The sequence below is a fragment of the Pseudomonas sp. B14(2022) genome, assembly GCF_012030485.1.
In the GTDB taxonomy this organism is placed as follows: Bacteria; Pseudomonadota; Gammaproteobacteria; order Pseudomonadales; family Pseudomonadaceae; genus Aquipseudomonas.
The window spans coordinates 1-113916 of record NZ_JAAUVM010000001.1 but is presented as its reverse complement, the minus strand read 5'-3'; the positions used below and the strand labels follow the sequence as shown (position 1 = coordinate 113916).

The 113916-nt window shown below is 58.5% G+C and carries 113 protein-coding genes, 2 tRNA genes and 2 pseudogenes (1 of these 117 only partly in view); 64 read left to right on the top strand and 53 right to left on the bottom strand.

The window, feature by feature from the left end:
• The 3 genes from clpB to rluD all read right to left on the bottom strand — a co-directional run.
• On the bottom strand, window positions 1–1032 hold the 5' portion of the coding sequence (gene clpB, locus HCF10_RS00585) for an ATP-dependent chaperone ClpB (protein WP_131698487.1). It extends 1533 nt beyond the left edge of the window; the window shows 1032 of its 2565 coding nt (coding positions 1–1032); it begins with the start codon at window positions 1030–1032; its stop codon lies beyond the left edge, outside the window.
• A 146-nt stretch (window positions 1033–1178) separates the two neighbouring features.
• Complete coding sequence (gene pgeF / locus HCF10_RS00580; protein ID WP_131698488.1) at window positions 1179–1904, bottom strand: peptidoglycan editing factor PgeF; 726 nt, start codon at window positions 1902–1904, stop codon at window positions 1179–1181.
• Window positions 1901–2863, bottom strand: a complete 963-nt coding sequence (gene rluD / locus HCF10_RS00575; RefSeq protein ID WP_090409564.1) for a 23S rRNA pseudouridine(1911/1915/1917) synthase RluD — start codon at window positions 2861–2863, stop codon at window positions 1901–1903. Before rluD ends, pgeF (HCF10_RS00580) begins: the two co-directional genes overlap by 4 nt.
• 149 nt (window positions 2864–3012) lie before the next feature.
• Here rluD and HCF10_RS00570 point away from each other — a divergent pair, with 149 nt between their 5' ends.
• Both HCF10_RS00570 and HCF10_RS00565 read left to right on the top strand, forming a co-directional pair.
• Window positions 3013–4038 (top strand): outer membrane protein assembly factor BamD, encoded by a 1026-nt coding sequence (locus HCF10_RS00570; RefSeq protein WP_131698489.1) that lies wholly within the window; start codon window positions 3013–3015, stop codon window positions 4036–4038.
• Window positions 4039–4164: 126 nt separating this feature from the next.
• Window positions 4165–4398, top strand: coding sequence for a PP0621 family protein (locus HCF10_RS00565; protein WP_131698490.1), 234 nt, complete (start codon window positions 4165–4167; stop codon window positions 4396–4398).
• Here the strand turns inward: HCF10_RS00565 and thiO are convergent.
• The 5 genes from thiO to pilV form a co-directional block, all read right to left on the bottom strand.
• Window positions 4385–5494, bottom strand: coding sequence for a glycine oxidase ThiO (thiO, locus tag HCF10_RS00560; protein ID WP_131698491.1), 1110 nt, complete (start codon window positions 5492–5494; stop codon window positions 4385–4387). The two genes, HCF10_RS00565 and thiO, sit on opposite strands and share 14 nt — an antisense overlap.
• 62 nt (window positions 5495–5556) lie before the next feature.
• Complete coding sequence (locus HCF10_RS00555; RefSeq protein ID WP_145335403.1) at window positions 5557–5958, bottom strand: type IV pilin protein; 402 nt, start codon at window positions 5956–5958, stop codon at window positions 5557–5559.
• Between the two features lie 11 nt (window positions 5959–5969).
• Window positions 5970–6497, bottom strand: coding sequence for a pilus assembly PilX family protein (locus HCF10_RS00550; RefSeq protein ID WP_409438488.1), 528 nt, complete (start codon window positions 6495–6497; stop codon window positions 5970–5972).
• A gap of 10 nt (window positions 6498–6507) precedes the next feature.
• Entirely contained in the window at window positions 6508–7209 is a 702-nt protein-coding gene (locus tag HCF10_RS00545) for a prepilin-type N-terminal cleavage/methylation domain-containing protein (protein ID WP_145335407.1), read from the bottom strand.
• The gene (gene pilV, locus HCF10_RS00540; protein ID WP_145335409.1) at window positions 7206–7691 is read right to left on the bottom strand and encodes a type IV pilus modification protein PilV; all 486 of its coding nucleotides are present in this window, start codon (window positions 7689–7691) and stop codon (window positions 7206–7208) included. Before pilV ends, HCF10_RS00545 begins: the two co-directional genes overlap by 4 nt.
• Window positions 7692–7895: 204 nt before the next feature.
• Between pilV and HCF10_RS00535 the strand changes: the two genes are divergently transcribed.
• A complete protein-coding gene (locus HCF10_RS00535; RefSeq protein ID WP_145335411.1) occupies window positions 7896–8477 on the top strand; it encodes a GspH/FimT family pseudopilin in 582 nt (193 codons plus the stop codon).
• Here the strand turns inward: HCF10_RS00535 and ispH are convergent.
• The 6 genes from ispH to murJ form a co-directional block, all read right to left on the bottom strand.
• A complete protein-coding gene (gene ispH, locus HCF10_RS00530) occupies window positions 8431–9378 on the bottom strand; it encodes a 4-hydroxy-3-methylbut-2-enyl diphosphate reductase (protein ID WP_027606852.1) in 948 nt (315 codons plus the stop codon). The two genes, HCF10_RS00535 and ispH, sit on opposite strands and share 47 nt — an antisense overlap.
• Window positions 9379–9504: 126 nt before the next feature.
• Complete coding sequence (gene fkpB / locus HCF10_RS00525; RefSeq protein WP_174244855.1) at window positions 9505–9942, bottom strand: FKBP-type peptidyl-prolyl cis-trans isomerase; 438 nt, start codon at window positions 9940–9942, stop codon at window positions 9505–9507.
• Window positions 9943–9949: 7 nt separating this feature from the next.
• Window positions 9950–10462: a signal peptidase II gene (gene lspA / locus HCF10_RS00520; RefSeq protein WP_131698498.1), complete on the bottom strand. Its 513-nt coding sequence runs from the start codon at window positions 10460–10462 to the stop codon at window positions 9950–9952.
• Window positions 10455–13286 carry an isoleucine--tRNA ligase gene (gene ileS / locus HCF10_RS00515; protein WP_131698499.1) on the bottom strand — a complete coding sequence of 944 codons (2832 nt, stop codon included), beginning with the start codon at window positions 13284–13286 and terminating at the stop codon, window positions 10455–10457. The genes lspA and ileS overlap by 8 nt, the downstream gene beginning before the upstream one ends.
• Window positions 13287–13300: 14 nt before the next feature.
• Window positions 13301–14239 (bottom strand): bifunctional riboflavin kinase/FAD synthetase, encoded by a 939-nt coding sequence (gene ribF / locus HCF10_RS00510; RefSeq protein ID WP_167654708.1) that lies wholly within the window; start codon window positions 14237–14239, stop codon window positions 13301–13303.
• A 119-nt stretch (window positions 14240–14358) separates the two neighbouring features.
• Entirely contained in the window at window positions 14359–15897 is a 1539-nt protein-coding gene (gene murJ, locus HCF10_RS00505) for a murein biosynthesis integral membrane protein MurJ (protein WP_131698501.1), read from the bottom strand.
• Window positions 15898–16150: 253 nt separating this feature from the next.
• On the opposite strand from murJ, the gene rpsT reads away from it, so the two are divergent.
• Window positions 16151–16429: a 30S ribosomal protein S20 gene (gene rpsT / locus HCF10_RS00500; protein ID WP_003188401.1), complete on the top strand. Its 279-nt coding sequence runs from the start codon at window positions 16151–16153 to the stop codon at window positions 16427–16429.
• A 202-nt stretch (window positions 16430–16631) separates the two neighbouring features.
• Here rpsT and HCF10_RS00495 read toward each other — a convergent pair whose 3' ends face one another.
• A complete protein-coding gene (locus HCF10_RS00495; RefSeq protein WP_027606858.1) occupies window positions 16632–17117 on the bottom strand; it encodes an FKBP-type peptidyl-prolyl cis-trans isomerase in 486 nt (161 codons plus the stop codon).
• Here HCF10_RS00495 and HCF10_RS00490 point away from each other — a divergent pair.
• The 3 genes from HCF10_RS00490 (at window position 17116) to HCF10_RS00480 (ending at window position 20482) form a co-directional block, all read left to right on the top strand.
• Complete coding sequence (locus tag HCF10_RS00490; protein WP_311771975.1) at window positions 17116–17406, top strand: DUF3565 domain-containing protein; 291 nt, start codon at window positions 17116–17118, stop codon at window positions 17404–17406. The genes HCF10_RS00495 and HCF10_RS00490 overlap by 2 nt on opposite strands.
• A gap of 79 nt (window positions 17407–17485) precedes the next feature.
• Complete coding sequence (pta, locus tag HCF10_RS00485) at window positions 17486–19585, top strand: phosphate acetyltransferase (RefSeq protein WP_053131777.1); 2100 nt, start codon at window positions 17486–17488, stop codon at window positions 19583–19585.
• Complete coding sequence (locus HCF10_RS00480) at window positions 19586–20482, top strand: acyltransferase (RefSeq protein WP_167654707.1); 897 nt, start codon at window positions 19586–19588, stop codon at window positions 20480–20482.
• A 115-nt stretch (window positions 20483–20597) separates the two neighbouring features.
• Here HCF10_RS00480 and cysN read toward each other — a convergent pair whose 3' ends face one another.
• The 3 genes from cysN to HCF10_RS00465 all read right to left on the bottom strand — a co-directional run bounded on the left by cysN (window position 20598) and on the right by HCF10_RS00465 (window position 24318).
• Window positions 20598–22496 carry a sulfate adenylyltransferase subunit CysN gene (cysN, locus tag HCF10_RS00475; protein WP_131698504.1) on the bottom strand — a complete coding sequence of 633 codons (1899 nt, stop codon included), beginning with the start codon at window positions 22494–22496 and terminating at the stop codon, window positions 20598–20600.
• A 9-nt stretch (window positions 22497–22505) separates the two neighbouring features.
• Window positions 22506–23423 carry a sulfate adenylyltransferase subunit CysD gene (cysD, locus tag HCF10_RS00470; protein WP_017137614.1) on the bottom strand — a complete coding sequence of 306 codons (918 nt, stop codon included), beginning with the start codon at window positions 23421–23423 and terminating at the stop codon, window positions 22506–22508.
• A 136-nt stretch (window positions 23424–23559) separates the two neighbouring features.
• Window positions 23560–24318 carry a Nif3-like dinuclear metal center hexameric protein gene (locus HCF10_RS00465; protein ID WP_167654706.1) on the bottom strand — a complete coding sequence of 253 codons (759 nt, stop codon included), beginning with the start codon at window positions 24316–24318 and terminating at the stop codon, window positions 23560–23562.
• Window positions 24319–24420: 102 nt separating this feature from the next.
• Between HCF10_RS00465 and algW the strand changes: the two genes are divergently transcribed.
• Complete coding sequence (gene algW / locus HCF10_RS00460; protein ID WP_145335419.1) at window positions 24421–25575, top strand: Do family serine endopeptidase AlgW; 1155 nt, start codon at window positions 24421–24423, stop codon at window positions 25573–25575.
• A gap of 112 nt (window positions 25576–25687) precedes the next feature.
• Complete coding sequence (locus HCF10_RS00455) at window positions 25688–27784, top strand: TonB-dependent siderophore receptor (RefSeq protein ID WP_167654705.1); 2097 nt, start codon at window positions 25688–25690, stop codon at window positions 27782–27784.
• Window positions 27785–27873: 89 nt separating this feature from the next.
• Here the strand turns inward: HCF10_RS00455 and hemH are convergent, their stop codons facing one another.
• Both hemH and HCF10_RS00445 read right to left on the bottom strand, forming a co-directional pair.
• Entirely contained in the window at window positions 27874–28899 is a 1026-nt protein-coding gene (hemH, locus tag HCF10_RS00450) for a ferrochelatase (RefSeq protein WP_131698509.1), read from the bottom strand.
• Between the two features lie 15 nt (window positions 28900–28914).
• A complete protein-coding gene (locus HCF10_RS00445) occupies window positions 28915–29814 on the bottom strand; it encodes a TIGR01777 family oxidoreductase (protein WP_167654704.1) in 900 nt (299 codons plus the stop codon).
• Between the two features lie 212 nt (window positions 29815–30026).
• Here HCF10_RS00445 and HCF10_RS00440 point away from each other — a divergent pair, with 212 nt between their 5' ends.
• From HCF10_RS00440 to HCF10_RS00385, 12 genes are all read left to right on the top strand, one after another.
• Window positions 30027–31013, top strand: coding sequence for an NAD(P)/FAD-dependent oxidoreductase (locus HCF10_RS00440; RefSeq protein WP_131698511.1), 987 nt, complete (start codon window positions 30027–30029; stop codon window positions 31011–31013).
• Window positions 31010–31225, top strand: a complete 216-nt coding sequence (locus HCF10_RS00435; protein WP_131698512.1) for a TIGR02450 family Trp-rich protein — start codon at window positions 31010–31012, stop codon at window positions 31223–31225. Before HCF10_RS00440 ends, HCF10_RS00435 begins: the two co-directional genes overlap by 4 nt.
• 112 nt (window positions 31226–31337) lie before the next feature.
• Window positions 31338–32303 (top strand): YbgA family protein, encoded by a 966-nt coding sequence (locus HCF10_RS00430; protein ID WP_131698513.1) that lies wholly within the window; start codon window positions 31338–31340, stop codon window positions 32301–32303.
• Between the two features lie 15 nt (window positions 32304–32318).
• Window positions 32319–33248: a MerR family transcriptional regulator gene (locus HCF10_RS00425; protein ID WP_131698514.1), complete on the top strand. Its 930-nt coding sequence runs from the start codon at window positions 32319–32321 to the stop codon at window positions 33246–33248.
• Complete coding sequence (gene phrB / locus HCF10_RS00420) at window positions 33249–34691, top strand: deoxyribodipyrimidine photo-lyase (protein ID WP_167654703.1); 1443 nt, start codon at window positions 33249–33251, stop codon at window positions 34689–34691. It begins immediately after the preceding gene.
• On the top strand, window positions 34684–35106 hold the full coding sequence (locus tag HCF10_RS00415) for a nuclear transport factor 2 family protein (RefSeq protein ID WP_167654702.1): 423 nt from the start codon (window positions 34684–34686) through the stop codon (window positions 35104–35106). Before phrB ends, HCF10_RS00415 begins: the two co-directional genes overlap by 8 nt.
• The gene (locus HCF10_RS00410; protein ID WP_167654701.1) at window positions 35103–35885 is read left to right on the top strand and encodes an SDR family NAD(P)-dependent oxidoreductase; all 783 of its coding nucleotides are present in this window, start codon (window positions 35103–35105) and stop codon (window positions 35883–35885) included. Before HCF10_RS00415 ends, HCF10_RS00410 begins: the two co-directional genes overlap by 4 nt.
• Window positions 35882–37129, top strand: coding sequence for an NAD(P)/FAD-dependent oxidoreductase (locus tag HCF10_RS00405; protein WP_131698518.1), 1248 nt, complete (start codon window positions 35882–35884; stop codon window positions 37127–37129). Before HCF10_RS00410 ends, HCF10_RS00405 begins: the two co-directional genes overlap by 4 nt.
• Window positions 37126–37935: a DUF1365 domain-containing protein gene (locus tag HCF10_RS00400; RefSeq protein ID WP_131698519.1), complete on the top strand. Its 810-nt coding sequence runs from the start codon at window positions 37126–37128 to the stop codon at window positions 37933–37935. Before HCF10_RS00405 ends, HCF10_RS00400 begins: the two co-directional genes overlap by 4 nt.
• Window positions 37922–39193 (top strand): SAM-dependent methyltransferase, encoded by a 1272-nt coding sequence (locus HCF10_RS00395; RefSeq protein ID WP_131698520.1) that lies wholly within the window; start codon window positions 37922–37924, stop codon window positions 39191–39193. Before HCF10_RS00400 ends, HCF10_RS00395 begins: the two co-directional genes overlap by 14 nt.
• On the top strand, window positions 39186–39665 hold the full coding sequence (locus HCF10_RS00390; RefSeq protein ID WP_131698521.1) for a DUF2878 domain-containing protein: 480 nt from the start codon (window positions 39186–39188) through the stop codon (window positions 39663–39665). The genes HCF10_RS00395 and HCF10_RS00390 overlap by 8 nt, the downstream gene beginning before the upstream one ends.
• Window positions 39666–39719: 54 nt before the next feature.
• Window positions 39720–40025 (top strand): YkgJ family cysteine cluster protein, encoded by a 306-nt coding sequence (locus tag HCF10_RS00385; RefSeq protein ID WP_016977069.1) that lies wholly within the window; start codon window positions 39720–39722, stop codon window positions 40023–40025.
• Between the two features lie 136 nt (window positions 40026–40161).
• Here the strand turns inward: HCF10_RS00385 and HCF10_RS00380 are convergent, their stop codons facing one another.
• The 6 genes from HCF10_RS00380 to hemA all read right to left on the bottom strand — a co-directional run bounded on the left by HCF10_RS00380 (window position 40162) and on the right by hemA (window position 45515).
• Window positions 40162–40680, bottom strand: a complete 519-nt coding sequence (locus HCF10_RS00380; RefSeq protein ID WP_131698522.1) for an acyloxyacyl hydrolase — start codon at window positions 40678–40680, stop codon at window positions 40162–40164.
• Window positions 40681–40782: 102 nt separating this feature from the next.
• Window positions 40783–41577: a glutamate racemase gene (gene murI, locus HCF10_RS00375; RefSeq protein ID WP_167654700.1), complete on the bottom strand. Its 795-nt coding sequence runs from the start codon at window positions 41575–41577 to the stop codon at window positions 40783–40785.
• On the bottom strand, window positions 41570–42325 hold the full coding sequence (locus tag HCF10_RS00370; protein ID WP_131698524.1) for a molybdopterin-synthase adenylyltransferase MoeB: 756 nt from the start codon (window positions 42323–42325) through the stop codon (window positions 41570–41572). Before HCF10_RS00370 ends, murI begins: the two co-directional genes overlap by 8 nt.
• Complete coding sequence (gene prmC / locus HCF10_RS00365) at window positions 42319–43149, bottom strand: peptide chain release factor N(5)-glutamine methyltransferase (RefSeq protein ID WP_131698525.1); 831 nt, start codon at window positions 43147–43149, stop codon at window positions 42319–42321. The genes HCF10_RS00370 and prmC overlap by 7 nt, the downstream gene beginning before the upstream one ends.
• On the bottom strand, window positions 43150–44232 hold the full coding sequence (gene prfA, locus HCF10_RS00360; RefSeq protein WP_027606884.1) for a peptide chain release factor 1: 1083 nt from the start codon (window positions 44230–44232) through the stop codon (window positions 43150–43152). It lies immediately after the preceding gene.
• Window positions 44229–45515: a glutamyl-tRNA reductase gene (hemA, locus tag HCF10_RS00355; protein ID WP_131698526.1), complete on the bottom strand. Its 1287-nt coding sequence runs from the start codon at window positions 45513–45515 to the stop codon at window positions 44229–44231. Before hemA ends, prfA begins: the two co-directional genes overlap by 4 nt.
• Before the next feature lie 274 nt (window positions 45516–45789).
• Here hemA and HCF10_RS00350 point away from each other — a divergent pair, with 274 nt between their 5' ends.
• From HCF10_RS00350 to HCF10_RS00275, 16 genes are all read left to right on the top strand, one after another.
• The gene (locus HCF10_RS00350; protein WP_167654699.1) at window positions 45790–47514 is read left to right on the top strand and encodes a tetratricopeptide repeat protein; all 1725 of its coding nucleotides are present in this window, start codon (window positions 45790–45792) and stop codon (window positions 47512–47514) included.
• Window positions 47515–47518: 4 nt separating this feature from the next.
• A complete protein-coding gene (gene lolB, locus HCF10_RS00345) occupies window positions 47519–48136 on the top strand; it encodes a lipoprotein insertase outer membrane protein LolB (protein ID WP_131698528.1) in 618 nt (205 codons plus the stop codon).
• 49 nt (window positions 48137–48185) lie between these two features.
• The gene (ispE, locus tag HCF10_RS00340) at window positions 48186–48989 is read left to right on the top strand and encodes a 4-(cytidine 5'-diphospho)-2-C-methyl-D-erythritol kinase (RefSeq protein WP_205885421.1); all 804 of its coding nucleotides are present in this window, start codon (window positions 48186–48188) and stop codon (window positions 48987–48989) included.
• A 37-nt stretch (window positions 48990–49026) separates the two neighbouring features.
• A tRNA-Gln gene (locus HCF10_RS00335) sits at window positions 49027–49101 on the top strand.
• 46 nt (window positions 49102–49147) lie between these two features.
• A complete protein-coding gene (locus HCF10_RS00330) occupies window positions 49148–50089 on the top strand; it encodes a ribose-phosphate pyrophosphokinase (protein ID WP_003171603.1) in 942 nt (313 codons plus the stop codon).
• Between the two features lie 138 nt (window positions 50090–50227).
• The gene (locus HCF10_RS00325) at window positions 50228–50827 is read left to right on the top strand and encodes a 50S ribosomal protein L25/general stress protein Ctc (protein ID WP_131698529.1); all 600 of its coding nucleotides are present in this window, start codon (window positions 50228–50230) and stop codon (window positions 50825–50827) included.
• A gap of 167 nt (window positions 50828–50994) precedes the next feature.
• Entirely contained in the window at window positions 50995–51579 is a 585-nt protein-coding gene (gene pth / locus HCF10_RS00320; RefSeq protein ID WP_131698530.1) for an aminoacyl-tRNA hydrolase, read from the top strand.
• Between the two features lie 22 nt (window positions 51580–51601).
• Complete coding sequence (ychF, locus tag HCF10_RS00315) at window positions 51602–52702, top strand: redox-regulated ATPase YchF (protein ID WP_065924046.1); 1101 nt, start codon at window positions 51602–51604, stop codon at window positions 52700–52702.
• 314 nt (window positions 52703–53016) lie between these two features.
• Window positions 53017–53940: a sigma 54-interacting transcriptional regulator gene (locus tag HCF10_RS00310; protein WP_131700406.1), complete on the top strand. Its 924-nt coding sequence runs from the start codon at window positions 53017–53019 to the stop codon at window positions 53938–53940.
• 966 nt (window positions 53941–54906) lie between these two features.
• On the top strand, window positions 54907–55707 hold the full coding sequence (gene sctJ / locus HCF10_RS00305; RefSeq protein WP_122309105.1) for a type III secretion system inner membrane ring lipoprotein SctJ: 801 nt from the start codon (window positions 54907–54909) through the stop codon (window positions 55705–55707).
• Between the two features lie 573 nt (window positions 55708–56280).
• On the top strand, window positions 56281–56853 hold the full coding sequence (gene sctL / locus HCF10_RS00300) for a type III secretion system stator protein SctL (protein ID WP_145335450.1): 573 nt from the start codon (window positions 56281–56283) through the stop codon (window positions 56851–56853).
• 108 nt (window positions 56854–56961) lie between these two features.
• Complete coding sequence (locus HCF10_RS00295) at window positions 56962–57168, top strand: hypothetical protein (protein WP_145335452.1); 207 nt, start codon at window positions 56962–56964, stop codon at window positions 57166–57168.
• A gap of 1 nt (window position 57169) precedes the next feature.
• Window positions 57170–57562, top strand: coding sequence for a type III secretion protein (locus HCF10_RS00290; protein ID WP_122309099.1), 393 nt, complete (start codon window positions 57170–57172; stop codon window positions 57560–57562).
• A gap of 14 nt (window positions 57563–57576) precedes the next feature.
• Window positions 57577–59712 carry a type III secretion system outer membrane ring subunit SctC gene (gene sctC, locus HCF10_RS00285; RefSeq protein ID WP_131700411.1) on the top strand — a complete coding sequence of 712 codons (2136 nt, stop codon included), beginning with the start codon at window positions 57577–57579 and terminating at the stop codon, window positions 59710–59712.
• The gene (gene hrpT / locus HCF10_RS31140) at window positions 59709–59912 is read left to right on the top strand and encodes an HrpT family type III secretion system protein (RefSeq protein ID WP_131700412.1); all 204 of its coding nucleotides are present in this window, start codon (window positions 59709–59711) and stop codon (window positions 59910–59912) included. Before sctC ends, hrpT begins: the two co-directional genes overlap by 4 nt.
• Window positions 59913–59923: 11 nt before the next feature.
• Complete coding sequence (locus HCF10_RS00275; RefSeq protein WP_167654698.1) at window positions 59924–60274, top strand: transcriptional regulator; 351 nt, start codon at window positions 59924–59926, stop codon at window positions 60272–60274.
• Here the strand turns inward: HCF10_RS00275 and sctU are convergent, their stop codons facing one another.
• Genes sctU through sctW form a run of 11 tightly spaced genes read right to left on the bottom strand, consistent with a single transcriptional unit; the run spans window position 60275 to window position 70412 of the window.
• Window positions 60275–61372 carry a type III secretion system export apparatus subunit SctU gene (gene sctU / locus HCF10_RS00270; RefSeq protein ID WP_131700414.1) on the bottom strand — a complete coding sequence of 366 codons (1098 nt, stop codon included), beginning with the start codon at window positions 61370–61372 and terminating at the stop codon, window positions 60275–60277. It abuts the gene before it with no gap.
• Complete coding sequence (gene sctT, locus HCF10_RS00265; RefSeq protein ID WP_131700415.1) at window positions 61369–62157, bottom strand: type III secretion system export apparatus subunit SctT; 789 nt, start codon at window positions 62155–62157, stop codon at window positions 61369–61371. The genes sctU and sctT overlap by 4 nt, the downstream gene beginning before the upstream one ends.
• 10 nt (window positions 62158–62167) lie before the next feature.
• Window positions 62168–62431, bottom strand: coding sequence for a type III secretion system export apparatus subunit SctS (gene sctS / locus HCF10_RS00260; protein WP_065938437.1), 264 nt, complete (start codon window positions 62429–62431; stop codon window positions 62168–62170).
• Between the two features lie 7 nt (window positions 62432–62438).
• Window positions 62439–63092 carry a type III secretion system export apparatus subunit SctR gene (sctR, locus tag HCF10_RS00255; protein WP_115486563.1) on the bottom strand — a complete coding sequence of 218 codons (654 nt, stop codon included), beginning with the start codon at window positions 63090–63092 and terminating at the stop codon, window positions 62439–62441.
• Window positions 63089–64102: a FliM/FliN family flagellar motor switch protein gene (locus HCF10_RS00250; protein ID WP_167654697.1), complete on the bottom strand. Its 1014-nt coding sequence runs from the start codon at window positions 64100–64102 to the stop codon at window positions 63089–63091. Before HCF10_RS00250 ends, sctR begins: the two co-directional genes overlap by 4 nt.
• Window positions 64099–64557: a type III secretion system HrpP C-terminal domain-containing protein gene (locus HCF10_RS00245; protein ID WP_167654696.1), complete on the bottom strand. Its 459-nt coding sequence runs from the start codon at window positions 64555–64557 to the stop codon at window positions 64099–64101. The genes HCF10_RS00250 and HCF10_RS00245 overlap by 4 nt, the downstream gene beginning before the upstream one ends.
• Entirely contained in the window at window positions 64554–64982 is a 429-nt protein-coding gene (sctO, locus tag HCF10_RS00240) for a type III secretion system stalk subunit SctO (protein WP_131700418.1), read from the bottom strand. The genes HCF10_RS00245 and sctO overlap by 4 nt, the downstream gene beginning before the upstream one ends.
• Window positions 64969–66327 carry a FliI/YscN family ATPase gene (locus HCF10_RS00235; protein WP_131700419.1) on the bottom strand — a complete coding sequence of 453 codons (1359 nt, stop codon included), beginning with the start codon at window positions 66325–66327 and terminating at the stop codon, window positions 64969–64971. The genes sctO and HCF10_RS00235 overlap by 14 nt, the downstream gene beginning before the upstream one ends.
• Window positions 66324–67223, bottom strand: a complete 900-nt coding sequence (locus tag HCF10_RS00230; protein ID WP_131700461.1) for an FHA domain-containing protein — start codon at window positions 67221–67223, stop codon at window positions 66324–66326. The genes HCF10_RS00235 and HCF10_RS00230 overlap by 4 nt, the downstream gene beginning before the upstream one ends.
• 34 nt (window positions 67224–67257) lie before the next feature.
• Window positions 67258–69351: a type III secretion system export apparatus subunit SctV gene (gene sctV, locus HCF10_RS00225; protein ID WP_131700420.1), complete on the bottom strand. Its 2094-nt coding sequence runs from the start codon at window positions 69349–69351 to the stop codon at window positions 67258–67260.
• Window positions 69348–70412: a type III secretion system gatekeeper subunit SctW gene (sctW, locus tag HCF10_RS00220; RefSeq protein ID WP_167654695.1), complete on the bottom strand. Its 1065-nt coding sequence runs from the start codon at window positions 70410–70412 to the stop codon at window positions 69348–69350. Before sctW ends, sctV begins: the two co-directional genes overlap by 4 nt.
• Window positions 70413–70674: 262 nt before the next feature.
• On the opposite strand from sctW, the gene HCF10_RS00215 reads away from it, so the two are divergent.
• The gene (locus HCF10_RS00215; protein ID WP_131700422.1) at window positions 70675–71226 is read left to right on the top strand and encodes an RNA polymerase sigma factor; all 552 of its coding nucleotides are present in this window, start codon (window positions 70675–70677) and stop codon (window positions 71224–71226) included.
• A 51-nt stretch (window positions 71227–71277) separates the two neighbouring features.
• Here the strand turns inward: HCF10_RS00215 and HCF10_RS00210 are convergent, their stop codons facing one another.
• On the bottom strand, window positions 71278–71421 hold the full coding sequence (locus HCF10_RS00210; RefSeq protein ID WP_167654694.1) for a hypothetical protein: 144 nt from the start codon (window positions 71419–71421) through the stop codon (window positions 71278–71280).
• Between the two features lie 143 nt (window positions 71422–71564).
• On the opposite strand from HCF10_RS00210, the gene HCF10_RS00205 reads away from it, so the two are divergent.
• Window positions 71565–71641: transfer RNA gene (locus HCF10_RS00205), tRNA-Met, on the top strand.
• Between the two features lie 165 nt (window positions 71642–71806).
• Window positions 71807–73030, top strand: coding sequence for a tyrosine-type recombinase/integrase (locus tag HCF10_RS00200; protein WP_104911601.1), 1224 nt, complete (start codon window positions 71807–71809; stop codon window positions 73028–73030).
• Window positions 73031–73168: 138 nt separating this feature from the next.
• On the opposite strand, the pseudogene HCF10_RS31135 reads toward HCF10_RS00200, so the two are convergent.
• From HCF10_RS31135 to HCF10_RS00185, 4 genes and pseudogenes are all read right to left on the bottom strand, one after another.
• Window positions 73169–73417, bottom strand: a pseudogene (locus HCF10_RS31135) (hypothetical protein); the annotation flags it as partial.
• Window positions 73414–74394 carry an integrase domain-containing protein gene (locus tag HCF10_RS00195; RefSeq protein WP_104911600.1) on the bottom strand — a complete coding sequence of 327 codons (981 nt, stop codon included), beginning with the start codon at window positions 74392–74394 and terminating at the stop codon, window positions 73414–73416. The pseudogene HCF10_RS31135 and the gene HCF10_RS00195, both read right to left, overlap by 4 nt.
• The gene (locus tag HCF10_RS00190; protein WP_092488537.1) at window positions 74378–74731 is read right to left on the bottom strand and encodes a hypothetical protein; all 354 of its coding nucleotides are present in this window, start codon (window positions 74729–74731) and stop codon (window positions 74378–74380) included. Before HCF10_RS00190 ends, HCF10_RS00195 begins: the two co-directional genes overlap by 17 nt.
• Window positions 74724–76115 (bottom strand): YfjI family protein, encoded by a 1392-nt coding sequence (locus HCF10_RS00185; protein ID WP_167654693.1) that lies wholly within the window; start codon window positions 76113–76115, stop codon window positions 74724–74726. The genes HCF10_RS00190 and HCF10_RS00185 overlap by 8 nt, the downstream gene beginning before the upstream one ends.
• 1313 nt (window positions 76116–77428) lie before the next feature.
• Here HCF10_RS00185 and HCF10_RS00180 point away from each other — a divergent pair.
• The 7 genes from HCF10_RS00180 to HCF10_RS00150 all read left to right on the top strand — a co-directional run bounded on the left by HCF10_RS00180 (window position 77429) and on the right by HCF10_RS00150 (window position 84130).
• On the top strand, window positions 77429–77929 hold the full coding sequence (locus tag HCF10_RS00180; RefSeq protein WP_158682864.1) for a nuclear transport factor 2 family protein: 501 nt from the start codon (window positions 77429–77431) through the stop codon (window positions 77927–77929).
• A 117-nt stretch (window positions 77930–78046) separates the two neighbouring features.
• Window positions 78047–79315, top strand: a complete 1269-nt coding sequence (locus tag HCF10_RS00175; protein WP_104911598.1) for an NAD(P)/FAD-dependent oxidoreductase — start codon at window positions 78047–78049, stop codon at window positions 79313–79315.
• Window positions 79316–79452: 137 nt separating this feature from the next.
• The gene (locus HCF10_RS00170) at window positions 79453–80676 is read left to right on the top strand and encodes an aromatic ring-hydroxylating oxygenase subunit alpha (protein WP_104911597.1); all 1224 of its coding nucleotides are present in this window, start codon (window positions 79453–79455) and stop codon (window positions 80674–80676) included.
• 80 nt (window positions 80677–80756) lie between these two features.
• Window positions 80757–80999 (top strand): hypothetical protein, encoded by a 243-nt coding sequence (locus tag HCF10_RS00165; RefSeq protein ID WP_158682863.1) that lies wholly within the window; start codon window positions 80757–80759, stop codon window positions 80997–80999.
• A gap of 48 nt (window positions 81000–81047) precedes the next feature.
• Entirely contained in the window at window positions 81048–81392 is a 345-nt protein-coding gene (locus HCF10_RS00160) for a non-heme iron oxygenase ferredoxin subunit (protein WP_198426414.1), read from the top strand.
• A gap of 142 nt (window positions 81393–81534) precedes the next feature.
• Window positions 81535–82953 carry a carbohydrate porin gene (locus tag HCF10_RS00155; protein ID WP_104911595.1) on the top strand — a complete coding sequence of 473 codons (1419 nt, stop codon included), beginning with the start codon at window positions 81535–81537 and terminating at the stop codon, window positions 82951–82953.
• Between the two features lie 109 nt (window positions 82954–83062).
• The gene (locus HCF10_RS00150) at window positions 83063–84130 is read left to right on the top strand and encodes an AraC family transcriptional regulator (RefSeq protein ID WP_104911594.1); all 1068 of its coding nucleotides are present in this window, start codon (window positions 83063–83065) and stop codon (window positions 84128–84130) included.
• Window positions 84131–84670: 540 nt separating this feature from the next.
• Here HCF10_RS00150 and HCF10_RS00145 read toward each other — a convergent pair.
• The 6 genes from HCF10_RS00145 to HCF10_RS00120 form a co-directional block, all read right to left on the bottom strand.
• Window positions 84671–85048: a nuclear transport factor 2 family protein gene (locus HCF10_RS00145; RefSeq protein WP_205885382.1), complete on the bottom strand. Its 378-nt coding sequence runs from the start codon at window positions 85046–85048 to the stop codon at window positions 84671–84673.
• Complete coding sequence (locus HCF10_RS00140) at window positions 85045–85284, bottom strand: DUF2164 domain-containing protein (RefSeq protein ID WP_104911593.1); 240 nt, start codon at window positions 85282–85284, stop codon at window positions 85045–85047. Before HCF10_RS00140 ends, HCF10_RS00145 begins: the two co-directional genes overlap by 4 nt.
• On the bottom strand, window positions 85271–86188 hold the full coding sequence (locus tag HCF10_RS00135; RefSeq protein WP_104911592.1) for a JmjC domain-containing protein: 918 nt from the start codon (window positions 86186–86188) through the stop codon (window positions 85271–85273). Before HCF10_RS00135 ends, HCF10_RS00140 begins: the two co-directional genes overlap by 14 nt.
• Entirely contained in the window at window positions 86185–87852 is a 1668-nt protein-coding gene (locus tag HCF10_RS00130) for an ATP-binding cassette domain-containing protein (protein WP_104911591.1), read from the bottom strand. The genes HCF10_RS00135 and HCF10_RS00130 overlap by 4 nt, the downstream gene beginning before the upstream one ends.
• 72 nt (window positions 87853–87924) lie before the next feature.
• A complete protein-coding gene (locus HCF10_RS00125) occupies window positions 87925–88635 on the bottom strand; it encodes a glycine-rich domain-containing protein (RefSeq protein ID WP_104911590.1) in 711 nt (236 codons plus the stop codon).
• Between the two features lie 1457 nt (window positions 88636–90092).
• A complete protein-coding gene (locus tag HCF10_RS00120; protein WP_167654692.1) occupies window positions 90093–91259 on the bottom strand; it encodes an MFS transporter in 1167 nt (388 codons plus the stop codon).
• A 94-nt stretch (window positions 91260–91353) separates the two neighbouring features.
• On the opposite strand from HCF10_RS00120, the gene HCF10_RS00115 reads away from it, so the two are divergent.
• The 6 genes from HCF10_RS00115 (at window position 91354) to HCF10_RS00090 (ending at window position 96702) form a co-directional block, all read left to right on the top strand.
• A complete protein-coding gene (locus tag HCF10_RS00115; RefSeq protein ID WP_131700424.1) occupies window positions 91354–92247 on the top strand; it encodes a LysR family transcriptional regulator in 894 nt (297 codons plus the stop codon).
• Window positions 92248–93015: 768 nt separating this feature from the next.
• The gene (locus HCF10_RS00110) at window positions 93016–93504 is read left to right on the top strand and encodes a group I truncated hemoglobin (protein ID WP_131700425.1); all 489 of its coding nucleotides are present in this window, start codon (window positions 93016–93018) and stop codon (window positions 93502–93504) included.
• Between the two features lie 708 nt (window positions 93505–94212).
• Window positions 94213–94845 (top strand): nitrile hydratase subunit alpha, encoded by a 633-nt coding sequence (gene nthA / locus HCF10_RS00105; protein ID WP_131700426.1) that lies wholly within the window; start codon window positions 94213–94215, stop codon window positions 94843–94845.
• 20 nt (window positions 94846–94865) lie between these two features.
• Window positions 94866–95519, top strand: coding sequence for a nitrile hydratase subunit beta (gene nthB / locus HCF10_RS00100; RefSeq protein WP_065924014.1), 654 nt, complete (start codon window positions 94866–94868; stop codon window positions 95517–95519).
• A complete protein-coding gene (locus tag HCF10_RS00095; RefSeq protein ID WP_145335592.1) occupies window positions 95516–95956 on the top strand; it encodes a nitrile hydratase accessory protein in 441 nt (146 codons plus the stop codon). The genes nthB and HCF10_RS00095 overlap by 4 nt, the downstream gene beginning before the upstream one ends.
• A gap of 68 nt (window positions 95957–96024) precedes the next feature.
• Window positions 96025–96702: an energy-coupling factor ABC transporter permease gene (locus tag HCF10_RS00090; RefSeq protein WP_131700428.1), complete on the top strand. Its 678-nt coding sequence runs from the start codon at window positions 96025–96027 to the stop codon at window positions 96700–96702.
• A gap of 64 nt (window positions 96703–96766) precedes the next feature.
• Here the strand turns inward: HCF10_RS00090 and HCF10_RS00085 are convergent, their stop codons facing one another.
• Complete coding sequence (locus HCF10_RS00085; RefSeq protein WP_167654691.1) at window positions 96767–97768, bottom strand: helix-turn-helix domain-containing protein; 1002 nt, start codon at window positions 97766–97768, stop codon at window positions 96767–96769.
• Between the two features lie 507 nt (window positions 97769–98275).
• On the opposite strand from HCF10_RS00085, the gene HCF10_RS00080 reads away from it, so the two are divergent.
• The 10 genes from HCF10_RS00080 (at window position 98276) to HCF10_RS00030 (ending at window position 110331) form a co-directional block, all read left to right on the top strand.
• On the top strand, window positions 98276–99523 hold the full coding sequence (locus HCF10_RS00080) for an acyl-CoA dehydrogenase family protein (protein WP_167654690.1): 1248 nt from the start codon (window positions 98276–98278) through the stop codon (window positions 99521–99523).
• 190 nt (window positions 99524–99713) lie between these two features.
• Window positions 99714–100664: a transporter gene (locus tag HCF10_RS00075; protein ID WP_131700431.1), complete on the top strand. Its 951-nt coding sequence runs from the start codon at window positions 99714–99716 to the stop codon at window positions 100662–100664.
• 397 nt (window positions 100665–101061) lie between these two features.
• Entirely contained in the window at window positions 101062–101895 is an 834-nt protein-coding gene (locus tag HCF10_RS00070) for an EamA family transporter (protein ID WP_131700432.1), read from the top strand.
• A 132-nt stretch (window positions 101896–102027) separates the two neighbouring features.
• Window positions 102028–102555: an RNA polymerase sigma factor gene (locus HCF10_RS00065; RefSeq protein WP_065948510.1), complete on the top strand. Its 528-nt coding sequence runs from the start codon at window positions 102028–102030 to the stop codon at window positions 102553–102555.
• Entirely contained in the window at window positions 102548–103504 is a 957-nt protein-coding gene (locus tag HCF10_RS00060; RefSeq protein WP_167654689.1) for a FecR family protein, read from the top strand. Before HCF10_RS00065 ends, HCF10_RS00060 begins: the two co-directional genes overlap by 8 nt.
• Window positions 103505–103608: 104 nt before the next feature.
• Window positions 103609–106050, top strand: coding sequence for a TonB-dependent siderophore receptor (locus HCF10_RS00055; protein WP_167654688.1), 2442 nt, complete (start codon window positions 103609–103611; stop codon window positions 106048–106050).
• Window positions 106051–106149: 99 nt separating this feature from the next.
• On the top strand, window positions 106150–106929 hold the full coding sequence (locus HCF10_RS00050; protein WP_167654687.1) for a PhzF family phenazine biosynthesis isomerase: 780 nt from the start codon (window positions 106150–106152) through the stop codon (window positions 106927–106929).
• 36 nt (window positions 106930–106965) lie between these two features.
• Entirely contained in the window at window positions 106966–108795 is a 1830-nt protein-coding gene (gene ggt / locus HCF10_RS00045) for a gamma-glutamyltransferase (protein ID WP_167654686.1), read from the top strand.
• A 23-nt stretch (window positions 108796–108818) separates the two neighbouring features.
• Window positions 108819–109541 carry a peptidoglycan editing factor PgeF gene (gene pgeF / locus HCF10_RS00040; RefSeq protein ID WP_167654685.1) on the top strand — a complete coding sequence of 241 codons (723 nt, stop codon included), beginning with the start codon at window positions 108819–108821 and terminating at the stop codon, window positions 109539–109541.
• A gap of 475 nt (window positions 109542–110016) precedes the next feature.
• Window positions 110017–110331, top strand: a complete 315-nt coding sequence (locus tag HCF10_RS00030; protein ID WP_090409699.1) for a helix-turn-helix domain-containing protein — start codon at window positions 110017–110019, stop codon at window positions 110329–110331.
• 26 nt (window positions 110332–110357) lie between these two features.
• Here the strand turns inward: HCF10_RS00030 and ddlA are convergent, their stop codons facing one another.
• Both ddlA and HCF10_RS00020 read right to left on the bottom strand, forming a co-directional pair.
• Window positions 110358–111452, bottom strand: coding sequence for a D-alanine--D-alanine ligase (gene ddlA / locus HCF10_RS00025; RefSeq protein WP_167654684.1), 1095 nt, complete (start codon window positions 111450–111452; stop codon window positions 110358–110360).
• Window positions 111453–111496: 44 nt separating this feature from the next.
• Window positions 111497–112135 (bottom strand): LysE family transporter, encoded by a 639-nt coding sequence (locus HCF10_RS00020; RefSeq protein WP_167654683.1) that lies wholly within the window; start codon window positions 112133–112135, stop codon window positions 111497–111499.
• A 137-nt stretch (window positions 112136–112272) separates the two neighbouring features.
• Here HCF10_RS00020 and HCF10_RS00015 point away from each other — a divergent pair, with 137 nt between their 5' ends.
• On the top strand, window positions 112273–113082 hold the full coding sequence (locus tag HCF10_RS00015; RefSeq protein ID WP_131700442.1) for an AraC family transcriptional regulator: 810 nt from the start codon (window positions 112273–112275) through the stop codon (window positions 113080–113082).
• A gap of 6 nt (window positions 113083–113088) precedes the next feature.
• Here the strand turns inward: HCF10_RS00015 and HCF10_RS00010 are convergent.
• Both HCF10_RS00010 and HCF10_RS00005 read right to left on the bottom strand, forming a co-directional pair.
• Window positions 113089–113289: pseudogene (locus tag HCF10_RS00010) on the bottom strand (flavin reductase); the annotation flags it as partial.
• Between the two features lie 72 nt (window positions 113290–113361).
• Window positions 113362–113694 (bottom strand): DUF2790 domain-containing protein, encoded by a 333-nt coding sequence (locus HCF10_RS00005; RefSeq protein ID WP_167654682.1) that lies wholly within the window; start codon window positions 113692–113694, stop codon window positions 113362–113364.
• Window positions 113695–113916: the final 222 nt, after the last annotated feature.

The window sequence follows — 113916 nt, the reverse complement described above, 5'->3', positions numbered from 1 at the left end:
CTCTTCGCTCGGCTCTTCCACCAGGACTTTCTGGAAACGACGCTCAAGGGCCGCGTCCTTTTCAATGTACTGGCGATACTCGTTGAGCGTAGTAGCACCGACACAATGCAACTCGCCTCGCGCCAAGGCGGGCTTGAGCATGTTGCCAGCATCCATGGAACCCTCGCCTTTACCGGCGCCGACCATGGTGTGCAGTTCGTCGATAAACAGAATGATCTGCCCTTCCTGCTTCGACAGTTCATTAAGCAGGGATTTCAGGCGCTCTTCGAACTCACCGCGAAACTTTGCACCGGCGATCAACGACCCCATATCCAGGGACAGCAGGCGCTTGCCTTTAAGACCGTCCGGGACTTCACCATTGATGATGCGCTGGGCCAACCCTTCGGCAATAGCGGTTTTACCCACGCCAGGTTCACCGATCAGCACCGGGTTGTTCTTGGTGCGACGCTGCAGAACCTGGATGGTGCGACGAATTTCATCGTCACGGCCGATCACTGGGTCAAGCTTGCCCTCTTCGGCACGCTTGGTCAGGTCCACGGTGTACTTGTCCAGGGCCTGGCGCGATTCCTCGTGGTTAGGGTCGTTAACCGCATCACCGCCACGCAGGTTGTTGATGGCGTTTTCCAGGGCTTTCTTGCTTACACCCTGGCCGAGTAGCAACTTGCCAAGCTTGCTGTTCTCGTCCATGGCGGCGAGCAGCACCAGTTCGCTGGAGATGAACTGGTCACCCTTCTGCTGGGCCAGGCGATCGGCCTGGTTGAGCAGGCGCGCCAAATCCTGGGACATATTCACGTCCCCGGTCGGATTTTGGATTTTCGGCAGTTGGTCGAGCTCTTTGCTCAATTCCTTGCGCAGGCTGCTGACATCAAAGCCCACCTGCATCAACAAGGGCTTGATAGAACCACCTTGCTGTTCCAGGAGCGCCTGCATCAAGTGCGCAGGCTCGATGGCCGGGTGGTCGAGACCCACCGCCAAGGATTGGGAGTCCGATAAGGCCAACTGCAATTTGCTGGTTAAACGATCAATACGCATTAGTCACCTTCCTTTTGAGCAGGCCGGAGCTATAAAACATCCTGAATGAAGAAACCTGCCAGATACCCTTATAGATGGGGTGGATTCTGGAAGATTCAAGCAAGCGGCGGTTGATATGGATCAGCATTGACCCAGATCAGCAGAGTCTAGCGCTCAAGCCAGATAAGGGAGGCAAAACGTCCGGTGCGGGGGCTGCGCCGGTACGAAAAGAAGCGTGGATCGGTCACGGTGCAGAAGCCACCACCATAAACAGCAGTGACGCCACGCGCAGCAAGGCGCAGGCGGGCCAACTGATAGATATCGGCCATGAATTTGCCGGGATTGCGGCTTGGTACAAAGGCTTCGACCGTTGTCGGCAGTTGCTGAATGAAGGCTTCACGCACTTCGGGGCCGACTTCAAAGGCTTGCGGGCCAATCGCCGGGCCCAGCCAGACCAGTACGTCGGCAGGCTCGGCATCCAGGCGTTCAAAAGCGGCTTCCAACACACCAGCCGCCAGCCCACGCCAACCGGCATGGGCTGCCGCGACACGGGTGCCGGCACGATTGCAGAACAACGCAGGCAGGCAATCGGCGGTCATCGCGGTGCAGGCTATGCCAGGGGTGCTGCTCCAGCTGCCGTCGGCTTTGGCGGTGCGGCCAGGGTCGGCCTCAACCACATCCACGCCATGAACTTGGCGCAGCCAGGCCGGCTGAATATCGAAGGCTTCGGTAAGGCGACGACGATTCTCAAGGACGGCCTCAAGGCTGTCCTCAACGTGATCGCCCAGGTTAAGGCTGTCGAACGGCGCCAGGCTGACGCCGCCCGTACGAGTAGTCACACAGGCTTTCACCCCGACAGGCGCGGGCCAGTCAGGAATCAGCCAGTTGTTCACCCGACAAACGCCTCGCGATCCTGCTTGAGCAGCGACAGCAGCCAGACAAAATCGTCTGGAAGTGGCGATTCCCAGCTCATGCGCTTACCGCTCGTCGGATGGTCCAGCTCCAGGAAACGTGCATGCAAGGCCTGGCGCGGGAACGTCTTGAGCGATTCGACCATGGTCTGGCTCGCCGCAGGCGGAATGCGGAAGCGGCCACCGTAGGCAGGATCGCCTACCAACGGGAAGTTGATATGGGCCATATGCACGCGAATCTGGTGGGTACGACCGGTTTCCAGCTTGACCCGCACATGGGTGTGGGACCGAAAACGCTCCAGCACGCGGTAGTGGCTCACCGCCTGCTTGCCGCCTTCCATCACCGCCATACGCTGGCGCTGCTGGCCGTGGCGACCGATCGGGGCGTTGATCTTGCCACCCGCCACGACCACGCCGATCACGATGCACTCGTAGATACGGCTGACGCTGCGGCTCTGCAATTGCGTCACCAGTTGCGTTTGCGCCTGAATGGTCTTGGCCACCACCATCAAGCCGGTGGTGTCTTTGTCCAGACGGTGCACGATGCCGCAACGCGGCACGTTGATAATGTCCGGGATGTGGTGCAGGAGGGCATTGAGCAAAGTGCCATCAGCGTGCCCGGCCGCCGGGTGAACCACCAGGCCTGCGGGTTTGTTGATGACCAGGATGTCGTCGTCTTCATAGACGATATCCAGCTCGATGTCCTGGGCGACCCATTCTCCCTGGGCTTCCTGCTCGGCAGTCAGCTCAAGAATCGCACCACCATGGACTGTGTCTCGCGGGCGGATAACCGCTCCATCCACAGTCAGGCGGCCGTCTTTGATCCAGGCGGAAAGGCGCGAGCGCGAGTGCTCAGCGAATAATTGTGCGGCGACTTGATCGAGGCGTTGGCCGCCCAATTCGGACGGCACCTCTGCGCGAAGTTCAATTTTATCGGACATGCTCAGACTAGGCGTGGCACAGCCTTTGGTTTCGGCTGCGCGCTTGTGGTTAAATACGGCGTCTTTTGCCCCGAGGCTTTCAACGGGGCGCTCATCATAACAGGACGGCCCCGCCCAAGACAGCGGCCGTCATAGGGACGCAAGCCGCCATGCAAGTGAAACACCTGCTGCTGATCGCCATCCTCGCCATGACTGCTGCTTGCTCGTCAACAAAGGAAGTCGTCGACGAAAACCTGAGCGAAGTCGAGCTGTACCAACTGGCACAGAAAGACTTGGACAATAATAGCTACACCAGCGCCACAGCGAAGCTGAAGGCACTGGAGTCGCGTTATCCGTTCGGGCGCTACGCCGACCAGGCCCAGCTTGAGCTGATCTACGCCAACTACAAGAACGCCGAGCCGGAAGCGGCCAAGTCCGCCGCCGAGCGTTTCATCCGCCTGCACCCGCAGCACCCGAACGTGGACTACGCCTACTATTTGAAGGGCCTGACCTCGTTCGACCAGGATGTTGGCCTGCTGGCGCGCTTCCTGCCGCTGGACATGACCAAGCGTGACCCGGGCGCCGCCCGCGACTCCTACAACGAGTTCGCCCAGCTGACCAGCCGCTATCCAAACAGCCGCTACGCACCGGATGCCAAGCAGCGCATGATCTACCTGCGCAACCTGCTGGCGTCCTATGAAATCCACGTGGCCCACTACTACCTGACCCGTCAGGCTTATGTAGCCGCCGCCAACCGTGGTCGTTATGTCGTAGAAAACTTCCAGGAAACGCCGTCCGTGGGTGACGGCCTGGCGGTGATGACCGAGGCTTACCAGCGTCTGCACCTGGACGAGCTGGCCAACACCAGCCTGGAAACCCTGAAGCTCAACTACCCTGATCACCCGAGCCTGAAAGACGGCCAGTTCGTGCCTCAGGTTGCCGAAGCGGACAACCGTTCGTGGCTGAGCAAGTACACCCTGGGCCTGATCGAATCGCGTCCACCGTTGCCGCCGGGTGAAACCCGCGCCAACCAGGACGTGATCAAGCAGTTCCAGGATGCCAAGGAAGCCATTCCTTCGGACCTCAAGCCGCATGACGAGAACGGCGACGTGATCGAGGAAGAAGAGCCGCAGGCCCTGGGCAACAACCAGGACCGCTCGTGGTTCAGCTACATGACCTTCGGTGTGTTCGACTGAGTCTGTCGACGCAACGCAAAAAAGGAGCCCCGAGGGGCTCCTTTTTTATGGGTTAGCATTATTGCGCTGTGCGCCTGCCACGTCCTTGGCTAAACTGGCGCATTACTTATCGAGAATCCGCCCATCATGCTTCGTCTTCTGTTCTGGATTGCCGTTATTGCTGCCGCGGTATGGTTCTGGCGCAAATTCAAAAGCCCGAGCGCCAGGCAGCAACGCACCAGCGAGCCCGGTGCAGCATTGATGGTGCGTTGTGCACACTGCGGCGTGCACTTGCCACAGGATCGCGCCCTGAGTTCGCGCCAGGAGTGGTATTGCACCCAGGCGCATCTGGAGCAAGGACCGAAATCTATCCAGCGTTGATCCGACCTTCAGGGGCATAGGGTGCCGGGTCGATAATCGGAGCACGTTCCAGTAGCAAATCGACAAATAACTGGCACGATGCCGGCGCCAGGACCAACCCGTTGCGGTAATGACCGCAGTTGAGCCACAGCCCTTTAAAACCGGGGACCCGGCCGATATAGGGGATGCCTTCCGGCGAGCCGGGCCGCAAGCCGGCCCAATGCCCCACCACTTCGGCGTCGGCCAGGGCTGGAATCAGTTCCACAGCCGAGGCCTTGAGGCTTTCCAGTGCGGTGTCGGTAGGCGTCTTGTCGAACCCCTCATGTTCCAGCGTGCTGCCGATGAGAATGTGTCCGTCACGCCGAGGGATCGCATAACGCCCTTTGGCCAGGACCATGCTCGACAGGAAGTCCGAGGCGCACTTGTACAAAATCATCTGCCCCTTGACCGGCTCCACCGGCAGCGCCAGTCCCAACGTGGCGAGCAACTCACCGCTCCACGCCCCCGCTGCAAGCACCACTTGATCCCCCAGAATCGGCCCCTCTGCCGTATCCACGCCAACGACATTGCCGCCGTCCAGAATAAAACCGGTCACTTCACACTGTTCGTGAACGGTCACGGCAGGCAGCGCCAATAGCGCGGCCTTCAGGGATTTGACCAGGCGCGGATTGCGCACGTTGGCCACGTTGGCCATGTAGATTGCCTGGGAATACCCACCGCCCAGAACAGGGACAGCATCATGGGCGGCAGATACATTCACTTTGCTCAGGGGCCGGCCTTCACGGGCCGCCCAGTCCAGTGCCTCGGTTTCGTCGTCCAGGTCCAGCCAGTACAAGCCCGTGGTATGAACCTCCGGGTCGACACCGGTAGCGGCAAACAGCCGATCAGCCAGTTGCGGATAAAAGTCCTGGGACCAATGGGCCAACGCTGTGACCGCCGGGCTGTAGCGCCACGGATAGAGTGGCGACACAATGCCCCCGCCCGCCCATGACGACTCCTGCCCGACACCGGCGCGCTCCAGCAGGGTTACAGCCTGCCCCTGGGTCGCCAGATTAAACGCCGTCAACAAGCCGATGACTCCGCCACCGACAATCACCACTTGCTGTTGCTTAGCCATCATTTGATCCAGCCGATAAATAGGAAAACGCGCACCCGGCGCCCAATCATCCAGCACCCTCATCATTGCCCCCAGCATATCTGGCGCGACATTTCAGGTGCAGCACCCGGATTGCCACGCGCACCAGTGCTGCCCAAGCTGAAGTCACCGCAAGGGTCGCCAGCCATCACCGAGTCAGCACCCGGCGTAGCGACCAGGTAGAAATCCTGAGGGTTCAACGATGCGGTGATTCTATAGCGATGATTGCCCGTACTGACGCCGCTTGCGTCAATAAAAGTGCCGTTCCTCACATAAAAGCGCTCCAGATGCTGAGCTTGCTCAGTCAGCAGCGCGACAATTTCCGCGCGATAGACCTTTTTCACATGGCCGGTGTACCCGGGATAAGCGATTCCGGCCAGAAATGCGATGATCGCCACGGCGATCAATAACTCGATCAGGGTAAAGCCCTGGCTGTCCTTGCCCATTCCAATGCTCCTTATTGAAGTTGCCGCCACGAAACCCGCCGAAACCGCGAGCCACTTTCCTCCTCCACCCGCGCATACACGCTCTCCAATACCGTGCGCGATTGGCCACTGAGCCCGACCGCTGTTATCCGGTACAACGTCGCCAGGGTTTGCGGCGGCACATGCGGCAGCCCTACAGCCGGCCCCAGGGACTGAATACCGTAGAGCCCACCCTTGATGGCAACCCAGTTGACCGATGACACAGGATGGGGCCCGGCACCCACCACCGAAAACGCTTCATCCGGTGGCCCGCAGGCAGCGATCGACGGGCACTGCGGCAAAGCCGCCCCCTTTCGCCTCACACCTTGCTCTCCAAGCCTCAAACCACTTTCTGCAGTTTGCAGCGACTGGTTGCGGTGCCACAGGCTGCCTGCGATCTTTTGCTGGGTTATCGCCCCCTCTATGGAAGACAGGCCGATCACCGACAACAGCAGCAAAAACACCAGGCTTATCAGCAGGACCATTCCCCGCTGCCGCAACAAAACACCTTCCGCCTGCATCATGGCCTCCCTACCCCACACGGTTTCGCAGTGCCGCCACGACGCTGTAGGTTTGATCTTTTACCCGCCCCGTCGGGTCTTGCAGCGTCATGCGGATGCGTACGCTGCGGATCAAGGATTCATCGGTTGGGATAGCGTCATAACGCACAACCCGAACGGATGCCGGGCTGGCAGCCACGCCGAAACTGACATCGAAAGCCCGTACGTTATCCACCAACACAGCCTTGGCCGGCGCGGCAGGCGTGCTGACCTTCAACTGGCCCGCCTCGAAGGTGTAGGTCAGTTGCCGAATCGCAAAACGAATCTGCCCGGGAGCAGGCGCAGGTGAGCTGCCTGAATAGGCTTGAGCGGTAGCAGTGCAGTCGGAGAGCACCGTCCAGTCAGGCCTGCCATCGCCGACATCGGCGGTGACCAGCGTGAGCGACTTTGAACTGTCCCCGGCACTCCAGCTGACAGGCCTTTCAAAGGCTGGCGGGGCGTTCTCGATAAAGACCGGGGCCAAACAGCCAAACATTCCCGCCTGACGAATGTCCTGGATCATCTTGCCCAGTACAAACCGCGCATCATCCTGCAGCAACATGGCCGCCTGATGGCTGGCGTAGGTCACTCGGGAACTGATCAGCACTTGGCTCCCCCCCAGCACCAGCACTAAACCGACGACCAGGGCCAGCAACAATTCCACCAGGCTGAAACCTCTAACTCCATGTCTCATCGCATAACACCAGGCTCATTGTCGATGCGACTGGTCAGGGTGAAGGTTTCCCGCGCGCCAGGCCTATTTGCACCCCGGCTGTCATCCCAACTGATACTGACAGTCACTTCGTCTGCACTGACCGCCACGGAGCCTTTGGCACTTTCCCCGGCAAAACCGCGGATATTGGCCTGGAAATCATGTAGGTCCACATCACGCACGCTGGTGGTCGCAGTACTCGTCGGCGCCCGTTCGTCCCGGCGCAATGAATAGTCGGCGCCGGAATTGGCACGGATTCGGTCGAGCATATCGTAAGCGATGAAACTGGCCTGGCTGGTCATCCTCGAATTGTCGGTGTACTTGAGGGCATTGAGCTGGAGCACCACCGCACCTAGCAGGCCGACGGCGAGAATCAGCACCGCCACCAGCACTTCGATCAACGTCGTGCCGATTTCATAACGAGGAAAAGCCAGGGGCGAACAGGTTTTCAGGCAAGTAAGCATTACCGTCGTCATCCATGTCGAGGGCCGAAGAAAAACAGGAAAACCCTGCCGTGCGACACCAGACTAGCGTCGGTTTTTGACCAGCGCTGCCCACGGAACAAAGGGAAATACTTTGGACACAAAGGCCACCATTCGGTAACCCGAACTGGACGCTATACCTAGATTTCAACCCGCTATGCACACACGTCCACGGAGGGACGGCGTATGGAACAACGAGGTTTCACCCTGATCGAACTGCTGCTCGGACTGCTCGTGAGCGGCATCCTGGCGCATCTGGCTACCCCCAATTTCATGGGCCTGCTGGCATCACAGCAGCGACAAAGCGCCGCGCAATCACTGACGAACGGACTTCGCTTCGCGCGCACTGAAGCCATCGCGCGCAATCGGGCAGTGGTCATCCATGCACTGGACGATGACTGGAGCCAGGGTTGGCGGGTCATTTTGGATGTAAGTGGGCGTGGTCATCTGGACGACGACAACCCGGTGCTACTGGAACGCCAGGGCAGCGGTCGGGTGCCGATAGTCGGGAATGGACCGGTTAAAAGCCAAGTACGCTTCAGCGGGCTGGGCGAACCGGTATTTGCTGGGGGAGGTTTTCGTGCTGGCACTGTACACATCTGCGCCACGGACTCGCTGCAGAGCCTGCACCAGGTGGTGCTGGCGCCCAGTGGGCGCATCAGCCTGCGCAGCGATAGAGCCGAACAGGCGTTGTGCCGAAGTTACTTCGGCACCCTGGCATTCAGAGCAGCGAGCGAACCCGCAGCTCCTTGGGCATGGAGAAAGTGATGTTCTCTTCACGACCGGCCAACTCATCGGCGCCCGTAGCCCCCCAGGCATGCAACTGCTGGATGACACCGCGCACCAGGACTTCCGGGGCCGAAGCGCCCGCCGTGATACCAATACGCTCGACACCATCGAACCAACTGCGCTGCATATCTTCAGCACCGTCGATCAGGTATGCCGGTGTCGCCATGCGTTCGGCCAATTCGCGCAGACGGTTGGAGTTGGAGCTGTTAGGGCTGCCGACCACCAGCACTACATCGCATTCATCGGCCAACTGCTTGACTGCATCCTGGCGGTTTTGGGTGGCATAGCAGATGTCGTCCTTGCGTGGCCCACCAATGGCCGGGAAGCGGCTGCGCAGCGCGTCGATCACGCGGCTGGTGTCATCCATGGACAAAGTGGTCTGGGTCACGAATGCCAAACGCTCAGGGTTGTGAACCTGCAAGCTGGCGACGTCTTTTTCGTCTTCCACAAGGTAGATGGCGCCACCATTGCTGCCGTCGTATTGGCCCATAGTGCCTTCGACCTCCGGGTGGCCGGCATGGCCGATCAGGATGCATTCGCGACCATCACGGCTGTAGCGCGCGACCTCGATATGTACCTTGGTGACCAGCGGACAGGTGGCGTCGAATACTTTCAGGCCACGGCCAGCCGCTTCGGTACGTACGGCCTGGGAAACACCGTGGGCGCTGAAGATAACGATAACGTCGTCCGGCACCTGCTCCAGTTCTTCGACAAAGATGGCGCCACGTGCACGCAGGTCTTCGACCACGAACTTGTTATGGACGACCTCATGGCGCACATAAATCGGCGGCCCGAAGACTTCCAGGGCGCGGTTGACGATTTCGATCGCCCGGTCCACGCCGGCGCAGAAGCCACGGGGGTTGGCGAGTTTGATTTGCATGCTGTGCCTCGTGTCTGGCGCTTGGTCAGAGTTGATGCTAGTGAACTGACAATGGAGATCAAAGGAGGGAGGGGGCTTGCCCCCTCCCTCCCCGGCCCGATCCCACATTTTAGATCGGGGCGTTGATCAAAGTGCTTTAACGTCGAAGATTTCAACGTCGAACGTCAAGGTTTTACCGGCCAACGGGTGGTTGAAGTCGATGGTTACTTGCGCGTCATCGAAGGTTTTGACCACACCAGGCAGCTCGGTATTCGCCGCATCGTTGAAAATCACCAGCAGGCCTTCCGATAGGTCCATGTCCTGGAACTGCGAACGCGGGATGATCTGCACGTTTTGCGGGTTGGGCTGGCCAAAGGCGTTTTCCGGCAGAATCTGCAGGGTGCGCTTGTCGCCGGCCTTGAAACCGAACAGTGCCGCTTCAAAACCCGGCAACAGGTTGCCGTCGCCGACCTTGAAAGTCGCCGGGGCTTTGTCGAACGTGCTGTCGACCGTGTCGCCATTCTCCAGGCGCAGTGCGAAATGCAAGGTGACTTCCGTGTTCTGGCCGATGCGTTGCTCAGCCAATACCTGATCAGTCATTGACGGTCTCTCCGGTTTTCTTACTTTTGAACATGTCCAGCGCCAGCATGATTGCGCCGACGGTGATGGCGCTGTCGGCAAAATTGAACGCCGGGAAGTAATGGCGGTTCTGCCAATGCACCAGGATGAAGTCGATCACATGGCCCAAGGCAATACGGTCGTACAGGTTGCCCAGGGCGCCGCCCAACACCAGGGCCAAGGCGATGGCCAGCCAGGTTTCATCGCGGCCCAGGCGTTTGAGCCAGACCACGAGCACCGCGCTGACCACCACGGCGATCAGCGCGAACAGCCAGCGCTGCCAGCCGCCACCGTCAGCCAGGAAGCTGAAAGCGGCGCCGGTGTTGTAGGCCAGGGTCCAGCTGAAGTAATCCGGGATCACCACGATTTGCTGGAACATTTCCAGGGAGCCCTCGAAGTGAGCCTTGCTGACCTGGTCAATGACCAGGACCAGCACGCTCAGTACGAGCCAGCCCAGACGTCCGAAACGACTGGCTGCATTAGGCATAGTGGCGAACCTCGCCTTCACCGGAGATGTTGTCGACGCAACGACCGCAGATTTCCGGATGCTCAGGGTTCACCCCGACATCTTCCCGGCAGTGCCAGCAACGGGCGCACTTAGGGAAGGCCGACTTGACCACTTTGAGCTTGAGGCCCGGTACTTCAGTGGCCACGGCGTCCGCCGGTGCCTGGGCAAACGGTGCCAGGCTCGCAGTGGAAGTGATCAACACGAAGCGCAGCTCGTTGCTCAACTTGGTCAGGTCGGCAGTCAGGCCTTCCTCGGCAAAGAGGGTGACTTCGGCCTGGAGGTTGCCACCGACGGCCTTGGCCGCACGCTGAACCTCCAGCTCCTTGTTCACCGCAACCTTGACGGCCATTACGCCTTCCCAGTACTCGCGGCCCAGTTCGAAGTCGGCCGGCAGTTCGGTCAAGCCTTGGTACCAGGTGTTGAGCATGACGGACTCGTTACGCTCGCCCGGCAGGTATTCCCACAGTTCGTCGGCGGTGAAGGCCAGGATCGGTGCGATCCAGCGCACCAGCGCTTCGGAGATGTGGTACAGCGCGGTCTGCGCCGAACGGCGGGCCTTGCTGTTGGCACCAGTGGTGTACTGGCGATCCTTGATGATGTCGAGGTAGAAACCACCCAGCTCCTGCACGCAGAAGTTGTGGATCTTCGAGTACACGTTCCAGAAGCGGTATTCGCCGTAGTGCTCTTGCAACTCGCGTTGCAGCAACAGGGTACGGTCCACAGCCCAACGGTCCAGGGCAAGCATGTCCTCGGCCGGCAGGATGTCGGTGGCCGGATTGAAACCGGTCAGGTTCGACAGCAGGAAGCGTGCGGTATTACGGATACGGCGGTAGGCGTCGGCGCTACGAGCCAGGATCTGGTCCGATACGGCGATCTCGCCCGAATAATCGGTCGACGCCACCCACAGGCGCATGATGTCGGCACCCAGCGTGTCATTGATCTTTTTCGGTTCGATCACGTTCTTCAGCGACTTGGACATCTTGCGGCCCGTCTCGTCGACGGTGAAGCCGTGGGTCAGCAGCTCGCGGTACGGCGCGTGGTTGTCGATAGCGCAACCGGTCAGCAACGAGGAATGGAACCAGCCACGGTGTTGGTCGGAGCCTTCCAGGTACAGGTCGGCACGCGGGCCGGTCTCGTGGCCCATCGGGTGCGAGCCGCGCAGCACGTGCCAGTGGGTGGTGCCCGAGTCGAACCATACGTCCAGGGTGTCGCTGATCTTGTCGTACAGCGGTGCCTCGTCGCCCAGCAGCTCGGTAGCATCCAGCTTGAACCAGGCTTCGATGCCTTCCTGTTCGACACGCTGGGCCACCACTTCCATCAGTTCGACGGTACGTGGGTGCAGCTCACCGCTTTCCTTGTTAAGGAAGAACGGGATCGGCACACCCCAGTTGCGTTGACGGGAGATGCACCAGTCCGGACGGTTGGCGATCATCGAATGCAGGCGCGCCTGACCCCAGGCCGGTACGAACTTGGTGTCTTCGATGGCCTTGAGCGAGCGCACACGCAGGGTGTCGCCGCTGGTCGGCTCTTTGTCCATGCCGATAAACCATTGCGCGGTGGCGCGGTAGATCAGCGGGGTCTTGTGACGCCAGCAGTGCATGTAGCTGTGCTTGATGGTGTCGGTTTGCATCAGCGCACCGACTTCACGCAGCTTGTCGATGATCGGCTGGTCGGCCTTGAAGATGAACTGGCCGCCGAAGAATTCCAGCGACGGCACGTAAACACCGTTGCTTTGCACCGGGTTGATGATCTCATCGTTGACCATGCCGTACTTTTTGCAGATCACGAAGTCGTCCACGCCATAGGCGGGCGAGCAGTGAACCACACCGGTACCCGAACCTAACTCGACGTAGTCAGCCAGGTACACCGGCGACAGACGGTCATAGAACGGGTGACGGAAGTTGATCAGTTCCAGCGCGGAACCGGTGGTGGTGGCAATCACCGAACCTTGCAGCTCGTAGCGAGCCAGGCACGCTTCGACCATTTCCTCGGCCAACACCAGCAGGCGATCACCGACGTCCACCAAGGCGTAGGTGAATTCCGGGTGCACGTTCAGCGCCTGGTTGGCGGGAATGGTCCACGGGGTAGTGGTCCAGATCACGATGGCAGCCGGTTTGCTCAGGCTTGCCAGGCCAAACGCCTGGGCCAGCTTGGCGTCGTCGGCAATCGGGAAGGCTACGTCGATGGTCGAGGACTTCTTGTCTTCGTACTCGACTTCCGCTTCAGCCAGGGCCGAACCGCAATCGAAGCACCAGTTCACAGGCTTGAGGCCCTTGAACACGAAACCGCCCTTGACGATTTCGGCCAAGGCACGGATTTCACCGGCCTCGTTCTTGAAGCTCATGGTTTTGTACGGGTTGTCCCACTCGCCCAGCACACCCAGGCGGATGAATTCGGACTTCTGCCCTTCGATCTGCTCGGCAGCGTAGGCACGGCACAGCTCGCGGGTTTTATCGGCACCCAGGTTCTTGCCGTGGGTCACTTCGACCTTGTGTTCGATCGGCAGGCCGTGGCAGTCCCAACCCGGGACATAAGGCGCGTCGAAGCCCGAAAGGGTTTTCGAGCGCAGGATCATGTCCTTGAGAATTTTGTTCAGCGCATGACCGATGTGAATCGTGCCGTTGGCATAAGGAGGGCCGTCGTGCAGAACGAATTTCGGACGATCCTTGCCAATTTCGCGCAACTTTCCGTACAGGCCAATACTGTCCCAGCGCTGCAGGATCTGCGGTTCGCGCTGTGGCAGGCCGGCCTTCATTGGGAAGGCGGTGTCCGGAAGGTTTAGCGTGGCTTTATAGTCGGTCATTTAAGGCTCTTCGGTTAGCGATGGGCGCTAGGTGCGGCTAGTGCACGGGCGGCGGCGACATCCGCATTGATCGCCGTTTTCAACGCCTCAAGGGAGGCGAAACGCTGCTCTTCACGCAGCTTCTGGTGGAAAACCACCGTCAAACGCCGGTCATACAGATCACCGGCAAAATCCAAAAGGTGAACTTCCAGGTGGGCCTTGCCATCACCTGCAACCGTGGGCCTGACGCCTATGTTGGCGACTCCCGGCCACGACTGGCCGTCGATGTCGACGCTGACCAGGTAAACCCCGGTCAGCGGCACACGGCGGCGCTTGAGTTGCACGTTGGCGGTTGGCGTGCCCAGTTGGCGCGCCAGCTTCTGGCCGTGCAGTACCCGCCCGGCAATGCGGAACGGGCGACCGAGCAAACGCTCGGCCAAGGCGAAGTCGGCAGCGGCCAGGGCGTTACGCACTTGGGTGCTGCTCACGCGCAGGCCATCCAGTTCGACGGTTTGCGCGGCTTCGACGGTAAAACCCTGGGTGATACCGGCGTGTTGCAGGAATTCGAAATCCCCGACCCGGTCGCAACCAAAACGGAAGTCGTCGCCGACCTCCAAATGCTGTACGCCCAGGCCATCTACCAGTATGCGGTCGACGAACTCGGCAGCGCTGAGACTTTGCAAACGCTGGTTGAAAGCCAGGCAGAGGACGCGGTCCACGCCTTCTTCGGCCAGCAGTTGCAGCTTGTCCCGCAGGCGGGCCAGACGGGCCGGTGCCGTTTCCGGGGTGAAATATTCCCGCGGCTGTGGCTCGAAAATCACCACGCAGCTGGGTACGTCCAACTCGACCGCACGCTCGCGCAGCCGGGCCAGGATAGCCTGGTGACCACGGTGAACACCGTCAAAGTTGCCAATAGTGGCGACGCAGCCCCGATGCTCAGGGCGCAGGTTGTGGAGACCTCGAACCAGCTGCATAACGCGCTTCTTGCTCATAAAGTGGTCGATTATAACCACACCCGGCCCCGGACGACAGGCAACAGCGCAGGGCAAATGGATCGAATCGATAAAACAACCGTTTTATCGCGACAAACTCTCTAACTCAACGACTTGCGATTGAAATCCCGCAGGCGGAAGCCCTGCAGCAGCAACATCCCGAAGTACACCACCACACCGGCCACCACCAGCATGCCCAGGCGCATGAAGCGCTCCAGCATATGGCCTTCATCCCAGGCCGGCATGAAGTGCATCAGGCCGAGCAATACCGCCGACATCATCGCAACAGCCACCAGTAACTTGAGGGCGAACATGCCCCAGCCAGGCTGAGGCTGGAACATCTGTTGTTTGCGCAGTTGATAAAACAGCAGGCCGGCATTGATGCAGGCTCCAGCACTGATGGCCAGGGCCAGGCCGGCATGGGCCAGCGGGCCGATAAACACCAGGTTGAGCAGTTGCGTGACGATCAGGGTGAAGATCGCGATCTTTACCGGGGTGCGGATGTTTTGCTGGGCATAGAAACCAGGCGCCAACACCTTGATCACGATGATGCCGAGCAGGCCGACGGAATAAGCCACCAGCGCATGCTGAGTCATCAATGCATCATGGGCATCGAATTGCCCGTATTGGAACAGCGACACTGTCAGCGGCTCGGCCAGGATCCCCAAGGCCAGTGCGCACGGCAACACCAGGACGAAGCACAGGCGCAGCCCCCAGTCGAGGATGCGCGAGTATTCCTGGCGATCCTTGCTGGCGTAGGTGCGCGCCAGCGTCGGCAGCAAAATGGTGCCCAGGGCCACGCCCAGCACGCCGGACGGTAACTCCATGAGGCGGTCGGCGTAATACATCCACGACACCGAGCCGGATACCAGCAACGAGGCGAACGCGGTGTTGATGATCAGGGAAATCTGGCTCACCGACACGCCAAGGATCGCCGGCAACATATTGCGCATCACACGCCAGACGCCGGTGTCCTTGAGGTTCAGGCGCGGCAACACGAGCATGCCGATCTTTTTCAGGTGCGGCAGTTGGTAGAGCAACTGCGCCAGGCCACCGGCCAGCACGGCCCAGCCAAGGGCCATGACCGGCGGATCGAAGTAAGGTGTCAGGAACAGGGCAAAGATAATCATGCTGACGTTAAGCAGCGTCGGCACGAACGCCGGTACCGAGAAACGGTTCCAGGTGTTGAGGATCGCACCGGCCAGGGATGACAGCGAGATCAGCAATATATAAGGAAAGGTCACTCGCAACAGATCAGTGGTCAGCGCGAATTTTTCCGGCGTATTGGCAAAACCCGGCGCCGTGGCCCAGATCACCCAAGGCGCGGCGAGCATGCCGACGATGGTCACCAGCATCAACACCAGGGTCAGCAGGCCCGAGACGTAGGCAATGAAGGTACGGGTCGCCTCCTCCCCCTGCTGGGTCTTGTACTCGGCCAGAATCGGCACGAACGCCTGGGAAAATGCGCCCTCGGCAAAGATCCGCCGCAGCAGGTTGGGCAGTTTAAATGCAATAAAGAACGCATCCGTGGCCATGCTGGCGCCAAAAATACGCGCCAGCAGGGTGTCACGCACAAACCCCAAAACCCGGGAGATCATCGTGATAGAGCTGACGGCGGCCAACGATTTGAGCAGATTCATTGAAAGAGTTTGCGCCTATAGATAAAGAGCAGGCGAACTAAGCGCCTACTTATGCGATACTGCGCGCCTGCAACAGCACAGCGCCAAAGCTCGCGAGTTTACAGGTCAAGCGCCGGAAATAAATCACCCGCCTCTTCAGATCGACCACTCAGCAGTTCGCATCAGCCGGCCTTGACAACACATCAAGTCATCGGCATGATTCGCGGCCTATTTTGTTTGCTATTTCCTAAAAAGTCTTTCGAGGAGCTCGACGGTGGCCAACACACCTTCCGCCAAAAAACGTGCAAAACAGGCTGAGAAGCGTCGCAGCCACAACGCCAGCCTGCGTTCCATGGTTCGTACCTACATCAAGAATGTAGTTAAAGCCATCGACACCAAAGACGCTGAAAAAGCTCAAGCAGCTTACGTTCTGGCTGTGCCAGTTATCGACCGTATGGCCGATAAAGGCATCATCCACAAGAACAAGGCCGCTCGTCATAAGAGCCGCCTGAATGGCCACATCAAGGCTCTGAGCGTTCCTGCTGCAGCCTAAGTGGTAGCAACTGCAACGCAACCCCGGTTGCGAAACAGTTAAGAAATGCCCCATACCGAAAGGTCTGGGGCATTTTTGTTTGTGCCTGAAAATACACCACGAGCAAAATGTGGGAGGGGTATCCGGTAGAGATTTTCAAGCGCACAAAAAAACGCCCCGAACCAGTCGGGGCGTTTTTGCTACCACTTGATCAAAACATCAATCAATGGTGATGACCGCCTTCACCGTGGACGTGACCGTGGGCCACTTCTTCCTGGGAAGCGTCGCGGATGGCAACGATCTTCACTTGGAAGTTCAGGCGCTGACCAGCCAGAGGGTGGTTGCCATCGACGGTGACGTCGTCGCCGTCCAGATCACGGATGGTGACGATCTGCATTTGACCGTCCGGCGCGGAAGCGTGGAACTGCATGCCCACTTCCAACTCATCAACACCTTCGAACATGCTGCGGCTCAGGGTGCTGACCAGTTCGGCGGAGTATTCGCCGTAGGCATCTTCAGGTTCTACGGCAACGGTCAGCTCATCACCAACGCTCTTGCCTTCCAGAGCCTTTTCCAGGCCTGGGATGATGTTACCTGCGCCTTGCAGGTAGACCAGCGGCGCGCCGCCGGCTGAGCTGTCGATGACCTCACCAGCGTCGTTGGTCAGGGTATAGTCGATGGAGACAGCCTTGTTAGCGGCGATCGTCATGGGGCGAGACCTTTTGCATAAGAATGAAGAACGGACAAGTCTAAACAAGGATTTGCCCGAAAGCGAACAGAACCCGGACGGACGGGGCCGATCAACGGCATCCTTGATCATCGGTTTCCACCAGGACGAGGAGGGTCACTGGGTTGCCGAGCTGTCTTGCGGCCACACCCAGCACCTGCGCCACCAGCCTCCGTGGCAGTCCCGCGCCTGGGTTCTGGACCCCGCGCAGCGCCTGGAAAAAATAGGCCAGCCCTTTGCCTGCGGCTGGTGTGCGCAAGCGCCCGAATAACGATAACCTTGGCACCTGATTCCCGGCAGGCACTCAACCATAGAGCGCCACCGAAGCCATGCACCTCCAGAGAATTCGCATGCAGACTTTTTTTATCGCGCCCACCGATTTTGGTGTGGGCCTGACCTCCATCAGCCTTGGGCTGGTGCGTACCCTTGAGCGAGCCGGCCTGAAAGTCGGCTTCTTCAAGCCGATTGCCCAGCCGCACCCTGGCGATACCGGCCCTGAGCGCTCCACTGAACTGATAGCGCGCACCCACGGACTAAAACCACCACAGCCCCTGGGCCTGGCTCACGTGGAGCGGATGCTCGGCGACGGCCAGCTCGACGAACTGCTCGAGGAAATCATCACCCTTTACCAGCAAGCCGCCGTGGGCAAGGACGTGCTGATCGTCGAAGGCATGGTGCCGACCCGCAGCGCCAGCTATGCGGCCCGGGTCAACCTGCACCTGGCCAAGAGCCTGGACGCAGAAGTGATCCTGGTCTCGGCCCCGGAAAACGAAGTGCTCACCGAACTCTCCGGCCGCGTGGAATTGCAGGCCCAACTGTTCGGCGGCCCGAAAGACCCGAAAGTGCTCGGCGTGATCCTGAACAAGGTACGCACCGACGAAAGCATGGAAGCCTTCTCGGCGCGCCTCAAGGAGCATTCCCCCTTGCTGCGCAGCGGTGATTTCCGCCTGCTCGGCTGCATTCCTTACCAGCCGGAACTCAACGCGCCGCGCACCCGCGACGTGGCCGATCTGATGGGCGCGCAGATCCTCAACGCCGGCGACTACGAAACCCGGCGCATGACCAAGATCATCATCTGCGCCCGCACCATGCGTAACACCGTGGAGCTGCTCAAGCCCGGCGTGCTGGTGGTGACCCCCGGCGACCGTGACGACATCATCCTCGCCGTCAGCCTGGCCGCGATCAACGGCGTGCCCCTGGCCGGCCTGCTGCTGACCAGCGATACCCTGCCCGACCCGCGCATCATGGAGCTGTGCCGCGGCGCCTTCCAGGCTGGGCTGCCGGTTTTGTCGGTGAGTACCGGTTCCTACGAAACCGCCAACCTGCTCAACAACCTCAACAAGGAAATCCCCATTGATGACCGCGAGCGCGCGGAGATCATCACCGATTTCGTCGCCAGCCACCTCGACGCGCGCTGGCTGCACCAGCGCTGCGGCACGCCACGGGAGATGCGCCTGTCGCCGGCGGTGTTCCGCTACCAGTTGATCCAACGCGCCCAGGCCGCTAACAAACGCATTGTGCTGCCCGAGGGCAGCGAGCCGCTGACCGTGCAAGCCGCCGCCATTTGCCAGGCAAGGGGCATCGCGCGCTGCGTGCTGCTGGCCAAGCCGGCTGACGTGGAAGCCGTCGCGCGCGCCCAAGGCATCGAATTGCCCGAAGGCCTGGAGATTCTCGACCCGGACCTGATTCGCCAGCGCTACGTCGAGCCCATGGTTGCCCTGCGCAAGAGCAAGAGCCTGAATGCGCCGATGGCCGAGCAGCAACTGGAAGACACCGTGGTGATCGCCACCATGATGCTCGCACTGGATGAAGTGGACGGTCTGGTCTCCGGAGTTATCCACTCCACCGCCAACACCATTCGCCCGGCCTTGCAGCTGATCAAGACCGCACCGGGCTGCACCCTGGTGTCATCGGTGTTCTTCATGCTGTTCCCCGAGCAGGTGCTGGTCTACGGCGACTGCGTGATGAACCCGCACCCAAGTGCCGCCGAGCTGGCGGAAATCGCCTTGCAAAGCGCCGACTCGGCCGCCGCCTTCGGCATCACCCCGCGTGTGGCGATGATCAGCTACTCCAGCGGCGACTCGGCCAGCGGTGAGGAAGTGGAGAAGGTCCGCGAAGCCACCCTGCTCGCTCATGAGCAGCAAAGCTCGCTTCTGATCGACGGCCCCCTGCAATACGACGCCGCCGCCAACGAAACCGTCGCCCGCCAACTGGCCCCCGACAGCCTGGTCGCCGGTAAAGCCACCGTGTTCGTGTTCCCAGACCTGAACACCGGCAATACCACGCACAAGGCCGTGCAACGCAGTGCCGATTGCGTCAGCCTGGGGCCGATGCTCCAAGGCCTGCGCAAACCGGTCAACGACCTGCCTCGTGGCGCCCAGGTCGACGACATCGTGTACACCATCGCGCTGACTGCGATCCAAGCCGCCAACCGACCTATGGATATCTAAATGCTGGATTTTCTACCTGCCGCCGTACGCGGGGTGATCGCGTCCTTGTTGCTGGCGCTGAACACGATCCTGCTGTGTTCGTTCCTGTTTGTCGTGGCGCTGTTCAAGGCCCTGCCCTTCGCCAAACGCTTCAGTGAATGGCTGATGAACCACACCCATGAAGCCTGGGTCACCAACAACAAGGGTTGGATGAACCTGGTGCGCAGCACCCGCTGGCACCTTAAAGGCCTTGAAGGCCTGGACTACCAGCACTCGTACCTCGTCACCAGCAACCATCAGAGCTGGGTCGACATCATGGTCCTGCAATACGTGCTCAATCGACGCATTCGCCCGCTGAAGTTCTTCCTCAAGCAGGAGTTGATCTGGGTGCCGGTGATTGGCTTGGCGTGGTGGGCGTTGGGCTTTCCGTTCATGAAGCGCTACACCAAGGCCTACCTGGAGAAGCACCCGGAGAAGAAAGGCAAAGACCTGGAAACCACCCGCAAGACCTGTGCGAAGTTTCGCAACAATCCGGTGGGCATTTTCAACTTTGCCGAAGGCACGCGCTTTACGCCGAGCAAGCACGCACAGCAGAAGTCGCCGTTTCGCTACCTGCTCAAGCCCAAGGCGGGTGGTATCGCGTTTGTGCTGGATGCCATGGGGGAACAGCTGAAATCACTGGTCAACGTGACCATTCACTACCCTGGCGGACGCCCTGGGTATTGGGATTTGCTGTGCGGGAATGTGAAGGACGTGGTGGTGCAGTTTGAAGAGGTGCAGATTCCGGCCGAGTTTATCGGCAAGAATTATGAGCAGGATGGGGAGTATCGGTTGGCGTTCCAGGGGTGGATCAACCAGCTGTGGGAAACCAAGGATGCGTTGCTGGACCGTCTTCACAAAGATTTTCCAGACAAATGATGAACAAAACGTGGGAGGGGGCTTACCCCCGATAGAGGTGGATCAGTGACAGATGTACTGACTGACACACTGCTATCGGGGGCAAGCCCCCTCCCACATTTGACTGCAGCGAGGTTTAGATCGCGCCGCGCTGACGCAACAGCTCCAACACTTGCTTGACACTGTCTTCCAGCGACAGGGCCTGGGTGTCGATTACCAGGTCGGCATTCAACGGCACGTCGTACGGGAAGGATTCGCCAGGGATGTTATCCCCACCCGCCGCGTACAGGCCCTGCGGATCACGCTCGGCACACACCAGCGGCGAGGCCTGCACGTACACGGTCAGCAGGCGATCGCTGCCAATCAGCGCCTTGGCCTGTTCACGGCCTTCGGCATCCGGGGCGACGAACGCGGCCAGGGTCAGCAGGCCGGCTTCGTTGAACTGACGCGCCACGTGAGCGGCACGACGCCAGTTCTCGGTACGTCCGGCACGGTCCTGCGGCAACCCTTTATTCAGGTCGTGACGCAGGTTCTGGCCATCCAGCACAAACACCGCACGGCCCATGTCGAACAGCTTGCGCTCGACCGCATAGGCCAAGGTGCTCTTGCCCGCGCCTGACAGGCCGCTGAACAACACTGTGGCCGGTTGCTGGCCGAAACGCTGGGCGCGCTCCTCGGTGGCGACATGGGCCAACTTGCCATGATGGGCCGCACTGCCGTGGGTAATCGGCGGTGCGATGATCATGCCGGCGCCCACGGTACCGTTGGTCAAGCGATCAATGACGATAAACGCACCGGTGGTGCGGTTGCTGTCGTAGCCATCCAATGCGATGGCGGCGTCGAGACTGACCTTGACCCGGCCGATTTCGTTCAACTGCAGCGAACTCGCCGGGCCTTCGGCCAGGGTGTTCACGTCCACACGGTGCACGATGCTGGTGATGGAACCCGGCACGTAGCTGGTGGCGCGCTTGATGTCGTATTTCTTGCCCGGCAGCATCGGTTCTTCGGCCATCCACACCAGCATGGCGTCGAAGGCGTCGGTCACTTGCGGCACATTGTCGGCATGCACCAGCAGGTCGCCACGGGAGATGTCGATCTCGTCTTCCATGGTCAGGGTCACGGCCTGGCCGGGGCCGGCGTGCTCCAGCTCACCTTCGAAGGTGACGATGGATTTGACGCGGCTGCTCTTGCCCGACGGCAGCACCACGACGTCGTCGCCCTTGTGCACGATGCCGCTGGCCAGGGTGCCGGCAAACCCACGGAAGTTCAGGTTCGGACGGTTGACGTACTGCACCGGGAAACGCAGGTCGGTGTAGTTGCGGTCGTTGGCGATCTCGACGGTCTCGAGGATCTCCATCAGCGACTGGCCGGTGTACCAGGGCGAGTGCTCGCTCTTGTTCACCACGTTGTCGCCCTTGAGCGCCGACATCGGCACGAATGCCATGGTGCTCGGCTTGAAGGCGATGCCCTCGGCGAACTTCAGGTAATCGGCCTTGATCGACTCGAACACGCTTTGGTCAAAGCCATTGATGTCCATCTTGTTGACGGCGATCACGATGTGCTTGATGCCCAGCAACGAGGCGATATAGCTGTGGCGACGGGTCTGGGTCTGCACGCCGTAGCGGGCGTCGATCAGGATGATCGCCAGGTCACAGGTGGACGCACCGGTGGCCATGTTGCGGGTGTACTGCTCATGGCCGGGGGTGTCGGCGATGATGAATTTGCGCTTGGCGGTGGAGAAGTAGCGGTAGGCAACATCGATAGTGATGCCCTGCTCACGCTCGGCCTGCAGACCGTCGACCAGCAATGCCAGGTCGATGTCGTCACCGGTGGTGCCGGACTTTTTCGAGTCACGGGTGATGGCTTCCAGGTGATCTTCGTAGATCATCTTGGAGTCGTGCAGCAGGCGCCCGATCAGGGTGCTCTTGCCGTCGTCGACGTTGCCACAGGTCAGGAAGCGCAACATTTCCTTGCGCTCGTGCTGGCCCAGGTAGGCGAGGATGTCCTCGCTGATCAAATCAGATTGATGCGACATGACAGCCCCTTAGAAATAGCCTTGACGTTTTTTATCTTCCATCGAGCCTGCACCATCGTGGTCGATGACACGGCCCTGGCGCTCGGAAGTTCGCGTCAGGAGCATTTCCTGAATGATGTCCGTCAGCGTCTCGGCTTCGGACTCCACCGCGCCCGTCAACGGGTAGCAGCCAAGGGTACGGAAACGTACTTTCTTTTTGACGATTCGGGCTTTGTCTTCGTCGGACAGGTGCTCGAGGATGCGGTCGTCGTCGATCATGATCAACGTGCCGTTCTTCTCGATGACATCGCGTTCGGCGGCGAAGTACAGCGGCACGATCGGGATGCCTTCCAGGTAGATGTACTGCCAGATGTCCAGCTCGGTCCAGTTGGACAGCGGGAACACACGGATCGACTCACCCTTGTTGACGTTGCCGTTGTAGACGTTCCACAGCTCCGGGCGCTGGTTCTTCGGGTCCCAGCGGTGCTTGCTGTCGCGGAACGAGTACACGCGCTCTTTGGCACGGGATTTCTCTTCATCGCGACGGGCACCGCCGAAGGCAGCGTCGAAACCATGCTTGTCCAAGGCCTGCTTGAGGCCTTCGGTCTTCATGATGTCGGTGTGCTTGGCGCTGCCGTGGGTGAACGGGTTGATGCCCTGCGCTACGCCGTCCGGGTTGACGTGGGTGATCAGGTCCAGGCCCAGCTCTTCGACCATTTTGTCGCGGAACTTGTACATCTCCTGGAATTTCCAGCGGGTGTCGACGTGCATCACCGGGAACGGCAGCTTGCCCGGGAAGAAGGCCTTGCGCGCCAGGTGCAGCATCACGGCGGAGTCTTTACCGATCGAGTAGAGCATCACCGGGTTATCGAACTCGGCGGCGACCTCGCGGATGATGTGGATGCTTTCCGCCTCCAGCTGTTTCAGATGCGTCAGTTTGTCGACCATGGTTACTCACGGAAAAACGATCTTATGGACGGCCAGCGGGCCGTGTTCGAGCGGGGCATGCTAGCACAGCACCTTCTTCTATTCAGGGCGCCAGCTAGATCGAAACGGTATATCAATATGCCCCAACGTTTGGCCGTCAAATCGGGTTGGGGCAATCGATGAACAGATGCTCCAAGGCAAAGCGCCGCGCCAGGTAGTCGCCCAGAGCCTGTACGCCGTAACGCTCGGTGGCGTGGTGGCCGGCGGCGATAAAGCTGATGTCGTTTTCCCGGGCGCTGTGGAAGGTTTGCTCGGAGGCTTCACCGCTCAGGAACAAGTCGACGCCGGCGACGATGGCGTTGTCGATGTAACCCTGGCCACCACCGGTGCACCAGCCGACGCGGCGGATCATCTGGCTGCCTTCAATCAGCAGCGGCTCGCGGCCCATCACATCCTGCACTCGCCGGGCGAAGTCGCGGGGCGACAGCGGTTCGGCGAGCGAGCCGACCAGGCCGACGATCTTGGGGTTGCTCGGGTCCAGTGGGCCTTCGACGGTGACTTCCAGCTGTCGGGCGAGTTGCACGTTGTTGCCAACGTCGGGGTGCAGGTCCAGCGGCAGGTGGTAGGCCAACAGGCTGATGTCGTGCTTGAGCAGGGTTTTCAGGCGGCGTTGCTTCATGCCGGTGATACAGGGGTTTTCGCCTTTCCAGAAATAACCGTGGTGCACCAGGATCAAATCGGCCTGGGCTTCGACGGCCGCGTCCAGCAGGGCCTGGCTGGCGGTCACGCCGCTGACGATGCGCATCACTTGCGGCCGCCCCTCGACCTGCAGGCCATTGGGGCAATAATCGGCAATTTTTGCGCTGCCAAGGTAGCGGTCCGCTTCCTCGACGAGGGTGGTAAGGGGGACGGCCATAAAAGACTCCTAAATATCCCGTTCCGAGGCGCTCGCAGCCTCGTATAATGCGCGACATTATGGGCGCTCTCCCGCCCCCTGCAACCTGTCAGGACTTACTTGATGCTCAAGGCACTGCGTTTTTTTGGATGGCCATTGCTGGCTGGCGTGCTGATCGCGATGCTGATTATTCAGCGTTATCCCCAGTGGGTGGGCTTACCCACCTTAGATGTCAACCTGCAACAGGCGCCGCAGACCAGCTCGGTGGTGCAAGGCCCGGTGACTTACGCGGACGCGGTGGTCATCGCCGCTCCGGCCGTGGTCAACCTGTACACCACCAAGGTCATCAACAAGCCGGCCCATCCGTTGTTTGAAGATCCGCAGTTCCGCCGTTATTTCGGTGACAACGGGCCCAAGCAGCGCCGCATGGAGTCCAGCCTGGGTTCCGGGGTGATCATGAGCCCCGAAGGCTACATCCTCACCAATAACCACGTGACCACCGGCGCCGACCAGATTGTGGTGGCCCTGCGTGACGGCCGCGAAACCCTGGCCCGCGTGGTGGGCAGCGACCCTGAAACCGACCTCGCGGTCCTGAAGATCGATTTGAAAAGCCTGCCTTCCATCACCCTCGGCCGCTCCGATGGGCTGCGGGTGGGTGATGTGGCACTGGCCATCGGCAACCCGTTCGGGGTGGGCCAGACGGTGACCATGGGCATCATCAGCGCCACCGGGCGTAACCAGTTGGGGCTGAACAGCTACGAAGATTTCATCCAGACCGACGCGGCGATCAACCCGGGCAACTCCGGCGGCGCACTGGTGGATGCCAATGGCAACCTGACCGGCATCAACACGGCGATTTTCTCCAAGTCCGGCGGTTCCCAGGGCATCGGCTTTGCGATCCCGGTGAAGCTGGCGATGGAAGTGATGAAGTCGATCATCGAGCACGGCCAGGTAATTCGCGGCTGGCTGGGGATTGAAGTGCAGCCGTTGACCAAGGAACTGGCCGAATCGTTTGGCCTGACCGGGCGCCCTGGCATCGTGGTCGCCGGGATCTTCCGCGATGGCCCGGCACAGAAAGCCGGCCTGCAGTTGGGGGATGTGATCCTCAGCATCAACGGCGAACCGGCCGGTGATGGGCGCAAGTCGATGAACCAGGTCGCGCGGATCAAGCCGACCGACAAGGTGGCGATCCAGGTGATGCGCAACGGTAAAGAAATCAAGCTGCTGGCGGAAATCGGCCTGCGCCCACCGCCTGCACCGGTCAAGGAAGAGGAATAAATCACCTCGGCAGGTACCCGTTCGCGGGTACCTGTAAGCTCATGTTTCAGAGCAGAAGCATTCTCATTGGACATGTTATATTGTTTCAATATCGCCATTGGAACGCTCTATCATGCCGTCTCGAAAGTTTGCCCCCCTGGCTGGCCTGGCCTTGGGTTTGTTGCTGGACCCCGCCTTTGCCGAAGACAATACCGTTGAGCTGGACGCCATCAGCGTCACCACCGACGCCTATGAATCCGCCACCGGCCCGGTCAACGGCTACCGCGCCACCCGTTCTGCCAGCGCGACTAAAACCGACACCGCCCTTCGCGACATCCCACAGTCCATCAGCGTGATTCCCGCCTCGGTACTCACGGACCTAGGCAGCACCAGCGTGGAACGCGCCCTGGAGTTCGCCGGCGGCGTGTCCAAGCAGAACAACTTTGGCGGCCTTACCCTCTATGAATACAGCGTGCGCGGTTTCACCACGTCGGAGTTCTACCAGGACGGTTTCAGCGCCAACCGTGGCTATCCGAGCACGCCGGACGCGGCCAATATCGAACGTATCGAAGTGCTCAAGGGCCCGGCAGCCAGCCTGTATGGCCGTGGTGATCCCGGCGGCACCGTGAATATCGTCACCAAAAAGCCTCAGCCTGAAGCCTTCACCACCCTGCAAACCAGCGCCGGCAGTTGGGATCGCTATCGCACCGCCTTGGACGTCAACACGCCACTGGACAGCGAGGGCAACCTGCTGTCGCGGGTCAACCTGGCGGTGGAAGACAACAACAGCTTCCGCGATCACCTCGAGAGCAAGCGCGTATTTGTCGCGCCCTCATTCAGCTGGCAGCTGGACCCGGACACCCGCCTGCTGGTGGAAAGCGAATTCGTACGCCACAGCTCCACCTTCGACCGGGGCATCGTCGACGCCCCCGGCGTATCGCGCTCCACTTTCCTCGGCGAACCCAACGACGGCGATATCGACAACCACAACAACCGCATCCAGGCCACCCTTGAGCATCACCTCAACGACGCCTGGAAACTGCGCCTGGCCAGCCATTACAAGCAAGGCAGCCTGTGGGGCGACGCCTCGGAAAACCGCGCGCTGAACGCCGACGGCCACACCCTCAACCGCCGTTACCGCGAACGTTCCATGGGTTGGCACGACAGCATCACCCAACTGGAACTGCGCGGCCTGTTTGAGATTGGCAGTTGGCAACATGAACTGCTGGTCGGCACCGAGTACGAGGATTACCGCAAGAAGGAGCGCGTCACCGCCATTGCCGGCAGCCTCTACCCCATCGACCTCTACAACCCGGTCTACGGCCAGCCCAAACCCAACGGCGAACGTTCCGGCACCGACTTCTTCGAACAGACCAAAAGCCAGGCGCTGAACCTGCAAGACCAGATCATCTTCACCGACCGCCTGCGCGGCATGGTCGGCGCGCGCTTCGAGCATTTCGAACAAAGCACCGACGACTTCACCCGTAACCATGCCAAGAGTCGGCAAACCCACGACGCACTTACCCAGCGCGCCGGCCTGCTCTACCAACTGACGCCAGAGGTCGGCGTATTCGCCAACGCCTCCACCTCGTTCAAACCCAACAGCGGCCTGGGCGCCACCGGTAAGACCTTTAAGCCCGAAGAAGGCGTGGGCTATGAGGTGGGGATCAAGAGCGAGCTGTTCGACGACCGCCTCAGCGCCACCCTCGCTGCCTTCCATATCGAAAAGGAAAACGTGCTGGCCCTGGACCCGGCCACCAATACCAACCGCGCCATGGGCAAGGCACGCAGCCAGGGCTTCGACCTGCAACTGACAGGACAACTGACCGATGCCGTACGAGTGATCGGCGCCTTTGCCTACATCGACGCCGAAGTGACCAAGGGTGATAAATCCATTCCAGCAGGTAGCCGAATTCTTGGCGTGGCCAAGCGCAGCGGCAGTCTGTTGGGAGTGTATGAATTCCAGGAAGGTGCGTTACGCGGTTCAGACCTGGGCGCGGCGTTCACCTATGTAGGGGATCGCTCGGGTGAAGCGGGCAGTCGCTTTGAGCTGCCCGCCTACCACACCGTCGATTTGCTGGCCCATTACAAGGCCACGCAGAACGTCACCGTGGGCCTGAACCTCAACAACCTGTTCGATGAAAAGTACTACGAGCGGTCCTACAGCAATTACTGGGTCAATCCCGGCGAGCCGCGCAACCTCACCGTCAGCCTGACCCTCAACCTCTAACCGCCCCTTGCTCGCGAAGCACCTGAGAGCGCCGCATTACCCCAGATGCACTGCGTTATCGTTAACGACCTTCGCGAGCAAGCTCGCGCCTACAGTGACAGCGGTGCTCTTTCGCAGAGGGTATTGAGCGCCGCCGCCCATTGCGGGTCATCATTGAGGCACGGCACCAGCACCAACTCCTCACCGCCCGCCTCGCGGAATTGCTCCCGACCACGATCACCGATTTCTTCCAGGGTCTCGATGCAATCGGCAACAAACGCGGGGCACATCACCAGCAGCTTTTTCACCCCTTGCTGGGCCAGCGCTTCCAGGCGTGCCTCGGTGTAGGGTTCGATCCATTTCGCGCGACCCAGGCGCGATTGAAATGCCACTGACCATTTGTCGTCGGGCAAGCCCAGGCGCGCGGCGAAATCCCGGGCAACGCTGAAGCATTGCGCGCGGTAGCAGGTAGCGAGCACCTCAGGCGAGGCATTCTTGCAACAGTCCGCGTCCTTGAAACAGTGCGCACCGGTAGGGTCGAGCTTTTTCAGATGGCGCTCGGGCAAGCCGTGGAAGCTCAGCAGCAAGTGGTCGTAATGCGCGTCTATATAAGGTCGGGCGCTGGCTGCCAACGCATCGAGGTATTCCGCCTGATCGTAGAACGGCTGCAGGATCGAGAACTGTACGTTGAGCTTTTTGTCACGCACCACCCGCTTGGCTTCCTCAATCACCGTGGTCACGGTGCTGTCGGCAAATTGCGGGTACAAGGGCGCCAGCGTGACCTTTTGAATACCTTGGGCGGCCAATCGCGTGAGGGTCGTTTCCAGGGAAGGCTCGCCATAACGCATCGCCAACTCCACGGGCCCCTGGGTCCACTGCGCGGTCATCTGCTGTTGCAGGCGACGACTGAGTACCACCAACGGCGAGCCCTCGTCCCACCAGATCGAGGCGTAGGCATGGGCAGACTGCTCGGGGCGCTTGATCAGGATCAGCGATACCAGCAAGCGCCGTACCGGCCACGGCAGGTCGATTACATAAGGGTCCATCAGGAACTGATTGAGGTAGCTGCGCACATCGGCCACCGAAGTGGACGCCGGTGAGCCCAGGTTGACCAGTAACAACGCGTGATCCGTCATGCAACATCCTATCTCTTAGAGGCGGCTGGAAACGTCGTCCAAAGCCGCACGCAACTCAGTGAACTGAAAAGTGAAACCGGCCGCCACCAGGCGTTCGGGCAATGCTTTCTGGCCGCCCAGCAACAAGCCGGACAACTCGCCCAAACCCACCTTCAACGCAAAGGCCGGCATCGGCATGAACGCCGGGCGGTGCAGCACCTGGCCCAATGTCTTGGCGAACTCGCGGTTACGCACCGGGTGCGGCGCGCAGGCATTATAAGGACCGCTGGCGTCATCCTTGTGCAGAAGAAAATCAATCAGGGCGATTTGATCCCTGATATGCACCCAAGGCATCCACTGCCGCCCGTTGCCGATAGGCCCGCCCAGCCCGAGCTTGAACGGCAGCAACAGGCGCGACAAAAAGCCGCCCTCGGCCGCCAGCACCAGGCCGGTACGCACCAGCACCACGCGGATGCCCATCGCTTCGGCACGCTGGGCGGTTTCTTCCCAGGCGATGCACAGTTGGCTGGGGAAATCGTCTTGTACCGGCCCGCTGGCCTCGGTCAGTTCGCGCTCACCACCGTCGCCGTACCAGCCCACCGCCGAACCGGAAACCAGCACCGCCGGTTTCTGCGCCTGGCTTTCGAGCCAGGCCAGCAGGGTTTCGGTCAAGCCGATGCGGCTACTCCAAAGCAACGCCTTGCGTTTGTGGGTCCAGGGACGGTCAGCAATCGGCGCACCCGCCAGGTTAACCACCGCGTCCACCGCGCCAATCACCTCCTCCAGACGACTCACGCCCAGCACCGTTGCACCGCACAACCGGGCGACGTCTTCAGGATGACGGCTCCACACCGTCAGGCGATGCCCTTGGGCAATCCAGTGTTGGCAGAGTTGGCGACCGATCAGGCCGGTACCGCCGGTCAGCAAAATATGCATGGGACGCTCCTCATGTAACGTTCGCCGCCGATCACTAGTCTATTTTATAAGCAGGGATCAATTTGTAATCGAGCGTGACTTTTGTTTAAGCCTCATGGTTAACCATAGGTCACGCCAAGCGATCAGGTACGCCAAAACTTATACCAAAAAATAATATTGTACAGCTATTGGTGTCGGCGTAGCCTGTACCCAACGGTAAAACGAGGCCTCCCATGACTGTCCCCATCGCGATCATCGGCACCGGCATCGCCGGTCTCTCCGCCGCCCGAGCGTTACAAGACGCCGGGCACGTTGTACAACTCTTCGATAAAAGCCGCGGCAGCGGCGGCCGCATGTCCAGCAAGCGCAGCGACGCCGGCGCACTGGACATGGGCGCCCAATACTTCACCGCCCGCGACCGACGCTTCGTCAACGAAGTGCAGCGCTGGCAAAGCAACGGCTGGGCCGAGCAATGGAAACCCCAGCTGTACAACTTCAAGTCCGGCCAGCTCACGCCCTCCCCCGATGAACAGATCCGCTGGGTCGGCACGCCACGCATGAGCGCAATCACCCGCGCCCTGCTCGACGACCTGCCGGTGGAGTTCGGTTGCCGTATCACCGAAGTGTTCCAAGGCAAGCAACACTGGAACCTGCTGGATGCCGACGGTGAAAACCACGGCCCCTTCAGCCACGTGATCATCGCCACGCCCGCCCCCCAGGCCACTGCGCTTCTGGCCGCCGCCCCCAAACTGGCGAGCGCCGCCGCCGGCGTGAAGATGGACCCGACCTGGGCCATCGCCCTGGCCTTCGACAAGCCCCTGGATACACCAATGGAAGGCTGCTTCGTGCAAGACAGCCCACTCGACTGGCTGGCGCGCAACCGCAGCAAGCCCGGGCGCGACAACACCCTCGACACCTGGGTGCTGCACGCCACCAGCACTTGGAGCAAGGCCCACCTGGACCTGTCCAAGGAGGCGGTGATCGAACACCTGCACGGTGCCTTCGCCGAATTGCTCCACAGCGCCATGCCCGCACCGTCCTTCAGCCTGGCGCACCGCTGGCTCTACGCACGACCGTCCAGCGCCCATGAATTCGGGGTGCTGGCCGACGCCGACCTGGGCCTGTACGTATGTGGCGACTGGTGCCTCTCGGGCCGGGTGGAAGGGGCATGGCTCAGTGGCCAGGAAGCCGCGCGACGTTTGATCGAGCACCTGCAATGAACCGCATCAACCCCGCCAAACTGCTGCTGTCGAAGTGGACGGCAGCCCGGCCCCGCAACAAAGAAAAACACTTCTTGGTGACCGAGCTGTTTCGTGACGAAGAAGGCACCGTGCTGGAAATCGAGCTGCAAGCCGTGATGACCAAGCGCACTGATCGCCTGGCCTGGCAAACCCTGCAAAATGCCGAGGATTGGCAAATCGGCTGGAAATAGCTCCCGAGCAAATACTTGTACAAATAATTTGACTTGTACAGCATCAAACCTATGATGAGACTTGGTTGTACAGATTTTATATTTTGTACAGGAATCTTGCAGAGGTTTGGCCATGCCCACACCATCGTCCATCAAGCCGAAGATTGGCATCAGCGCCTGCCTGCTGGGCGAGAACGTGCGTTTCAATGGCGGTCACAAGCAATCCCAGCTATGCAGCGAAGTACTCGCCGAGTATTTCGACTTCGTGCCGCTGTGCCCGGAAGTGGCGATCGGCCTGGGTATCCCCCGTGAAACCATTCGCCTGGTGGGCGATGCCGAACAACCCCAGGCCGTCGGCACCGTACACCGCGAGCTGAATGTCACCGCGCCGCTGGACGCATATGCCCGCAAAATGGCCGCCGAACACACCGACCTGTGCGGTTACATCTTCATGCAGAAGTCGCCATCCTGCGGTCTGGAACGCGTCAAGGTCTACCGTGAAAACGGTGCGCCGGTGGAGGGCGGCGGGCGTGGCATTTACGCCCAGGCGTTCTGCGCGCGTCACCCGAACCTGCCTGTGGAAGAAGACGGCCGCCTGAATGACCCGGTACTGCGGGAAAACTTCCTGACCCGCGTCTTCGTCTACGCCAGTTGGCAGCAACTGCAGGCCGAGGGCCTGACCCGCCACCGCTTGCTGGCGTTTCACTCGCGCTACAAGTATTTGCTGATGGCCCACAGCCTGATGCATTACAAGAGCCTGGGCCACCGCCTCGGCAGCATGGCCAAGGACGTCGACCTCGACGAGTTGGGCGCCTGCTATTTCAGCGACTTGATGACCGGCCTGAAAAAGTGCGCCACCCGCGGCACCCACACCAACGTGCTGCAACACATCAGCGGCTACCTCAAGCAGGCCATCAGCGCCGATGACAAACAGGAAATACAGACAGTTATCGGCCAGTACCATCAGGGCATCGTGCCACTGGTGGTGCCGTTGACCCTGCTCAAGCATCACTTTCGCCAACACCCGGACCGCTACATCGCGCAGCAGGCCTACTTGCAGCCGCACCCGGAAAATCTCAGCCTGCGTAATGCGATCTAAACCATGAAAAGCGTCATGACCGCTATCTTGCAAGACGAACCCGGCGCAGACATCGCCCAAGCCCTCGAAGACGGTTGGCTGCCGATCCGCGAAGTGGCGCGCCAGACCGGCGTCAACGCCGTGACTCTGCGCGCCTGGGAACGCCGTTATGGCCTGATCGTGCCCCAGCGCACGCCCAAGGGCCATCGGCTGTTCAATGCCGAGCATGTACAACGCATCCACACCATCCTCACCTGGCTCAATCGCGGCGTACCGGTCAGCCAGGTCAAAGGCCTGATCGATTCCGCTCAAGCCCTTCCCGATGCCGTAAAAAACGAGTGGCAAGCCTTGCGCCAGAACCTGGTGCAGGCCGTCAGCGAGCTGGCCGAACGCCGGGTGGACGATGTGTTCAACCAGGCCATGGCGCTTTACCCGCCGCGCACCCTGTGTGAGCAACTGCTGCTGCCGCTGCTGCAGGAGTTGGAGCAACGCTGGCAAGGCCAGTTTGGCGCACAGATGGAACGGGTGTTTTTCCTGTCCTGGCTGCGCAGCAAATTCGGTGCACGTATCTACCACAACAATCGCCAGTTGCACGGCGCGCCACTGTTGCTGGTCAACCACTCCGACCTGCCCCTGGAGCCGCACCTGTGGCTCAGCGCCTGGCTGGCCAGCAGCGCCGATTGCCCGGTGGAAGTCTTCGACTGGCCATTGCCCACCGGCGAATTGGCCCTGGCGGCGGAACACCTGCAACCGCGTGCCGTGCTCCTGTATTCGAGCAAGGCCCTGCAATTGCCCGCACTGACCAAGCTGCTGGGCGGAGTCAGTTGCGCAAAACTGCTCGTCGGACCCACGGTCTGCATCCACCAGGCCGAGCTGGCCGTATTAACCCAAGACACTCCTGAATTGTTCGTGGCCGAAGACCCGCTGTCGGCCCACCAGCTCCTGATCCAGCGTGGACTTATTTAAATGCACTTGATCTGGCTGCGCACCGACTTGCGCCTTCACGACAACACCGCCCTGGCTGCGGCCTGCCAGCGAGGCCCGGTGGCGGCCGTGTACCTGATCACGCCTGAGCAATGGCTGACCCATGACGATGCGCCGTGCAAAGTGGATTTCTGGCTGCGCAACCTGCAGCACTTGAGCCAGGCCCTGGGCGCACTGAACATGCCCTTGCTGATCCGCCACGCCGCCACCTGGGACCAGGCCCCCGCCGTATTGAGTCAACTGTGCCGGGAACTGGCCGTGGAGTCGGTGCACGTCAACGAGGAATACGGCATTCATGAAAGCCGTCGCGATGCTGCTGTCGCTGAGGCGCTGGAAGCCGGCGGCGTGACGTTCCACAGCTACCTGGACCAACTGTTTTTCCAACCGGGCAGCGTGCTGACCAAGACCGGCACCTACTTCCAGGTGTTCAGCCAGTTCCGCAAGGTCTGCTACGCTCGCCTGCACAGCGCCCTGCCGCGCTTGGTCGCGACGCCACAGGCCCAAAGCCCGATCCCCCTCAAGAGCGATCCGATTCCCGAACAGGTCGAAGGCTTTGAGCCACCCAGCGAGACCCTGCGCGCCCTCTGGCCCGCCGGCGAAGACGAAGCCCGCCGCCGCCTCGACGCCTTCGCCGACCAGCAGATCAGCTACTACAAAGACGAACGCGACTTTCCGGCCAAGCCCGGCACCAGCCAGCTCTCCGCCTACCTGGCCGCCGGCGTGGTTTCGCCGCGCCAATGCCTGCACGCCGCACTGCAAACCAATCAGGGCGAGTTCGAAAGCGGCGACATCGGCGCCATCACCTGGATCAATGAACTGCTGTGGCGTGAGTTCTACAAACACATTCTGGTCGGCTACCCACGGGTCTCCCGTCACCGCGCTTTCCGCCCCGAGACCGAAGCCCTGGCCTGGCGCGATGCACCCAAGGACCTCGCCGCCTGGCAGCAAGCCCGCACCGGCCTGCCGATCATCGATGCCGCGATGCGCCAACTGCTGGAAACCGGCTGGATGCATAACCGCCTGCGCATGGTGGTGGCGATGTTCCTGACCAAGAACCTGTTGATCGACTGGCGCGAAGGCGAGCGTTTCTTCATGCGGCACCTGATCGACGGCGACCTGGCGGCCAATAACGGCGGCTGGCAATGGAGCTCATCCACCGGCACCGACTCGGCGCCGTACTTCCGGATTTTCAGCCCGCTGAGCCAGTCGGAAAAATTCGACAGCGAAGGTGTATTTATCAAGCACTGGCTGCCGGAGCTGGCCACGCTGAACAAGAAGGAAGTACACAACCCGGAAACCGCCGGCGGTTTGTTTGGCGTGACAGATTATCCGCGCTCGATTGTCGACCTGAAAAAATCCCGCGAACGCGCCCTGGCGGCCTTTCGCAACCTGCCTTCACGCCAGGAGGTCGCCGAACATGAGTGACTTCCTGCCCCGCTTCGCCCAGGCCTTCGCCTCGCTGGACAAGCACAACCTGCAGTTGCTCGACGGCCTCTACAGCAAGGACATCGCGTTCACTGACCCGCTGCATGAAATCCACGGTCTGACTGCGCTGCACACGTATTTCGCCGAGCTGTACAGCAACGTCAGCCAACTGCGCTTCGACTTCCACGGTTTCGACCAGGTGACCGAAGGCGAAGGTTACCTGCGCTGGAACATGAGTTTCTGCCACCCGCGCCTGGGCAAGGGCAAGGTCATCCGCGTGGAGGGCTGCTCGCATTTGATGTGGCGGGACAAGGTGTACCACCACCGCGACTACTTCGATGCCGGCGCCCTGTTGTACGAACACCTTCCCGTGCTGGGTGGGGTCGTCAGTTGGTTGAAAAGGAGAGTGGGATGAACGCACTGCCGCCCCGTCGTTATTGGCTGACCGGTGCCAGCAGTGGCATCGGCGCTTCCCTGGCCGTGGAGCTGCTCAACAGCGGCGCCCACGTGGCCGTCAGTTCGCGCACCAAAGGCCCGCTGGAAGCACTCGCCCAACGGTACCCCGGCCAGGTGCTGGTGGTGGCCGGCGACCTGACCAATAGCCAGACCGTGCGCGAGATCGGTGAACACATCGGCGCGGCCTGGGGTTCGGTCGACACCGTAATCCTCAACGCCGGCACCTGTGAATATGTCGACGCCAGGCAATTCGATTCCTCGATTATCGAACACGTGGTGCGCACCAACCTGCTGGCCAGCAGTTACTGCATTGAAGCGGCGCTGCCGTTGTTGCGCGCCGGGCGCACGCCACACCTGGTAGGCGTCGCCAGCGCCGTGACCTACTTGCCGATGCCACGGGCCGAAGCGTATGGCGCGTCCAAGGCCGGGCTGCGCTACCTGTTCGAATCCCTGCGCATCAGCCTGTCGCCCGAGAACATCGCCGTCACGGTGATCAGCCCGGGCTTTGTCGACACCCCGCTCACCGAACGCAATGACTTCCCGATGCCCCTGAGCTGGTCCGCCGACAAGGCCGCGCGGCATATTTTCGCCAAGCTGGAGAAGCGCCCGCTGGAGATCGCCTTCCCTGCGCTGTTTATCGCCACGCTGTGGCCGCTGTCGAAACTGCCGAACCGCGCGCAATTGATCATCGGCAAACGCATGTTGCGCAGCCCGCCACCGAAGAAGGACGACCTGTGAAGATCGCCATTATCGGCAGCGGCATCGCCGGGCTAACCAGCGCCTACCTGCTCAGCCGCCGTCACGACATCACGCTGTTCGAGGCGGGCGAGCGTATCGGCGGGCATACCCACACGGTCAACGTCACCGTCGAGGGCGAACCCTATGCGGTGGACACGGGTTTCATCGTGTTCAACGACTGGACCTACCCCAACTTCATTCGCCTGCTGGGGCAGATCGGCGTCACCTTCAAGCCCACCGAAATGAGCTTTTCGGTGTGCGACCAGAGCAACGGCTTCGAGTACAACGGCAACAACCTCAACAGCCTGTTTGCCCAGCGCCGCAATATCCTGTCGCCGGGCTTCTGGGGCATGCTGCGCGACATCCTGCGCTTCAATCGCCAGGCACCGCGAGACCTGCAAGAGCAGCGCATCAGCGCCGAGATGACCCTGGGCGACTACCTCGAAGCCGGCGGTTACGGGCCGCGATTTATCCGGCATTACATCGTCCCGATGGGCGCAGCGATCTGGTCGATGTCCCTGGCGGACATGCTGAACTTTCCGCTGCAGTTCTTTGTGCGCTTCTTCAAGAACCACGGCTTGCTCTCGGTGAACAACCGGCCGCAGTGGTGCGTGATCGAGGGCGGTTCCAGTCGTTATATCGAACCGCTGACCCGCAGCTTTCGTGAGCACATCCGCCTCAACTGCCCCGTGCACCTGGTCGAGCGTGACGCTGAGGGGGTGATTATCCACAGCGCCGCCGGCACCGAAGCTTTCGACAAGGTGGTGTTCGCCTGCCACAGCGACCAGGCACTCGCCTTGCTCAACGAGCCGAGCCAGGCCGAGCAGGAGATCCTCGGCGCCCTGCCCTATGCCGACAACGACGTGGTGCTGCACACCGACACGCGCCTGCTGCCCGACCGCAAACTGGCCTGGGCCAGTTGGAACTACAGGCTGAGCGGCGACGCGCAGACCCAGGCCGCTGTCACCTATGACATGAACATCCTGCAAGGCATCGACAGCGCCACCACCTTTTGCGTCAGCCTCAACCAGACGTCGCTGATCAACCCGCTGAAGATCCTCGCACGCTACACCTACGCCCACCCGCAATACAGCCTGGCCGCCGTGGCCGCGCAAGCGCGTTGGGAGGAACTGAACGGCACGCGACATACGTGGTATTGCGGCGCCTATTGGGCCAATGGTTTCCATGAAGACGGCGTGGTCAGCGCCTTGCGTGTGGCCGAAGCCTTTGGGGAAAGCCTGTGAACAGCGCCCTGTACAGTGGCTGGATCGCCCATCGGCGGTTTGCCCCCAAGGCCCACGCCTTTCGCTACCGCATCGGTCTGCTGTACCTGGACTTAAGTGAACAGGACGAAGTGCTCGGGCTATCGCCCCTGGCCGGCGCAAGTCGCCTGGCGCCCTTCGGTTTTCGCCAGCAGGACTACCTGCATGAATTCACGCGCCACGGCATGAGCTTGACCGATGCCGTGCGCCAGGAAGTCGGCAAGGCTCTGGGGCATACACCCCAGGGCGTTATCTGCCTGCTAACCCAGGCCCGCAGTTGGGGCCTGGCTTTTAATCCGGTGAGTTTCTTCTACTGCTTCGAGGCCGATGGGCAACTGGCCGCGATCCTGTGCGAAGTGACCAACACCCCATGGCGCGAGCGCTATCACTACGTGCTGCCAGCCCAGGCCCTTGGTGCGGAGGAGCACCAGCACTTCGCCGTGGCCAAGGCGTTTCACGTGTCGCCGTTTTTGCCGCGCGACCTGGAATACCGCATGAGCTTCAGCCCGCCCGCCGCCAAGCTCGGCGTGCACATGGCCGATTGGCAGGGCGAGGTGAAAGTCTTCGATGCCACCTTGAGCCTGCACAAAGAAACGCTGAACCGCGCCAGCCTGCACCGTTACCTGTGGCGCTTTCCGTGGATGACCGCCAAGACCTGCCTGGCCATTTATTGGCAGGCCCTGCGCCTGTTGCTCAAGCGCACACCGATTTTTTCCCATCAGGCCGCCGACGGCGCCTCTCGCACAGCTGTCGGGTACACCAAGGATCGACGCCATGAAATCCCCTAGTTTATCGGTCAAGACCAACCGCCTGAACGTCAACGGCATGACCAGTGCGCTGCTGCGCAAGGGCGTGCTGCGCCAACTCAGCCAACTGCGCCATGGCCAGTTGGTGGTGATCGAGGACGGCGAGCGCCAGGTATTCGGCGCACGGGAAGCGCACCTGCTGGGGGAAATCCAGATCCTCGATTCGGCGGTCTGGGGGCTGGTGGCGGCCAACGGTTCCATCGGCGCCGGCGAAGCGTTTATCCATGGGTATTGGAGCAGCCCGGACCTGACCGCAGTGGTGCGGGTGATGGTGAGTAACCTGGATGTGCTCGACGCGATGGAGGGTGGCCTGGCGAGACTGGCGCGGCCGTTCACCCAAGGCCTGCACTGGCTCAACCGCAACACGCGCAAGGGCTCGCAGAAAAACATCGCCGCCCACTACGACCTCGGCAACGACCTGTTCGAAGAATTCCTCGACCCGACCATGATGTATTCGGCCGCGCAGTTCCTGACGCCCGACGACACCCTGGAGCAAGCGCAACTGAACAAACTGGAACGCATCTGCCAGAAGCTCGCGCTCAAACCCACCGATCATCTGCTGGAAATCGGCACCGGCTGGGGCAGCATGGCGCTGTATGCGGCGCAGCATTATGGCTGCAAGGTCACCACCACGACCTTGTCCAAAGAGCAGTTCGCCTACACCGAAAAACGCATCGCGGCCCTGGGACTGCAAGACCAGGTCACGTTGCTGCTGCAGGACTACCGCGACCTGACCGGCGAGTACGACAAGCTGGTGTCCATCGAGATGATCGAAGCGGTGGGCCATCGCTTCCTGCCGACCTACTTCAAACAGTGCGCGCACCTGCTCAAGCGCGATGGCCTGATGTTGCTGCAAGCCATCACCATCCGCGAGCAGCGCTTTGAGCAGGCGAAGAACAGCGTCGACTTTATCCAGCGCTATATCTTCCCCGGCGGCGCCCTGCCCAGTGTGCAGAACATGCTGCACATCGTCAGCCGCGACACCGACATGAACCTGTTGCACATGGAGGATTTCGGCCTGCACTACGCACGAACCCTGCGCCTGTGGCACGAGAACTTTCGCCACGCCCACGGCCGTCTGACGGAGTTGGGCTACGACGAATATTTCCTGCGGTTGTGGGAGTTTTACCTATGCTACTGCGAGGGCGGCTTTATGGAGCGCAGCATTGGCACCGCGCAATTGCTGTTGGCCAAACCGTCGGCCATCAACCCACCGTTACTCGGGCGCTTCAGTGCTTAAACCACTGGCCAATGCCGTGCTGTTCCAGTGCGGGTGGTTTGCCTGTGTACTCGGTGGCGATAGCCCTTGGTTGCTGGTGGGGCTGGCGGTGCTGGCAATCCACCTGCTGTGGATAAGTTCGTGGGCCCAGGACGGCGCGCTGATTATCCGCGTGACGCTGCTCGGCACGGTACTGGATACGATGCTGCGCAGCCTGGGCGTCTTTCAATTTAGCGAGCCGGGACCACTGATTCCGTTGTGGCTCATCCTGCTGTGGGCAGTGCTGGCCACCACCCTGCGCCATTGCCTGGCCTGGAGTGCACGGCCCTGGTGGCGTGCGGCAGCATTGGGGGCGATCGGGGGGCCGCTGTCGTATTACGCCGGGAGCCAGTTGGCGGGCGTGCATTTTGGCTACGCAGTGCTACCCACCATGGCGGGGCTCGCGCTGCTTTGGGCAGTGGTGTTCGTCGGACTGCATCGGCTGGCGCGCTGACGCCTGTCAGACCTTTCACACCTGCGTCACCCGCTTGCCTTACACTGCGCGCCTATGACCAACATCCCGCACACTCAAATCACCGAACCCGCCGTCACCTGCTCGACCTGCGCGGCCTGCTGCTGCCAGCTGGAAGTGATGCTGATCACCGACACCGGCGTGCCGGAGCGCTATATCGACACTGACGATTGGGGCGGTGAAGTGATGCTGCGCCTGGACGACGGCTGGTGCGCGGCACTGGATCGCGACACGATGATGTGCACGATCTACGAGCGTCGGCCGCTGATTTGCCGCGAGTTCGAGATGGGCGCACCGGAGTGCCTGACCGAGCGCGAAGGAATCGCCACGGCCTACCGCTGATCTCAGGCCAGTGAAGACCTTAATGTGGGAGGGGGCTTGCCCCCGATAGCGGAGTGTCAGTCGCGGAATTTGCCAACTGATCCATCGCCATCGGGTTCAAGCCCCCTCCCACACTGTTTTGCAGCGTTCCTGGGAATTACAGCGGCATGGTGTAGTGCAGCGAGTAACTTTCTACACCATCGTTATTGCTGCTGATCCCGGCATTGGAGTAGTGCGTGGCGCGAATGCCCACTTCATGCCCACCGGTGAAGCGCAGGCCGAAACCCAAGCGGTCTTCGAACTGAAAAGCCTGGCCGATGTTGTTGTCTTCCAGCTTGGTACGGGAAAACACCGCTACACCGATCCCGGCTTCGATGTAGGGCTTGACCGACTGGCCGGCAAACTCATACACGAATACCGGCGAGAACGACAGGCTGCTGGCGCCTGCACGGTCATCACCTTCCCAATAGGTATAGGCGCCGCTCCAATAGCCGGTCAGGCGACCGACGTCACTCTGCATCCAGCTTTTGTCCCAATCCGAGGTCAGGCCCAGCCGATAGGTCAACGTCGAATCACTGGTGCTGCCAACCCCAAACTCCAGGCCTGCGGCCTGGGTCGAAACAGAGTGTCCCACCACTACAGCCGCAATCGCGGCCAAACAGAACAAGCGCTTCATAAGAAACAGTCCTTTGAAAACGAAGTTGTATGATTTTTTACAGGCCATCTCGCTATAGAAGCTGACGTACACTCAGAAGTTCAGCGACATTTCACGAAATTTTCACGACCCGAAGCTTCGCACAACTCCAGAATGTTTCCATAGTGTCGGTAGGATATTTCTTAGGTGATACACATCGCCACTGGTCCAGAACTGTGTCGGCTCAGGATCGCCGAGGGCCAGCAGATCGCGTTCGCCCAGCAAACGCTTGAGCTGCCGCGCGACGGCAGCGCCGGTGTCGATGAGGATGATGCTGGCGGGCAGCATCTGCGCCAGAAGCGGCTTGAGGAAGGGATAGTGGGTGCAGCCGAGGATGATGGTGTCACAGCCGGCGCTGAGCAGCGGGTCGATATAGCCCTGCAACAACTGACGCAGGCTCGGGCTATCCAGATCACCGGTTTCAATCAGCTCCACCAGGCCCGGGCACGGCTGGGTGATCACCCGCACATCGGTGGCAAACCGATCGAGCAGCGCGGCGAACTTGGCGCTTTGCAGGGTACCGGTAGTGGCGAGCACCCCGACCACGCCACTGCGAGTGGCAGCCGCAGCGGGTTTGACCGCAGGCTCCATGCCCACCAGGGGCCAATCGGGGTAGTCCTGGCGCAAATCCGCGACAGCCGCGACGGTTGCGGTGTTGCAGGCGATCACAAAAGCCTTGGCGCCCCGCTCGCGGAAAAACTCGGCAACCGACCGGGAGCGCTCAAGAATGAACGCGGGGGTTTTCTCGCCGTAGGGGATATGTCCGCAATCGGCGACGTACAACAGTGACTCATGGGGCAGCAATTGCTGAATCTCATCCAGCACCGACAAGCCGCCGACGCCGGAATCGAACACACCGATCGGCGCGTCCTTACCCATGTCGCGTCCCGCAGACACTGCAACCGGGATCACGCTTGACCCGCAATTCGCGAAAGCGAGTGCTCAATGCGTCAATCAGCAGCAAGCGCCCCACCAGCGGCTCGCCGAAACCAGCCAGCAACTTCAAGGCCTCCAGGGCTTGCAGGCTACCGACCAGGCCCACCAGTGGGCCGACCACGCCCGCTTCGCTGCAGGTGAGTTCAGTGTCACTGCCGTGCCCGTATAAGCAGTGGTAGCACGGGCTGTCGGCCCGACGTGGATCGAATACTGACAGCTGCCCTTCAAGACGAATCGCCGCGCCGCTGATCAATGGCTTGCACGCCGCCACGCAGGCGGCATTGACCGCCTCGCGGGTGGAGAAGTTGTCGCTGCAATCGAGTACCACGTCCACGGCCGCCACGGCCGCCGCCAAGGTATCGGCATCCAGCGCGATGCGATGGGCGACCAATTTGATTTCGGGGTTGAGGGCGCTCAGGCGATGGATGGCCGAGTCGACCTTGGCCTGCCCGACGCTGTCGGTGTCATGGATGATCTGGCGTTGCAGGTTGGTGAGGTCGACGGTGTCGAAATCCGCCAGGTGCAATTCGCCGACGCCAGCGGCGGCCAGGTACATCGCCACCGGGGCACCCAGGCCACCGAGGCCGACGATCAACGCACGGGCGTTTTTCAGGCGCAATTGGCCGTCGATGTCGACATGCTGCAACAGAATCTGTCGGCTGTAGCGCAACAGCTCCTGATCGGTCAGCACGGCCAGCGTCCCAGGGAGATGCGTTCGTGACCGCCAAGGTCGATGCGGCTGTGCACCTGCTCGAAGCCTTGGCTCAGCAACAGGTCGCGCACCGCGGCGGCCTGGTCGTAACCGTGCTCCAGCAGCAGCCAGCCGGCGGCGTTCAGGTGGGCCGGGGCCTGGGCGGTGATCAGCCGCAGATCGTCCAAACCATCATGGCCCGCCACCAGGGCGCTGGCCGGTTCAAAACGCACATCGCCGGCCACCAGGTGCGGATCATTGTCGGCGATGTAGGGCGGGTTGCTGATGATCAGATCGTAAGTGTGGCCTGCCAGGGCGCTGAACCAATGGCTGTTGAGCACCGTGGCGTTATTAAGGTGCAGGCGCTGCCGATTGCGCTCGGCCAGGGCCACGGCTTCCAGCACGCGGTCGACGGCCGTGACGTGCCAGGCCGGGCGCTCGCTGGCCAGGGCCAGGGCGATGGCGCCGCTGCCGGTGCCCAGGTCGAGGACCTTGACGGGGGTGGCCGGTAACAATTCCAGGGCCGCTTCCACCAGCAGCTCGGTGTCCGGACGCGGGATCAGCGTGTGGGGCGCGACCTCCAGGTCCAGCTTCCAGAAACCTTGCTGACCGAGGATATAGGCCACTGGTTCACCGCCGCGGCGGCGTTGCAGGTAGCCGGCAAAGGTCAGGGCGTTTTCGCTGCTGACGATTTTTTCCGGCCAGGTGTGCAGGTAGCTGCGGGACTTGCCCAAGGCAGCCGCCAACAACAGTTCGGCATCCAGGCGCGCCGTGGGCGAGTCGGGCAAGTCAGCGGCGCGCAACAGGCTGGCGATAATGGTCATTTATTCACCTATCGCCGCCAGTTGATCGGCCTGGTATTCGGCGAGCAATGGCTCGATCACCGCATCCACGCCACCAGCGAGAATCTCGTCCAGCGAGTAAAGGGTGAGGTTGACCCGGTGGTCGGTGACCCGACCCTGGGCAAAGTTGTAGGTACGGATGCGCTCGGAGCGGTCGCCCGAGCCCACCAGCAATTTGCGCTCGCTGGCAATCGCGTTGGCGGCGGCGCTGGTCTGCTGGTCATTCAGCTTGGCCGATAGCCAGGACATGGCCCGCGCACGGTTCTTATGCTGGGAGCGCTCTTCCTGGCACTCCACCACGATGCCCGATGGCAAGTGGGTGATACGGATCGCCGAGTCCGTCTTGTTGACGTGCTGACCACCGGCGCCCGACGAGCGGTAGGTGTCGACCCGCAGGTCGGCTGGGTTGATCTCGATAGCTTCCTGCTCGTCCGGCTCAGGCAACACGGCCACGGTGCAGGCCGAGGTGTGGATACGGCCCTGAGATTCCGTCGCCGGAACCCGCTGCACGCGATGGGCTCCGGACTCGAACTTCAGCTTGCCATAGACGTTGTCGCCTTCGACCCGCGCAATGACTTCTTTATAGCCGCCGTGCTCGCCCTCGTTCTCGGACAGGATCTCGACCCGCCAGCCGCGACGCTCGGCATAACGCGAATACATGCGGAACAGGTCGCCGGAGAAAATCGCCGCTTCATCACCGCCGGTGCCGGCACGAATCTCGAGAAACACGTTGCGCCCGTCATTGGGGTCCTTGGGCAGCAGCATGCGTTGCAGGTCGCCTTCCAGCTCGGCCAACTTTTCCTTGGCTTCGCGGACTTCTTCCACGGCCATTTCACGCATGTCCGGGTCGCTGTCCTTGAGCAGTGCCTGGGCACCTTCGAGGTCGGCCTGCACTTTGGTGAGGTTTTTGTAAGTAGCCACAATGGGCTCAACTTCGGCGTATTCCTTGGAATAGGCGCGGAATTTGGTCTGATCGGAGATGACCTCGCCATCGCCGAGCAAGGCGGTCAGTTCTTCGAAACGGTCCTGGAGGACGTCCAGTTTATTGAGCAGTGACGCTTTCATTGCGATTTTTTATCCGAAGAGCTGGGCGCGCCCTCACCGAGGGCAAAGAGTTCCTGGGCCATGGCCAGCGCATCGAGGCGGCCTTCGGCAGTCAGTTTTTTTAATTGTACGCTGGGCGCATGCAGCAGCTTGTTGGTCAGGCCGCGGGCCAGTTGCATCAGCACCTCCTCGGCGCTGCTGCCGTTGGCGAGCAGGCGCTGGGCCTTGATCAACTCTTCATCACGCAGGCGTTCGCCCTGCTGACGATACGCCTTGAGCACGTCCACCGCTGCCAGTTCACGCAGGCGCACCATGAACTCTTCGGCGCCGATGCTGACCATCTCCTCAGCAGCCTGGGCAGCGCCCTGGCGACTCTTGAGGTTTTCGGCCACCACTTCATGCAGATCGTCGACGCTGTAGAGGTAAACGTCGTCCAACTCGCCGACTTCGGGCTCGATATCCCGCGGAACGGCGATATCGACCATGAAGATGGGCTTGTGCTTGCGCAGTTTCAGCGCGCTTTCAACCGCGCCCTTGCCGAGGATCGGTAGCTGGCTGGCGGTGGAGCTGATGACGATATCGCTGCGCACCAGTTCGGCCGGGATGTCCGACAGCAGCACCGCGTGGGCGCCGAACTGCTCGGCGAGGATGCTGGCGCGCTCCAGGGTACGGTTGGCGACCACGATGCGCTTGACGCCCAGGTCATGCAGGTGGCGGGCAACCAGGGTGATGGTCTCGCCGGCGCCGATCAACAGCGCCTGGCTGCGCTGCAAGTCGCTGAAGATCTGCTTGGCCAGACTGACGGCGGCAAACGCCACGGACACCGGGTTTTCACCGATGGCAGTATCGGTACGCACCTGCTTGGCGGAATTGAAAGTGGCCTGGAACAGACGGCCCAGCAGCGGACCGACGGTGCCGGCCTCGCGCGCCACGGCGTAGGCGGACTTCATCTGGCCCAGGATCTGCGGCTCGCCCAACACCAGCGAATCGAGACCGGATGCCACACGCATCATGTGACGAACTGCCGCATCGTCTTGGTGCACATAGGCGCTAGCGCGCAGATCTTCGAGGCTTAAATGGTGATAATCGGCCAGCCAGCGCAGTACCACATCCGCTGAAAGATGTTCCTGCTCTATATAAAGCTCACTGCGATTGCAGGTCGAAAGGATCGCAGCTTCGCGGCTGTCGGTGAGACGGCAGAGCTGCTGCAAGGCCTCAACCAACTGCTCTGGCGTAAACGCCACGCGCTCGCGCACGTCTACGGAAGCAGTCTTGTGGTTAATACCGAGTGCGAGGAAGGCCATTCAATATCGCTGATGATGTCGGGAAGCCGACAATTGTCCTACTTCGAAAGATTCAGAACAACCACCGTCGTCTATTGTCCTAGTAGCTTATGCCTATAAAAAGGCCATCTGTAGGCGCAAGCCTGCTCGCGATGGTCGTGAACCATGACGCGGCCTCCTGATAAAACGCGTTGTCCTCAGGCTTATCGCGAGCCAGCTCGCTCCCACACGGTTATGTTTGACCGAAGGCTTGTGTCATGATGATCCGACCGCAGGTTAGTCGTCCTCTTCCTATATGAATAGATCCTCCGCGTTGCTCCTTGCTTTTATCTTCCTCAGCGGCTGCCAGGCCATGGCACCCGTGTCGCCGGACGGTACACCGCCGGTGGAAGACAGCACCCCCGCCCCTGAAAAGCCCAAGGTTTATTCCTCGTTCAGTGAAGAAACGGTGTTCAGCCTGCTCAGTGCGGAACTGGCCGGCCAGCGCAATCGCTTCGATATTGCGCTGGATAATTATGTGACCCAGGCCATCAACACTCAGGATCCGGGGATTTCCGAGCGGGCGTTCCGTATTGCCGAGTACCTGGGGGCCGATCAGGCCGCACTGGATACCTCGCTGATCTGGGCAAAGAACGCGCCGGACGATCTGGAGGCACAACGGGCAGCGGCCATTCAACTGGCACGCGCCGGGCGCTATGACGACTCCATGGTCTATATGGAGAAAGTCTTGCAGGGCAAGGGCGACACCCATTTCGACTTCCTCGCGCTGTCGGCTGCCGACACCGACCAGGACACCCGAAACGGCCTGATGAAGAGTTTCGACCGCCTGCTGCAAAAACACCCGAAGAACAGTCAACTGGTGTTCGGCAAGGCCCTGCTGCTGCAACAGGATGATGAAGCCGAAGCCGCATTGAAGCTGCTGGAACAGAACCCGCCGGAAGACGGCGAGATCGCGCCGATTCTGCTGCGCGCGCGCCTGCTGCAGAACCTCAACCGCGGCAAGGAAGCGATTCCACTGCTGGAAAAAAGCATCAAGAAATATCCGGACGACAAGCGCCTGCGCCTGACTTACGCGCGCACGCTGGTGGAGCAGGACCGAATGGAGGACGCCAAAGTGCAGTTCGCCAACCTGCTCCAGCAATACCCGGACGACGATGAACTGCGTTACTCCCTGGCGCTGGTGTGCCTGGAAGCCAAGGCCTGGGACGAGGCCAAGGGTTATCTGGAAGAGCTGATCGAGCGCGAAAGTCATGTCGACTCGGCGCACCTGAACCTGGGCCGCATCGCTGAAGAGCGCAACGCCCCCCAAGCCGCCCTGCTTGAATACGCACAAGTCGGGCCAGGCAACGACTACCTGCCGGCCCAACTGCGCCAGGCCGACATCCTGATGAGCAACGGGCGTACCGATGAGGCAGAAAAACGCCTGGCTGCTGCACGGGATGCCGAACCGGACTACGCGATCCAGCTTTACCTGATCCAGGCGGAGACCTTGTCAGCCAATAATCAGGGCGAGCGCGCCTGGAAGGTGCTGCAACAAGCCTTGCTGCAATTCCCCGACGATTTGAACCTGCTGTACACCCGCGCCATGCAGGCGGAAAAACGCAATGACCTGGCGCAGATGGAAAAAGACCTGCGCCTGATCATCAAGCGTGACCCGGACAACGCCATGGCCCTCAATGCCCTGGGCTACACCTTGTCCGACCGCACCACGCGTTACGACGAAGCCAAGGTATTGATCGAACAAGCGCATAAGCTCAACCCGGAAGACCCGGCTGTACTCGACAGCCTGGGCTGGGTGAACTATCGCCTGGGCAACCTCGACGAAGCCGAACGCTTGCTGCGCCAGGCCCTGGAGCGCTTCCCCGATCAGGAAGTCGCTGCACACCTGGGCGAGGTGCTGTGGGCCAATGGCAAGCAGCGCGAAGCCCGCCAAATCTGGGAAAAATTCCTCAAGGAACAACCCGAAAGCCCCATCCTGCGCGGCACCATCAAGCGCCTGACCGGATCCGAGACCCTTTAAGCTTATGTTCTTGCGCCACGTTATCGTTTTCAGCTTCATTGCCCTGCTCGCCGGTTGTGCGGGCTTCGGTGCCCGCGAATCCGTTGAGGGCCAGGGCAACCCGGCGCAATGGAAGCAGCACAAGGATCAGCTCGCCAGCATCGACGGCTGGCAGATCGAAGGCAAAGTCGGGGTTCGCGCACCGAAAGACTCCGGCAGCGGTACCTTGTTCTGGCTGCAACGCCAGGACTACTACGACATTCGCTTGTCCGGCCCCTTGGGGCGTGGCGCTGCTCGCCTGACGGGTCGCCCAGGACAAGTCAGCCTCGAAGTCGCCAATCAGGGTCGCTATGAGGCCACATCGCCCGAAGCGCTGCTGGAAGAACAGATTGGCTGGAAACTGCCTGTCTCGCATCTGGTGTGGTGGGTCCGCGGCTTGCCTGCGCCGGACAGCAAGAGCCGCCTGAGCCTTAACGGTGACAGCCGCCTGGCCACCCTGGAACAAGATGGCTGGCAGGTCGAGTACCTCAGCTACGTGGAACAGGGCGGTTATTGGTTGCCAGAGCGTATCAAGCTGCATGGCACCGACCTGGACGTCACGCTGGTGATCAAGGACTGGCAACCGCGCAAGCTGGGGCAATAACGTGGCCGTAGAAAGACTGACCCTGCCCTCGCCGGCCAAACTCAATCTGATGCTGCACATTCTCGGTCGCCGTGAAGACGGCTATCACGAGTTGCAGACGCTGTTTCAATTTCTCGACTACGGCGATGAGCTCACCTTCGCCCTGCGCGACGATGGCGTGATCCAGTTGCACACTGAATTCGAAGGCGTGCCCCACGACAGCAATCTGATCGTGAGAGCCGCCAAAAAACTCCAGGAGCAGTCCGGCTGTTCCCAGGGCATCGATATCTGGATCGATAAAATTTTGCCCATGGGTGGCGGAATCGGTGGTGGCAGCTCGAATGCCGCGACCACACTGCTGGGACTGAACCACTTGTGGCAACTGGGCTGGGACCATGATCGCCTGGCTGCGCTGGGCCTCACGCTGGGCGCCGACGTCCCGGTTTTCGTGCGTGGACACGCCGCTTTTGCTGAGGGTGTGGGGGAAAAACTCACCCCGGAATACCCCGAAGAGCCGTGGTATGTCGTGCTTGTCCCGCAAGTATCTGTAAGTACAGCAGAAATTTTTTCAGATCCGCTGTTGACACGTAACTCTCCTCCCATTAAAGTGCGCCCCGTTCCCAAGGGAAACAGTCGAAATGACTGCTTACCGGTTGTAGCAAGGCGTTATCCAGAGGTACGTAACGCTTTGAATTTGTTAGGTAAATTTACCGAAGCAAAATTAACCGGAACTGGAAGTTGTGTGTTTGGGGGCTTCCCAAGCAAAGCTGAAGCTGATAAAGTCTCGGCCCTTCTTACAGAGACCCTTACAGGGTTTGTAGCAAAGGGAAGCAACGTTTCGATGTTGCATCGCAAGCTGCAAAGTCTGCTCTAAAAGGAATCGAGTACTGGGTACTCGTTGCAACAGATACAGGGGCGTCGCCAAGCGGTAAGGCAGCAGGTTTTGATCCTGCCATGCGTTGGTTCGAATCCAGCCGCCCCTGCCATTTTCTAATACTCATCCAGGTTACCCTCAGCCTCTAGGTACTGCGCGTGTCCAAGATGATGGTCTTTACGGGGAACGCCAACCCCGATCTGGCTCGACGTGTCGTACGTCAGCTGCATATCCCTCTCGGTGACATCTCTGTCGGTAAATTCTCCGACGGCGAAATTACAGCCGAGATCAATGAAAACGTCCGCGGTAAAGACGTCTTCATTATCCAGCCGACCTGCGCTCCGACCAACGATAACCTGATGGAACTCGTCGTGATGGCTGATGCCTTCCGCCGCTCCTCAGCGACTCGAATCACAGCTGTAATCCCTTACTTTGGTTATGCACGTCAGGATCGCCGTCCGCGTTCCGCACGTGTGGCTATCAGCGCGAAAGTCGTTGCTGACATGCTCACCGTGGTAGGCATCGACCGTGTGCTCACGGTTGACCTGCACGCTGACCAAATCCAGGGGTTCTTCGATATTCCGGTAGATAACATCTACGGCTCCCCCGTATTGGTGGATGACATCGAAGACCAGCGCTTTGAAAACCTGATGATTGTGTCCCCGGACATTGGTGGCGTCGTGCGTGCACGGGCTGTTGCCAAATCCCTGGGCGTGGACCTCGGGATCATCGACAAACGCCGCGAGAAAGCCAATCACTCTGAAGTGATGCATATCATCGGTGATGTCGAAGGGCGTACCTGTATTCTGGTTGATGACATGGTCGACACCGCCGGCACCCTGTGCCACGCGGCCAAAGCCTTGAAAGAGCACGGTGCAGCTAAAGTCTTCGCCTACTGCACACACCCTGTGCTGTCGGGCCGAGCGATCGAGAACATCGAGAACTCCGTGCTGGACGAACTGGTGGTGACTAACACCATCCCGTTGTCCGCCGCTGCTCAAGCCTGTGCGCGTATCCGTCAACTGGATATCGCGCCGGTAGTTGCCGAAGCGGTTCGCCGCATCAGCAACGAAGAATCGATCAGCGCGATGTTCCGCTAAGGGTCAAACCTTCGGAACACCTCACTGACGAAAAGCGCCCCGCCCCAGCATACTGTTGGGGCGGGGCTTTTTTGCCCATATCGCCTTTAGCGCTGGTCGCAAACGCTGGGGCGAATGTGGTTATTTTGGAGATACAACATGAACGATTTTACTCTGAATGCTGAAGTGCGTTCCGACCTGGGGAAAGGTGCGAGCCGCCGCCTGCGTCGTCTCGCAAGCCTGGTTCCAGCTGTAGTTTACGGTGGCGACAAAGCCCCTGAATCCATCAGCATGCTGGCTAAAGAAGTTGCCAAACTGCTCGAAAACGATGCGGCCTACAGCCACATCATCGAGCTGAACGTTGGTGGCAAAAAGCAGAACGTCATCATCAAGGCCCTGCAACGTCACCCAGCTAAAGGCCACGTGCTGCACGCTGACTTCGTACGCGTCGTAGCGGGTCAGAAACTGACCGCTATCGTACCTGTGCACTTCGTGGGTGAAGAAGCTCCGGTCAAGAAAGGCGGCGAAGTCTCGCACGTTGTTGCTGAAATCGAAGTGACCTGCCTGCCGAAAGACCTGCCTGAGTTCATCGAAGTCGACCTGTCGGCTCTGGAAATCGGCGACATCATTCACCTGTCCGACCTCAAGGCCCCTAAAGGCGTTGAGTTCGTTGCACTGGCTCACGGTGATGACAAAGCTGTTGCAAACGTACACGCTCCACGCGTTGCTCCAGAAGCTGAAGAAGGCGCTGCAGAGTAATTCACTCTGTATTGCCGGAGCTTGAGGAAACATCGCGGACCGAAACGTAGCGAGAAAGCGGGCGATAACGCGAAGTTTATCTCTGGATAAGTTAGCTCCTGTCGTCCACTTTCGCCGCACTCAGGTCAGGCGATGTTATCCACAACTCCAAAGGAAGGGCCCCTGTCGTGACTGCCATTAAACTGATCGTTGGCCTGGGAAATCCAGGCGCCGAATACGAACAGACCCGGCATAACGCGGGGGCCCTTTTTGTTGAGCGCATCGCCCACGCCCAAGGTGTAAACCTGGTGGCCGATCGCAAATATTTTGGCCTGACCGGGCGCTTCTCGCACCTGGGTCAGGATATTCGTCTGTTGATTCCCACCACCTACATGAACCGCAGCGGCCAGGCTGTCGCGGCGCTTGCGGGCTTCTTCCGGATCAAACCCGAGGAAATCCTGGTGGCCCATGACGAACTGGACCTGCCACCCGGTGTTGCCAAGCTCAAGCAAGGCGGCGGGCATGGCGGGCACAATGGCCTGCGCGACATCATCGCGCAGTTGGGCAATCAGAATAATTTTTACCGCCTGCGGCTCGGCATAGGCCACCCAGGCGTCGCCAGTATGGTTTCAAATTTCGTCCTGGGTCGTGCGCCACGCGCCGAACAGGAAAAACTCGATGCCAGCATCGACTTTGCCCTCGGCGTGCTGCCGGATATCTTCGCCGGTGAATGGAACCGCGCGATGAAAAACCTGCACAGCCAGAAGGCCTGACTTTTTTCCGAGGGGAAACACCATGGGATTCAATTGCGGCATCGTCGGCCTGCCCAACGTCGGCAAATCCACCTTGTTCAACGCTTTGACCAAGTCCGGTATTGCGGCGGAGAACTTCCCCTTCTGCACCATCGAACCCAACAGCGGCATCGTGCCGATGCCCGATCCGCGCCTGGAAGCACTGGCGGCCATCGTCAATCCCAAGCGCATCCTGCCGACCACCATGGAGTTCGTCGACATCGCAGGCCTGGTAGCCGGCGCGTCGAAAGGTGAAGGCCTGGGCAACAAGTTCCTGGCCAACATCCGTGAAACCGATGCCATCGCCCACGTGGTCCGCTGCTTTGAAGACGAGAACGTGATTCACGTCTCCAACAGCGTCGACCCGAAACGCGACATCGAGATCATCGACCTTGAACTGATCTTCGCCGACCTCGACAGCTGCGAGAAGCAACTGCAGAAAGTCGCACGCAACGCCAAAGGCGGCGACAAGGACGCTGTGGTCCAGAAAGGCCTGCTGGAACAGTTGATCGCGCACTTCACCCTGGGCAAGCCGGCACGCAGCCTGATGAAGACCATGGGCGCTGACGAGAAGGCCGTGGTCAAGGGCTTCCATCTGCTGACCACCAAGCCTGTGATGTACATCGCCAACGTCGCTGAAGATGGCTTCGAGAACAACCCTTTGCTCGACGTGGTCAAGGCCATCGCCGACGAAGAAGGCGCCATCGTGGTGCCGGTGTGCAACAAGATCGAAGCGGAAATCGCCGAGCTGGATGACGGCGAAGAGAAAGACATGTTCCTTGAGGCCCTGGGCCTGGAAGAACCTGGCCTGAACCGCGTGATCCGCGCCGGCTACGAAATGCTCAACCTGCAGACCTACTTCACCGCCGGTGTCGAAGAAGTCCGCGCCTGGACCGTAAAAGTCGGCGCCACTGCGCCACAGGCTGCCGGTGTGATCCACACCGACTTTGAAAAAGGCTTTATCCGCGCTGAAGTGATCGCTTACAACGACTTTATCCAGTTCAAGGGTGAGGCCGGTGCTAAGGAAGCCGGTAAATGGCGTTTGGAAGGTAAGGAATATATCGTCAAGGATGGCGACGTGATGCACTTCCGCTTTAACGTGTAAACGTCACTCTTAATACACCAATAAAAAAGCCGATGCATTGCATCGGCTTTTTTGTGGGCACGTATTTAATTTTATATAGCCTTCATATCCGAATATTAAATAATTTCAGACTTATCCTATTTGACTTGCTTATTCCTCGCACCCACCAAGAACAATGCGACTTCATCGCTACAACAGAAAGACACTTTCCTACAGCAATTGCCCGTCGCCCCCCTTTAAGAATGAATGACAGCCCCTATAATCTACGCCACTGGTCATCGCGAGCATAACGTCCTTTTAACAATGAATTAATAGCAGGAAGGGAACATCTTTCAATGTCGACAACCTTCAACATGGAAAATGAAACGGCATTTTCACTCATCGAAGGCCCAGATATTGAAAACACACTAAACAACACGGCTACCCTCAACATTGACATTTTGTTACTGGGGGAAACCGGTACAGGCAAAGATACGCTAGCACAACGGATTCATCTTCTATCGGGACGGCGAGGTAATTTTGTTCCCGTGAACTGTGCAGCCATCCCGGAAAGCCTCGCGGAAAGCCAATTGTTCGGCGTCAACAGCGGCGCCTATACCGGGGCGATGCAATCCAGGGCCGGCTTCGTAGAGGCTGCCCACCTGGGCACGCTTTACCTTGATGAGATCGACAGCATGCCATTGAACCTGCAGGCCAAGCTGCTACGCGTGCTGGAATCACGCGGCGTGGAGCGCCTGGGTTCGACCCGCTTCATCCCTGTGGACATGCGCGTCATTGCGTCTGCCCAGCACTCGCTGCACCAGATGGTCGAACACGGCACCTTCAGGCGTGACCTGTATTTTCGCCTGAACGTCGTGAATATTCAGCTCCCGGCACTGCGGGAGCGACGCGAGCGCATCATTCCGCTGTTCCTGGAAATGATCCGGCAAGAAGCAAACCACTTCAAATGCACTGCCCCGCACCCTTCTGAGGGGCTACTGCAACAACTGCTATGCCACACCTGGCTCGGCAACGTGCGTGAACTACGGTCAACGGCCAAACGGTTCGTGTTGAATTTGCCACCGTTTTCTACTCCCATGAGCAGCGAACAAGAAGTTCAAGCAAGCCTCAAGGAGCGCTTGCAGCAAATTGAAAAAGCGCTAATTGAAGAGTCGTTGTTCCGGCACCAACACTGTGTAGACAATGTAGCGGTTGAGCTTAAGGTAACCAAGCGGACTTTATACTATAGGATGAAACAGCTAGCGATATCGCTGAGGTAATCAGGTTGGCTTGAAGGTGCATTTTCTCTAGAAATATTTGCCCCCCCTGGGTACACCTCGAGAAATTCAGCAACTCCATGCCTTAACAAAAATATCATACCGACATTCATGCCAGTAACACATTTAGAAATATCTAATTTACTCATGACATGGAACGCCACCGACCTACAAGCCACATATCTAACGCCAAGATCATTTGTGAGAAAAAATGACCTTTTCCACATTTTTGATCGACAGCAAAAAACAAACTTGAAAATTAATATTCTGGAGTTTTTCTCATGGCTATATCCGGTCTCTCCCCAACAAGTCTATATCCTCAACAGCAAAACTACGGCGCCTTACCGAGCTCGGGATCGGGATCTAACTCCACCGCAGACGCTCTTGACGGCCTTGACAGAGAGAATAAAATTGAAACTGCCTTGAAGCAAATTGATAAGAAAAAATTTAACGACCTCCTTCAAGTTGCCAAAACTTAATAGTTTCTACCTCTCGGGCATATCAGCCCGAGAGGCCCCGCCTCGACCCCAAACCGTAGTGAGCGCTCACTATTTTTTGTAAATTTTTCTGCGGCGCTTTATATAATAGGTATGTTATGCAAATAAGAGAACTTGTTGACTTAGAGAAAAATCTAGATCTCGGCACTACTAATACCAAACGAGATCAGTCAACCTGCCATAGCGACTCTTGTTTCTTCACATCATTGCTCGAAGAGCATACAAAGATAAACGCATCTAATACCAGGCCTTCTCTAGCCCCCGGGATTGCTGAGGCTATCAATCCGTTATATACCTCTAAAATGCGAATGGCAAAACTGCTTAAATCAACTAACAAGCAGCTGGACATGACTAAATTCCGGGAATTCCCTGGAGTGCTGGCGAATATACAAATAACCTCCCAACTGCTAGTAAAATGCCTTGCCAAGACGACACAAAGCATTGACAAAGTTTCTAACTTGCAATAATCAACATGAATAACTTATTGCCTTTCGTATTACTCTTGGCAACTATACTTATGCTGAACGGTTGCGGTGAGCGGGTCGAGCTCCATAGCAAGCTCTCTGAGCAAGAGGCCAATGAGGTCATAGCAGAACTTGCAGATAAACACATTCGCGCGAAAAAAGTCCCTAGCAAAGATGGTGTCATTGTGACGGTCAACGCAAACGACATCGGGCGCGCCGTACGTACCTTGGAAGCCGCGGGTCTGCCACGAGCGGCCAGGACGACACTGGGCGAAACATTTCGCAAGGAAGGCGTTATCTCCACGCCGCTCGAAGAGCGAGCGCGCTACATCTATGCCTTGTCCCAAGGACTTGAGGCCACGCTGTCCAACATTGACGGAGTCATCGTTGCCCGAGTCCACGTGGTACTGCCTGAACGCATCGCACCCGGTGAACCGGTCCAGCCCGCATCTGCTTCTGTGTTTATAAAACACGACCCACGCCTGGATCCCGACAACATCCGCGCACGTGTTCGCAGGATGGTGGCAGGCAGCATCCCAGGCATGGCCACGGCAATCGACAACCCTCAAAAACTCAGCGTGATATTCGTTCCAGCGACTGCTTATCAGGAGCAGCAACGCCTAGTGTATTTTGGCCCCTTCCTGGTGCCCGGCGAGGATCTAGGTTTTTGGCGTAGCACATTAATCACCGCTCTGCTTGGCGTGGTGGTAACTGTTGTTGCCACGCTATTTATGCACCGTCGGCGTCAGCGATTTCTGCACGCGTCGTCAGTAATGAACGATTCTGCCGGACCTGCGAATGATGCCTAAGATCGAATACCCACTGAGTGAGCACCTGGCATGGGTTCAGTGGTGGGCATGCCCTTGGCAAAACGCCCATGAAGACTGGAAGGAGGGTCAGCACGCTACGTTTGATACACTTTATCAGGGCAAACAGCCGGTATGGGGCGTATTCATGGGTGTGAAAGCCTGTTTACCCCCTGCGACAAACCCCACCGTGCTGCGCTTGGCCCTTGCGTCAAGTGAACAACTCGACCTGGCGCTGACACTGGCTCACGACACCGTTAATCCTCATGCGGCTCCAACGTTGAGTGAAAGTCATCACCACTGGTGCAGACGCCTATCTAAGGCACTTCCTCCTGCAATGCTTTCCCCCGAAGCAGATCCATTACAACTGCTACTTAGCTGGCTCGACCCTCCTATCTGGCAGCGCCTTAGATTGCGCTTTCCCCGTCAGAGAACGTATGAGGTTGAAAAAAAATCTATCTGCCTAGAGAACACAAGCAACCGATTAAGCACCCTCTGGCAGGCGGTCGTCTGGCGTGTAACCTCCTTGCCAAGCGACTCTATACCCCCTGGCTCACATGGGTAAGGAGATCAGTGATGTTATACCGACATACCATTGATGTGCCCAAGGACAGGCACGAATTGCCTCGCAGTCTCATCCCACGGGAAGAACTTGCAAATTGGATACAGGCAGAACAGCTCTTGAGGCACGCCAACGATCAAGCCGATAAGTTGCTGAGTTTGGCGCAAAAAAGATGTGAGACGTTGAAGGAGGAAGCATCTCTGGAAATCTGGCGACGCGCTGATGCTCAGCTCAAACGTTGGGAGCACGATCGTCAAGCCATGTGCGACAAGCTCGAGCAACATGCGAGTTTCATCACCCGTGAGGCTATTCGATGCCTGCTTGATGAAACACCCCGTCCCATCAGGCTGGCGGCACTCCTGAGGCAATTGATGGCTAATCAAGTCCACGAAGTCTGCGCGGACCTATTCTGCCATCCGCATGATTTTGATGAGATAAAACGATGGTTTGCTCATCAAAAACCTACTATTTGGAAACTTAACGCGGATGAGGCGACCCCTCCTCAAACACTGATCCTGAAAACAGAGGAGGGAGACTTTTGTATCAGCTGGGAGACCATGCTCACCGCTTTTTTTCACACCTTATAAAGAATATCGGAGCAACATCTAATAATGCTCAGTTCATGCTGAAAACTGCGCTCTACAACAAACCAAATCAGTAAAAAAATACCAATAACAGAGTTTAAAGGAACCGCTATGTCCGCTACCAAGACACTCGCGCACCAAGCAACAAAAATGGCTGACTCTTCGTACAAACGGCTTCAAGCCAGCGTGAGCGAAGAATTGGACGGTGAACTATTCCATAGGTTATCAATGCAGTCTTTAGCGACCCACGGGATGTTCACTGAGAATCATCGAGTTGAGCTGCTTTCTCTAAAAACGACCATTGAAAGTTTTCAATAACATGAACGACCTGATTCTTGAATGGTTACGTAGCCAAGAGGAGCAACTCAACTTATCTGAAAATAACGACGAAATTATTTTAAAACGACAGGGCCCCTTCATTTTATTGGAAGCTCAACTGACATCCGCGTCTTCAGATAACGCGAGCTTGCAAAGTTGGATGCGCTTGGGCGCGGTCAGCCTAAGCCGCTTTCAAGGCGTATTGGTCCGAAAAGCTGACAGTGAAGAGCTTTGGCTGATTCAAACCCTGCGCGAGGAGCGGGAAGAAGCACAAGTGCTCTGTTGCTTTGAAACCCTGCTCAACCAGCGCGACATATGGCGAGCCACGTTCGCACGCCTCGCTCGCCCAGCCCAAAACCTCAAACCCACCTCACTCCGTTCACTCTCGTACTAACCAGAGAATTGTCTATGTATAACAAGATCCACAAGCGCAGTTGCTTGCGCTTTGATTCGCCTGGCAAGTCGCCCAAAAGAGCCCATTGGCGCACCATACTCCTGTTGCCCTGGCTACTGATTCCAGTGGAACACACATTGGCGGCCATCCCCCCCGAATGGAAAAACACCGCCTACGCCTATGAAGCCGAGCACAAACCCCTACGGGAAGTACTCGAAGACTTCGCCCAGACCTTCGGCACACAGCTTCAAGTCGAGGGCCTGCTGGAAGGCAACGTCAATGGCAAGATCCGCGCCAATACCCCGCAGTCGCTGCTCGACCGTCTCGGTGTAGAGCACCGTTTCCAGTGGTACCTGTACAACAACACCCTCTATATCAGCACCCTCGACCAGCAGGAATCCGCACGCCTGGAAGTCTCTTCCGAAACCATCGCCGACCTCAAACAGGCCCTCACCGATATTGGCCTGCTCGACAGTCGTTTCGGCTGGGGTGAGTTACCCGAAGATGGCGTAGTGCTCGTCTCCGGTCCTCGACGCTACATCGAGCAGATCAAGCAGTTCAGCAGTCAACGCCGTTCACCGGATGAAAAACAGAGTGTGCTGAGTTATCCGCTGAAGTTCGCAAATGCAGCCGACCGCCTGGTGGATTATCGCGGCGAGAAGCTCACCATCCCAGGGGTGGCCAGCATTTTGCGCGGCTTGTTGGAGCCGCGCTCCTCCTCAACGCTTGCGGGGCTGAGTCAACGTCCCACCTCTCAACCCGCGCCGCTCACACCCACCATTCCCCGGCTGGGCAACCCGTTGCTGGGGCAGATGCTCGGTGCTAACGCCAACCCGGCATCACTGGACATCGGCCCCGCGCTCACCCCACGCGCCCCGGTCTCCAATAGTCGGATTCGCGTCGAAGCCGATGTGCGCAACAACGCGGTGCTGATTTATGACTTGCCGGAACGCCAGGCCATGTACCGCGAGCTGATCACCCAACTCGATGTGGCGCGCAAGCTGGTGGAAATCGACGCGATCATTCTCGATATCGAACGCACGCAGTTGCGTGAGTTCGGGGTGAACTGGGGTTTCCAGAACAGTCGTTTCCGCGGCGGTGCCAACGTGTCACCGGGCACCTCGTCGCAGCTGTCGATCGAAAATCGCGATCGCTTCTATGCCGATATACGCGCATTGGAAGCCAAGGGACTGGCAACCATGGTCTCCAACCCTTCGGTGCTCACGCTGGAAAACCAACCGGCGGTGATCGACTTCAACCGCACGCAGTACCTGACGCCCGGTAGGGAGAACGCAACCATTTTGCCGGTCACCGTGGGCACCAGCTTCCAGGTAGTGCCACGCGTCATCACCAGCCGTGGGGGCCATCAGATCCACTTGGTGGTGGATATTGAAGACGGCAATTTCGACGAGACCAACCCCCTCCCCGGCAACCTTGACGTACGCCGAGGCAAAGTCAGCACCCAGGCTGTGATGGCGGAAAAACGTTCATTGGTGGTCGGCGGTTTCCACGTGACCGAAAACACTGACAAGCACAACAAAGTGCCTCTGCTGGGTGATATCCCCCTGCTGGGCAAGGCGCTATTTTCCTCGACCGAACGGCAGAACAATCGGCGTGAACGCCTGTTCATTCTCACCCCGCGCGTCATCGGTGACCAGGCCGATCCGTCGCGCTACCTGCCCCAGGACGACCAAGTCGAATTGCAGGCAGCCCTCGCACCGTTGGCGCGGCGCTATAGCCCTCACCAACCGGTGATCAAGCGCAGCGATATCATCAGCACCCTGGCGCATTTGGTCAGCGGTGAAGTGCCCAAGGCGTTCAAGGCGGCACCGATGCCGCTGGGGCTGAATACCCTGTGCAACACCCGCGACTTGCTGGCGCTGAACACCGAACGCAGCCAGTGGTATGCAGGCCCTGAGTACAACGTAGCGGTGGTGGTGTTGCGCAACCAGTTCAAACGCAATGTGCGTATCGACGAAAAGGAGTGCAGTAACTCCCAGACCCTGGCCGTCAGCGTATGGCCGCGCGCCTGGCTCAAGCCGGGTGAAGAAGCCGAGGTATTTATCGCCATGCGCCCTGTGGTGAAGGATGAACACCTCAGTGTGCCCCGCCCCTCCTTGATCACTCCTGCTCAAAAGGCTACCCCATGAAACACCGCTTATTTTGCGTCACCCTGATCGGCACTGTACTGCTCGTCGCCGGCTGCACCCCCACCTGCAAGGGTGACTCGTGCTCTCGCCCGCAAGCGACCAAGGACAAAATGGTGATCTGGTGGCCACCGCAGATGCGTGTCGAGCCTGGCCCCGCCGGGGAGCGAAAAGACTACCAAACGGTATCACTGGAACGATGAGCTTGAAGGAAATGCCCGACGCACAACGCCAGGTGTTTCTGGACAGTCTGGTGAGCGGCGCTGCCGCTCACCAGCCGCTCGCTCCCGGCATCAAGCTGTGCGCGCTGCAAGGCGGCAGTCAGCCGGGGGTGGCCTTGCATATCGCCCGTGAAGCGCAACAAACCGGGCAACTGCAATGGATACTGGAGCGACGCTTTGAGTACGCGTCGTTATACGATGGCTTTTTCATCTACCTCGATGCTCAGTACGCCCTGGTGATCTGGCACGCGCTGCCTGCAGCGCGTAACACGCTGGACAAGATTTTCAGCCGGATGTTATCGCTGGCCAACCTCGGCGCCCTGGACGCGCCTTCCAGTCGCTGATCAACGCCGCTCAAGCTCCGGCAATTCCAGGGTTTCGCGCTTGGCTTCGTCATCCAGCTCGCGCAAGGTGCGGTAGATCAGCGCAACGGCCTGCAAGGTTTCGCGAGGAATGCTCGCGCCGAGCTGTTTCGTATAGAGCGTGCGGGCCAGCCACACACACTGGATTACCGGCACCTCGGCGGCCTTGGCTCGTACGATCAACGTGCGGGCCTCGGCGTCGGTGCCTTTGCCGATCAGTAACGGCAGCGGCGTCTTACCGGGCCGGTAGTACAAGGCGACCGCAAAGTGCGTCGGGTTGACCACCAGCATATCGGCCTCCTCCAGCTTGGGCAGCTTGACCTTCGGCTCCTCCTGGGCCAGCTGGTACGCCAACGAGCGGCGCTGGCCTTTCACATGGGGGTCGCCTTCCATGTCCTTGTACTCCTTGACGACCTCGACCTGGGTCATGCGCATGCGTTTGGCGAAGAAGTGTTTCTGCAAGGCCAGGTCAATCAGGGCCAGCACCAGCAGCAACCCAAGGCAGGCGTGCAGCAGATGGCGGAACAGGGCAATCAGCGCCAGCAGGTAACTTTGCAGATCGCTGTTTGCCAAATTGATCAACACCCCCAGCGAAGGCCAGACCACCAGGTACACAATCAGGCCGATAAGGAACGCCTTGGCGATGCTCATCATCAGATTCATCACCGACTGGGCAGAGAACATTTGCTTGATCTGGCTGACAGGGTTGAGGCGATTGAAATCGAGCTTCAGCGCTTCCGGGGCGAACAGCAACCCGAATTGCATCCAACTGCTGATCAGCTTCGCCGTGATCGCCACTGCGACCATCAACAGGGCAAACGAAGCAAACATGACCAGCCCTTCAACCAGCACCTCCTCCAACGCGCGTACAAACGGCTGGTTCAAGCGCGACATCGGCAACACCATCAATTGCTGGAAGCGCTGAAGACTGGTCTCGGCGGTTAACAAGGCGATCTCACTGATGGCGGTGAGCACCACTAATTTGGGAACATCCTGGCTCTGGGCGACCTGGCCTTTCTTGCGCTGGTCGCGCAGTTTCTTGGCTGAAGCCGGGTGCTTTTTTTCCCCCGAGTCACTCATGGTACTGAGGCCTTGAAGAGAAGCCCCAGCGAGTGTTTCAGGTCACCCAACTGGAGCATGCGCCCGACAATCAGGTCCTGCAGCAGCGCAAAGTACAACAGCACAATACCAATACCTGCCAGGCTCTTGACCGGCGGCGCCAGCGTACTCACCTGTAATTGCTGGCTGTAGACCCCCAGCAACGCAATACCGAACTCCAGCAACAACAGCACCGCAATGAAGGGCGCGGCGTACAGCATCATGTGCGTGAAGGTATCGCCCAGCAGGCCGACAAATACACTCATGCCATTAGGCGCAGGCAGCGGAAACCACACGGTGGGGGGCCAGATCAGGTAACTGTCCCAGATCACCTGCGTCACCGCGCCCAACCCCAGGCTGACCATCAGCAGAAAAATCGCCAGCTGCTTGAACAAGTGCCCGATGGGCGTGGCATCCGGCCCAAGCGAAGGGTTGAGCTGACCACCGGCAAGCGCACCGCGTTGGTTATCCAGCAATGCCCCCACTGCTTCGAACATCCAGAACGGCATCGCCAGCAACACTCCCAGCAACAACCCCAGCGCCACCTCCTTGAGCACCAACCCACCGAGCATGAGCGCCGAGTAATCCTGGCCCTCCAGCGCCGCATGGATACCAGGCGCGGGCAGCAATGCCATGACCATCACAATGGTGTGCCGAGGCATGCCGCGTATGTGCTGAAAACAAAACGCCGCCACCAGGATGGCACAGGGGTAGATACGCGCCATGCCGATCACCAGGCTGGGCAGGAATTCGAGATAGAGCAACACAGGCGAGGCCTCAGTTCAGGGCCGAGCGGCCGATCATCTCGAAGGTGAGGTTGATCAGTTGGATCAACTCCACGCCAATCCAGCGCCCGGTCATGATCAGCGTAATACCCACCGCCACCAGCTTGATGCCAAAGGGCAGCGTCTGGTCCTGTATCTGCATCAGTGCCTGCACCAGGGACGTCAGCACACCCACCACGACGGCTACGATCAACGGTGGCGCCGACAACACCACCACCAACAGCATGCCCTGTTTGAACAGCACGATCGGTTCCATAAGCCACTCAGAGATAGGAGAGGAACAAGCTGTCGAGCAGCCGCGACCAGCCGGACACCAGCACGAACAACAGCAGTTTGAGCGGCAGGGAAATGGTCATCGGCGAGACCATTTGCATGCCCAGCGCCAGCAGCAGGTTGGAGACAATCAGGTCGATCACGATGAAGGGAATGTAGATCAGGAAGCCGATCTCGAACCCTGCCTGCAACTGCGATAGCACAAAGGCCGGAATCAGCAGGATCAGGTCCTCGCGCTGCACCTCCTGCGCCATCTGTGCGGGCCACAGCCGCGCGGTATTTTCCAACAGATGCGTCAGCACATCCGGGTCCACGTTGCGCAGCATGAAGGCACGCAACGGCTTGATGGCTTCTCCACCCGTCTGCAGTACCGTTTGCACATTGCTCATGTCCAAGGGCGAAGCCTTGACGCTCTCGGCGATCTCGTAACCCACCGGCGCCATGATGAACAACGTCGCTGCCAACGCTATGCCATTGATTGCCATGCTGGGTGGCACTTGCTGCACGCCGATGGCATTTCGGGTAATCATCAGCACAATCACGATTTTCAAAAACGATGTGCAGATGACCAACAGCAGGGGCATCAACGTCAATGCCCCAAGAAAAAGCGCGAGAACGAGGGGGTCGAGCCCCTGGAGTATCATCGGCCGAACAGCACACGAGATAACTGCAAGCCAAGGCGCCCGTCGACTTCCACCAACTGCCCCTGGCCAATAGGCCGATCACCGTAGTACAGGCCTGCCATACCAGGGGCATAGCCGGCAATACCCAGCACCGAGCCGGGTGCGAGATTACGCAGCTCACCCAGCGTGAGGTTCAGCGTTCCGCAGCGTACATTCAGCGCCATGCTCAACTCATCGAACGGCTCATGGCCAAACACATCCTGCACGGGCTCCCCCGCCTCATATTCCGAATAATGGGGCGCTGCAAACTCTTCGTCCATGGACGTGTCCTCGATAGAAGTAAGGGTCAGGCACAAAAGACCAGTGGCATCGTCAATGCAGCCATGTAGCCGCTGCTTTCCAACCTGTATGTAGCCGCTGCCCTGGGCTTGAAAAAAGGTCTGCTCAAGCACCAGCACATCACCGGTACGCAGGCTACGAGCCTGTGCAATCGGTAACTGCAAACGCCCAAGGGTCACGGCAATAGCCAATTGGAACCGCGTCGGCATCGGCCCGGCAGCGGTGCGCCACGGCCCGGCGTCGCACAACGCCAGGAAAGTTTCAGGGGCCAGCCACAGATAGCCCACGACCCGCGACGCCCCCAAGGTTACGCTGAGCCGACAACCAAACCCCTTGGGCCGATCGGTCTCCAGCAATCGCATATACCCCAATAACGCACTCACCTGCGGGCTCAGGTGATGCTGGAACAAAGCCCAGAACCAGGACTCCGGATCGTTGCCGGACGGGGCCAATGTCACCGGGCATTCGCCCAGCAGGCTGAGCAACGGCCCCGCTTCCGCGAGCGCCAGGACACCACACACGGTTTCGAAGCAGAACGCCTCGGCCCCTGCTGGGGCCCGTCCAGGTTCCAGTCGCAGCTCGCCGTCCTCGCCGGCGACCTGAAACGCCAGGCACAAGCCGCGCCCCAGTCGACGGCGTGCGGCAACCGTGTTGCTCTTGATCAAGGGAAAGCTCAAGTGCGGCACTCTCATGCGCAGCCGGTACTAGGCACAAGCAGGTTGACCGGCAACCCCAGCACTGCCGAGAACCGGTCCTCACACTGTTGCCGCACGCCGCTGAGCCAACGTGCCGTGGCGTCATGTTCCGCTTCCAGCTCGATGCTCCAGGCACTCTGCTCACGGCGAACGCTGGCGTTGATCCGCCCCAGCCGAGGCAAGTACAACACCGCCTGCAGCGGCCATTGGGAACCGGCCTGTACACGAGGGGCCAATTGTTCGGTGAGGGCCTCGACCATGGAGGCACCGGCCGACGCCTTGATTCCCGCTAAGGAAGCTCCCGATCCAGTGCCTTCATCGCTATCGGCAAACAGTTGAGCGAACAGTCGCACTTGTTCCCAAGGCACTACGCCCGTAGCGCCCGGCTCCCGCTCCTCGCGCACCTCACGCGGACGTGGCCGCTCAAGGGGTTTATTTGAAACCTGGGTCATGTCGGCTCCTGAGCCAGAAGTAGGGATAACTCCTGAAGTTTCTCCACCTGCCGCAGACACTCGGTGACGTGCCTCTGAGCACTCCCGACGCGGCTTTCCTTTTCGTCCTGCTGGCCTTGTAATTGCGCCAGTTGGCCTTGGTCCCGCCGGGTACCGGCAGATAATGTTCGCTCCTGTGCGCCCCACGATTTCAAGGCCTTCAGGCTCAGCACCTGACCCTGATGCTGACTGAGCAATTCAGCACTTTGCCGAGCCTCCTCCTGCCGAGTCTGCTCAAGCGCATTCTTAGCCTGCTGGATATGTGCGAGCAGGGCCTGCTGGGCACGCTTGGCCTCACGCAGGGCGCGCTCGGCGCGGTCAGCCCTATGCCTGCGCAGGCGCCGCAGCGTCTCGACTTCGCCGAGAAGCACATCAGAATGGGACATGGGCGGTCAGATCCTTAAGCAGCTCCAGCGTCGTCAACATCGGCGTAGGCTCGCGCAAGTCCTGGCGCAGGAACCCGTCGACCGCCTGGCGGCTGTCCACCGCCAAATCGGTCAGGGCATCGCTGCCAGGTTGATACTCCCCCAGCTTGAGCATCAGCTCGATCTGTTGGTACGCCGACAACAACCGTCGCAATGCCGTACCCGCCTGGATGTCCTCCGGCTCTGCGACGTTGCTCAAGATCCGTGAAAGGCTTGCCAACACATCCACCGCCGGGTAGTGCCCACGCTCGGCAAGCTTGCGGGACAACACGATATGCCCATCGAGCAGCGAGCGAACTTCATCGGCCACCGGATCGTTCATGGAGTCCTGCTCAATCAGCACCGTATAGATCGCGGTGATCACACCGTCACGCGTCAACCCGGCACGCTCCACCAGCCGTGGCAGCAGGCTGTATACCGAGGGAGGCAAACCTCCGCGCCCCAGGGGTTCGCCGGCAGCCAGGCCGATTTCACGCTGGGCCCGGGCGAAACGGGTCAAGGAGTCAATCAGCAGCAATACCCGTTGCCCCTTGCGCCGAAACCCTTCGGCCAATGCCGTGGCCGTGAACGCGGCCCGCGCGCGCTCCATGCTGGAACGATCGGAGGTGGCGCACACCAGTACCGCCTTGGCGCGCAACTGGTCATCGAGCTCATGGTCAAGAAATTCACGCAGCTCCCGCCCCCGCTCGCCGATCAGCCCGAATACGATGACATCGCACTCGACGTTACGCGCGATCTCGGCCAGCAAGGTGGTCTTGCCACAACCGGCCCCGGCGAACAGGCCTACACGCTGGCCCTCGCCAATCGTCATCAGGCCATCGATCGAGCGCACTCCGGTGGCCAGTGCACGGTTAATCCTCGGCCGCTCGGTGGGCAACGGCGCTTCACACAACACCGCACTGGTATCCGGTAAGTCAGCCTCGACAAACGCACTCACGCCCTGCCCCGTAATCGGCCGTCCGAAACCATCCAGCACCTGGCCCAACAGGGCCTCGCTGACCTGGACTCGATGGGATACCCCAAGGCGCTCCACTCCAGCCCCTACCCGCACGCCTTCCAAATTACCCAAGGCACTGAGCACCGCATCCTGCTGATCGAAGCCGATGATCTCGGCGAGCATATAGTCGCCCGGACTTTTTTCCACCTGGCACAAGTCACCGATACGCGCCTGGGGTAGCCGGCACTGCAGCAGCATGCCGTTGACGCGCTGGATTCGGCCACGCATCGTCACCGGCGCAAAGCTGCTCAATGACTGGGACTGGCGCTGCTGCCAGGCTTCAAGACGCGCTTGCAGATCTGCACTCACCAGCGCACCTCGTAACGCTGCGCGCCGTCGAAGACCACCTTGCTGTTGTCGATCAGCACCAATCGCAACCCTTCCACTTCGTCGCCCACAAACAGTCGGCCGCCCTCCTCCAGGACCACGTGACCGTTCGGCCCGCCGACGATCTGCACAATCCTAAATGGCAGCGTGCTATCACGCACACGCACACGGCTGATCACCGGCACCGAGCTGTCGAATTGCTCACCAAAACGGCTGAGCATGCGCGCTACCAGCTCCACGTCGTCCTGAGAAACATCTCCGCTGAGCGCCACCTGGCCATTGATCACTTGCAAGATGACCCGCTGACTCAACTCACGCTCGCTGAGCATCTTCAACAGCTGCTGGCGTACTTCAAAAGACGAGGCCAATTCCTGCTTCTGAACCACGGGCTGCATCAGCGAAGCCTGTGCCTCACGCTCCCCTGTGGAGACCATGCCCACTGCCACGATAATTACCGTCACCACCAACACCAGGCTGATCAGGCGCTTTTGCTGCGAGTGCGAGATTGACGATAACTTCATCCCTTGCGCAGGCTCATTGGCCGGTAGCGGCGCTACCGTCGCAGGGGCTGTGGGTTGGGGCCAGGGCTGCTCGGCCAAGGTGACGCACAGGCGCACCCCTCCCACTGAAAACGGCACGTTCAGTTCCAGTTTGGCGATCTGCGCCAGTACCTGGCCTTCGGGGTCTCGCAACAGCCCGGCTTCGGCCTGCACCAACCAGTTGGCGTCGATAAACCGCAGGCGCGCATGCTGCTCGACGACGCCCGGGTCGTTCAGCATCAGGTCAGCGTCCGCGTGAGCGCCAATGCTCCACTGCTCCCCAAACAACGGCAACGCAGCGCCCTGACGCAGCCCGTCAAGCACCCTTAACTCAAACATCAGCGAGACCTCCACGCTGGCCATGGCCAAATACTCATGCCACCGCACCACGCATCAGCTCGTCCTGGCCAAGGTCAATGCGCCCCAGCACTTTGACCTTGGAGGTGCTCCCCAACTCGGCGAATGAGAGCACCGGGACATGGTTGAACTCTTCCAGCAGCAAGGTACGCAGGGGACTACGCAGGTCCTGCGCCACCAACAGCACACTCTTGCTCTTGGCCCTTAAGGTAAAGGCCTGGCTGAGCAGGGTGATCAACACAGCGCTATGGTCGTCGTCCAGCGCGAAAAACACCCCGGTCTGGGTCTGGCGCAATGCCTCGCGCAGGATGTTTTCAGAGTGCGGTGAAAGCAGCCAGGCATGCAGGCCGTCGGCCTCGCTGTACTGGTGGAAAATCTGCGCCTTGAGCGCAATACGCGCGTAGTCGGCCAATGCTTCCGGCTCACGCTCATGCTGGCCATACTCGATCAGCGATTCGACAATCAACCGTACGGCCCGCAGCGGTACACCTTCGCTGGCCAGACGTTGCAGCACTGATGAAAACCGCGATAGCGGCATGATTCGCTGCAGTTCCTGCACCAACTCCGGCTGGTTGTGCTCCAGCCAGCTGAGGATCGACTTGCTCTCCTGGATCCCCAGGAACTGCGGTCCACTGAGCATCATGGCCTGCTTCATGCGTTCGATGATCAGAGTGGTCGCAGTAAAGCGTTCCAATTGCGGGTCATCGAGCAGTGGATCATCCGGTGCCAGCCAGACCCAGTCCTGTTCATCACGCTCAGCCAGCCCGGGTATTCCATGCTCAGGCTCGACCGTCAAGGCGTTACGCTCGACGGCCAGATAGTTGACAACCGAAGCCTTGACCATCGGCACTTCATGCACACAGAAACGCATTTCGTCGGCGGCCAGCGAGTCATCGAGTTCGACTTCGAATGGCGGCAGGGTCAGGCCAATATTGGCAACCAGTGCATTTCGGGACTGGCGAATCCCATGAATAAGCTCCGCCACCTCAGGCGTCCCACGCAAAACCGGGGGGAACAGCAACAGGTAAGGGCGCGACGGATCGAACCCGCGCAAGTCCTCTTTTCCGTTCTCTTCGGGACGCACGGCTTCGGCGGCTGCGGCCGCAGGCTCTGCTTGTCGCTGACGCTGGCGCATCAGGTAATACCCCAGGGTGCCGGTTATCAGCGAAATAAGGATAAATACCCCGGTCGGCATACCGGGCACTATCGCAAACGCGAGCATGCCCACCGAAGCGATTATCCAGCTCTTGGGCTCGCTGGTCATTTGCCGGGCAATTTCGGCGCCCATGTTACTGATACCTTTGCGCCCCTCCGGCGCCACGCGGGTGATGATCATGCCGGCGGTCAGGGAGATCAGCAGCGCCGGAATTTGTGCAATCAGGCCATCGCCGATCGTCAGCACCGAATACAACGCCATTGAATCAGCAGCGCTCAAGCCGTGCTGGAACATGCCCGTAGAGAAGCCGCCCAACAGGTTGACCACGACGATGATCAACCCCGCGATAGCGTCGCCCTTGACGAACTTCATGGCCCCGTCCATCGCGCCGAACAATTGGCTCTCACGGGACAATTGCTCGCGCTTGTCCCGCGCTTGTGTGCCGTCAATCAGGCCAGCACGCAAGTCACTGTCGATGGACATCTGCTTGCCCGGCATCGCGTCCAGGCTGAACCGCGCCGCGACCTCGGCAACCCGTTCCGAGCCCTTGGTGATCACCAGGAAGTTGACCAGGGTCAGGATCAGGAAAATCACCATCCCCACTGCCAGGTTGCCCCCCACCACGAAATTACCAAAGGCCTCGACGATGTCGCCGGCATCCTGCTCCAGCAGGATCAGACGCGTGGTTGCAATCGACAGGGCCAGTCGAAACATGGTGGTCAACAACAGGATCGACGGAAACGACGAAAACGCCAGGGGGCCCGGCAGGTAAAGCGCAAGCACGATCAACAGGCACGAAATGCAGATATTCAGGGCGATCAAAATGTCCACCAGCCAGGTGGGCAGCGGCACAATAAAGATGAATACGATGGCCATGACCACCACCGCGCCCAACACTTCGGCGCGCTGTGCCACTTTGAGCAATACACGGTTGATGGCCGACAGAGCGGTCACGTCATGGTCCTCGGCTCAGCGGCAAATCGTGTAGGCCCGCGCAAATGCCGGTCCAGTTCATCCACCACCACCACAAGCCGAGCCAAGGTATCCCGTCGTACATGACTGTCAGACCACAAGGCCAAGGGCAACTGCTGGAGCAACGGGTATAGCGTCTGGAGGGCTACCACTTGCCGGAGGGATGAGCTCCCTCCCAGATCATTCGCCAGTCGCAGGACCTCAGCAGCCTCAATGCCGCTGCCGGCGTACGCCAGCAGACGCTGCAACAAGCCCACCGCGTCATGTTCGATGCCCAAGCGCCCGATCAACGCATTGCACCCGGCCAACACGGAGCTCAACTGCCCGCAGTCCCGCAGGCCCAGCAGCAAAGTGCGCAACAGGGGCGTGGGCATTGACGACACCTTGGCCGCAATGTCATCCGCCAAAGCCTCACACATCACCTTGAGCCCGACGTGGAACTGCTCACCACCGTATACACCCAGCAAAGCCTGCATCATCGTCGACAGGGACTGGCGCGTGACCACACTACTGTAGTAGAGCACACGCAGTGCCTGGCGCTCCTGAGGGTCGAGCCCGGCAGACTGCAATGCCAAGGCGATGTTCAGGCCTGCCTGGATCTCCCCTTTGAAACGGGCTTCAAGCTTGGCAATGGCATCGCGCGCCAACGTAGCCTCGGACTGGCGGACCTCGCTGCCTGCCTCGGTCACCATATGCTTGAGCACCACGAACGCGCGCGCCGGGTCCCCGTCCGCAAGCTTCAGCAATTTTTCGAGAGTAGGTTTGCCCTGCAATTGCTGTCTGAAGAGTGCTAAAAGGAAAGGCAGCTTCTTCTTGGCCGGATGGCCCAACTGGTCATAAAGTTGCGCAAGCTGCGCGGCTGGGGGCACGCGCACCGTCATCTTCCGCTCGCTCAACGCTCGGCTGTTGAGCTCCACCTCCTGGCCGAACAGATGTGCAAGCTCATCGATGCCCTTCGCGGGTGCGGGCACTGAGGCATGGCTGATAGCCGCCTGATCCAGGGGGCGGATTGTTTGCACATCGTTGTTGGATTCGACTTTCATGGACACGCCAGTACAGGAAGAGTGTTTCCCTGTGTGGCAATGTCTCCCCATGCAGTTCCATCGAAATCCTCTCTCAATACGAATTTGATAAAACTTGCAAAAGCCTTCAGCGCTCCGTGCAAATCATTGCAAAAAAAACCATTGATTCAGAATATTTATATATATAAATCATAAAGTTACGATTTTTTTCCGATTGGCACAGGGAGTGCTAAAGGGACCTGTCGACACCCGCTCGACTGCGTCTACCCTAAGGAAAAAAAACATGAATCTCCCCATTGAAGCTTTAGCTCACCTCGTTGGCAGCTCGCCTCAATTCATGCATCACCTGACAGACGACCAGCAGAAAAAGCTCAGGCGCTTCATTCACAAACGCGTACTCAACCCGGAAGATGCGGATGATCTTCTGCAACTGACGTACCTGGAAGCCTGGCGCAACCGCGAGCGTTTCTGCGGCAACGCCTCGCTCAGCACCTGGATGTGCGGCATCGCACAGAACCTGATTCGCAACCACTTCAGGCGCATGTATGCCAAACCCGTGCATTGCGAATTTGATGAGTCGTTGTGGCATGGACAGGAAGAAAACAACAACCTGGATTGGGAATTTGAGATCAACCGCCGCCTGGAGAACACCCTGAGCGCCATTGACCACCTGCCGGCGGAAATGCGCAGGACGATGTACGCCTCGCTGGAAACCGACGGCAGCTACCAGGACACAGCCGACGTATTGGACATCCCTATCGGCACCGTTCGCTCACGACTGTCGCGAGCGCGCGAACAGCTCAAGCGCACCACCCAGAACCCGTTTCAATCGTAAATCCGGCTGACTGGCCAAGCGTTGGGCGACAGGGATATCTGCCCAACCGAATCAGACCTTTTTCGTGCGTGCCAGAAAGATCAGCAATAGTCCTGACAGCGCCGCACTGATCCCGCCAAGACCGAACATCAGCCCAACTGCCAGCACGGTCAACGAGCTGGTTTGCCGGGCAGTCGAGGAATTGCTTGACGTCATGGGGGTCACTTCACAGCAGACGCGAATCAGCAACCACTCGTCGCCCAAGTCGCGCGTTTCCGATAAACAATTGAAAGCGTAGATAAAAACTCAAAATAAATGCTTGACGCATTCCCGTTCTACGCGAATAATGCGCGCCACTTGGCTACATAGCTCAGTTGGTTAGAGCATAGCATTCATAATGCTGGGGTCCGGGGTTCAAGTCCCTGTGTAGCCACCAAGTACCGATCCATAGATGTCTACAGCAGTCTATGAATCACCTCAAGAAGCCCGCCTCGTGCGGGCTTTCTTGTGTCTGGAGATCCAAACTGATCCACCCACGTCCTTCACATCCTGTATGCCCCCATGTATGCTTCAATGAAAATTGAACTGGAGGCATACACGGATGAAACGCAGCGATATTAAACGCCGTCCTCTCTCCGATACCGCACTAGTCAATCTCGCTCCCGAAGCGGGGGCCTACCGCGAGCTAGACAGCTCGGGGCTGTATTTCAGAGTAAAGCCTAACGGGCAGAAATCATGGGAGTTGCGCTATAAAAAGCCCGACGGCAAATGGTCGTGGCTCGGGCTTGGCGGGTACCCAGAAGTCAGCGGCGCCTTTGCTCGGCAAAAAGCTGCCGAATTGAGATCGGATGCAGCAGAAGGCAAAAATCCGATAGCCGCCAAGAAAGCTAGAAAAGCTGCGGAGGTAGCAGCAACAAACGAAACCTTTGAAGCGTTGGCTCGTGAATGGCATACGTCTCGCTTGGCTGGCTGGGATGTCGGCACAGCAAAAAGAGTCCTTGGAGCCTTGGAGCGTCACGTGTTCCCTCTTGTCGGAAAACGTCCTTATGTCTCCATCATGTCGATGGAGTGGATGGAGCTTTTGAGAGGGCTCGAACGTCAGGGAATCCTCGAGCAGATGAGTCGCGTGAGGGCGTACTGCAAAGACATTTACGACCTGGCTCGCGTAACCGGCAGGGCGATGAACAACCCCTTAGAGGGGGTTCATAAATTTCTCTCATCGGGAAAGGCCGAGAACTACGCCCATGTCTCCCTGGAAGAGCTTCCCGCACTGCTCAGAGCAATACGATCATACCCACACGCCAGGGATGTCCAGCTAGGCCTCCAACTGCTTACTCTCATGGCTGTCCGCCCCAGCGAGCTTCGAGAGGCATACTGGGCTGAGTTCGACTTTGACAAAAGGCTTTGGACCGTCCCCGTTGAACGCAAAGGCCGTAAAAAAGGGCGTGAACACCTTGTACCACTCTGCAAGCAGGCGCTAAGCGCTCTTACTGAACTACGAAAAATCACGGGAGCGTACCCATTGTTGTTCCCTGGTCGAAGCGATCGAACCAAGCCTCGCAGCGATACCGTTTTTCTGATGGCGCTAAGGCGCCTTGGTTACGAAGGACGACAGACCGGACATGGCTTCCGTCACATTGCCAGCACGGTACTCAACGAGCACGGTTTTCCAGCGGACCACATTGAAGCCCAGCTCAGTCACAAGGCGTCAGGTGTCCGCGGGATCTATAACAAGGCTCAGTATCTGGAGCAACGTACGACAATGATGCAGTGGTACGCCGATCATCTTGACGGGCTTGAAGCAGGAAATATCAGAGCCGTATAAAACTTCGGCCTCTTAGCTTCTTGCCCAGTAAAGAGCGTCTTGATAGGCCTAGCTTGAAGTCGACCATTTAGGCTGCGGGATGACACAGCTTGGTAAGCACTTATCCAAATGGAGCTGACTGTCAGCTTTAACACTTTCACGCCGCCTACGAATTAACGCTGCTGTTAACTCGTAATAGTAAACGGTAGACGGCGCTGAGCATCGCAGGTAGTGCTCCAGAAACCATTTCAAGTGCTTATCTCTCCAAGACCAGGGCGTCGCACATCCCCAGCGCTCCCGAATCGCCTCGCGCATCCTTTCTGCCTGCCTGATGTGCCGCTGCCGCGTGGCATGCGCACCTTTGAGCACAGGGTTCAGAAACAACGCCATGTCGAACTCGGCCGTCATCGCCGGCCTCCGATGTAGGCACTCACCACATCGATGCGGTTATGTCCCAACTCATGACTGATCTGCTCGCGTGCACGTTGATCGAGCTCTCGATCCTCTCGATGACCATGACCGCCATTGACGGGTGCGGGGAAGCCGGTCAGTTGCTCATAGCGCTCACAGGCGTAAGCCGCCCGCAGCTCATGAAAGCCTTTCAATCCATGCTCATGCAAGATGTCCCGTGCCGGTCGCACAACTGCCCGCATAAAGTCTTTGTAGCTTTCGTCGGGCGCCAACAAATTCCGGCTGCCATTGGGTGAGGTCGCGCTGGCCCAATCCAGGGCATCGCGAACTTGATCCGTTACCGTAATCCAGCGCGGTGCCGAGGCCCCTGATCGACCACCTTTGGTGCCATCCTGGATGTTGATCTTGCCCAGTTGCCGAACCTCACGTTGCAGTCGGGGCAGATCGGCCAAGATCGCTTCGCGCAGGCGCATGCCTGTATCCCGGGCGAGGAGCACAATGGCACTCACCCTCGATTGCTGACGATCTGACAGCGCCCGTGCGATCAACTTAACCTGCGCACGGTCTTGGACTTGCGGAGCCTCACTACGCACGCTTGAGCGCTGCAAGCCCAGCGCCTTACTCGGACTCGGGATTTTGACGTACTGATCACCGCGCAGCGCGGCCATCGTTCGGTTCACGCTGGACAGTCGGTTCTGCGCGGTGGCAATGCCGACGCTGCCCTGATCAACCTGCTCCCGCACGTGAACGGCGTACCGCATGAGGATCTCGCGGTCTATCTGGCGCGCGTCGTTGACCCTCGGTCCTTCGTCGGATCGACACCAACTCACGAACGCCTGCCAGCGATCACTATGGGCTTTGACAGAAGCAAAATGGCCGTCGCCAAACAGGTCTTTCAGTGCTTGCGGTCCAGCATAGCTAAGCTGGCGACCGAAGCCGAAATTGCGCCCCGCTCGCTTACCGACCCGAGCCATTTTTCTGCTCCTGATCGACTGCAGTGAGATCATGCAAGAGGGCTTGCCAGTGCGCACTTACAATCGCGAACTGAGCCCAATCACTCGGGCGAAAACACAGCGTGTTGTCGGCGACGTAAAGATGCGCACCCTCCTCTTTCAACCACTGAATAATGGCTGTCGTAGAGGCGATAGCTTTATGGGTGGGGGCGACACTGGCGACAGCGGCGACAGCCCTCGGCCTGCTTGGTTTTGAGCGTGGCGACAAAGTGGCGACAGTAGCGGCGACAAATCGCGCTTTAGGCTCCTTTTGACGCTGAGCCAGATGGTTGCGCAGCGCTTCATCAAGATTAAACATGGCGCACCTCGAAGGTGTGGCCATCGGTGATCAACCACTGATGATCAATCAACTCAACCAGCAGCTTGGCGGCATGACGACTGCTCTTGCGGGCAAAGCGGGGACCGTTGCGGTTCAATTCACGAATACTGAAACGCTTCCAATCTTTGACCTGTAGCCATCGCAGCAGCCGGTCTGCCTCTTCTTTTACTCGACACACTGGCTCCTGCTCAGTCAGGCGCTGGATCTCGGTGAGGTAGTAGCCGACTAAAGCGGAGGCCCGCTGGATATGGTCGACCTCCACGACGCTGCTCTCCTCCAAGACTGCAAGAATGCCGGCGACGCGCAGCAGGTTATCGGCCGCCTTTGATCCGCTGGGCCGTACGCTGGCCAACTCGCCAAACTCCCCCAACTGGGCCTCGATAGCATCATGCAAATCAATCCAGCGACGGCGGGCTAACGGACTCAGTGTCAGCGGTGATAGCCGCAAGGCACCGTCAGCGGAAAGTGACCAAGGCTGGTGAAACAGGGCCGAAAGACGGTGGTGATATCGAATTAGGGCGGGGTCTTTGGACAAGTCGACAGACTGGTAACTGCGTTGTCCGGCCAGGCTGGTGGGCCAGGTGATGAGACAGCGACCGAGAATGCCTTGCCCCTGCAGCAATGGGTCACTGAGTAACTGCATGGCTAGATACGGTTGCAGCATCAGGTGCAGGCTTAAGCGTCGATCGTAAGCTCGCAAGCTTTCACCCGCCATAGACCGCGCGCGATCTATCGGACTGCCGTCCCAGAGTGACGACAAGGTCGTAACCGCTTTCAAACGGTTATCTCGACTCATGGTGCTGCTGCCGAGGAATTGTCCCCCTTCATCGCAGAACAACCCCATACTCGGCAGGTCATGGCAGAGCCCTTTGATCAGAGCTTCAATAGTTGGGTCCGTGGTAATCAGCCTCGGCGCAGAGGGCTCCGCTTCGAGCGGTACACCGTTCGCGGAGTCGGGATCGGCAGGGCTGATACGCTGCATCTGGCGCTGTGCGGCGCGGTACCGGGCAAGCTGTTCGCGGTAGCGCTGCCACTGCTCACGCTCCCATTGGCGTGCTGGCAGCAATGCAGATCGGTCTGCCGCCGTTTTACGATCCCCCGAAGCTGCCACCGTGATCAGGTACAGCGAGAGAGGATAATTTCTCCCGTCGAGTTGTAGGCCGGCATGACCTTGGGTAGCCAGCGCCGAGGCAGCCAACACCGATTGTGCAGCCAATGCCTGGGGCACGCCGATGACCTCGGCCATGCGCTCCACCGCAAGCCCAAGAATCCCACCCAGCGCCTGCACCGGATAAGGCTGGGCCACGGGATTCGAGTCAATCAACGGTCGTGGTAGTTCAAGCTTCGGATCTAACTGCTGCATGGCCCTCTCCTCGTTCATTGCTGGTTGTCCTCACGTAGTCCCGCCACGGTTGTTGAGTGTTATCAGGGATCAAGGCCCCTGCGGCCTGTGAGGTGCTCACTGACGCGGAACGAACGGCTCCTTACAACCGGGAACGAGGGCATAACCCCATGAATCTGGCCTTCTTAGTCGCATCCGAAGATGCGGGCGGGTAGAGGCTGTGCCGACTGACGAGTTCGGCACCTGGAGATCCGGAGTAGGAGAAGGCAACGACATGGACACCTGGGGCATGCCTGACTGTCAGTCAGATGCAGCCTTTCCATTGGCTGCGGCACCGGTGCCTGTGTCGTTGCGGATGGCGACGAATCGGATTTGTCAGGTCGATTGTCACGAGGAGAGTTGCGGCAATGCCCTGTAGGACGTGGCTTGCAGCAGTGGTACGAGCGCCCGTCTCTTTCCGGGAGAAAGAGACGGGCGCGGCCTGGCGCAGCGAAGTGTGCCAAAAGGTGAGGTTGCTGCAGCGCAGCGAGGTAGGCCCATCGTCTGCCGCAATGGACAGATCGGTCGAGTAGGCATCCATCACTCTTGGAGAGTGACCGTGCGAGCCGCCGGACGCTAATCGCACTTGGGGAAGATCCACCACGCGAGTGGCGTAGCCTTGAAGGTTCTGGCTACCTGGGCAGGTGCTGTCAATGACAGCGATCTGTGCGCCAATTTTTATACCCACTCGAAAAGGCGGTCAAGCGTCACAGCCAATGCGCTGAGAAAGTGGCGACTGTCGCCACTTCTGTCGCCATTCCCCAGGCCACACTCCACGTGGGTTGTCGCCGGCGTCGCCGCTGTCGCCACACCTATATCCATGCCAAACGAAAAGATCCACCTGACACTGAAACGGCTCTGCGCCCGATACAGATCACGAGCAATTACTGACGGGTAAAAGAAGGCCGCGCTAATCAAATTTGAAATGAATGGGGGTAGAACGCGGTGGCTGCAAGAAAAAGCGAGTGAACCCTCCGATCGGCGCGATCAAAGATCGCTTGATCGGAGGGTTTGGTGGGAAAAGCAAATCTCAAACGTCAATTACAGACTCAGGCATCAAAGCGGGTTGATTGGCAGGCCAGCTCGACCAGCGAGGACTTCCCGTCTTGGTTCCGCTCCTCATCCATTGAAATCTCTCCATCGCGCCGATTGACCTAGCCCGATTAGGTCATAAATGCCCCCTAACGGCATCCGACGGTTGCCACCTCCGTCAGGTTACCTAGACAAGATCCAGGGGGAAGGTTTTCACTCCAGGGATGATCTCATTTTTATAAAAACTCATCAGGAGAATCATTTTGAACCTCAGCGACCTTCATCTTCGTCTTTGCAAACTGGAAGAAATCGAGCGCATCAAAGAGCTTCGTCGTTTCCGTTTCCCCATGGCCGGGGATCCGGAGATGGATGTGGAGGCGGCCTTGCGTCTGTTCACCGAAGACGGCGTGGCGGAATACAGTGGAAGCATCGGCGCCGCAAAGGGCCAGACGGAACTGCGCGCCTTCTTTGAGAGAGATCCGGTCAATGCCCGCTTCCATCTCTTCGTTCCCGCGTGGGTGAGAGTCAACGATGACTTGGTCTCCGGCACGGGCAAGTGGCTTCTATTGGAAACCGCTAAAGCGCCCAGTTCGCAAACCGGTCGCAATGAGCCGGTCTGGGTCCAGGCAGTATTTGAGGATGAATACACCAAGGTCGGCGACGAATGGAAATTCAAGCGCTACACCTGCGACATCCGAATGTTCTGCACCTATCAGGACAACTGGGGTGAAACCATGATCGATACCGAAAGCTTCTTTAAATAGCGTTCTTTTGAGCGCTTTCTTCTGGACTAGCCGGACAGCTACATCACCCGCCTGACGAACCGCGTTAGCGTCAGCTTAGTGGCGCCCTGATAAGAGTGAAAACAATCTGGAGTTCCCATGGACAAATACAACATCATTATCGTCGGCACAGGGCACGCCGGAGCCGAAGCCGCCATCACACTAAGGAAGAACGGATTTGAAGGCTCCATTCTGATGGTGGGCAGGGACACCCTGCCTCCCTATGAACGCCCACCGCTGTCGAAGGAGTACCTCCTCAGGAAGAAAAGCATCGAAGACATCTATATCCGGCCGGCGAAATTCTGGCAGGAAGAGCGCATCGATCTGAAGCTAGGCACCACGATATGTCGTGTGGATGCCCTGACTCACCAAGTCATCACCGACCAAGGGAAAACCCTTCAATACGATCAGCTGATCTGGGCCACCGGCGGCGACGCGCGTCGCCTTTCCTGCGTCGGAGCCAGTCTGATGGGCGTTCATTCTCTACGCGACAAAGCCGACGTCGACCGCATTATGGCGGAGCTGGAAGGTGGCGAACGTAATGTGGCCATCATCGGTGGCGGTTACATCGGTCTGGAGGGGGCCGCCGCGCTCGCCGAACTGGGTTGCCATGTCACCTTGCTGGAGGCGCAACAGAGGGTTTTGGCAAGGGTTGCCGGCGAGGACTTGTCGGCCTTCTACGAGGCCGAACATCGCGCCCATGGTGTGGATCTGCGCACTGGAGTCCAGGTTGACAGCCTAGAAGGCGACGGGCCGAAGGTCACCGGTGTGCGGCTCACCGACGGTACAGTGATCCCGGCAGGGCTGGTGCTGGTCGGCATCGGCATCATTCCTGCTGTCGAGCCGCTGCTCATTGCCGGCGCTGCTAACGCCAACGGCGTATTGGTCGACCGTCACTGTCGCACCTCACTGCCTGATGTGTTCGCCGTTGGCGACTGTGCGGCCCATGCCAGTCGCTACGCGGGAGGGGCCACCATCCGCCTGGAAAGCGTCCAGAATGCCAACGATATGGCTGCGTGCGTAGCCTCCACCCTGTGCGGCGAAGAACGCGACTACGACGCGGTGCCCTGGTTCTGGTCGAACCAGTATGACCTGCACCTGCAAACCGTAGGTCTCAGCACCGGACACGATCGTACCGTCGTGCGTGGCGACCTGGCACAGCGCCGCTTCAGCATCATATATCTGAACAACGGCCAGGTCATCGCCCTGGACTGTGTCAACGCCACCAAGGACTTCATACAGGGCCGTAAACTGGTGGAGACAAGGGCGTGTGTCGATGAAGTCGTGCTTGAGAATACCGAGCGACCGCTCAAATCCCTAGTGGTCCACAAGCCACTCATTAGAGTTCGGACGCATTCTGCCCAATAGCCAAAAACCGACACGAAAAGCACGATCTGATACTGGCCGCAATCCAATCAGGGCGCGGCTCGCTTCAATCCGTGGTGAATGTGAACACGCCTCGGTAAATTTAAAAATGATATGTAAAACAACAAGGAGAACTCAGCATGACATCACCAATTGGTTCCAATCATCGTTGGCTATCTAAATATCCGGAACTTGGTTCTGGTCCTTTACCCTACGACCATATTCTTTCAGAAGAGTCCTTCGACAAACAACGCGAGCATATATTCAAGAAGTGTTGGCTGTTCGTAGGCCGTCAGGAGCAAATAGCCAAGAAAGGCGATTACTTCGTAGCTAAGGTCGACATCGCACAAACATCGGTAGTAGTTGTGCGCCAACCGGACGGTAGTATCGGTGCCTTCCATAATGTCTGCAAACACCGTGGCAACAAGCTAATGTGGGAAGACTCTGGGAAATGCGGACGTTATTTGGTTTGTAAGTTCCACGGCTGGGCCTTCGACACCTATGGAAACGTGGCCAGCATTCCGGATCAGGAGAATTTCTACGACCTGGAAAAGTCAAAGCTCTCGCTGCACAAAGTCCGTGTCGATGTGTGGCAAGGATTCATCTTCATCAACCTAGATGATGAAGGGACCGAAAGCCTGCGTGATTATTTGGGTGAATTAGCTGACCGTGTAGACGGCTACCCTTTCGAGACCATGCCTACACGCACAATGTGGCGTGCCGATGTGGGCTCACATTGGCGTGTGATAGCTGATGCGCAAGTCGAAACATATCATGTTCCCTATCTGCACAATAACTCCGTACAGGGTGCGTTCAACGGCAAGGAAAATGAACACTGCCACATCCTAGACTTCGAAACCTTCGGCCCTCATCACCTGCTTTCCGTGCCGTTTGACCCGGACTTCCGTCCCAAAGGCGCAGAAGCTCTCGCCTTCCAGTACGGTCCGTCATTGATCAAGACACATGAGGCTGGCACATACCAGATGGAAGCTAAGTTAAACCGGTCTAATGCCAAGAATTGGCAGTTTGATCTATTTCATATCTTCCCCAACTTCAACTTGCTGTTATTCAAGGACTCCTACGCAATTCACCAATTCTGGCCTACGTCGATAAATCGTTCAATCTGGGACGTGATGCTCTACCAACCCACGGCCCGGTCCGCCGCCGAGCTATTCTCCCAAGAACAGGTCAAGTGCGTGTTACGTGAGGCGGTGACCGAAGATGGGGGTACACATGAGCACACACAGGAAGCCATTGAGAGCCGTGTGGCCAAGGAGTTCTACCTCAAGGATGAAGAGATCGCTATACGCCATGGCTACTTCACGATGGACAAGATGATCAAAGAGGGAGAAAACGCAAAATGACCAGCATCCAATTACCCAGTGCCTTTAATAGCCTCCAGGACTTAGTGTCTGACTGGGTCCTACCGACAGAGCAGGCGCGCATGTTCAAACGTCACGCATGTAACTTCGAGGAGATTACGTTCTTCTACGAGCGAATGATGCCGCTGCTTCCGGAAATTCTCGAGTACCTCAACAACGTGGATCCTGGCGACTTATCGCCCAGTGACGAGTTGTTACTGAACCTCACACTGTTCATGGCCGATGCCTCCATGTCGGTGGAAAAGGTCAAGGCGATTCGTAGTGATTCCACCTTCAGGGCCGAACGCTTGGAATTCATCAACTGAAGCGTCTCGCCGGCGCGCCGCCGCCGGCGACTCTAGGGGTAAGCCGTTATGTGCAATGATGTCATGAGAATAAAAGCCTCCAACCTGATCGCTCTGTGCGCGAGCGCGGACGTCCCGGAAGACGAAGGTCTTCGCGTTGAACTGCAAGGCATGCCAACCATCGCGGTCTATCGAGTCAACGATGAGTACTACGCGACCGACGACCTATGCAGCCATGGCGAGGCTAGCCTTGCTGAAGGCATGCTGAAGGGTTTCGAGATTTTATGCCCCTTTCACCTTGGGGGATTCGATATACGGACAGGGAAAGCCACCACCGCTCCCTGCTATACCGACATTCGCGCATATAAGGTGCTCGAACAAGAAGGTAATCTCTATATCTTACAAGAGAGCTAACGAATCAGCACCCCTAGTTATTGGAACGGAAAGCATTATTAACCAAGTATGAATGCAAACCAATTTAGTATTTCCGTGAGCAATTACTGCGACTGTAATATCACGTGAGTAGAAGTAGTTAATTCGTCATGAGGATAGCATCTTGATAAAAATAATAATTGCTCGTATTGATATCTTTATAACACTTGCATCGGCTTCGTGGATTACATTGTGGTTGGTGCTGATCAGTGTGATGGTCCCCGTGGCGGCGCTTGCTCAGACGACCACTCCCAGTGCCAAAACGGCGCTCAAAAACGCTACCGTCAGCGAGGTGGTTGAGCAGCAAACACCGGCGCAAGATTTCCTCAAGTACCAAGCGTTCGATGAACTGCTCGATCGGGGACTGACTACTAAAGTACCGCCGCAGATTGAAACCATTCTCGGTGACAACAGAGGCTTTCGCAGTCGCTTGGCAGAGTATGACATCGGCTTTGAGTTAAGCTCCACCACCATAATTGCCCAGGATCTAACCGACAGCGGCCAACCGGACAATCCCCAGCGCTACAGCGGCCAGAAGTTCACGTTGCAGCAGCAGGCCGTAGTGATGACTGGCGTGTTCGGTCTCAATTCATTAGGCTTGCCCAACTCCAAGCTGGTTGTCAGCGGCCTGGGATTAACGACCAGCTTCGAGCCCTACGGGCCTGACACCGTCACGTTGCGCGGCCTTTCTTACTATCAAAGCTTTCTAGACAAGAAGATCGAGCTCAATGCGGGCTGGACCACAAATTACATGGAGTTCGTCGGTCTATTCCCCGCAGGAAGCATGGTGACCTCAAATGGTCTCTCCACCTTAATTCCGATTCAAGTGGGGCTGAGCGCAGATCCGGTGCCCACGCCCTCGGCGAACTTCACTTTAAATGGCGCAAACGGCTTCTACACTAAGTTAGGCCTTCAACGAAGCGTGAATCCGCGCGGCACACTTTATGAGGCGAAGAACAATAATTCGCTGGGGTTAGAATGGTCCCAGGACGGCGCGGGCCTGCTTACCATCGGCGAGGTGGGGGTGCGTCGACCTGCTATGCCGGGCAGCCGATATACCTGGTTACGTGCAGGTGCCATAGACAACGATTCGGACTATGCTCGTTTCGATGGCCAAGGCTATTCCGATAACGGTGCCCTGTTCGCGGCAGGTGATTTGCAATTGACACAGCGCAACCAATCAATGCCGTTTAGGGGCTTCTATGTGGGCGCCAGCGCTTTTACCGCCCCCAGCGATGTGAACGTATATACTGACACTTTCGAGTTGCGCGCCTACGACATTGGTTCCCTAGACAGCCGGCCTATGGACACCACCACCGTACGTTTGGTCTATAACAAGTTCGGCGACCCGGCACAGCGCGCTATTGAAGCCTCCGGTCTATATGCGAATGAAAGCCAGTTTCAAGCTATCGTCAGTTACTCCGCCCGACTCAGTTCTGGCGTTTATATTATCCCCACCCTTACATACACAGATAATCCCTCCTTTATTGGAGACTTCAATGAAGCGATAACCGCTTCAGCAGTACTGTACCTGTCCTTCTAACCTCTCGCCTCTTCGACCCTGGAAGGGAGCGAAGGGACGCTTGTCAGGGTCGTACAGATTGATCACACTGCCTGAAAAACAATAAATCCAGGCTGGAGGTAATCCCGTGATGAATACTCAGCTTAACGTTCAGGCTCTCCCTGGCTCGCAGCCACTGCCATTGTCCCGGCATCCATTGTATTCTACCAGCAACCTTGATACCGCCCGCAGCCAACTCGCTAGCACCCTATTGACGGGGGTGAGCCACAGTAGCAAAGCGCTCGATGGGTTCTCCCTTCAGTTCCGCGACAGTCCCTCTGATTTCGAATACACGCACAACGCCGTGGATTTGGCGGATATCTCCATCAACGCCATTTCCTACCGCGCACCTGTGCTTTTCTTAAATGTATTCAACCAGAGCGACGACTACTTCCTAGTTCTAGTACTAAAGGGCAACTGCCACGTCTACGACGGCGAGATAGAGTTCGACGTAAGGGAGAATGATTTTTTTATTTTCAACATAAATCAGACCATCAATGCTTGGACTAGTCCTAGCTTCCAGGAGATCGTCATCCGTGTTAGTGGGGCGCGAATGCGCTCGGCCATGCGGCGGATGGTGGATCGCTCAATCAGCATACCGTTGAAGTTCGACAGCGTGGCGTCATCGGTCGGCGCTGCGGGCAGCAGTCTGGCGCGCTTTGTTCATCTGATGTGTCTGGAGATTGACAATCTAGGTTCTGTATTCGGTTCGAGGATCCTGGTGGACAGCTACGAGAGTATGCTTGTATCCCTGATGCTCACCCTATTGCCGCACAATTACAGCGACTGGATCGCCTGTGGCGTTCTTCCGCCAGCACCTTACTATGTTGTGCGCGCCGAGCGTTTCATTCTCAATCACCTCCGGGACCCCATCGGGTTGGACGATATCGTTCAAATTTCCGGAGTTGGTAGCCGCACACTGCAGCGGGGCTTTCGCCGATTCCGACGCCTCAGCCCTATGGCGTTTCTCAAGGAATGCCGTTTGCAGTATGTCCGTAAATGTCTGCGTGAGACGGAGATGCGGGGACGATCTATTTCGAACCTCGCTAGGGAGATGAGGTTCGAGCATTCGAGCAAGTTCAGCAAGGCCTACAGTACTCGTTTCAACGAACTGCCGTCCGAAACACGGCGACGCTCCATAGATCCGGATCTGCCCTAAATGGGACTCAAAAAATCGGGTTGTAGCCTGGAATACGGCTCGTATCCCGGAGTTTTGATCGCTGACCTTAACCACCAGCGCTGTTTTTAGAGTGAATCGCACTAGGCTGGAAAACTGTAGTTATTGGCGGGTAAGCAACGAAGGGACGCTGAAAGGAAGTGAGTAGATGACTTTTTATGAACTAAGTCATTGCTACCGCTAACGGAGCCTGTCTGCTACAGGCTCCGCGCCTGTCGATAGAACTCATCAATGCGCCAAGAGTAGTGATGCATCGTGAATGCTTGTGAATTACATTTGAAAATGATCAACTACCTTCCTCTCTTAGTGCCATCTAACATCTATTTAAAAGTTGTTTTAGTGCCTTCCTAGCATGAGCGACTGGTTCGAAAGGAATGACGTAACAAGGGTGGAAGTTTGTATTAATAAAACTGCCTGCTGGCAACGTCCCGGCCGACCAAGTTACAAACAGTCTAGGGCACATCGCCTCCAAGCAATGATTTTACGTTTCGACTATTTTGACGAAAAACGCTCGTCGTAAAATTAGTCACATAACTCCTCTTCAAAAGTTTGGAATTGCAGCTTCCAGGCGTCGTTTATTTTGATCCAGCATTCAATGAAGTTAATAGTCCTCACTCCCTGCGAGTCGGTGAGAATAGCAACTCCACTCACAGACGCAATATTGCCAAGCTCCCTGACTTCAAGCTCTTTCTCTTCTCTGCGTATTTGAGAGTAAGCTAGCGGGTTGCTGTTTTTAAGCACATTAAGTTTTCGCAACTGATGAGGCTTGTGAATAAGTTTGCTACCATTAGTCGAAAAAAACCAATCAGTTTCAAGGTAGTCTAGCTGATGAGTGTCTAGAGAGTAGAATGCACTATACCACTCTTTTCTCATGAGTTTGAGGTTTGACAAAATTTTCAAAGTATTCTCTTCAGATCAATTTCTTCTTGTATACGCTCGCTGTATGCAGCATGGGTTCTTATCGCCTCGTCAATACCAGCGTTAAAAAACACAGAGCCTATATCTTTAGCGATGAAATCTACAAAAAAATCTGCATCAAATTGGCCGAGGTTGAGATCAAAATGCTCGCTGCAGTATTTTTTCAGTAGAAGGGCAATAACTTCGCGCTCTTCGTTCGATATTTTAATTGCTGACATCTTTTGTCCTTATGTCTGGCAGGCTAAATTTTACAAATCGCCCTTGTTTGCAATCTTCAATTATCGCTGCTTCCCAATCGTCAATATTGATTTGTGATAAACAGGAATGAATGATGCCCTGAAGTATAGAGTTTGCCATAGCGTCGCGGTGGTAAGCAATTGGCTCCCTCATTTCCGGATATTTTGCGAGGGAATCAATAACTTTTTTAATGACGTCGATTTTTCGCGGCCTGATAACGGTAAATGAAATATGAAGAGAGCGCTCGCTTTCCGTGCTGACATTGTGCCAGTACCCAGCGGGTAAATAAATTGCTTGGCCGGGAGAAACGGTGACGCTCATTAGAGGTTTTCCAGTGGGCGGATTAAGTTCGAAACATTTGTCGGTTTGCAGCGGATAAATAAGAGTTGGTGGGTATATATCCCATGTTTTAGAACCTTCAATTTGAACCGCAATCACATCATGATTATCAAAGTGAATGCCAAAACTCGGAATTGAACTCCAAGCGCAGTAGAGGTTGGCTCCGGATCGGCATTGCAGTTTTTCATTTAGATAGTTGGTGGCCGTCATGACCTTATTAAAAAAAGCCTGGCATCTATCGATAATTAATGTGCTTCCAGACTGCAAGTTTTTTAGCAGGCTGTAACGATTAACGTGAGGCGCTGCCTCCCCAGTAACAGACAGAGTGTAAGTCACAAATCCCCGGTAGCCGCGAATTGCAGGATTGCTGTCATTGGCCAAGCGAACCCGAGGATAGTCGAGAATGTCTTTTTCAAGAAGTAGGTTAACATCATCCCAGCTTAGCAGTTCGGCCCCATGAACAGTACTAAAAACAAACGGCTTTTTCTGAAACGCTGTCTCGGTGAATTCTTCAATACCTTCCAGTTCGAATTTTGTGTTTATCATGTGTAGCTCACTGTTTGATTTTTTGGAATGACGGTAATTGTTTGGTCGTTTACCTCAAGCTGTAATGCACTGGGGAATGATCGTAGAAACTCTTGGTCATGAGTGATGATTAAGACCTTGAACGATTTTGCATAGGCTTGAATAATCTCTTTAAGCGCCGCTATGGAGGTAAAGTCTAAGTTGGATGTGGGCTCATCCAGTATTAACAGATTGGATTTCCTCAAAAGCGCGATTATAATATTTAATTTTTGTAGCTCACCTCCCGACAGGCTCCCACCCAAGTTGCTTACAGCCTGTGAAAGGGGTCTGTTAAAATTCAGTCGGCTGGCGAGCCTTTCAAATTCCTCTTCGTCAAATCGTCCAAGTAGAAATTTGATATTATTTGATATAGTGTCATTCAACAACGTCAGCGATTGCGGGGCTAGAGATAGACAAGGCGGAGCAATACCATAGTCATCATTCTTGCGCGGCAAGCCATTAATTAAAATGCAACCATCGTCTGGTTTATCAATCCCAGCTATTATTCGAATGAGCGAGGTTTTCCCCGCGCCATTTCTCCCGCGAAGAAATACTGGCTGCCCAATCGTGATTCTTATTAGGCCATTCAAGTCATTGAAAATAGCATTGTCGCCCTTGCTCTTGCATACATTGTCTAGCTGAATTGATAGCTCTTCCGAACTGGGCAATCTGTTCTTATTAACTGTTGCGTAGTGTTTTTTGTGCTTTGAAAGTTTTTCATTGAGAATCTGAAAGTCTATCCGCGCTCTTGATACGGTGCGCCAAAGCGCTCCCATCCGATTTAGGGGAAGAAATACCTGAAAAAGAAATGTTGCGAGCATCAGAAGGCTGCCGAAGGTTATATCCCCTTCGGCAAAGGCACTTGATGCGGTAAGCAGAATTAATGCACTGCCTAATGTAGAGAGGAAGGACGTCAAAGCACCGAATCTGAAAAATTCATTTCTGATGGTCTGTTGCGCCTTACCATACTTTGCTATAATTGTTCTATACCTTTCCTCGCTTCGCGGGGCTGCGTTATATATTTTTGCTGGCAAGATCAAAGCGCAAAGCTCGTGTAGCGATGCACTCATTTGCTTTTTAGTTAATGCTACGTTCCTCACTAGAGGGAAACGTGCGCTTGTCATTTTTATGATGAAGCATACATACAGTGTAACGATTAATAGGAATTCAAAGGCAATGACGGGCCCTAAATAGAAAAACACCGATACAATGATAAATAATGTTTGAAAAACAACAGGAGCACTATCACTCCAAATAGTGCGGATATAGGTACTGATTGAGCCCATCGCGGCCTCATAAGCAGATATCATCTCTCCTCTACTGTGCTTTTCCATTTCGTCAGCATAAATTGAGTTGATCTGGCGGAAGGTTTCATTTCTGATTCTTGCTTCAGCGTTGATGCAGTACCCGTGTACCACTAACTCAATTAACGCATAAATCATGGGCATGAGAAGTCTTATGGCAAGAAAACTGCCACAGAAAATAGCTATGCCCCAGGGGACGAAAAATAAATCTTTATTATCTATTGAGTATTTTACTAACAAGCCAAATGAAATGAAGAGGAAGGATGCAAGCAAGGTCAAAAGAGCGGCTGTTAACTGCCTTGCCATATTGTTTTGCAATATCTGCTTTTCAAGTCGAATCATCCTGGCTCCAACGCTGGCAATTTAAGTAAAACTGAGTTTTTCGATAGCCCGCTAGGCGCGGGCTTTGAATAATTAAGCGTGATGTGGAGAAGAATTGCAGGCACACCCTGCACCGCAACCCGAACCTGAACATCCACAAGTGACGTTGAGAATTGTCCTGCTATCCATTATGAATTTCAGTATATGATCTTTAGGCATGGCAAGTATTTCAGAAGTGATCTGGCTTGTGCCTTTCCCACTGGCCTCACTGGATACCAGTGGTTTTCTAAGAGCGTTCAGGTTTTCGATGCTATATTTATGGGCATATTGTCCGAACCACTTTATCACGGTGTCCTCACCAAGAATTTCTTTGGTTTTTAGTACTTGTGCTCGAAATGAATTTTGTTTGTAGGCTTCAAAGCTGATGTTGGATCGGGAGACATGCTTTATTTCCTGTTGCAGCATTTTTCTCGTAAACGGGAAGTGATGGAGAAATCCGCCCAAGTACTCTTCGCAAAAATGGTAATATTGATCGGTAAATAGAAGAAATGTATGCCACATCTCATCAATTACTTGCATTTGTTGATAAACGGAAATATCAAAGCATTCTGTCTGGCATTGAGCTGCAAGAAAAATGAATTTCTTGGTCTCTTCGAATATGTCTTTAGCTTCGTCCTGTGAGACGCTCCACTCCTTGCAAAACTTAATAATAAGGTCGGGGTTTTCGTACTGCATTATTTTTTGCAGAGAGGCGACTTTAATGGGCGAGTTACTTACATTACTAGAGATTTGTTGTTGTAACATTTTAAACTCCAAAGATTTGTCGATGAATTTTATTATGTCCTGTAGTTTTTAATGGTGTAGCACTCCTTGTGCATTTTTGAAGTCAATTTTATGCGATAAGTAATTTATGGCTTCGGAAATTATTTCGACGAGCGCTTTGCCGCAAATCAAATTTACTAAGTTGTTGTCCGCTCAGAATTTTGGGTTGTCGGTTATGTGTTGTACGCTGTGGCAAATTTCCACAGGATCGCTTGCTCACACAACTTGTAGAGTCACAGAGGCTAGCAAGTAGCTTAACGACCTCAACCAACTCTACATGTTGCGGTTTGGGATATGAAAAGTGTACGAATATCATGCTGCAATCCTTTGCATTGTTGGCTGGCTAACGCCACAAAAATCGTGGTGTTATCAGAAATAAGACTGAGAAATTCCTAAGCATTACTTCCTTTTTCGTTCAAATTTTTTTAAACAAATGGGTCTGGTACAAATTACTCGTTCTTAGGAGGCGCTTTTTTATCTCTATCCGATGCTAGCAACGAAAGCTGTGCTTTTTAACTGCGACAATATGCCGCGGATGTTAATGGGTGAGCTAACTTACGGGTATTACAAAAATCGGTGCGACAGTACGTCGCATGCAGCGGCTGTTCGCCCTTTACTCCCAGAGCCGTGAGCCTATCTGGCTCGTAATGCCACTCCGAGGCAATGGATGGCATGTTTTTGGTAGATCAGTCCGAGGGCTGGAACGTCGTTTTGTCGAGACGCGCGACATTTTGCCAAGACCAGGTAAAAGAGGAGCATTCGTTGAGATCCCCGCAGCATGTATGCCTATATGTATGCCTAACTCGATTAACAGCTAGAAAGCACTTTAAATACAGTAGGTTATGACTTTGGTTCAAATGACTGTGTAGCCACCAAGTACCGATCCATAGATGTCTACAGCAGTCTATGAATCACCTCAAGAAGCCCGCCTCGTGCGGGCTTTCTTGTTTCTGGCTGTTCACCTCTGTCTATCCCTATCCTTCCCCTCCGTGTATGCCCCCATGCATGCTTCAATAAAAATTGAACTGGAGGCAACGCACAGATATCAAGCGACGCCCTCTCGCTGACACGACACTTTCCAGCCTGGAGCCTGAGGCCGGGGCATACCGCGAACTAGAGCATGCATCTAGATCAAACCTGAAATTTATCGGCAGGTACCGGTGATGGGAAATACGACCCTAAGCACGTATATTTTTCGAGCGGTGTAACACGAAGCCCAACACTTCCCGGTGCTCATTAATGAGGTGTCAAGGAAGGAAGATGAGGGGTCTTAACGCGGGCCTTAGGCTACTCTCCAACCGCCATATCAGGCTCCATTCTAAGTGTTCCCGTGGGCAGCAAGGCGCGTGTTGATCGGCGATTCAGCCAATCCACTGTGGTCATGCCCAAAACACGATGAAAGTCACGGAGCAACTAAGCGACTGGCGCTCACATCAAGGTCACACCACCGCAGTTGCAATCTTTCTGGAACGCCACGCAAACGCCAACACCATCAGCAGCCCTAGCCCCGCCACCGCCGCTCCGGCCAGGGAAATCGCCGGATAACCTAGCCCGGCATTGATCACCGCGCCGCCCAGCGCCGCACCAATCGCATTGCCGAAGTTAAACGCACCGATGTTCACCGCCGAGGCCAGATTGGGCGCCTCCTTGGCAGCTTCCATGACGCGCATCTGCAGCGGCGGCACCAGGGCGAAACTGGCAATACCCCATATCAGGATGGCAACGGCTGCCGGCAGCGGCCAACGCATCAGTACCGTAAACGCCAGCAACACGAGAATCAGCACGCTCAGCGAAACGATCAGGGTGCGATCTATCGAGCGATCAGCGGCCTTGCCGCCCCACATGTTGCCCAGGGTCAACCCCACACCGAACAGTACCAGCATGGCGGTGATGTAGGCAGTGGACGCATGGGTCTCGCTGCTGAGGATCGGCGCGATGTAGGTGAAGACGGTAAACATTGCGCCCGAGCCGACTACCGTGAGGGCCAACGCGCCCAGCACCGGGCCACGGCCCAGTACCCGAATTTCGGCCATTACACCAACGCTTGGCGGCGCCTTCAGGTTGGGCAGGGCGAACCACAACGCGGCCATAGCCACCACACCGAGGCCGGCAATACCCCAGAATGCTGTGCGCCAGCCGAACAGTTCGCCAAACCAGGCGGCCAGCGGCACACCGCCGATGGTTGCCAGGGTGAGGCCCATAAACATTGCCGCGACCGCCCCGGCACGCTTCTCAGGGGCGACCACGCTGGCGGCAACGATGGAGCCAACGCCAAAGAACGCACCGTGGTTCAGTGAGGTCACCACCCTGGCGATCATGAGGCTGTAGTAATCGGTCGCCAGGGCTGACATCAGATTACCCAGCGTGAAAATCGCCATGAGTCCGATCAGCAGATAGCGCCGGGGAATCCTGCCGGTGGTCAGGGTCATCAGTGGCGCGCCGAGCAGTACACCCAGGGCGTAAGCACTAACTAACAGGCCTGCGGCGGGAATGGAAACGCCGAGATCCTCAGCGATGCCCGGCAACATGCCCATTGGGGCGAACTCGGTAACACCGATGCCAAAGGCACCTATGGCGAGTGCGACAAGTGGTGGATTGATACGCATGGAAGGCTCCTTATCTATGCCGCCAATGCTACGATCCAGCGTTTTAAGGCGGTAGATAGCATTTCTGGCAATCACCTATGCGTAAGGAGCACAAATGGACTTCAACGGCAGATCCGGTGACATGCTCGTGTTCGCCACCGTGGCGCAGGAAGGCAGCCTATCGGCGGCCGCGCGTGCATTAGGGCTTACACCCTCGGCGGTCAGCCGGATCATCGCGCGTACCGAACAGCGCCTTGGCACCCGGCTGCTGTTGCGCACCACCCGAGCGATCAGCTTCACTGCCGAGGGCGAGGCTTTCCTGCGCGGCGCCAGGCGTATCCTGGCCGATATGGCCGAGGTGGAAGAAGCCATCGCCGACCAGGGCGTACCCAGGGGCCGATTGCGGGTCAGTGCCGCCCTTGGCCACGGGCGGCTGGCCATCGTTCCCTTGGTGGCGGCATTCAGCGCCCGCCATCCGAACATCTTGGTCGACCTTACCCTCGGCGACGAAGTGGTCGACATTCTCGGCGGCCAGGCCGATGTGGCGGTACGTTTTGGCCATCTGCCCGACAGCCCGCTGACCGCGCGCAGGATCGGCGACACCGGCCAGGTCGTGGTGGCCTCGCCCGAATACCTGCAACGCCACGGCATCCCTCGCGAACCGGAAGACCTGCTACGGCATAACTGCCTGCGCTTCAACTTCCGGCGTGCCGAACCCAACTGGCCGTTCACCCGCGACGGAATAGAGTTTTCCCTGAAGGTCAGTGGCAACATCGAATGCAGCAGTGGTGAAGCGCTGGCACAACTCGCGCGAGTAGGTGCCGGCATTGCGCGTATCGGCGAGTTCAGCGTGAGCGAAGATCTGCAGCGTGGCGACCTGATACCGCTGCTGGAAGCCTGGAACCCTGGCGACCAAGAGCCGATTCATGCGGTGTTTGTAGGTGGATCGGCGATGCCAGCGCGGGTGCGGCTGTTCGTGGACTTCCTACTGGAAAATCACCGGATGTAAGCGGCAGCGTCACCTGATCCTTCCGGCTACTCGCGATACTGTCCGCATCGGGTAGGTGACTTCGCCGGGCGCTTACTTGCTGAACACTTGGCTGGAGTGTATGTAGATAGATCCGTCTAAACACTCCCCATGCGACTTCCCAGGGCGCCTCGCCTCCTCCCCCACACCATCGCTGCGCACTGGTATGCCGAACATTTATACCTGTCCTTTTTAACCAAACGGTTGTCCATTCGAGCCAAGCGCGCTTCATCTCCCCTAGATAATTTTCACTCCATGCCGTGTCCCTACAAACACAAATGACGAGGTGTCTCATGCATCTACGAGAACAGCAGCGACTATCCGATTCATCCTGGTTTTTACAGAGATGGGACATGGCCCCCGAAGAGTTTGCCACTTATCTATTGCAACTCGGGACCTTGGTGCTGCAACGCCGATGGAATGGTACCAATCGTAAAACACCAACCTCCACGGGGATCTAGAACAGCGACCGTCCGTTTGAGACAGAAATAAAGGAGCTCCCAGCCACGGGCAATATCTACTCCCATGGCCGCAAGACCAGTTCCGATGTCGGCATTCTGCGTCTGCTGTAAGCACGGCTTTCTAAGCCGTTGTCCGTCTAGACCAAACGATTGTCCTTGCCAGCAAAGCGTGCACTCGACAGCAGATCTAATTTGGATCCGTCGCAAGCTCTCGCGCCCCTTATCAACCGCGTGGAACGCGACATTCAGCGAATAAGATCGTCCCCAGCCGAAACGGAGAAACCGCATCATGACCGACCAGCAACCCTCCATGGAACAACAGCCCTCCCTCTATACGCGTCTTGGGGGTTACGACGTTATTTATCAGTTCGCAGGTGCAGTTTTGCGGAAGACCATGGGGCATCCCGCTATCGGCCACATCTGGGCCCACATGTCCGAATCAACATTCCAGAAGGAACACATCAATTTTGTCGACTTCCTTTCTGAACACTGGGGTGGCAGCGCTAAATACAGAGGTAGGGACATGGTCACCGCGCATCGCGGAATGGGTCTTACCGAGGTGCACTGGCAAGCTGTGCTCGATTGTCTTGAGGAATGCTACAACGACTACGATCTGGCACCGGACCTGCGCAAAGAGGTCAATGACTTTCTGGTCAAGTTCAAACCAGCCGTGATTGGGAGCCCCTCCTACCGCGACGTTGTACTCGCACACCCCGAAATGGACCCCGCCAAAGGAATGAAAAGCGTTGGGGTAATTTGGCCGAAACGAGGGAAGTAACCTGCAAAAAAGCTGTCGGCAGAGAACACTTCTTGAAGATCATTATCAACCTGCCAAGACTGTCAGGAATCTTAATGAGCAAATTCAGGAACACGCTTGCCGTCCTGGCCATGGCCCGCAGGGAGCGACCGGAGCAATTGCAATGACGACTCGAGGATCAACTTCAATGGTTGGCGGCCGATGTCACAAAACACCAGGACCTCGACGCGCGGGCTTCATGTGCAGCATCGCTCGGCCCACTTGATTATCTGGCGCCGGATACTGGTATTGCTGCACTCGTCGAGGACCTGAATATTGAAGCCTTCAAGGTGCAGTGGCAGGTCAATGGTGTTGGTGCACTGAACACGCTTTCCACTCTGAGTCAGAAACAGATAGACGTTCCTTCTCAAGCAGGTAGCTGTCCTGCTCAAACAAGTAGTTGTCCCGTTCGACCAAGCAACAGCGTGGCCCCCCAATTATTTTAATTGCTCAGCACAATGACAGCGCCGCATTCGAGGCTTCTGTCGATTGGCGAACGCTGTAAGCCTGCTCCACCGCCGGCTCAAAAACGTTGTGCGTCGAACGTTGCTCTTCATCCGTATAAGCAGATCAGGAAACAACCGATGAGTGTACCGATATCCCTGGGACCGCTTTCGACGCATGGCGAACGGTTCTCCATCGGCAAGTAATGCAGGGAGCGATTTCATCAACTTCAGAGGGGGCAAAGACATGAGCCATACGCACGAACATCATCATGATCACGACCACACTGAGCCACCGGAGGCCATAGCGCTACGCGTCAAAGCGCTCGAGTCCCTGCTGACGGAAAAGGGGCTGGTCGATCCCGTAGCCATGGATGCTTTGGTGGACACCTACCAACACAAGGTCGGCCCGAGAAACGGCGCCCAGGTGATAGCGAAAGCCTGGTTCGACCCCCTGTACAAACACAGGCTGCTGGAAGATGGCACCGCAGCCATCGCCGAGCTGGGCTTTTCTGGTGTTCAGGGTGAAGACATGGTGGTAGTGGAGAACAGCCAGACCGTGCACAACGTGACGGTATGCACACTGTGCTCCTGCTACCCGTGGCCGACCCTGGGCCTGCCACCGGTCTGGTACAAGTCCGCACCTTATCGCTCGAGGATAGTCATTGACCCGCGCGGCGTGCTGGCGGAGTTCGGTCTGACGATCCCTGATGACAAGGAAGTTCGCGTCTGGGACAGCAGCGCTGAGCTGCGCTATCTGGTATTGCCGGAACGTCCGGCGGGTACTGATGGCTGGAACGAGGAACAACTGGTCGAACTCGTGACTCGCGACGCCATGATCGGCACCGGACTGCCTAAGAAACCAGATCAAGTAGCCTGAACCTGAGAAGGAGAAAACCCATGAATGGTATACACGACCTGGGCGGCATGCATGGCTTCGGCCCAGTGCTCACGGAAGAGCACGAACCCATCTTCCATCATGATTGGGAGCGCAGAGTTTTTCCGCTCTTCGCCTCGCTCTTCGTCGGCGGGTACTTCAACGTTGACGAATTCCGCCACGCCATCGAACGCATGAAGCCGGCCGAATACCTGCAGTCGAGCTACTACGAGCACTGGCTGCACGCCTTCGAGACCCTGCTGACAGAAAAGGGTGTCATCAGCGCCGCCGAACTGCAGGGTACGGCCAAACCAACCCCACCGACACAGCCCGTCACGGTTTTAACTCCGGACATCGTCGACGCCGTAGTGCTCGGCGGCGCCTCGTCGCGGGCAAAAGAAGATGTCCCCGGCCAATTCCGAGTCGGTGACCGGGTGCGAACGAAGTGCCTCAACCCAACCAATCACACCCGGCTGCCACGCTACGCGCGCGGTAAGGTCGGCACCATCGTGATTGCACATGGCGCGTTCGCTACCCCGGACACGATGGCCCATGGTTTGGGCGAACAGCCGCAGCAGGTCTATGCCGTACGCTTCAGTGCCGAAGAGCTGTGGGGAGTACGGCGACCCGACAGTGTGTGCATCGACCTATGGGACAACTACCTGGAGGCCGTATGAACACGAGCATGCACCACGACTACAAGGCCGTCGGCCTCCCTCTCGACGATGAAGGCCCGGTGTTCGACAAGCCTTGGCAGGCTCAGGCTTTTTCCCTGCTGGTGCACTTGCACCAAGCCGGCGTGTTCCCCTGGAAGGACTGGGTGCAGGTATTCAGCGAAGAGATCAAGGCTGCCCCGGCGCAACCCGGAGAAAGCGTCAATGACGCCTATTACCGGCAATGGATCACGGCCATGGAAAGAATGGTCACCACCCTCGGCCTGACCGGGATGGAGGACATCGTCCAGCGGGGCGAGGAATGGAGGCAGGCCTACCTGAATACTCCCCATGGACAACCGGTGGTTTTGCTCAACGCAAGTTGTCCGCCGGCCCACGGGCACACCTCTGAGCATCTGCCGCATCGCAAGCCCGTGGCAATCAGCCGAGCCTCTAACTGAGGGCAGAGCAGTTTTTTGTTGTCCTTTTTTACCTAGCAAGCCGCAGAGGCGGCCAAGGAGTCATCGTCATGCATATCGAACCTGGCCTCGTGGAAGCCGGAAAACTCTGGCTGAGCTATGTTACCGCCGCAAGCGTCGGCACCTACACCGTCAAACTCGTTGCGGACGCCATTGGTGAACGAGGTGCCGTCTCGCTGGTAGTTCGCGCCGCCGCCGCCACGGCGCTGGTGTTTGGCTTCTTTGAACTGCTACCCCATCATCCGGTTGGCGTCTCGGAGGTGCATCTCATACTCGGCTCGACGCTGTTCCTGTTGTTCGGTGCAGCACCTGCAGCAGTAGGTCTCGCTTTGGGGCTGTTAATCCAGGGTCTGTTCTTCGCCCCATTCGACCTGCCGCAGTACGGCATGAACGTCACCACCCTTTTGGTACCGCTGTTAGCAGTTGCTGCCCTGGCGCGGCGTATCATCGCGCCAAACACGCCCTATGTTGATCTGAGCTATCGCCAGGCACTGGGCCTGTCGACGGCCTTCCAGTCAGGCATCGTCGCCTGGGTTGCCTTCTGGGCCTTCTACGGGAAGGGCTTCACGGCAGAGAACGCACTGTCAGTCCTGACCTTCGGCAGTGCCTACATGACCGTCGTCATCCTCGAACCGCTGTTGGACCTGGCCGTGCTGGCCGGAGCGAAGGCGACGCATCACCTGCGCAATAGCAGGCTGGTCGAGCGTCGTCTGTACCAGGCCGCCTGAGTCGACAGACGCCAGTCCAGGTCAGACTTTCCCCGGGCATTCGAAGACCGCAATGCTCGGGGCATCAAAGAAGATTCTGGACCGATCCACAACTGTCCGTTCCTGGTTTGGCTTCACCTTCTACGCTGGCTGCGAGTCCGCGTGGGGAGATCCCGAACCGCTGCTTGAACAACCGGGAGAAATGCGAAGCATCGTTAAAGCCCCAGCGCAGCGCTACGGCGAGTACGCCAGGATGGCCGGAACTGCAGAGATCGCGAGCGCTGTGCCGCAAGCGCAGCTCCCGAATCAGGCCACTGACGGAAAATTGCTCTTCCTCGAACAGGCCATAGAGTGTCCGGCGCGAGACTTTGAATCGCGCCGCAAGCAGGTCCGGCCCGAGCCCGGGTTCAGATAAATGATCGGCTATATAAGTTTCGACCGCCTGGCGGAAGGCTGTCCGCACCGGTACCCGGTCCTGCTCCTGCGCCTCCAGCGTGGCGCCCAACGCGATGGCGATGACGCCATTGAGCGCGGCGCTGAGCCCATGCTGCGCCTGTATGCCGACGCTGGCGTCCATCTGTTCAAGCGAACGGGCGAAGCGAGCCGCGACCAATCCAAGTCCCGCTTGTCCACTGACGCAGCGCGCTGTCGCCTGGCGCGGTGCCGCGAGCCTGGACACCAGTTGCTCCCTGGGTATACGGAATGACAGCACTCGCCAATCTTCCCTGAAATCGAGAAAGTAGGGACGCGTGGAGTCCACGACGGAGAAGTCACCGGGCAACACCAGTGTCTCCTGCCCATCCTGACGCACCACGCATGACCCTTCCAACTGGAAGTTCGCGAAACAGAACTCGACCGGGTTGCGGCGGATTTCATCCCAGCGTCGTTGGACGAACTGCGCACGGGAAAACACGCGGGTCTGCGCGCTCATGGAGAGGGGCCGGGAGCTCACCTCGCCCGTGAAGTCCGATCCTGCATGCTCTTGCTTGAGGATGGGATTGAGCGAGACGAAGGCTTCGCAGAGGACCTCACGCCAGTAGCTGAATCTTTCGCGCTCCACGCACGATTCGGTAGTCCAGATTTGCATCCTGCGGTCCCCCCTCAGTGGCGCAAAAGACAATCATCACGAGCGCAAGCCAGCGACTAATTTCTGAGCCAATGTCACGGTATGGCAGGCCGCTCAGACGTGTCATGTGTTCCTCCTGTTGCACAGATCGTCAACTGGTCTTGCACGCAAAGGCAAGTCGCCGGTTGATGGGCTGCAGGCGCCCTGGCACGGCATTTTCGTTTGTTCCTGCGCTGTGCACGGCGGGAATGCGAATGTGTCATGTCGGTGCAGTTTTTCGCCGGATAATCAGGCGCAGGACTGACCCCATGTGACCTGCGGCAGAAAGACGCAAAGTCCGCGCCAGAACCAAGGGGGCATTCACCCGCTACAGGCTCTTTCTGCAGAAGGCACAACCTCAGTCGGGAAAGCCCTGCGCCCTTGCGCAAATCGTCAACTGGGGTTGCACGCTCCAGCGAGACCGAGGCAGTCCGGCTGCCTACGATGGGTTGTCCGTTACCTAACCCACCGCAAGAAAGGTCGCTTCCCATGGCTATCGATTTCCAGCTCACCGAATCACAGAAGGCTTTACAGGCAAGCGCGCGAACCTTCGCCGCCGAAGTCCTCAGCAAGGTCGCCTCCACCATCGCCCCAATCGCGCGACCGGAAGACCGGTTCTACGCCACGCGGCCGTTCTACGATGCAATGGTCGACGCCGGCTTCATCAAGGCGTTGCTGCCAGCCTCGTTCGGCGGCAGCGCCCTGACCACGCTGGATTTTGCCTTGGCTGCCGAAGAACTCGCCGCCGCCGACGTCAACTTGCCTTCGGCCTTACTGGGCACCGGCCTGGGTTTGCACGCGGTGCTGCACCACGGCACCGAGGAGCAGAAACGCCGCTTCCTGCCGGACTTCGTCGAAGATGGCTCGCGCCTGGCCGCCCTGGCCTTCACTGAGGTCACCGGAGGCGCGAACTACGACAGCCCTGACCCCTCCGCCGGCGTACAGACATTCGCCCGCCTCGAAGGCGACGAATGGGTCATCAACGGCGCAAAGCACTACACCACCAACGGTACCGGTTGGGACGGCAAGGGCGCGCACCTGTACAGCGTCATATGCCGCACCGATGCGGCCCTGCCGCCACAGCAATCGCTGGCAGTCATCATGGTGCCCGGCAGCGCTCAGGGCATCGAGATCGCGGGCTTTCTCGATACCGTCGGCCATCGCGCGACGATCTCGCCGCGCATCCATTTCAACAATGTGCGCGTGCCGGCGGCCAATATTGTCGGCAAGCCGGGCGATGGCATTGCCATGGTGGAAGATGCCTTCTCCTGGACTGCGGCTCTTATCGGCGCGGCCTGCGTAGGTGTGATGCGCGCGGCCTTCGACGTCGCCTTGAAGTTTGCCCGCACCGACAAGCGCTCCGGCACGGTGCCTGTGATTGAGCACCAGAACGTTGGCTTCATGCTGGCCGACATCAAGATGCGCATCGAGGCCGCGCGCTACCTGACCTGGAAAGCCTGTCACCAACTCGATATCACCCAGGGACGCAGCCGCGAACTGGCCATCATCACCAAGGTGCACTGTTCGGAACTGTGCGTTCAGGCTGTCTACGATGCCATGCGCGTTGTCGGTGTCGATGCCTACACCGACCTCTACCCGTTGGCCGGCCTGATGCAGGACGCGCTGTGTTTTCCCCTGTACGACGGCGGCAACATGGGGGTCCGCCGCCGGCAACTCCATGCGTTGCTGCGCTCGCCGGCCTACGACGCCATGGCCTGCGCAGAGGCACGCAGTTGAAGCGGCCCCCGTGCCACGAGGCGTAAGCGCCGAGCAGCTGTCCTTCCCAGCACAACGAATGACCGCCCCAACAAAGCGACTTGGGGCGCTCCCCCCCTATCTTTGTCATGCGCACTGCCGCGTTGTCCTGTGTCGCCGCATTTCGCCGACCGATCAATGACAGATGACTACTCGAGAGAGGACTTCCGTAATGACCCAAGCATTCTCCAGCGTCGCCCGCAGGACCGGCCACGTGTCAAAGGCCGGTACCCACTCGCCCCTGAGCTGCATGAACAAGGTGTTGGCCTTGGCCTGTCTACCGATGGTCACGATGGTACCGATGACCGCGCGGGCCATCGATGTGGACATCGGTGATTTCGTCCCGGCGCCGGAGGGTACGACAGCGGGGTTGCTGTACCTGCAGCATGCCAAGCGCGACAAACTCTATGCTCAGGGACGGCAGACGGCGCGGGATCCTCGGCTGGTCTCGGATGTCGGTATCGGGAGGCTGGTGCACTACACCACGATTGGCGGGCTGACGGTAGGCCCCCAGATCCTGGTACCGTTTGGCCGGCTGGATGCCGGGCGCGACACGAGTGCATTGGGCAAGACCAGCGGGGTAGGTGACGTTATCCTGGCCGCACCAGTCTGGTTGATCAACGACTCAGCGTCTCGCACCTATCTAGCCATAGCGCCCTATCTGTACCTTCCAACGGGTAGCTATAGCCACGACCGCCCGCTCAATCTGGGTGAAAACCGCTGGAAGTTTGATTTACAGGTAGGTTTCGTCAAAGGGCTGACCGACAATTGGTATGTCGATTTGACCGGCGACGTCATGTTCCACGGCAAGAACGACAACTATGGCGCTGCCGGCGACACACTCAAGCAGAAACAGCTCTACCAGGGGCAGGGATATTTGCGTTACCAGTTCACGCCCGGAGCCAACGCTTTCGTCGGCCTGTCGCAGACCTGGGGCGGTGAGACCCGGGTCAATGGCGTTGACAGCAACGACGAAGCCCGGCAACGAAAAATCAGCGTGGGTGGCAGTTACTTCATCCGCCCGAAGACGCAACTGCTGGTAGCGCTTGGGCGCGACCTTGAGGTGGAAAATGGCTTCAAGGAAAGCGCCCGCATCAACGTTCGACTGTTGCAGGTGTTCTGAGTAGGAAGACAACATGTTTGTCTACCCCCGAGCCAACAATCGATCGAGCAGACATTGAGCACCGAGCTGCCGCGCACCGCTGTCGGCATGCACCGGTGCACTGTCTCATCTTCGCGCCACCGACTCGACGGTCACTCACTGGAAAAATCAAGCCGATTACGCTCTTAAAGGAGTTCGCATCAGCGAAGACGAAGAAGAACGCCTGGCGTTAAAACATATCCGGGCATGGGGTAGCCAGGCGTAATCGAACAGCATTTGCCCTCAATTGACGCGTAACCCAGTACTGATAACGGCTTACCGAAAGGTAGACCGTTTTTTTATGCCTTGAAGAAAGTGCCTGGGGCATACTCGCAGCGCCCCTCCTGGATACAGAACTTAGCCAATAGGACGTCCCTTCATGAGCCTTGATGTGTTCGCAATCATCATGCTGGGCGCTGCGTTGCACGCCACTTGGAATGCCGTGGTCAAGGGCGGTGACAACAAGCTGCTGACCACCTGCATGATCGCGTCGATCGCATCACTGATCGCATCGGCGGTCATTCCGTTTCTGGAACTGCCATCCAAGGAAAGTTGGCCCTTCATCGGCGCGTCGGTGATTTTGCAGGTGGTGTATTTCGTGCTGGTCGCCTCGACTTACCGCATTGCCGACATGAGCCAGACCTACCCGATCATGCGCGGCACCGCGCCGTTGCTGGTGGCGACAGCGAGCGTAGGGCTGTTGTCCGAATCCTTGTCCTCCTTCGCCTGGCTTGGCATTGCCATCATCTGCATCGGCATTTTGAGCATGGCTGCAACCCCCGGCATCGGTCAGCGAAAAGGGCTGCTCCTGGCGCTGGTCAACGCGGCAGTCATTGCCGGCTACACCCTTATCGACGGTGTGGGTGTGCGCAAATCCGGCGCGCCTGCGGCCTATACGCTGTGGATATTCCTGCTCACCGGCATCGCGCTTGCCCTATGGGCATGTGCCGTCAGGCGGCGGGAGTTCTGGCGCTATCTGGCGCGCCACTGGCGTCCTGGCGTTATCGGCGGCTTCGGCACCGTCGTGTCCTACGGCCTGGCGCTTTGGGCAATGACGGCGGCACCGATCGCCACGGTTTCGGCGCTCAGGGAAACGTCGATTCTGTTTGGCGTGGTGATCTCGGCACTGGTGCTCAAAGAACAGCTGACCCGCCGCCGGATCATGGCCGCGTGCATCATTGCCGGCGGGGCGATGGTGTTGCGACTGGGCTGACGCGCCGATCGAGCCCATGACATGCCCGGCAGGACTGCTCTCCAAACAAATCCCCCGCCACCCTATCAAATGAGACCACTTCTCATTAGTATGCCTGCTATTCGCGCAATGCCGCATCAGGGTATCGGGGCCATGGAGACAGGGACGCCAGGGGATCAGGAAAAACTCAGCGCCGTTTTTATCGGGCAGCGCAGTGCGTTAATCCGTATGCTGTCGCGCGTCGTCGGCTGTTCGAGCCAGGCGGAGGACCTGGCCCAGGAAACCTACCTGAAGGTGGCGAAAGCGCTGTACGCCCGCCCTATCGAACACCTGAAGCCGTTTCTTTATCAAACCGCGCAGTACCTGGCCTTTGATCATCTGCGCAGTGTGCGCAGCAAAAGGCGCTATGAGTGCCATTTGGCCGAAAGCCTGGTTGTCGAGGTGCCCACCACGGCACCCGGACCGGAGAGCCAGGCCCAGGGCCAACAGCAACTGCTGCAGTTTCAACAGGTGCTCGCTACCTTGCCCAAACGCCAGCAACAAATCCTGGTATTGCATCGACTGCATGACCTGTCCCAAAGCGAGATCGCTCAACGCCTGCAGGTGTCGTTGAGCACGGTGGAAAAAGATCTGCGCCAAGCCCTCACTGCCTGCGTCAAGCAAACGACCGACCATGATTGATCGTGCCGATATCCCCGATGCCATACGTAAGCAGGCGACCGACTGGTTCGCCCAGCGCGATGAGACGGTGCGCAACCCCATCACCCGCCAGCGCTTTGAGCGGTGGCGCGATGCGGATCCCCGGCACGCCACGGCGTATGCGGAACTGACCGCGATGTGGGAAAGCCGTGCCTTCGAGCAAGCCTTGAAAAACCTCGCCGGCGACCTGGAATTGCCCCCTGCCCCGCAAGCCGCCACGCACCGCAAGACACGCTTCGTGGCTGCCGCCGCTGCCGTGTTGATCACGCTGGGCATCGGCTGGATGACCGATGTGCCGATGCGCCTGCAGGCTGACCACATGACCGACGTTGCGCAGTTGGAACGCTTTGACTTGGAGGACGGCTCGCACATCGTGCTGGGCAGCCACAGCGCCATCAGCATCGCTTTCGACGGTGCCCATCGCCGCATCAAGCTGCTGCGCGGCGAACTCTATGTCGAAGCCGCCCATGACTCAGACCGCCCCCTTAGCATCGAAACCACCGAGGCCCGCGTCACCGTAGTCGGCACGCAATTCAGCGTCAGCCAGCGCGACGCGGGCGTCACCGTCGCCGTGCGCCAAGGCCAGGTACGCTTCGCCAACCGCAAGGGCGAACAGAGCCTGTTGCAGGCGGGCAACTGGCAACAGTTGCTGGGTGGGCATCTGCAACCGCTGTCCCTGGACGGTGGTGAACGACAGATGGCCTGGATCAACGGACGGCTGTCTTTCCAGAACGCGCCGCTGGCGCAGGTGTTGGCAGAAATCCGCCGCTATTACCCCGCACCGATCCTGTTATTGAACGATACCGCCGCCGGGGAGCGGGTCAGCGGCAATTACCAGTTGGATGATCCCCAGGCGATCGTGCAGGCGTTGGGTAAAGTCACTTCAACCCGGGTCCAGCGCCTGCCTGGCGGCATCCTGGTAATTCGCTGACACAGCCCACCTGACACCGTCGAAAAAAGTTTTACGGCTTTCGAAGCTTCAACCCGTCAAGAACTTTGCCTTTGCAAATCATTCCTATTTCTAACGGGGCTCACATGCACTTCCCAGCACTCAATCCGACCCACGCCCGCAGCATTCTTGCGCTCGCCATCTGCCTGGCGTGCAGCACTGCGGTTGCCGTGGAACCGGCGGGCAAACCGGCCATTCGTGAAGCAGCAGATACCCGCAGCTTTGCCATCGCGCGTCAGTCGTTGGTCAATGCCTTGGATCAATTGAGTGTGCAGAGCGGGCTGCAAATTGCCTATGCGGCTGACCTGGCCCAAGGCGTCGAATCGCCTGGCGTCAGCGGCCGCATGACCGCCCTGGAGGCGCTGACCCGATTGCTCAAAGGCACGCCCCTGAGCTTCGAGCGCAACGGCCCTGACGCAGTCATGCTGACCCGCACCGAACAACCCGGCGCGGCCTTGCAACTGGGCACCACCACCGTCATCAGCAACCAGTTGGGCACCGTCACCGAAGGCACCGGCTCCTACACCCCGGGCACCATCGCCACGGCCACGCGCCTGGTGCTGACCCCGCGCGAAACGCCGCAGTCCATCAGCATCGTCACGCGCCAGCACATGGATGACTTTGCCCTCGACAGTGTCGACGACGTGATGCGCCATACCCCTGGCATTACCGTGTCGGCCTACGACACCGACCGCAGCAATTACTACTCGCGTGGTTTTTCGATCAACAATTTCCAGTACGACGGTATCCCCTCGGCCGTGCGCAACGTGGCCTATTCGGCGGGCAACACCCTGAGCGACATGGCGATCTATGACCGGGTCGAAGTGCTCAAGGGCGCCTCCGGCCTGCTCAGCGGCGCCGGCTCCCTGGGCGGCACCATCAACCTGGTGCGCAAGAAACCTACGGCGGAATTTCTCGGCCACATCACCACGGCGGCGGGCACCTGGGATCACTACCGCACGGAAGTGGACGTCAGCGGCCCGCTGACCGAAACCGGCAATGTGCGTGGGCGTGCCGTGGCGGCCTATCAGGACAACAAATCGTGGGTCGACCGCTACTCGAACAAAAGCTCGGTGTTCTACGGCATTCTCGAATTCGACCTGTCACCCGACACCTTGCTCACCGTGGGCGCCGATTATCAGGACAGCAAACCCAAAGGCTCCACCTGGTCCGGCAGCTTCCCGCTGTTCAACTATGCCGGCGAGTTGAACAATGCCAAGCGCTCCTTCAGCAATGCCACTGACTGGAGCAGTTGGCAGCAATACACCCGCACGGTGTTCGCGAACCTAGAGCACGACCTCGGCGACGGCTGGGTGACCAAACTGCAACTGGACCACAAGCTCAACGGCTACGACGCCCAGATGGGTGCGATCCAGTTCTACCAGCCGGCGGCGGACGGCACCGCAAATATCAACGCCCAGCGCTACAAGGGCGAAACCACCAGCGACTCGGCCGATCTGTATATCAGCGGCCCGTTCAATTTTCTCGGCAGTGAACATGACCTGGTGGTCGGTGGATCCATCAGCACCGCCCATTGGAAGGGCAAGGGTTATTGGGACGAAACCTTCCCCACCGCCAACCTGGTCGACTACTTCAACTGGCATGGCAACCTGGCCAAGCCCGACTGGGGCGTGGCCTCCCAAGTCACCGACGACACCATTCGCCAGACCGGCATGTACGTCACCACCCGCTGGAACCTCACCGACGACCTGAAACTGTTGCTCGGCGGGCGCGTGGTCGACTACACCCTGACCGGCAGCACCGACACCTACCGTGAAACCGGACGCTTCATTCCCTATGCCGGGGCCATCTATGACCTCACGGACAACCTGTCGGCCTATGTCAGCTACACCGATGTCTTCATGCCCCAGGAAAGCTACAACCTCGACCGTAACCGCAAGCTGATTGACCCGGACGAAGGCGAGAACTATGAAGTGGGCCTCAAGGGTGAGTTCCTCGATGGGCGCCTTAACGCCAGCCTGGCGTACTTCGAGGTGAAGGAAAGCAACCGCTCCCTGCCCGACGATGCGTACAACAACCAGACGCCGACACCGCCCAACTTTGCCTTCAAGGGCACCGATGCGACAACCAAAGGCTATGAACTGGAACTGTCCGGCGAAATCGCCCCCGGCTGGCAGTTGCAGGGTGGCTACACCCACAAAGTGGTGCGCGACGATGCCGGCAAAAAAGTCTCGACCTTTGAGCCCGAGGATCAGGTGAGCATGTTCACGATCTACAAGCTCAAGGGCGAGCTGGACAAAGTCAGCGTCGGCGGTGGCCTGCGCTGGCAGAACACGGTGTGGCAGGACATCTACAACAGCCCCAGGAATACGACCGAGAAATTTTCCCAGGAGGCCTACTGGGTGGTGGACTTGATGACGCGCTACCAATTCACGAAAAACCTGTCGACCACGCTGAACCTCAATAACGTGTTCGATAAGCCCTATTACACCAACGTGGGCTTCTACAACTCCGCCATCTACGGCGCACCGCGTCACTTCATGCTGACCACGCGCTGGGACTTCTGACTGCCTGAGCCACACGGCCTATCACGAGGTAGGCCGTTTTTGACGCCCTCCCTTGCCACTGTTAGTGTCCAGCCTTCCCCATACACGGAGTGCTTCACGGTGAAACTGGACATCTATCAAGTCGACGCCTTCAGCCAACATGCCTTCGGCGGCAACCCTGCCGCGGTGTGCCCGCTCACCGAGTGGCTGCCTGATGAGCAACTGCAGCATATCGCCGCCGAAAACAACCTCTCCGAAACCGCCTACTTCGTGCCCCGCGATGGGTTCTATGAGTTGCGCTGGTTTACCCCGCAAGTCGAAGTCGACCTGTGCGGCCATGCCACGCTGGCGACGGCGTGGGTGTTGATTCACGCGCTGGCAGACGCACCCCAGGTGCTGCGCTTTGCCACCCGCAGCGGCGAGCTTCGGGTGACGCGCAAGGGGGATGAGCTGGCGATGGACTTTCCCGCCCGGCAACCACAGCGTTGCGAACCGCCCGCTGGAATGTTGAGTGCCCTGGGGATCGAGAGCGCCGACGTGTTCGGCACCGATGACTACATCGTGCTGGTGGACGACGAAGCCCAGGTCGCAGCGCTGACACCTGACTTTGCGCGGCTCAAGGGCCTGCCCAAGCGCGGGATTGCAGTCACCGCCAAGAGCACCCGGTTTGATTTCATTTCGCGCTGGTTCGGGCCGAATGTGGGGGTCGATGAAGACCCGGTCACCGGTTCGGCGCATACCTCGCTGGCACCGTTCTGGGCCGAGCGCCTGGGCAAATCGCACTTGACGGCCGAACAGGGGGGCCAGCGCAAGGGCCAGTTGCACTGCGAGCTGCAGGGCGACCGCGTGATTATTTCCGGCAAGGCAGTGTTGTACATGCAAGGCACGATTTACCTGTAAACCGCAGCGCCCCCAGGACAACAGATCATTCGCAAAATGAACGGAGTTCAGCACGTGTTTTCGATTTCCCTCCGCCAACTGTCGCTCATGGCGGCAGCCCTGAGCCTGGCTGCCTGCCACACGCCGGTCAACGAACAGCCACCGGCACCGGAGTTGGGCTCGGGCTATCGCACCGACCTCAGCACCCGCCATGCCGAGCGCCATATGGCCGCCGCCGCCAACCCGCTGGCGGCCGAGGCCGGACGCGAGATGTTGCGCCAGGGCGGGTCGGCAATTGACGCTGCCATTGCGATGCAGGCGGTGTTGACCCTGGTGGAACCACAATCTTCCGGCATTGGCGGTGGTGCGTTCATCATGTTGTGGGATGGGAAAAACGTGCACGCCTATGACGGCCGCGAAACGGCGCCGGCGGGGGCGACCGAGCGGTTGTTCCTGAACACCGACGGCACGCCGATGGCCTTCACCGACGCGCAGATCGGCGGGCGCTCGGTGGGCACGCCTGGGGTGCTGCGGGCCCTGGAAATGGCCCATAAGAAGACCGGCCACCTGCAATGGGCCAAGCTGTTTGAGCCCGCGATTCGCTTGTCGGAACAGGGCTTCGCGATTTCACCGCGCTTGCACAGTTTGATCGCCGCAGACCGCTTTATCCCGCAATCGCCGGAGATGGCGGCCTACTTCCTGAATGCCGATGGCACGCCGAAAGCCACCGGTACGCTGCTGAAAAACCCGGCGCTGGCCGCTGTGTTCAAGCGCATCGCAAAGGAAGGGCCAGACGCCCTGTACCACGGGCCGATTGCCGATGAAATTGCGCGCAAGGTGCAGGGCAACCACAATGCGGGCAGCCTGACTCAAGCGGACCTCAAGGGCTACGTCGCCAAGGAACGCGCGCCGCTGTGCACCGATTACAAGCGCTGGAGAGTCTGTGGCATGCCGCCGCCGTCCTCAGGCGGGATTGCGGTCGCGCAGATGCTCGGCACATTGCAGGCCCTGGAAGCCCGCGACCCGCACCTGGCCATCGCGCCGATGACACCGATAAAAAGCGCCTCGCCTGCCGGGCTTGAGCCCACGCCCGAGGCCGTGCACCTGCTCGCCGAGGCCGGTCGCCTGGCCTTTGCCGACCGCGCGCTGTACGTGGCCGATGCGGACTTCACACCGGTGCCGGTCGCCGGCCTCGTGGCCCCGAACTACCTGGCACAGCGTGCCACGCTGATCGGCGAGCGCAGCATGGGCATCGCCAAGCCAGGCCGACCGGCCGGTATTCAAGTCGCGTACGCACCGGACCGTTCGCCGCTGCGAATCTCCACCTCACAAGTCGTCGCCGTAGATGACCTGGGCGGTGCCGTGTCGATGACCACCACGGTGGAAGCCGCGTTTGGCGCCCATGTGATGGTCCAGGGCTTCTTGCTCAATAACCAGATGACCGACTTCTCATTCATCCCCGAAGAAAACGGCCAGCCGGTAGCCAACCGTGTGCAACCCGGCAAACGCCCGCGCTCGGCGATGGCGCCGACCCTGGTGTTCGACCGCGAGAGCGGTGAGTTGCTGGCCGCGGTCGGTTCGCCGGGCGGCTCGCAAATCATCGAGTACGTGAGCAAATCCCTGGTGGCGATGCTCGACTGGAAGCTAGACCCGCAAGCGGCCATCGGCCTGCCCAATTTCGGCAGCCGCAATGGGGCTACCGAGCTGGAGGCGGGCTTGTTCAGCCCAGGCCTGAAGCAGGTGTTGAAGGACAAGGGCCATGAGCTGAGCGAGATCGACATGACCAGCGGCGTCCAGGCCATCGTGCTCAAGCGGGATGACCAGGGTAAGGTGTCGCTGAGCGGCGGCGCGGACCCTCGGCGCGAAGGCGAAGCGCTCGGCGACTGACTTTAGTGAACGGAGGGAATCCCTTGCACCAGGCTGAAAATCTCGCTGCCATCCCTGGCATCGACCACGGTTTCTGTTCGATCGACGACCCGCTGCGCCCGGATGAAGTATTCATCTGCAAGCAAGTGCACAGCGCCTCGGTGATTGAATGGCAGGCGGGCCAGGTGGCCAATACGATCGAGGCCGATGGTGTGTTGACGCACCACGCTCACCCGATCGCGGTGATCACCGCAGATTGCCTGCCCATTCTGTTCGCGTCGAAAACGGGCGAACGGGTGGCCGCAGCCCATGGCGGCTGGAAGGGGCTGCAACGCGGGATTATCGCCAACGTCATGCAGCGCTTTGCCGCCGAAGGGATTGCAGCCGACCAGCTGCAAGTGGCTATCGGCCCATCGATCAAGCCGTGCTGTTATGAAGTGAGCGAAGGCTTTATCGCCGACTTCCAGAGTGACCAAGGGCACCTGTGGCAACACGCCCAGGCACCGTGGAGCTTCGTGCAACCGGCACCGCTGCAATCCCCGCAGATGGCCCCGCCCCATGCACGGCAAGCAGGCAGTGCGTGGTTTGACTTGAGCGGGTATGGGTTGTTGCTGCTGCAAGCGGCGGGCGTCAAGCGTGAGCAGATCGACGTGAGCGAGGTGTGCACTTACTGCACGTCGCCGACGTTTGCCAGCTACCGCAGAAGGACGCATCAGCCGGAGGAAGCGAAGACGTTGATTTATTCGTGGATTGCTCGTACAGACTGACACGAGAAGGCCTACAACACTCTTTCTCAAATCCTCTACATGTCTTCAGATCGCAAAATGCCATGTCATTTTTTGCGATAAACCCCCTCTTGAGCGGCGCCTTTTCACCTGCGATTTTCTGGCCCGCACTTTCTTGCCAGGGGCTACGTCAAAGACGTAGAATTTCTCGTGTTAACGATCATAGAATCTCCATTGTTCAGCAAACTATGGCCTGACTATTGGAGCGAAGATGAAAAGGGTATTTTCATGGCGTTTCTTGCCAGCCATCCCGATGCCGGGAATGTTATTCCTGGCTCGGGCGGTTGCCGAAAAGTACGCTGGTGCTTGGAGGGTCAGGGCAAAAGGGGGGCAGTGCGAGTCATCTACACCACTCAATTGGCTTGCGGAGCAATAGTAGCCCTACTGATTTACGGCAAGGGCGCTACGGAGAATATTCCAGCGCACATCCTGTACAAAATTGCGAAGGAGATGAACCATGCCACTCACTGATAAACAACTGAAGGAACGTGACGCCAAACGCAATATCGGCGAAGAATTACTGAGCGCTATTCAGGATGTTAAAGCAGGACGCTACGGCGCCGTGCAGCAGATCGAAATCACTCAAGCTGCCGAAGCAAGAAGCAAGACAGGACTGTCGCAACCCAAATTTGCCGAGCTTTTGGGGGTTTCGGTAAGAACCCTTCAAGAGTGGGAACAGGGGCGTCGTTCCCCCTCCGGCGCAGCACGCTCACTGCTACATATTGCGGCCATAAGACCAGACGTTTTTCGGGAAGTCCTCAGTAACGCCTGATGGCGTTACTGGCCACTCCCTGAGGATCAACGGCTGATCTTCAACCCCTTACGCCCCGCATGCCGCTCCAGCGCCAGCTCGATCAATCGGCTCACCAACTCGCTGTAGCTCATGCCCGCTGCCTGCCACAGCTTGGGGTACATGCTGATGCGAGTGAAGCCGGGCAGTGAGTTAATTTCGTTGATCAGCACTTCGCCATCGTCGGTCAGGAATACATCGACCCGCGCCAACCCCGCGCAACCCAGCACGTCAAACGCCTCGAGGGCCAAGCGGCGAATCCGCTCACTGGCTTCATGGCTGATATCAGCCGGCACCACCACCTGGGCCGCCTGCCCGTCGATGTATTTGCTGTCGTAGGAGTAGAAACCGCTGCTCACCACGATCTCGCCGCAGCCGCTGGCGACCGGGTTTTCGTTACCCAGCACAGCGCATTCTATTTCGCGGCCACGCACGGCCGATTCCACCAGTACCTTTTGATCAAAACCCAGGGCCAGTTCAACCGCGGCGTGGTACTCAGCCTCGTTGCCCACCTTGCTCACACCCACCGAAGAACCCTGGTTGGCCGGTTTGACGAACATTGGCAGGCCGAGTTTATTCACCGCTGTTTCAAAGGAAGTGCGCGCGGCGTTGCTGCGGGTCAGGGTGATGAACGGCGTCACGGCAATACCGGCATCACGCAGCAGGCGTTTGCTGATGTCCTTGTCCATGCATACTGCCGAGCCGAGCACGTCGGAGCCGACGAAAGGCAAATCCGCCATGCGCAGCAGGCCTTGCAGGCAGCCGTCTTCGCCGAGGGTGCCGTGGACGATGGGGAAGATCACGTCGATGTGTGCCAGCAGGCCGTTGCCGGAGGTTTCCACCACCTGCTGGCTGGCCTTGCCGGGCACCACCGCCAGTTCACGGTTGGATTGGTTAAGGGCGATGAGTGCCGGGTTTTCCTGGTTGATCAGGAAGTTCGAGGTGTCGTTGAGGTGCCAGTGGCCGGCCTTGTCGATGCCGATCAGGACTGGCTCGAAGCGTGTGCGGTCGAGTGCATCGACAATATTGCGCGCCGACTGCAACGAGACTTCGTGCTCGGCCGAACGACCACCAAAAATAATCCCCACCCGCACCTTGCTCATGACTCGGCCTCACTGTCGAAAGTAAGGCTTCTTACCACGGACGGTCAGCGATTCGCTACCAGGTGTGCGCCGAACAACACGTAGCAACCGCCAGCAAAACGGTCGAGCCATTTGCGCGAGCGGCTGTAGAGGTTGGCCATGTGCGCACTGGAAAACACCAAGGCCACGCAGGAATACCAGCTGAACGACAGGGTGGCCATGGTGATCACCGCCAGGGTCAGCAGCATCGGCGACGGCGACGGCGGCATGGTGGAGGCGAAGATGGTGGCGACGAACAACGCGGCCTTGGGGTTGGACAGGTTGCCCAGCAACCCCAGGCGCCAGGCGGAAAACAACGAGCGCCGCGCTTGCTCCGGCAACAGGCTCTGGCCCATGGCTGGCGCCGAGCGTTTGAACAGTTTCAGCCCCAGGTAAATCAGGTAGCAGCCGCCGATGATCTTGAACGCCAGGTACAACATGGGGGCGGCGGTAAACAGCGACTTGATGCCCAGGCCACCCGCCAGCCCCCACATGATCGTGCCGGTGGACACGCCCGCCGAAGCCACCACGCCATGGCGGCGCGAACAACTGGCAGCCAACTGCGCCGTGTTGAAGAAGTTGGGCCCGGGCGTCACCACCGCCACTGTCCACAACAGGGCCAGCGAGACCAGGGGAGCCACGTAGGCGGGGTCGATAAATTCCATTGGGCAGTTCCATCAGCGCAGGGCACGAGCAAGGAGCATAGACCTCGCCCACCGCCCGCACAATCGTACAAGACCCCGGCAGACAAGGGATGCAGACTGGGTTAACGTATTTCCACCTCTCCTTGTGACAAGCCGCCATGGGCAAACCGACCCGCAACTTCGACTGGCTGCACCGCGCCCCGCATGCCAGCGGCCTGGACCGTATCGAGGCGTACTTTGCAGGCTTTGCCTTCGACCCGCATCGCCATGACACCTACGCCATCGGGCGTACCTTGTCTGGCGTGCAGAGTTTTCACTATCGCGGCGACATGATCCACAGCCTGCCCGGCACGACCATGGTGCTCCATCCCGATGAGACCCACGACGGCCACGCCGGCAGTGACGAAGGTTTCAAGTACCGGATGATTTACGTGGAGCCGTCGCTGATCCAGCAGATCCTCGGCGGCAAGCCGTTGCCGTTTATCCCCAGTGGTTTATCCACTGACCCCAGGCTGTTCCGCGCCAGCGAAGTGCTGCTGCAGAACCTCGATCATCCGATTGACCCGTTGCAGGAACAGGACGCGATGTTCGACCTGGCCCACGCGCTGAGCAACGCCGCTGGCGCCCTCGTCAGCCGCAAGGCGTTCGATTACGTCGCCGCCGAACGCGCCCGGGAGTTTATCCACAGCGCCCTGGGCCGCAGCATCACCCTGGATGAAATCGCCGACCACGCCGGCCGCGACCGCTGGGCATTGTCGCGGGATTTTCGCGTGCTGTTCGGCACCAGCCCCTACCGCTACCTGACGATGCGTCGGCTGGACCTGGTGCGCAGTCTGCTCGCGCAGGGACAGTCGCTGGTGGACGCCGCGCTGATCGCCGGCTTCACCGACCAGAGTCATATGACCCGGCAATTTCGCAGCACCTACGGTATGCCGCCGTCGCGTTGGGTGAAGATGCTCGGGCGCTGAGTACGCTTAGAGCGAGTGCCCATCGATGGGCTCGCCGATGGTCAGGAAATGCCCTCCCGCCACATGATGCAAAGTCCGTCATTCATCATGCCCTTCGAAGTGCCAGTGGCCTTCGCTGAACACCCGCTCATCGGCATAGGCTGCGACCACTTCGCCGAGGAACAGGTCATAGGTCTGCTGGTTGTGAGGTTCGGGCAGCAGGCGACATTAAGCATGAGTCCTATGGATCAGCTCGACAGTTGGTTAGCGAATCGCCCTACGCGTTGAGCGCCAGCACATTTAACTGCCGTTATTTCGACACACGCCCATGACTTGGTACTCCAAAGTCGTGAGCTTGCCGCTGGAGTCTTCATAGGTCATGCGCGAAGGCACGGTGTTGCATGCGCGGATCGGCGGCGTCACGTTGACCACCTTGGCAATGTCCAACTTCATCCCATAGCGATAGGCCTGCACTTGAGGCACCGGCTTGCCGTTTCTCACGGCGTAATCGGCCATGGCCTTTTCATTGCGCTCCATCATCAGGGCAAAGGTGCGATCACCGCCGCCTTCGGCCAATGCACCGAAAGACAGGACGGCCGTTAATACACCCAGAGCGATTTTATAAAAGTTCATCACCTGTTCCTCGACTGAAAGTTCAGTGCCGAGACTAACGAACGAACCCTGACGCGATGTTCACCAGAACATTACTTATTTGTTAGGTGGTGGCGTGAACTGGTCAAGTAATCTTGGACACTGATTAAGGTTCACGCCGCCAACCTTTCCTTCACGACCGGCGACCGGTAGTCGTTGTAGCTATGAGGCCTGCTGATGTTGTAGCGCGAGACATAGCGCTGC

What these genes read in the sequence shown, in the direction of transcription:
- rluD (WP_090409564.1), bottom strand. Translation starts at nt 2,863, where the DNA reads ATGTCCGATAAAATTGAACTTCGCGCAGAGGTGCCGTCCGAATTGGGC.
- HCF10_RS00570 (WP_131698489.1), top strand. Translation starts at nt 3,013, where the DNA reads ATGCAAGTGAAACACCTGCTGCTGATCGCCATCCTCGCCATGACTGCT.
- HCF10_RS00565 (WP_131698490.1), top strand. Translation starts at nt 4,165, where the DNA reads ATGCTTCGTCTTCTGTTCTGGATTGCCGTTATTGCTGCCGCGGTATGG.
- thiO (WP_131698491.1), bottom strand. Translation starts at nt 5,494, where the DNA reads ATGGCTAAGCAACAGCAAGTGGTGATTGTCGGTGGCGGAGTCATCGGC.
- HCF10_RS00555 (WP_145335403.1), bottom strand. Translation starts at nt 5,958, where the DNA reads ATGGGCAAGGACAGCCAGGGCTTTACCCTGATCGAGTTATTGATCGCC.
- HCF10_RS00550 (WP_409438488.1), bottom strand. Translation starts at nt 6,497, where the DNA reads ATGCAGGCGGAAGGTGTTTTGTTGCGGCAGCGGGGAATGGTCCTGCTG.
- HCF10_RS00545 (WP_145335407.1), bottom strand. Translation starts at nt 7,209, where the DNA reads ATGAGACATGGAGTTAGAGGTTTCAGCCTGGTGGAATTGTTGCTGGCC.
- pilV (WP_145335409.1), bottom strand. Translation starts at nt 7,691, where the DNA reads ATGCTTACTTGCCTGAAAACCTGTTCGCCCCTGGCTTTTCCTCGTTAT.
- HCF10_RS00535 (WP_145335411.1), top strand. Translation starts at nt 7,896, where the DNA reads ATGGAACAACGAGGTTTCACCCTGATCGAACTGCTGCTCGGACTGCTC.
- ispH (WP_027606852.1), bottom strand. Translation starts at nt 9,378, where the DNA reads ATGCAAATCAAACTCGCCAACCCCCGTGGCTTCTGCGCCGGCGTGGAC.
- lspA (WP_131698498.1), bottom strand. Translation starts at nt 10,462, where the DNA reads ATGCCTAATGCAGCCAGTCGTTTCGGACGTCTGGGCTGGCTCGTACTG.
- ileS (WP_131698499.1), bottom strand. Translation starts at nt 13,286, where the DNA reads ATGACCGACTATAAAGCCACGCTAAACCTTCCGGACACCGCCTTCCCA.
- ribF (WP_167654708.1), bottom strand. Translation starts at nt 14,239, where the DNA reads ATGCAGCTGGTTCGAGGTCTCCACAACCTGCGCCCTGAGCATCGGGGC.
- murJ (WP_131698501.1), bottom strand. Translation starts at nt 15,897, where the DNA reads ATGAATCTGCTCAAATCGTTGGCCGCCGTCAGCTCTATCACGATGATC.
- HCF10_RS00490 (WP_311771975.1), top strand. Translation starts at nt 17,116, where the DNA reads ATGGGGCGAGACCTTTTGCATAAGAATGAAGAACGGACAAGTCTAAAC.
- HCF10_RS00495 (WP_027606858.1), bottom strand. Translation starts at nt 17,117, where the DNA reads ATGACGATCGCCGCTAACAAGGCTGTCTCCATCGACTATACCCTGACC.
- pta (WP_053131777.1), top strand. Translation starts at nt 17,486, where the DNA reads ATGCAGACTTTTTTTATCGCGCCCACCGATTTTGGTGTGGGCCTGACC.
- HCF10_RS00480 (WP_167654707.1), top strand. Translation starts at nt 19,586, where the DNA reads ATGCTGGATTTTCTACCTGCCGCCGTACGCGGGGTGATCGCGTCCTTG.
- cysN (WP_131698504.1), bottom strand. Translation starts at nt 22,496, where the DNA reads ATGTCGCATCAATCTGATTTGATCAGCGAGGACATCCTCGCCTACCTG.
- cysD (WP_017137614.1), bottom strand. Translation starts at nt 23,423, where the DNA reads ATGGTCGACAAACTGACGCATCTGAAACAGCTGGAGGCGGAAAGCATC.
- HCF10_RS00465 (WP_167654706.1), bottom strand. Translation starts at nt 24,318, where the DNA reads ATGGCCGTCCCCCTTACCACCCTCGTCGAGGAAGCGGACCGCTACCTT.
- algW (WP_145335419.1), top strand. Translation starts at nt 24,421, where the DNA reads ATGCTCAAGGCACTGCGTTTTTTTGGATGGCCATTGCTGGCTGGCGTG.
- HCF10_RS00455 (WP_167654705.1), top strand. Translation starts at nt 25,688, where the DNA reads ATGCCGTCTCGAAAGTTTGCCCCCCTGGCTGGCCTGGCCTTGGGTTTG.
- hemH (WP_131698509.1), bottom strand. Translation starts at nt 28,899, where the DNA reads ATGACGGATCACGCGTTGTTACTGGTCAACCTGGGCTCACCGGCGTCC.
- HCF10_RS00445 (WP_167654704.1), bottom strand. Translation starts at nt 29,814, where the DNA reads ATGCATATTTTGCTGACCGGCGGTACCGGCCTGATCGGTCGCCAACTC.
- HCF10_RS00440 (WP_131698511.1), top strand. Translation starts at nt 30,027, where the DNA reads ATGACTGTCCCCATCGCGATCATCGGCACCGGCATCGCCGGTCTCTCC.
- HCF10_RS00435 (WP_131698512.1), top strand. Translation starts at nt 31,010, where the DNA reads ATGAACCGCATCAACCCCGCCAAACTGCTGCTGTCGAAGTGGACGGCA.
- HCF10_RS00430 (WP_131698513.1), top strand. Translation starts at nt 31,338, where the DNA reads ATGCCCACACCATCGTCCATCAAGCCGAAGATTGGCATCAGCGCCTGC.
- HCF10_RS00425 (WP_131698514.1), top strand. Translation starts at nt 32,319, where the DNA reads ATGACCGCTATCTTGCAAGACGAACCCGGCGCAGACATCGCCCAAGCC.
- phrB (WP_167654703.1), top strand. Translation starts at nt 33,249, where the DNA reads ATGCACTTGATCTGGCTGCGCACCGACTTGCGCCTTCACGACAACACC.
- HCF10_RS00415 (WP_167654702.1), top strand. Translation starts at nt 34,684, where the DNA reads ATGAGTGACTTCCTGCCCCGCTTCGCCCAGGCCTTCGCCTCGCTGGAC.
- HCF10_RS00410 (WP_167654701.1), top strand. Translation starts at nt 35,103, where the DNA reads ATGAACGCACTGCCGCCCCGTCGTTATTGGCTGACCGGTGCCAGCAGT.
- HCF10_RS00395 (WP_131698520.1), top strand. Translation starts at nt 37,922, where the DNA reads ATGAAATCCCCTAGTTTATCGGTCAAGACCAACCGCCTGAACGTCAAC.
- HCF10_RS00385 (WP_016977069.1), top strand. Translation starts at nt 39,720, where the DNA reads ATGACCAACATCCCGCACACTCAAATCACCGAACCCGCCGTCACCTGC.
- HCF10_RS00380 (WP_131698522.1), bottom strand. Translation starts at nt 40,680, where the DNA reads ATGAAGCGCTTGTTCTGTTTGGCCGCGATTGCGGCTGTAGTGGTGGGA.
- murI (WP_167654700.1), bottom strand. Translation starts at nt 41,577, where the DNA reads ATGGGTAAGGACGCGCCGATCGGTGTGTTCGATTCCGGCGTCGGCGGC.
- prmC (WP_131698525.1), bottom strand. Translation starts at nt 43,149, where the DNA reads ATGACCATTATCGCCAGCCTGTTGCGCGCCGCTGACTTGCCCGACTCG.
- prfA (WP_027606884.1), bottom strand. Translation starts at nt 44,232, where the DNA reads ATGAAAGCGTCACTGCTCAATAAACTGGACGTCCTCCAGGACCGTTTC.
- hemA (WP_131698526.1), bottom strand. Translation starts at nt 45,515, where the DNA reads ATGGCCTTCCTCGCACTCGGTATTAACCACAAGACTGCTTCCGTAGAC.
- HCF10_RS00350 (WP_167654699.1), top strand. Translation starts at nt 45,790, where the DNA reads ATGAATAGATCCTCCGCGTTGCTCCTTGCTTTTATCTTCCTCAGCGGC.
- lolB (WP_131698528.1), top strand. Translation starts at nt 47,519, where the DNA reads ATGTTCTTGCGCCACGTTATCGTTTTCAGCTTCATTGCCCTGCTCGCC.
- ispE (WP_205885421.1), top strand. Translation starts at nt 48,186, where the DNA reads ATGCTGCACATTCTCGGTCGCCGTGAAGACGGCTATCACGAGTTGCAG.
- HCF10_RS00325 (WP_131698529.1), top strand. Translation starts at nt 50,228, where the DNA reads ATGAACGATTTTACTCTGAATGCTGAAGTGCGTTCCGACCTGGGGAAA.
- ychF (WP_065924046.1), top strand. Translation starts at nt 51,602, where the DNA reads ATGGGATTCAATTGCGGCATCGTCGGCCTGCCCAACGTCGGCAAATCC.
- HCF10_RS00310 (WP_131700406.1), top strand. Translation starts at nt 53,017, where the DNA reads ATGTCGACAACCTTCAACATGGAAAATGAAACGGCATTTTCACTCATC.
- sctJ (WP_122309105.1), top strand. Translation starts at nt 54,907, where the DNA reads ATGAATAACTTATTGCCTTTCGTATTACTCTTGGCAACTATACTTATG.
- sctL (WP_145335450.1), top strand. Translation starts at nt 56,281, where the DNA reads ATGTTATACCGACATACCATTGATGTGCCCAAGGACAGGCACGAATTG.
- HCF10_RS00295 (WP_145335452.1), top strand. Translation starts at nt 56,962, where the DNA reads ATGTCCGCTACCAAGACACTCGCGCACCAAGCAACAAAAATGGCTGAC.
- HCF10_RS00290 (WP_122309099.1), top strand. Translation starts at nt 57,170, where the DNA reads ATGAACGACCTGATTCTTGAATGGTTACGTAGCCAAGAGGAGCAACTC.
- sctC (WP_131700411.1), top strand. Translation starts at nt 57,577, where the DNA reads ATGTATAACAAGATCCACAAGCGCAGTTGCTTGCGCTTTGATTCGCCT.
- hrpT (WP_131700412.1), top strand. Translation starts at nt 59,709, where the DNA reads ATGAAACACCGCTTATTTTGCGTCACCCTGATCGGCACTGTACTGCTC.
- HCF10_RS00275 (WP_167654698.1), top strand. Translation starts at nt 59,924, where the DNA reads ATGCCCGACGCACAACGCCAGGTGTTTCTGGACAGTCTGGTGAGCGGC.
- sctU (WP_131700414.1), bottom strand. Translation starts at nt 61,372, where the DNA reads ATGAGTGACTCGGGGGAAAAAAAGCACCCGGCTTCAGCCAAGAAACTG.
- sctS (WP_065938437.1), bottom strand. Translation starts at nt 62,431, where the DNA reads ATGGAACCGATCGTGCTGTTCAAACAGGGCATGCTGTTGGTGGTGGTG.
- sctR (WP_115486563.1), bottom strand. Translation starts at nt 63,092, where the DNA reads ATGATACTCCAGGGGCTCGACCCCCTCGTTCTCGCGCTTTTTCTTGGG.
- HCF10_RS00250 (WP_167654697.1), bottom strand. Translation starts at nt 64,102, where the DNA reads ATGAGAGTGCCGCACTTGAGCTTTCCCTTGATCAAGAGCAACACGGTT.
- HCF10_RS00245 (WP_167654696.1), bottom strand. Translation starts at nt 64,557, where the DNA reads ATGACCCAGGTTTCAAATAAACCCCTTGAGCGGCCACGTCCGCGTGAG.
- sctO (WP_131700418.1), bottom strand. Translation starts at nt 64,982, where the DNA reads ATGTCCCATTCTGATGTGCTTCTCGGCGAAGTCGAGACGCTGCGGCGC.
- HCF10_RS00230 (WP_131700461.1), bottom strand. Translation starts at nt 67,223, where the DNA reads ATGTTTGAGTTAAGGGTGCTTGACGGGCTGCGTCAGGGCGCTGCGTTG.
- sctW (WP_167654695.1), bottom strand. Translation starts at nt 70,412, where the DNA reads ATGAAAGTCGAATCCAACAACGATGTGCAAACAATCCGCCCCCTGGAT.
- HCF10_RS00215 (WP_131700422.1), top strand. Translation starts at nt 70,675, where the DNA reads ATGAATCTCCCCATTGAAGCTTTAGCTCACCTCGTTGGCAGCTCGCCT.
- HCF10_RS00210 (WP_167654694.1), bottom strand. Translation starts at nt 71,421, where the DNA reads ATGACGTCAAGCAATTCCTCGACTGCCCGGCAAACCAGCTCGTTGACC.
- HCF10_RS00200 (WP_104911601.1), top strand. Translation starts at nt 71,807, where the DNA reads ATGAAACGCAGCGATATTAAACGCCGTCCTCTCTCCGATACCGCACTA.
- HCF10_RS00195 (WP_104911600.1), bottom strand. Translation starts at nt 74,394, where the DNA reads ATGGCTCGGGTCGGTAAGCGAGCGGGGCGCAATTTCGGCTTCGGTCGC.
- HCF10_RS00190 (WP_092488537.1), bottom strand. Translation starts at nt 74,731, where the DNA reads ATGTTTAATCTTGATGAAGCGCTGCGCAACCATCTGGCTCAGCGTCAA.
- HCF10_RS00185 (WP_167654693.1), bottom strand. Translation starts at nt 76,115, where the DNA reads ATGCAGCAGTTAGATCCGAAGCTTGAACTACCACGACCGTTGATTGAC.
- HCF10_RS00175 (WP_104911598.1), top strand. Translation starts at nt 78,047, where the DNA reads ATGGACAAATACAACATCATTATCGTCGGCACAGGGCACGCCGGAGCC.
- HCF10_RS00170 (WP_104911597.1), top strand. Translation starts at nt 79,453, where the DNA reads ATGACATCACCAATTGGTTCCAATCATCGTTGGCTATCTAAATATCCG.
- HCF10_RS00165 (WP_158682863.1), top strand. Translation starts at nt 80,757, where the DNA reads ATGTTCAAACGTCACGCATGTAACTTCGAGGAGATTACGTTCTTCTAC.
- HCF10_RS00160 (WP_198426414.1), top strand. Translation starts at nt 81,048, where the DNA reads ATGTGCAATGATGTCATGAGAATAAAAGCCTCCAACCTGATCGCTCTG.
- HCF10_RS00150 (WP_104911594.1), top strand. Translation starts at nt 83,063, where the DNA reads ATGAATACTCAGCTTAACGTTCAGGCTCTCCCTGGCTCGCAGCCACTG.
- HCF10_RS00140 (WP_104911593.1), bottom strand. Translation starts at nt 85,284, where the DNA reads ATGTCAGCAATTAAAATATCGAACGAAGAGCGCGAAGTTATTGCCCTT.
- HCF10_RS00135 (WP_104911592.1), bottom strand. Translation starts at nt 86,188, where the DNA reads ATGATAAACACAAAATTCGAACTGGAAGGTATTGAAGAATTCACCGAG.
- HCF10_RS00130 (WP_104911591.1), bottom strand. Translation starts at nt 87,852, where the DNA reads ATGATTCGACTTGAAAAGCAGATATTGCAAAACAATATGGCAAGGCAG.
- HCF10_RS00125 (WP_104911590.1), bottom strand. Translation starts at nt 88,635, where the DNA reads ATGTTACAACAACAAATCTCTAGTAATGTAAGTAACTCGCCCATTAAA.
- HCF10_RS00120 (WP_167654692.1), bottom strand. Translation starts at nt 91,259, where the DNA reads ATGCGTATCAATCCACCACTTGTCGCACTCGCCATAGGTGCCTTTGGC.
- HCF10_RS00115 (WP_131700424.1), top strand. Translation starts at nt 91,354, where the DNA reads ATGGACTTCAACGGCAGATCCGGTGACATGCTCGTGTTCGCCACCGTG.
- HCF10_RS00110 (WP_131700425.1), top strand. Translation starts at nt 93,016, where the DNA reads ATGACCGACCAGCAACCCTCCATGGAACAACAGCCCTCCCTCTATACG.
- nthA (WP_131700426.1), top strand. Translation starts at nt 94,213, where the DNA reads ATGAGCCATACGCACGAACATCATCATGATCACGACCACACTGAGCCA.
- nthB (WP_065924014.1), top strand. Translation starts at nt 94,866, where the DNA reads ATGAATGGTATACACGACCTGGGCGGCATGCATGGCTTCGGCCCAGTG.
- HCF10_RS00095 (WP_145335592.1), top strand. Translation starts at nt 95,516, where the DNA reads ATGAACACGAGCATGCACCACGACTACAAGGCCGTCGGCCTCCCTCTC.
- HCF10_RS00090 (WP_131700428.1), top strand. Translation starts at nt 96,025, where the DNA reads ATGCATATCGAACCTGGCCTCGTGGAAGCCGGAAAACTCTGGCTGAGC.
- HCF10_RS00085 (WP_167654691.1), bottom strand. Translation starts at nt 97,768, where the DNA reads ATGCAAATCTGGACTACCGAATCGTGCGTGGAGCGCGAAAGATTCAGC.
- HCF10_RS00080 (WP_167654690.1), top strand. Translation starts at nt 98,276, where the DNA reads ATGGCTATCGATTTCCAGCTCACCGAATCACAGAAGGCTTTACAGGCA.
- HCF10_RS00075 (WP_131700431.1), top strand. Translation starts at nt 99,714, where the DNA reads ATGACCCAAGCATTCTCCAGCGTCGCCCGCAGGACCGGCCACGTGTCA.
- HCF10_RS00070 (WP_131700432.1), top strand. Translation starts at nt 101,062, where the DNA reads ATGAGCCTTGATGTGTTCGCAATCATCATGCTGGGCGCTGCGTTGCAC.
- HCF10_RS00065 (WP_065948510.1), top strand. Translation starts at nt 102,028, where the DNA reads ATGGAGACAGGGACGCCAGGGGATCAGGAAAAACTCAGCGCCGTTTTT.
- HCF10_RS00060 (WP_167654689.1), top strand. Translation starts at nt 102,548, where the DNA reads ATGATTGATCGTGCCGATATCCCCGATGCCATACGTAAGCAGGCGACC.
- HCF10_RS00055 (WP_167654688.1), top strand. Translation starts at nt 103,609, where the DNA reads ATGCACTTCCCAGCACTCAATCCGACCCACGCCCGCAGCATTCTTGCG.
- ggt (WP_167654686.1), top strand. Translation starts at nt 106,966, where the DNA reads ATGAACGGAGTTCAGCACGTGTTTTCGATTTCCCTCCGCCAACTGTCG.
- HCF10_RS00030 (WP_090409699.1), top strand. Translation starts at nt 110,017, where the DNA reads ATGCCACTCACTGATAAACAACTGAAGGAACGTGACGCCAAACGCAAT.
- ddlA (WP_167654684.1), bottom strand. Translation starts at nt 111,452, where the DNA reads ATGAGCAAGGTGCGGGTGGGGATTATTTTTGGTGGTCGTTCGGCCGAG.
- HCF10_RS00020 (WP_167654683.1), bottom strand. Translation starts at nt 112,135, where the DNA reads ATGGAATTTATCGACCCCGCCTACGTGGCTCCCCTGGTCTCGCTGGCC.
- HCF10_RS00015 (WP_131700442.1), top strand. Translation starts at nt 112,273, where the DNA reads ATGGGCAAACCGACCCGCAACTTCGACTGGCTGCACCGCGCCCCGCAT.
- HCF10_RS00005 (WP_167654682.1), bottom strand. Translation starts at nt 113,694, where the DNA reads ATGAACTTTTATAAAATCGCTCTGGGTGTATTAACGGCCGTCCTGTCT.